Genomic DNA, 115,343 nt, shown 5'->3' on the forward strand with positions numbered 1-115,343 from the left:
TTTTTTTTAATGAGCCGGCGACCACCGAGATCTACTCTGTTTCCCTACACGACGCTCTTCCGGTCTTCGCATGGTTGAACAGCTGTCGCGTATACCCATCTAGATGTGGAGAAGGGACAGCGCCGAGATGGGGCACATCGACGTGATCGTTGCCTCACCGCAGGCGCGTGCCCAGCAAACCGCGCAGGCCTGCGCGGACGCGCTCGGGATTGCGCACGAGGACATCGTCACCGAGGAGGGCTTCCGCGAGGTGGACTTCGGCGACTTTGAGGCGCTCAGCAGGCAGGACGCGCAGCAGCGCTACCCCGAGGAGTTCGAGGCGTGGCAGGCCTCCGCCGCCACCGCGCCGCCGAACGGGGAGTCGCTGGCATCGCTGCACCGCCGCGTCACGCGTGCCCGGCTGCGCGTCCAGGAACGCTACGAAGGCAAAACCATCCTCTTGGTGGCGCACACCACGCCGATCAAGTCGGTGATCCGCCAGGGTCTGAACGTGAGCGCTGAAGTGTTCAAGCACCTGTTTCTGGACTTGGCGTCGATTTCTGTGGTGGAGTTCTACGGGGAGATGGGCGTGGTGCGCTGCGTCAACGACGTCGCCCACCACCGAAAATAAAGCGCACCGGCCGCTGTGTTGTAGAGTGGCACAGTGCGAATGAGCCGGCCGGGCAACCGCGTCGCCCCGAACCGCCACACGCGTTGTGGCTGGCGGGGACCGAGGAAAGTCCGGACTCCACAGGGCACGGTGGTTGCTAACAGCAACCCGGAGCGATCCGCGGGCAAGTGCAACAGAAAGTACACCGCCAACCCAGGCAACTGGGTAGGTAAGGGTGAAAGGGTGCGGTAAGAGCGCACCGGCATGCACAGTGATGTGCGTGGCCAGGTAAACCCCACCGGGAGCAAGGCAAGAACCGCAGCCGCAAGGCTGGGGTCGTCGGACGTGATGAGGCTGCCCGCCCAGTCCGAAGGTAGCTGCTTGATGCGCCCAGCGATGGGACGCACAGATGGATGGTTGCCGCCCGCGCCTACGGACGTGGGTACAGAATCCGGCTTATAGGCTGGCTCATTCGCCTTACACTTCGATCCTGCCAACCTCACCCGTCGTGACCGGGATGACCAGCAGGTTCTCCTCCATCCGGGAGGCAAAGTTTTCGGCTTTCGACGCCGGCACCAGCGCCAGCACCGACTGGGAGACCCCAGGTGCGGCTGGTCTTGCGACGCTCGCTCCGCACTCGCACGCGAGCTGGCTCAGCAGCGCCGGGGTTGCCAGGGCCTCATCGGCGGCGTCACCCGCGTGGGGGCTTAGCGCGTTGACCAGCGCATCGATCTGCTGCGAGCGCAACGCCTGCGCCGCACCCAGTGCGCGTGCCGTTTCGTCCTCACAGCGCTGCAGCACTGCGCGTGCGCGCCTCGGATCCGGTGCGGAACTATCGCCAACGGTGTGGCGGGCCTCCACCCACTGGACCACGCGCGCGGTCGCGTCCGGTAGTTGGCGCAGCGAGGCCACGCCGAAGTTTGCAGCTGCCGTCTCGATGAACTCCTGGCGTCGCCGCATCGACTCCGCGAACGCGTCCGGCTGCGCCGCCTGCTCCTTGGCCACCACGAACATTCGCAGGCCAAGGCGCTCCGGGTGGGTGATCTGCGTGACCGAGCCGTCTGCCTGTTCCACAAGGTTCAGCGTGGTGCCGTGGCCGCGAAGCGCCGCGGTGTAGCGCGCCTTCAGCGGGCTGGACGTGGCGTACGCGGTGGCGGACTGTGCGCAGACCTCCGCAAGCTTCGTGCGCAGGGGAGGGGCGTCGATATCGTCGTGGGCGCCGGCGCACGCCAGCGTGATGGCGGCTTCTGCCGCGGCAATCTCGCCGAGGCCAACTCCGTGCGGGACGTGGGAGACCACCGAGATGTCCATTCCCGTGGTCTCGCGGGAAAGCACCTGGCGGTGGATCAGCGTATGGATCAGCCCGGTAATCCGGTGCGCGAGCTGCGCTTCCTCGGTGCCCGCGGTAGGGGCGTTGAGTGCCGCCAGCGTGCTGGTCGCGGCGAGAATCCGGCCGTCGGCACGCGTGAATTGGAGCGAAATGACATCGTCCGACCTGCGGCTCACCGCGGCACACACCCGCTGTGGGCCAAGCCCGATGATGCTCGCCCCGCCATAATTATCGACGCCATCACCAGCCACCACCACCGTTGCCGGCGCGGAAGCGACGTGGTCGGGGGCGCAGCCAGCATGGTGGGCATGTGCAGCACGCATCTCCTGTTGGACATTCATAGGGCACAACCATACCCGTGGCGCTAAGGTGGGCGCCATGAGCGGAAACTTCTATTACAACCCGACCACCGGCGAGATCACCGAGGGCAAAGTGCAGTCCTGGGAAAACCGCATGGGCCCTTACAAGACGCGCGAGGAAGCCGAGGATGCGCTGCGCATCGCGGCCGCGCGTAACCAGCAGGCGGACGCGGAAGAGGCCGCCGAGGACAACTGGGGCACCCCACCTTCCTGGGAGAAGTAGCCCCTACTGCGCGAACAGGACTTACAGGGCTTACAGGGCTTTCTGTGCTGCCTTCTTTACTTCGCGGATTGCGCCGAAGTAGCCGCGCAGTGCCTTTTCACCGTCGCGGAGTTCGCGTTGGAAGCACATGCCGTAGGCGAACACGTCCTCGTCGCGCTGGCGCGCCAGCTTCGCAAGCACCAGCAGCTCCTCGCGCGAGGTCGCGCAGTCCTGGAAATCACCCAGCATCGATTGCAGGCGCTTGCAGGCCTTGATAAGGCGCTTGAACTTCGGGTCGCTGGTGGCTGCCGCTGCGTAGCGCAGCCGCTTGGCTGCCTTGCGCACGTCGTGTACGTAGGCCTCGCGCTTCGCGCGCGGCAATGACGTGTCGTGGTAGCGGTCGTCGACCTTGGCGTGGCGCTTCATCAGCTTCTTATATGCCTTGCGCACGTGGCGCGCCAGGGCTTCGTCGTTGTCCTTGATGCCCTCGCGCACCTGGGGAGGGTTCGCGATGAGTTCATCGATGGCGTCGAGAAGGTTGAGGTAGGCGTCGCTGTTGCACATGTTGACGATGTTGCGGTGCGCGAGCTTGTACACGCTGTGCATATCCTCGCGCAGGTGGGCTGCGGCAGCATCATCCATGCAGCCGGAGTCGTCAGTGTCGAGCAGCTGCAACCACCGGGCGTGCACCACCTCAGCGTCTCGCGCCACCCCGAGCACGCCCGCGACGTGCTTGAGTTCCTTCTCGATCTTCGAAAACGCATCGCCCTGCACGAGCCCGTCGAAGGTGCGCAGGATGGAGCGCAGCTCCCGGATTGCCACTCGCTGCTGGTGCACCGAGTCCCACTGGTCGGCGCGTACGGCGCGGTCGCCGTGGACGATGGTGTCACGAAGCGTGCGTACGGAAGTTAACAGCGAATGCAGCGGGGAATCCGCAGGCAGGTGTGCCTCGGTGAGGTGCGGAGGCAGCGGAGCTTTCGCCAACGAGTCCCCGAGCGCGGACGTCAGCTTCGACGGCGAGGAGGACGGGCGAGCGCCGGAGGAGAGCAGGTAACGCTCCGCCTGGCGCAGCAGGGACGCACCTGCGTTGGTGCCCGCGACCTGCTCCGTGAGTTCGAGTTCCCACTCGCGCCAAGTGGTGTGCGAGCCCCCTGGTAGCAGCGAGCGGGCGGAGACGTGGTCGTCGCAAAACTCGGCGACGGGCTGGCCTTCCTCGTCGGCGAGGATGGTTTCCACGCGGTGGTTGTCCACCTGGGCGATAGGCTGCAGCGGGTGGCGGCGCACGATGGCGCGGACGGCGTCGACAAGCTCCTGCGGGACCGTGTGCGGGTCCTGCAGTGGGCAGCGTAGCTCGGTGCGGCCTTGACCTGCTGGAATCTTCATGTGCCAGCCGTCGTCCGGGCCTCCCGTGCGGCGGCGCAGCGTGATCTTCTCGCGCGTCAGGCGCAGGTCAGCCGTGTCGTAGTAGATTGCGGAGAGCTGCTGGTGGCTCGTGCTCGCGAGCGCGGACACCCCCGGCAGCTGCCGCATGTCGGGGACGGCGGTGGAGTCGTCGACAGCTAACTTGATCTCAATTTCTATGTACTCATGTGGTGCAGCCACGGCGAAGCCCTACTTTCAACACGAAGCATGTGCGGTCACCGCAAAGTCTAACGCGTTCGCCCACTTTCGCGGCGGCATGAGCGCAGGCGCAGTAGGGTACAACACTATGGACACGCAACAGGAAAACGTACTTCGCATGGTTGAACAGCGCGACATCGCGTTCATCCGCCTGTGGTTCACTGACATTTTCGGATCCCTGAAAACCGTCATGATGAGCCCCGCCGAACTTGAGGCCGCCTTCGACGAGGGCGTGGGCTTCGACGGCTCCTCCATCGAGGGCTTCTCCCGCATCTCCGAGTCCGACACCTTGTTGCGCCCGGACCCCTCCACCTTCCAGCCGCTACCGTTCGACGAAGGCACCGGCCTGCAGACCGCCCGCATGTTCTGCGACATCACCATGCCGGACGGCGACCCGCTCTACGCCGACCCGCGCCAGGTACTGCGCCGCCAGATGACGCACGCGCGCGAGCTAGGCTTCGAGTTCAACGCCAGCCCCGAGATCGAGTACTACGTGCTCAAGCAGAACATGCCTGGGGAGGACCCGGTGCCGGCGGACAAGGGCGGCTACTTCGACCAGGCGAAGCGCAACGAGGCGCCGAAGTTGCGCCGCCAGGCGATCGCCGCGTTGGAGTACATGGGCATTGTCACCGAGTTTTCCCACCACGAGGCCAGCGCCGGCCAGCAGGAGATCGACCTGCGGCACACCGACGCGCTGACCATGGCCGATAACGTGGTCACCTTCCGCTACATTGTGAAGACTGTCGCAGAGGCCAACGGCGTGCACGCCACGTTCATGCCAAAGCCGTTCGCGGACATGGATGGTTCCGCGATGCACACCCACTTCTCGCTGTGGGAGGGGGAGACCAACGCCTTCCACGACCCGGACGATGAGATTTCGCTGTCCAAGACGGGCCGCCAGTTCATCGCGGGCATCATCGAGCACGCCAACGAGATCTCCGCGGTGACCAATCAGTGGGTCAACTCGTACAAGCGCCTCCAGTTCGGCTCGGAGGCGCCGACCGCGGCGACGTGGGGCGTTTCCAACCGCTCCGCGATGGTGCGCGTGCCCACCTACCGCCTGCACAAGGCGGACTCGCGCCGCATCGAGGTCCGCTCGTTGGACTCCGCCTGCAACCCTTACCTTGCGTACGCGGCGGTGCTGGCAGCAGGCCTGCGCGGCATCGAGGGCGAGTATGAGCTCGACGAGCCAAGCCGCGATGACGTATTCGCGCTGACTCGCCGGGAGCGCCGCGCGATGGGGTACCGCGACCTGCCGAACTCGCTCGACCAGGCGCTGCGCCACCTGGAGCGCTCCGAGTTCATGGCAGAGGTGCTCGGAGAGCAGGTCTTCGAGTTCTTCCTGCGTTCGAAGTGGGACGAGTACCACGCCTATACCTCCCAGATCACCCCGTGGGAACTCGAGCACGGCATCGACCTTTAGGCCTCAAAGGAGCACCATGTCTGCAGCAGCACCCCTGCCGAACCCTGCGAAGCTCGGGCTGACCAGCCCCCGCGCCGCCGAGGACTTAGCCACGCTCGGCATCACGGATGCGAAGGTGCTCGCAGCGCTTGCCGACGCCGGCGATCCAGACCTGGCGCTCAACACGCTCTACCGTCTCTTCAGCGCGCTTGACGACGCCCCATCCTGGCAGGACGTGCAGTCCCACCTGGCGGCCGACGGCCAGTTCCGCACCCGGCTGTTCGCGCTGCTCGGCGGCTCCACGGCGCTGTCCGACCACCTGGTGGCGCACCCGCAGCGCTGGTGCAGCCTGCTCGAGCCGCTCCCAGGCAGTGAGGAGCTCTTCCGCACGATGCTCGCGGCCGTCGACGCCGCGCCGGCGGGCCTCGAGGGCGACACAGCAAGCGAGGACCTGACCACCCCCGGCACCTACCGCGCGGGGCAGGAGTGGTCGCGCCACGCCAGCGCCACCGCACCGCTTCGCGAGCACTACCTCACCCTCATGATGCGCATCGCCGCCTCGGACCTCGCAGGTGAGGTGGGCTACCGCGAGGTGACCGAGTACGTCACCACGCTTGCCGACGCCGCCCTGACCGCAGCGCTGGCCGTCGCCATCCGCGAAACCTACGGCGACGACGACCCCGACTCCCGCCTCGCGATCATGGCGATGGGCAAGTGCGGCGCCCGCGAGCTGAACTACATCTCCGACGTCGACGTCATCTTCGTCGCCGAACCAGCCACTGCCCCGGCCACCAAGACCGCCAGCACCGTGATGCAGCTTGGCACCGCGTGCTTCTTCGAAGTCGACGCCAACCTCCGCCCCGAGGGCAAGTCCGGCGCGCTCGTGCGCACCGTCGACAGCCACCTGGCCTACTACAAACGGTGGGCGCAGACCTGGGAGTTCCAGGCGCTGCTCAAGGCACGCCCGATGACAGGCAGCGCCGAGCTGGGGCAGCGCTACATCGCGGCGTTGCGCCCGCTGGTCTGGGAGGCGTCGCAACGCACAAGCTTCGTCGAGGACGTCCAGGCGATGCGCAGGCGCGTGCTCGAGCACGTGCCGAAAGACCTGCGCGAGCGCGAACTCAAGCTGGGCAGCGGCGGGCTTCGCGACGTCGAATTCGCCGTCCAGCTGCTCCAACTCGTGCACGGGCGCATCGACCCAAGCATTCGGGTGAAGAACACCGTCGACGCGCTCCAGGTGCTTACCGACGGCGGCTACATCGGCCGCGAGGACGGCGCCAAGCTGATCGACGCCTACGAGTTCCTCCGCCTGCTCGAGCACCGACTGCAGCTCACCCGCTTCAAGCGCACCCACCAGCTGCCCAAACCCGACGACGCGAAAGCGCTGCGGTGGCTCGCGCGCACCTCAGGCTTCCGCACCGGCCCACGCGCGACCGCGACCGAGGCGCTGCGCACCCGCCTCAAGCAGGTCCGGTTCACCGTGGCCAACCTGCACGAACGCATTTTCTACCGTCCGCTGCTTAGCGCGGTGGTGAACCTGAGCTACGGCGAGGCTACCTTGAGCGCCGACGCCGTCAAGGCCCAGCTCGCCGCACTCGGCTACCGCCACCCGGCGCGCGCCCACGACCACCTCACCGCGCTGGTGAAGGGCACCTCGCGCCGGGCGAAGCTGCAGGCGATCCTGCTGCCGTCGCTCATGCACTGGCTGGGTGGCACCGCGGACCCGGACGCGGGGCTGTTGAACTACCGCAAGCTTTCGGAGGCGGCGGAGGATAAGAGCTGGTTTTTGCGCATGCTGCGCGACGAGGGCGTGGTCAGCCAGCGCCTCATGCAGATCCTGGGCACCAGCCCGTACGCCTCCGAACTGATCATCGCGGCCCCTGAGGTGGTCAAACTCTTTGGCGACGGCTCCTCGGGTCCGCGCCTCATCGAGGCGGCGCCCGACCAAGTGGAGAAGGCGATCGTCGCAGCCGCCGGGCGCTACGAGGACCCGGACCGCGCGGTGTCGGTGGCGCGTTCGCTGCGTCGGGCGGTATCTTTTTCACCTCACGATGTGTTCATGCGACAGGGTGCGGGGGCAGGGGAGCTTTCTCTCAAGAGCATCCGAGGGCGCGGGTCGAGCTTGCAGCCGCGGGGGACAGGTCGGGGCGGGGTGGGGATAGGGAGTCGGGAGGGAGGTGTGTAGGGCGATAGGGTTGGGTTTCGCTGCGTCGGGCGGAGCTCGCGCGCATCGCCGCTGCCGACCTGCTCGGCTTCATGGAGGTGCGCCAGGTCTGCGAGGAGCTCACCTACGTGTGGGACGCCGTTCTGCGCGCCGCGCTCGCCGCAGAGATGCGCGCCCAGCACCAGGACCCCGAGCGCCCAACGCCGGCGCGCATCGCTGTGATCGGGATGGGCAGACTCGGCGGGGCGGAGCTCGGCTATGGCTCGGACGCGGACGTGATGGTGGTTGCCGCAGCCAACGAGGGCTACAACGACCACGAAGCAACCGTGTGGGCCGCCAAGGTCATTGAGGCGATGCGCGCGCGCCTGGCCAAGCCGAGCGCCGACCCACCCCTCGAGGTCGACCTCGGACTGCGCCCCGAGGGGCGCTCTGGCGCGGTGGTGCGCACGGTGGAGTCCTACGAGCGTTACTACACCGAGTGGGGCGAGGTGTGGGAGCGCCAGGCGCTGCTGCGCGCCGTCACCATCGCCGGTGACCGGGACCTCGGTGCGGACTTTCTGCGCGTCATCGACCCGGTGCGCTACCCGCCGGGGGGCGCCAGCCAGCGCGACATCAGGGAAGTCCGCCGCATCAAGGCGCGCGTGGACAACGAGCGCCTGCCGCGAGGGGCGGACCGCGCCACCCACACCAAGCTGGGCCGCGGGGCGCTCGCCGACGTCGAGTGGACCGTGCAGCTGCTCACCATGATGCACGCGCACACCCACCCAGCGCTGCACACCACCTCCACGCTGGAGGCGCTCGACTACCTCGTCGACCCGGACGACGACCTACCGCAGGTCATCGCGCCACAGCAGGCACGCCAACTGCGCGAGGCATGGCTGATGGCCACCAGGGCCCGCAACGCCATCGTGCTCGTCACCGGCAAGCGCACCGACCAGCTGCCCGCGCCGGGCACGCAGCTCGGCCCCGTCGCAGGCTCCGCGGGCTACAGCCCGGAGCACCAACAGCAGTTCCTGGAGGACTACCGGCGCACCACCCGCCGCGCATACCGCGTGGTGGAGGAGGTGTTTTGGGGCGAGACCCCGTCGCTTGAGTTCGAATAACTTATGCTGGTGCCCATGGCTGTACAGATTGCAATCGACCTTGAACACGCAACGTTCGCGGACCTCGTCGCGCTTGTCGACGCCGCCCGCGTCGCCGGCGTCACCCCCGACACCGAACTCGAACTGGCAGATTCCACGCTGAGCATCGCCGTGGAGCCAGAGAGCGCGGATGCACACCAGCAGCGCGTGCCCGAGCGCACCCGCGAAGGCGAGGGGCCGACCACGGTCTCCACGCCCGGATCCTCGGCGCTGCCGCAGCTTGGCGACGCCGCCATCCGCTCCGTCGTTGACATCCTGACCGGGCGCCAGGAACCCCCGCGGCGCTAGTTTGCCTTCGTTGGTGGCGCTTGCTCGACGATCTTGAGTCGGCGCATCTGCGGCTGCGCCTTCGCCCGTGCCACGAGCAGGCCCACCATCAGCAGGATTGCTAGCACGTAGACCGCGATCCAGGCGTACTGGAAGTCCTCCCACGTGTACTGCACCGAATCTGCCGAGTGGTCCAGCAAAATCCCCACCGCCTGGGCTGCGACCATGGAGGATGTGAACCCGCCCATATTGGCCAGGCCGGTGCCGGTCGCCACCATGGCGGGCGGCACGTGCTCGCGCACGTTATCGAAACCGAAGTTGGACGCGGGCACCACCGTGCCCATCACGATCACCACCGCCAGGATCGCGCCGAAGCCGCGCGGAGTGGACGTCGAAAAGAACCACAAAAACATCAGCGGCGTCAGTGAGCACAGCACGATGACCGCCATGTCGCGGCGCACGCCCAAGCGCGCAGAGACCGCACCGAGCACCGGCGATGCGACGATCATGCACACCGTCAGCACGATGAGCACCGTGCCGGCCTCCTGCTCGTTCAGGCCCATGCCGAGCGTCATCATCGGCACACCCCACAGCAGGGTGAAGGTGATCATCGGGAAGATGGAAAATCCGTGGATGAAGAAAGCCTCCCAGCACACCGGCGAGCGCACCACCGTCGAGAGCGTGGTGCGAAGCGGCACCTTTGCACTTTTGGCCACAGCCTCCTCGCCAGGCTTCGCGGGAGCGTCCGCTACCGCGACCACCGCGGCGAGCGCCACGAACACCCCGACCGCACCGAGCGAGACGAACGCGACCTGCCAGCCCTTCGCGTGCAGCAGCGCCAAGAACGGCACCGCGGACAGGAACTGACCCATCTGCCCAATCGCAGTGGACAGCTGCGTAAACAGCGGCGTCTTACGGGGCGGGAACCAGCTCGGCAGGATACGCATCACTGCCAGGAACGCCGTGGCGTCGCCCGCGCCGATGAGTACGCGCGCCGCAAGCGCGACAGGGTACGAGGACGTAAACCCGAGCAGGATCTGGCCCACCGCCATCACGAGCGCGCCGACGATCAGCATGAAGCGCGGACCCTGCCTATCGATGAGCACCCCGGTCGGGATCTGCGCCAACGAGTACACGCCAACCTGTACTGCGGTGAACACGGCGATGCGAGAGGCGTCGATACCAAAGCGGTCGATCGCCTCAACTCCCGCGACGCCGAAGGACGTGCGGCCCAAGATGGCGACTACGTACACCGCGACTGCGCCGAACCACACAAAAAGGGCGCGCCGGGTGACGCGCTGCTGTGGATCGTTGGTCTGGGAGACAGGGGAGTTGGAATGGGGCATGCGGTACAAGGTACTCCCTCGGCTGCGCAATCCGGCATGCGGGTCCGGTGCGTCACGTAGACTGTGCAACCGTGGATTACATTTCAACGCGCGATACCGCAGGCACAACCTACAAGTTCACCGACATCCTGCTCACGGGCTTAAGCCCGGATGGCGGCTTGTTCCTTCCCGTGGAGTACCCGCAGCTGAGCCCCGAGCAGCTCGACAGCTGGCGCACGCTGCTCGCCGAGCGCGGGTACGCGGCACTCGCCGCCGAGGTGCTCAAGCTCTTTATCGACGACATCCCGCACGCCGACATCGAAGCGATCACCGCCCGCGCCTACCGCACCCCCGTATTTAACGACGCCGCCATCGTCCCCGTAACCAAACTCGAGGACGACCTGTGGCTGGCACACCTCTCCGAGGGGCCAACCGCGGCGTTTAAGGATATGGCGATGCAGCTGCTCGGCGAGCTCTTCGAGTATGAGCTTGGCCGCCGCGGCCGCCACCTGAACATCCTGGGCGCTACCAGCGGCGATACCGGCTCCTCTGCCGAGTACGCGATGCGCGGCCGCGACAACATCCGCGTGTTTATGCTCACCCCAGCTGGTAGGATGACGCCATTCCAGCAGGCCCAGATGTTTGGCCTGGACGATCCGAACATCTTCAACATCGCCCTCGACGGCGTCTTCGACGACTGCCAGGATGTGGTCAAGGCCGTCAACGGCGACGCCGACTTTAAGGCGAAGTACGCCATCGGCGCCGTCAACTCCATTAACTGGGCACGCCTGTTGGCCCAGACGGTTTACTACATCTCTACCTACCTGCGCGTGACCGAGAACAACTCGCAGAAGGTGAGCTTCTCGGTGCCGACCGGCAACTTCGGCGACGTGTGCGCGGGCTACATCACCAAGCGGATGGGCCTGCCAGTTGACCGCCTGATCGTGGCTACGAACGAGAACGACGTCCTCGACGAGTTCTTCCGCACCGGCCAGTACCGCCCGCGCAGCGCGGCAGAGACCCAGGCAACGTCCTCGCCGTCCATGGATATCTCGAAGGCGTCGAACTTCGAGCGCATGATGTTCGACGCCGTCGGGCGAGACGCCGCGCTGACCAGCGAGCTCTTCGGCACCAAAGTGAACAGCGGAGGCTTTGACGCCGAGGACTTCGGCGGCGCAGACGTCCTCGACCGCATCCGCGACGCGTTCGGCTTCTGCTCCTCCTCGTCCACCCACGCTGACCGCGTGGCGACCATCCGCGAGGTCCACGAGCGCTCCGGCGTGCTGATTGACCCGCACACCGCCGACGGTGTCCACGCCGCCCGCGCCGTGAGTGGCGACGTCGATACCCCGGTCGTCGTGCTTGAGACCGCGCTGCCGGTGAAGTTCGCCGAGACCATCGTCGAGGCCACCGGCACCCAGCCGGAGGTGCCCGAGCGCTTCCGTGGCATCATGGACCAACCACGGCACGTCACCGAATTGCCGAATGACGCAGACGCCGTGAAGGCCTTTATCCAAGACTCCATCGAAGGGAAGTAGCACATGGCACAGGAACAGTTCGCAGGCCCGGAGTACTTCACCGAGTTCGACCCCGAGAAGTTCATCCGAGACATGAAGATTCAGAAGGAAGAAGCTGCCAAGGGCGACCCCGCCTTCGCTGACGATGAAGCGGGCGATGAGCAGTAGCGGCGACCTCGCCAAGAAATACCAGCCCGAAGACGGGCAACAGTGGACGTTCCCGGAGCCGGTCGCCCCGCTAGGGCAGCCGGCGCCTCGACGCGGGCTGGGTGGTGGCGCGTGGTTTACCGTCATCGTCACCGCGCTGTGCTTGGTCGGGATGGTGGTGTGGCTGGGCCTGCACACCTCTGAAATAGATACGCGCACCGCCGAGGAACGCCAAGCCCAGGAGGCCGTCCAGCGCCCCGGGGAGCAACCGCCTGCCGCGGCAACGGGCAACCGGATCCTGGTGCCCGAGTTCGCACCGTGGGCGCCGGGCTCGCTGATCCAGTCCACGGACCACTACCCGGAGCCGGGGGAGCGCTTCACCGCGCAGTCCTGCACGGTCGCCTTCACCTTCTCGGGTTCCGACGGCCGCTCCTACGCCGTCACCGCCGGGCACTGCGGGCGTGAAGGCCACCTCGTGTGGCCGAAAGGGGCCTCGGACACGAACGACTACTCGCAGGAAGTCGGTAGGTTTATCTACTCCGGGCTTTACACCCCTGATGTAGAGGACCCAGAGGCGGAGCGCATCGACGTCGGCATTATCGAGATCTACGACACGGATCGCGCTGTGCCGCTCGTCGGCGACCCGATCCCAACCGGCATCGGCGCCGACATCGGCCCCGTTGACCGCGTCTGCAAGACCGGCGGAACCACCGGCTACACCTGCGGCCACTTCGAGGCCGCGAGCCGCGTCCAGATCGTGACCGCCCACGACGACGAAGAACAACGTGAGTCCCGCGGCGACATCGCAGGTGTGTGCGCCTCCTCCGGCGACTCAGGCGGCCCCGTCTTCGCCGATGTGAACGGGCGGGCCACCATCATCGGCGTAGTCTCCGGGACGGAGGCCGACCGTTCAGGGGAGGAGTGCTGGGAAGGCATGGAGGACCCGATCATGATGTCCTACTCCAACGTTGATCAAATTCTGAGCGTCATCGAGCGCGTCGTGCCGGACGCCCAGTGGGTCGAACAGCAGTGGTGAGCTACTGCGTATCGGGCGTCGGGTTCGTCTGCAGGTCGTGCTTGCCCTTGTCATCAATCTCGAGCGTGGTCACTTCGCCCGCCCCATAGGCCTGGTAGATCACCTCGACGAAGCCGTCGGGGAGGCCAACTTCCTCCCACATTGCGATGAGGCTGTCGCGATCAGTCTCGTCGGCCACGTTCATCCACGTCACCTTGGTCTTCTGCCCGAACGGGTAGTGCAGGAACCCGACGAAGTCGGCGTCGTACCCCACAGCGAGGCGCATGAGCTGCGCAATCGACTCCGGGGCAGGAGCGTCGTTGCAGTAGTCCCACAAACTCACGTTGAGGTTGCTGCCCGTGCGCAGCTCAACGCCGGGGATGCAGTTTTGCTGCAGCAGGCGTGAGAGGTGCCCCGAGAACGAGTCCACATCCTGCACCGCGGTATCCGTGATGTTGCCGCGCAGCGCTGCGCCGCGATGCGCCTCGCGCACCTCTGCGTCCGCGATCAGGTACGGCCGGATGCTCGCTTCTATCGACGCGATGTCGGCCTGCGGTGCCTCGGGCTGAAACACTAGTTCGCGCTGCAGCCGAGTCTCCTGCGGAGCGTTGTGCTGGTAGGCGTACAACGCGACTGCCAGCGATGCCAGCACCACCACGAGCGCTCCGTACACCGCCACAAACAGTGCAGTTGGCACCCGGCGAAGCAAAGCAACAGACTGTGCGGAGTCATCAGTGGTGGTGTGCAACATGCCGTAAATAGTAACCGAAGTACACTTGAACCCATGCCTATACCCGAGTTCATCGTGCAGACCCGAAAGAAGATCGGAACCGACCCAATGTGGGTTCCCTCCGTATGCGCTGTGGTGCTGCGGGACTCCACCGCGGACACCCCGTGGGCAGTCCCCGAAGTGCTCCTCGTCCGCCGCGCGGACAACGAGAAGTGGACGCCTGTGACCGGCATCGCCGACCCGGGCGAGGACGCCCACGATGCCGCGGTGCGCGAGGTGCTCGAAGAGACCGGCATCAAGGCCACTCCGGCTGCGATCCTCGGCGTCGGCGCCATCGGCCCCGTCACCCATGACAATGGGGACGTCGCAAGCTACATGTCGACGCAGCTCCGCCTCGAAGCCGTCGACCCCTCCCAGGAGCCCGTCGTCGGTGACGACGAATCCATCGACGTCGGCTGGTTCCCGCTATCCCACATGCCAGTCACCGATGCGAAGTGGCGCCTCGTCATTGGCGACGCCGCCGCTCAGCGCAAGCGCCCCGAGGGCTTCCAGCCACGCATGGGCTTTAGCAAGCGCAACTAATGCGGTTCGGCGTCGACGTATCCGAGTACCAGGCAGGCTTTGACTTCACCGCCTGCCCACTCGACTTCGTCATCATCCGCACCACCGACGGCACCTACCAGGACCACGCGTTCGCCGACTTGTTTGTCGACGCCCACTCCGCCGACCTCAACGTATCCACCTACCACTTCCTGCGCAGCCCTTCCGAGGGAACCACCATCAATGAGCAGGTGGAGGCCAGCGTCGAGGTACTCCAGCGCACCCCCGGCGCTATGCAGTGCCCGATGTGGCTCGACGTGGAAAGCCCCGCTGGGCTCACACTTGCCGACGTCCGTTCCGCCTACGACACCTTCCAGGGGTTTGGGGTGCGCGTTGCTGGCGTCTATACGAATGCCTGGTACTGGCGCCGATACATGCGACTAGCCAGGCCATCCCAGTTCGGAGCCCTCTGGCTCGCCGACTGGGGCTCCAACAATCCAGCATTCCCAGGTGCCGACGCCTGGCCAGCCCCGCTCGGCATGGGCACCCCCGAGGTGTGGCAGTACACTTCCCGCGGCACCATCGGGGGATTCACGGTGGACCTCAACGCATGGAGGGACGTCGCATGAACGCTGTGCGCGCTGCGTTGGCAGCCGTGGTGTGCGCTGCGTGCGTTGTGGTCCCGTCTGTGGCACCGCCAGCTCAGGCGCAGTTACTGGGGAAAAGCGATAGCGAGCCCTTGCCTGCGGCTCCGCTCGAGGCGTACGAGCGCCACATTGCCGCCGCGCCGTCGCGCTGCACCGATTTCGAGCTTGTCATCGCCGCTGGCACCGGAGACTCTAACCAGGGCGACGATCCGCTCCGCGTGCGCGGCCTGCGGCCCGGATCGACCCTCATCGCAGACGTCGAAGCGGCCGGCGGGAGCGTGTCTGCCTGGCAGGTGCCGTACACGGCGTCAGTCGGAGTGCTCGGGACGCTGGGGGAGACCAGGACGAACATGGCCCTGCCGTACGGGGTGTCGCTGAATACGGGCAAGCGCGCGGTTCGCACACACCTGGCCGCACTCCACGACGCATGCCCGGATACGAAGGTGCTGTTCCTCGGGTTTTCGCAAGGGGCGGGCCTGCTCGGGGACCTCGTGGCTGAGGCACCTGACCCGAGCCTTGTCGCCGCCTACTTGATCGCCGATCCCGGGCGCAGCCGCACCACCTACCGCGCCGCGGAAACAGCCACCGGCGCGCGTGGCGTCCGCGGCGAGAACGGGGAAATCCTCATCCCGCTTGACGGCGTACAGCTTGCCAGTGACGTCTCCGGCCTCACAGGGCCGCGCCGCACCGGCTTCCACGACGCCGAGGCTGAGGTACTCACGTTTTGCCACAGCAACGACCTCGCCTGCGCCACGCAGCACGACGGGTTGGCGCAGCGCGTCGGCGTGCGTCTCGCCCAGCCCGCCGCAGCCCCGCTGCACAAGCTGGCGGGGCGGGGCTTCAAGGACTTTGGGCACAACCCCATCGCTACGCTGCTTGCACTGGCGTGGGAACTTGCTGCCGTGTCGAATGTGGTGCGGGGCTACGAGGGGCAGACCGCGCCGTTTTCTGGCGAGGACATCACGGGGTTGGGCGTGCTGCTCCACGTGGCCGCGCAGGAACTGCTGCCGATGGCCGCCGGGCTAGGCGTTCCTCAGATCCCGATGCCACTGATTGACCTCATCCCGCACGTGATGAACATGATGCCCCACCACCTGTCCTACTTCGAGGGCGGCGACCACCCCGCGTGGACCATCGACGGCGAGTCAGTGGAGTCGTGGATTGCCCACGACATGGTCGCCCGGATGCAGGCGAGCTAACTATTCCTTGTGGTGTACGTCTTACCTGGCACCGGCTGCGGCACCATCTGATCCAAGCTCGCCGGCCGCAGCCCCTTCGCCCGCAGGCCGTCGATCACGCACTCCACGGCTTGGGCCGTCGTCGGGTGGATGTCGTGCATCAACACGATCGACCCGGCCCGTGCCTGGTCAACCGCAGTCTTGCACGTCCGCGCCGGGTCGCGGTGCTTCCAATCCAGCGTATCGACGTCCCACAAGACCACCGCCTGACCCTGCACCCGCGCTGCCTCGGACACCGTCGCGTTGAGCGCCCCATACGGCGGGCGGACAAACCGCGGGGAAGCACCAGTGGCATCAGCAATCGCGCGGGAGCCCTCCTCCACTTCACGACGCACCTCCGGCTGCGAAAGCTTCGTCAAGTCGCGGTGCGTGGCAGTGTGGCTGGCTACCGTGTGACCGGCAGCCCGCATCCGCTGCACGGCGCCCGGGTTTGCGCGCACCTTCGGCGCCAACACGAAAAACGACGCCGTGGCGTGCTTGCGCGCCAGGATATCCAACACCTGATTCGTGGAGGCAGCCGGACCGTCGTCGAACGTGACGGCCACGCAGTTGGAACAGTCCGCAGGTTGATCCTGGGTCGGAGCCGGCGCGCTAGGCGCAGGTGCAGGAGCAAGCTGCTGTGCCAACGGATGGTTGCGCGCCTGCGGCGGCAGCGCCCGGTAGATAGCCGTGCGGAGCTCCTCACCAGCCTGGGAACTGGATTGAGAGAACGCCTGCGAGCTGCCCGCGAGCGGGTTCGCGACCGCGTGCGGCGCAGTACACAGCACCGCGGCAGCAACGAGTGTGGACATTACTTTGCGCATTGCTACACCACCATCCAGAGTCAGTACCCGTGTCAGAGTACCCGGTCTTCGGATTGTGCGAAATTGTGCCGCAAATACTCTGCTGCGGGCACCACCTTAAACTCTTCCAATTGTTGGCCGTGCTCGCCACGGTAGACCACCCAGCGCTGCGTCGGGTCAATGTCCAACTGGCTGCCAACCGTGGCGAGGTTTCTCCCGTGGCGCGAGCGAAACGTTGCGGAGGATTTTATTTCAACAGCGCGTGGCTCGTGCGTCATGTCGAGGAGATCCACTTCAATCTTGCTGTCATCGCGATAGAAATACAGGTCAGGGGCTATCCCTTGGTGGTGGTAGCACTTGGCTGTTTCTGCCACGATGAGGTTTTCCATCACCGCGCCGAAAGCCGGGGAGTTCACGAGGTCTACTTTTGTGCGGATACCCAGGAGGTGGCAGAGCAGTCCAGTGTCGTAAAAGTACAACTTAGGGGTCTTCGTCAGCGTCTTGCGGGAATTGGTGTGAAAAGGACGCAGTGTGAACACGATGAAGCTGGATTCCAGGATGCTTACCCAGTTCTTCACGGTCGCAAACGCGACGCCGAGTTCGCGAGCCAGTCCAGTGTAGTTGATGAGGTTGCCGGCATTAAGGGCCATCAGTTTCATCATCATTTGAAAAGCGTCCGTGTTCTGAACATTGAGTAACTGTGTGACGTCTCGTTCGACGTATGTGCGGAGGTAGTTCTGGTAGTAGATCTCCGGCGGCATATCTACTTGATAAAGGCGCGGATACCCACCGTGAACCATGAAATCTTCAGCGCTCGTGTCGGGTCGTGCGGTGAGTGCCTCCCGAAAAGAGAGTGGAAGCAGGTGGGTGATGCCGACTCTTCCGGCTAGACTTTGCGAGATCTTCTCCATTAAAAGGAAGTTCTGCGAACCAGAGAGCACGTATTGTCCAGGTGTGCCTCGTTCGTCCGAAATGACCTGCAGGGACGAGAATAGCTCGGGCGCATATTGAGCCTCGTCGATGATGAGGGCAGAGCCACGATCACGGATAAAACCCATGGGGTCCTCGATGGCGAACGCGCGTAGCGTTGGGTCTTCGAGATTGAGATAGGTGAAATCAGGGAACTGTTCACGAATCAACGTCGATTTTCCGCTTTGCCGTGGTCCGGTCACGCTCACGATCGGAAACCACGAAGCCAGTTGCTCAAGATGCTGGCCCAATTCCCTCGGAATGAACACTATTTCACCAAATCCCTAAAGTGCGACTTACCAAATCCCTAAAGTGCAATCTACCAAATCACTAAAGTGCGACTTACCAAATCCCTAACATGTTGACTGTTATCGCTGGTCGTGGTGGTAGTGGTGTCGTCGGTGGAATCGGCCTACATCTGTTGCAACGCGCGCTGAGCCCAGTCAAAACCAATCCTTTCTTGTTCGATTCGCAACCACGTGTTGTCCGCATGGGTATGAAGGAATTCAAGCGTGGCTTGCTCATCGTCGCTGAGCGTGATGGGTTCGAAGCGTTTGGAAGTAGTCTCTTCTACGCCGTACGCGGCATGCGCACGGGCGGTTGCGAGGTCCATGAGTACTGACCGTGTGCGGGGGAGGTTCATTCGTACATGGTCGAGAATGTAGAAACCGTTGGAGTCTAAATCTCCCCAGTACAAGACCTCCCTGTCGTGAAGCCAGGTGGCGTCGCGGGAAAGCGAAATCGCGTTCATTCCCTGCCCATAGATCGCAATGGTGTCCGGCATTTCCGGCAGAGCTATATAGGTCTGGTAGTTCTCTACGATGATGGCTCGTGACCCTGGTAACTGGTGGTGACGGACCTCATCGAGCTCACAGCAGACTCGGTGGAGCCCGAAGAGATCGCAAGATGGGTCGAGGCTGCGCATGTCCATCATGGCAGGGGCCTGTTTGAATTTCAGCGGTCCTGTGAGCGACTCGATGAGGGAGCGGTGCTGGGCTATCCATTTACTATCGATACCGCGAATCGGAAGCTCCCGCTCGTAGAAGCATGAGGTGTCGTTTGCATTGATCCAGGTGACCGTGTCGATGAACTGCGTCGCTGTTGTGTCGTCGAACTCCTTCCACGCTTTTAGTCGTAGCGCCAGCGGGGCCCGTACGTGCGTGCCAAGTGTCGTCTCAAAGCGGTCCACCAAGGCATTTATTCGTTGCCATTCCTTCAGCTTGCCTGCAGCGCGAGCGGCCACCACAGGGGAAGACAGGACTACTGCCGACGGGACCGTGTGGGTGCCGTAGACGTCCAGGCGTTTGACTGTGGTCTCAGGGTCTAACCAATGCCGTTCCCAGGTAGAAAGCCACTCGCGTACTTGGGAGCCGTCGTCTTTGGAGACTTCTGCAGCAGTGGGTGGGCTCAAGCTGATGCGTAGTGGGCTGAATTCACCGGCTAACCAGCTGCGGTGGTTGCGCCTATAAAATGTCAAAGCTCGATTGTGTACGTCAGACGGATACTTCACTGTTCGTCCTCTTCTGCAGCAGGGGAGAGTGATGCCGCGACTTCCTCGAACTTCAACTGCGCGGTGCGGGAATGCTTACGATCCGGGCAGTCGACCTTAAGGATGCCGCCGATGTAGTCTTCCACGGTTTGGAGGAGCTTGAGCGGGGTGGCCAAAATCATGTGGAAGCCGAATCGATGGAATGCCTCCATCGCGGCACGAGTGAACTCCGCGTCGGCGCGGTCGAAAGCCTCGTCCAAAATAACTGAGCCGAACTTGGGATAGGTCGCCCCGTCATGCACCACCGTGGCACGCTTTGCCTGCGCGGTGGTTGTTCCAATTCCAGTCAGACGGTATCGCAGCGCAGCAGCCAGGCAGAACGAGGATAGCTTTTGTGCTTGCCCGCCTGAAAGCCCTTCCGCAGAGTCGTAGACGGCGCCTCGCTCACCATCCGGAGTTACTTCCACTCCAAGAAATTTCACGTGTTCGCGGGTATCTAGACGCTGGATGCGCTGTCGGACAGTAGTTGTGTCGTTCACGGTGATGTCATCGATGACTGCCTTGAGTTTGGAAAAACGAGCTTCGCTGGCTGCCTGGTCGTCGTCGTGCAGGGACCCTTCCAGCGCGTCGTTGAGTTTTGCGATGAACTGGCGAGCCTCAGCGGGCTGGGACTCTTTGACCTCGATCTGGAGGAAGTTCGGGCCGTAGAAGCTGACTTCGGACAAGGATTCGTTGACAGGCCCGATGGAACTGCGGGTTTTCGCAGTGGCTTCCGAGAGTAAACGCCGCAGTCGACCCAAGTGACGGTCGGTTTGTTCACGCAGCAGCTCCCGGAAGTCAGCTTCAAAGCGGGGGAGGTCATCGTCTTCCAGGCGGTCCAGCTCGGCGAGAAAGTCCCCACGCCATTGCAGGTCAGGGTGGAGATCTCCGCGACGCTCCGGCCACCTATCCACGTACTTCTCCATCGCAGTGCGAATGGTGTTCTCCAGACGAACGATTTTTGATTGCAGACCAGAGATTTGTTTATTCAGTTCTTCCTGCAAGGTTCGTTGAAGCTCATCGATGTTTGAACGTTGGGCGCGTCGAGTGTGGCGATCAAGGCGTGCTGCGAGCCGTTGGATAACGCTCGAGTCCAGCGGCTCGGTTTCGTCCAAGACGTGCTGTGCCTGGGCATACTCTTGTTTGGCTCGCTGAAGCTGGCTGCTAAGGCCGCCAATTCGCTGGTTGAGGTCCGTCACGCGCGAAGAACAGTCGTTGATCCGTTGCGCAATAACCTCGAGTTCTTTGCGCAGTTGGGCCAGTTCCTGGTTCCCATCAACGAGGCGGTCGAGCGCTGCTTGCGCGGCGTTGAGGCTGTTTTCAGCAGAGGGGACGTCGATAGCAGAGAAATCCTCGGTCTCTAGCAGGCGTTCGCAGATGCCCACGCGGCGCTCCAGCCGCTTAACGTGTGCCTCAAACCGGGTGCGCTGTTCCTTGAGCTGCTGGAGCTCGGACTTCTTTCGCACGATGATAGCGGTGAGCTCGTCGATCTTATCGTCGACGTTGCCAGACAACACCCAGCGAGAACGATCGTCAATGCGCCGACGGTCGTCTTTTGTATGCCGAGTTTTGTTCTTGACCTGACCATTGAGGGTTACGGCTTTGGAAGCTGACCGGAACTCGTCAATCGTTTGTACACAGGCATGGTCGAACCGATCCGAGAGCTGGGATTGTAGCCAGTCATGAAAGCGGCCGCTGCGTACGAAAAGTTTTGTGCCAAGAGAACCTTGTACAAACGGGCGTGGCGTCGAGTGCTCCATCGATGAGGTCACCCGCACGTAATCAAGCCGGGCATCGAGGTGCGTGGAATCCACAGCCTTACTCACAGCCTGATAATGCTCTTCTGGGACGATCAACGTCCTGGCGAACCCGCCCACTATGCGTTCAGCAGCCGGTTGCCACTCAAGGTGATCTGGGTGCATATAGATTTCATCGGCCACGAACGGGAGCTCTTTGAGCGCGATGCCAGTGATATCTGCAATTCGCTGGCGGGCGCGGAGCAGGCGCGCATCCATGGAAGAGCGATACTTGCGGATGATTTGAAGCTCATCACTTGCCCGCGCGATGGCTTTGTCAGTTTCATCAATCTGCGGGTAGATCACCCCACGGCGTTGTTCTTGGGTAGCTACCTCGTCGCGAATGTCTCCGGCCTCACGGCGTAGCGAATCCCGGACGAGTGAAAATTGTTCGCTCGTCGTCGGGATTCCGGTGCCGTCGCCTAAGCGATCAAGCAGGCCTTCGTAGACTCCGGCCTGCTGTTGCACAGCCTGCAGGCGAAGTTTGGCATTGTCTCGTTGATTTTGTGCTGCTTGAATGCCTGTGTCACCAGTGCCATGGATCTGGGCGTGAAGCGAATCCTTCTCGGTATTGAGGCTATCGAGGATTGCTTCCACTTGGGTCCGCTCGTCCTCCACCGCATCTTTTTGTGCGTTCAGCTGCTCGACGTCTTCTTGGGCGAAGCTCGCTCGTTTCTCAGCGATGAACCGCTCGAGCCCAGCTTTATCTGCGTCGGCCTCATCGAGCTGGCCGAGAAGCTGAGTCGCTTCATTGATGGATTCGCGCATGGGAACCAAGTGCGCAATCTGATCACGGGCAGTAAGTACTGTCGAGTGCGCGGACTTGAGCTCGGTGAACATAGTCGCTGCGGTTTCCGCGACGGCAAAGGTTTCCGGTTCGGGCAGCATGAAGGTGCGCATCAGGTGGTTCAAGTCCCCGAGAGTCTTTGCGGACTGGGTGCGGTGCAGCAATGCCAAAGCACCATCGTCAGGAATCCCCAGCTGTTTTCTCAGTGCGGCGATAAACGGACGATGGCTTCGGTTGATTGCGAAGGCATCTTTGTAGGTGCGCTTGGCCAGGCCGATATCGGCCTCCTGTACAGCAATGGGTTCGAAGTCCGCTAGGTTCACTTGCCCTGGCAGCGCCAAGAATAAGTTCTTCACGTCGGCAGCAACATGGGCGTTGGCACTCAGATACATCAGGTAGACCGCACTGACTTCTCGACCAGCGCCGTCTGAATAGGTGAGATTCACGCCTGACCATGTAGCGCCTGTTCGTAGGAATGAACGGGTGAGCTCGTCGACCTCTACGGAGTGCTCCCGACGCCACGCACCACGGCAATAAGTAATGAGGTCGCGGCCTGAAGCTTTCGCAGTGTCGGAAGCAGCCGCGTTGAATTTCCGCTTTATTGGAGGGACCAAGATCGTCGATACAGCATCGATGAGTGTCGATTTACCCGAACCGGACGCACCTGTGATGAGGAATCCCTTGCGTGCAACGTCTACTGTGTGCAGGTTGTTAAACGTTCCCCAGTTGTACACCTGGATGCGTGATAACCGGAATTGGCCTGCGATCAGATCAGTCATGCGTTGTCCTCCAGAACCTGTTGGTAGCTTGCGGTAACTGCAGCAATTTCTTCGGCAGAAAAGAGGATTCGCAGCACCGGTGAAACTTCGTAGCGGCCAGTCGTCGGGGTCTTCACCACGATGGAGTTCTTCTTGAACTTATTCCATGCAGCATCGAACCGTTTGCGCTGTTTCGTGTGGTCAGTGCCCTCTGCAGCTTGATATGGAAGCGTGGCTTCGAAGACTTCGTTTTCATCTACGATGGTGCGTTCATTGGGGTTGGTGTGGATCAGTGCTTTGCGCAGATGCAGCAGTACGACAGTGTCGACAAACTTCAGCGGCAGTGTGCGCAGCATCGCACGTTTATCAGGGTGATCAGCTTCCCACGTCTTCGTATAGGCAACGCCGGCATTGTCGTCGATAATCAAGGTCAAGAACAAGTTGTCGAGCTGTTGCGCTAGCACTTCCCGCGAGGAGGAGACGATGCTAAAAATTTCCGGTGAGGTCAGCATCGACACATACGGGCCGCGGATGAGCTCCGCGAGGGCTCTGCGCTGGCCGGAAGTGAGCGTTCCGGTGTCGCCCTCGTACAGAGTGGTGGATTCATTGTCATGCATGGTGGTTTCCTCTTAGTTGGTTCCTTCGAGAGACTGGTCAAAGACATGAGTAGGGAAGCGGGCTTGCCAAGGGTGTCCACTAATCGACGTCCACCTCAGGAGTTCACTGCCTTCAGTCCGCCGACCATGTTTTTCTGCCAACACAATGACGCCTACTACGCTGGCGACTCCTTGCGTGGCAGGGTGATCCTGCAGTACCTCGCTCAACGTGGCTACACCACGGCGGTGAACGGACGCGTTAATGGCATCGGTGAGCTCCTGCCAGTCAATCTCCGATTCTCTGATCTGTCGGCGCAGCTCCTCGAGGTCTATCTCCCCGATCTCAGCCTCTTCTACCGTGGTCTCGATCCGGTAATCCAGCGGGTCCCACAACCTCCAACTAGAGACGGACTTTGCCTGGTGCGTGCTCAGCTCCAGCTCAAGGTAGACGCGTTGCCCGGGGGCTGCGTCGGCGCGCGCAACTTGTAGAGCACATGCGTTGGCGTCATTAATCGCTTTCGTGAGTGCTTGTTGGGACTCGGCTTCCCTCGACTGTACGAAGCGCCGCAGTGACCTCGATAGGCTGGTCATGGAATCATGCACTTGCCCGGAGGAGGCGTCGAGCGTGCTCATGAGCAGGTGCAGCTGGAGGCGCTCCTCGGGAGTCAGCTTGGTCACGAAATCGCGCGACATGACCGCTTCCAGTGTGGCGTCGAAACGATGGGATTGCTCCGGATCCAAGAACAAGTCATAGAATCCGCCGAATGCCTTGCCTGCATCTGACTCGTTGATGAGGTCTACGCCCCGGAACACGTTGTCCAACACGTCTGCGGCGCTGCGCTCATCCTCCACGATGGATTGACGCAGCTCTACGTTTACTTTCTCCACCTCAGCCTGTACACGTGCAAAATCGGCAGGCAAGTCACTGACTAGATTGAGAATCTCGCGTGCTCGTTCCACAGCTTCGGCATCGGCGAGAACGTTGACTCCGTGCTGACTAATCGCGTCGATCTGACGCTGCAAGCTATCACGCTGGGCTTCCAATCGTGCGATCGCAGTGGCCTCGTCCGGGTCAGTCTCTGCAGCTAGCGAATACAGTGACGCCATCAACGTGCCCAGGCGGGACTTCGTGACCGTGTGCTGGGGGTTAATCAGATGCATCGCATAGTCCAGCGCCGAGTGCGCATCCGGGGAAAGCTCATATGTTTCATCGTGCAGCTCTTTCGGACTGCGACGAACCAGGTACCCGGCCTTCACCCAATCATTCACGTACGCGGTTGCAGCCTTGGGTAGTTCCTCGTCTGTTTGCTCTCGGATGTCAGCAAGCAGGGGCTCGACAGCGGAGATGAAGTCCTGGCCGGCAATGGGTTTATCCTCACCCTTAAACACTGCGCTGAGCACCGTGAGGATAGTCGGAGCATTATGCGCGCGCAGCAGCGTCCAGGCAGGGGACTGCTTGGCGAGACGTGAGAGGGTAAAAACATCGGCCAGCGACTGAGCTCGGGTCATGTGCAATTCTCCATACTGCTGGATCATCTACTAGGCCCGATCTTAGAGACGGGGTCCGACATAAAAGAGGCGTTGGCGTACGTAACCAACCAACATTAGAAAGGAGATTCGATTGAAGTGCTTGCCGGAGCGAGAACGACCAGCGGAAAGTGCTACCTCCAGAAGCTGGTCATGCCACGCTTGGTGGCAATCTGGTAGTCAATGAGCTCGCCGAGCAGCTCGAAGTTGAAAGGGGAGCCCCAAGGCTGGCGGATGATATTCTTCGTGAAGTCTGCGCCCAGGGCTTCGAGCTCTGGCTGGAAATGCGTGATCGTTGCTTGCTCAGGTGCGATGGCCATGTGTTTCGACGCCACCGAAAACCCAACGATATACGTGCCGCCGAGCGTAAACATCGGCTGGCTCCATTTGATCTGTAGCTCAAGATCCGGGTAGTTGCTGTGCACCCAGTCGATGACGTCGGTCATCCGGGCGCGCTTGTCACCTTCGGGAACGGTTGCTAGAAATTCGTCAAGTGTTTTCAGCGCCACCAGACCCAACATAGGCGATAGCAGTGCCGTGCACGACACAAGTCCGCCCAGCAACCACCCAAGCAGGGTCAGGCAGGCAGCCTGCTACACAATCCCAATCCAAGAGACCGCTGCGTCACGGGAGTACCCGACGCGTGCTTACCTACAGGCTTTCAAATACCAGGGTTGCCTGCACGCGGTCGCCTCCGAGCAGTCCTTTACTGCCAGATGAGGTGGTGGTGATGGTGTGCAGGCGATAGCCTTTCGCGCACTGGGTGTTGATGACGTCTTCGAGTTCGGAAGGACTTCTGGAGGCAGTGCCCATGAGCTTTTCTTTGAGCACCACTTGCAGTACAACGTAGGTTGGATTCGTGCACGTAATCCTAATGTGATTAGCTCGTGAGTTTTAGGCATTTCGGGGGGTATCCGAGCGCCGGAGAACACAGCTTCACATAACAAGCCTTCGTTCTAAGAAATCAAAGCGATCCCGGTAATTAGGCATCGAACTCGGGCAGACGAAGAATATCTGCGACCACATGGGTGCGAAGGTACTCGCGCAGATAGGGGAGAGCGAAGTCTGCGGTGCCGCGGTCGTAAGTGATTAAGTCGGCTTCGCTAAGGCGGCGTCGATAGTTGTACGCTTGTTGTTCGCTCACTTCGAGACGGCTGGCGACATCGCTGATTTTCGAGGCACCATCATCGAGCGACATTGCAGCAAGGAACCTACGATCCTCCGCAGAAAGATCGTTGAGCGCTGGTTCATGAACAAGTTGCCCGAGTTTCTTCCGTGCACGAGTAATCGCCTTCTCCGTAGCCTCCAATTGAATTGTGTCAGAGGATTCAAAGCGCCAAGCGAAGTTGCCAATCAACTGGATCATGAACGGATAACCTCCAGTAGCTTGGACAGCTGACACAAGGGCTCCCTCGTCCCACGAGCGTCCGGCCTGTTGGACGGGAACTGTGAGCCCCTCACGGACCTCTGTACCTCTGAGTCGGCCGAGATCCACGCGGTTTGCACGCCTTAAGAAAGTGATTGGATTGCGCCCTTCGTCACTGGCAAGCAGAGGTCTCACCGAACTTGGAATACCGGCCATTACCACGGCGATTTCCCTGTTTTCTCGAACGAGGTGTTGAATAGCCGTCGCGAACTCAACAATTTCATCATGATGTACGAAATGAAGCTCATCGACCGTAATTAAGACACCACTGGCAGAACGGTTAAACCTGTTGTGGTTCGCGAGCGTGTCAAGGACCTCCGTGAGTAGAGTACGGAGTGAACGTGGCCTTTGAGCAGGCCGTTCGAACTCATGCTTGAGGCGCAAAGCGCTCGGACCAACTTGAAAAGAGGTTCGGGTCGGCGCATCGCTCTCGAGAAACTCTGTAAGCTGGTCTCTCAACTTATCGACGAACCCCTCAGTCGCCGTTTCGGAAAACGTTAGCCACCCAGCGTTTATTGCGGTGTCTTCTAACTCGTTGAGTAGGGCTGTTTTTCCAATACCTCGTGCGCCAACGAGGAGTGAGATGCGTTCGTGTGCACCTGGTCCTTCTTCAAGCCCGAGTCTGAAGTCATCGATTACTTCGTCGCGGCCGACTAGGAGCGGCGGGCTAGTCCCAAGCGAAGCACGGAAAGGGTTTTGCGTGGTCGTCATAGTTACACATTAGCGCTCTTGTGTGGAGATGTGTGGTTTGTGTGGAGATGTGTAATTTGTGTGGAGTTATGTATAGCGGGGATGTCGCTGGTTCTTGCGAGTGAGCTGTGCACCACAATCCGTCCGCGGACTTCGGCCACCTGGGGAAATACTCAAGTTTTTCTGGGAGAAATGGGAAATTTGGTGTCCTGGCCTGAGATGCAGTGACAAGGGACGCAAGTTTGAACTTCGACCTCCACGTTCCCGCAGGTCACAAAAGGGCTAGATGTTATGTGTTGTGTCTTTTGGCACTGGCACGAAGCGGCCCGCACCAGATTCCTGGGTTTGGGAAGGGGACGTCGGCAAATGCGCAGGTCGCCGATTTCGCGTGAGGGAATGTGGTGCAAAAGTCCGCTGCACAGGAAGAAGACAAAGAAAAACCCACGGCAACCGTGACGGAAACCGTGGGCAAGAGGCCAGGACGAACCTGGGCTCAGAATCTAGCAGTCAAAGTAGAGCTCAAACTCCAGCGGCGTCGGGCGCAGGCGCGCCGGGGTGATCTCGCTGTCGTACTTCAGCTTCACGTACGTGTCGATGAGATCCTCGGTGAACACGTCGCCTTCGGTAAGGAACTCGAAGTCGTCTTGCAGAGCCTGCAGTGATGCCTCGAGCGAGGTCGGTGCCTGCGGGATGTCCTTGGCTTCCTCCGGTGGCAGCTCGTAGAGGTCCTTGTCCACCGGAGCGTGCGGCTCGATGCGGTTCTTCACACCGTCGAGGCCTGCCATCATCATGGCAGCGAAGCCGAAGTACGGGTTGCCTGATGGGTCCGGTGCGCGGAACTCAATGCGCTTCGCCTTCGGGTTGGTGCCGGTGATCGGGATGCGGATCGCGGCGGAGCGGTTGCGCTGGGAGTACACCAGGTTGATTGGGGCCTCGAAGCCGGGGACGAGGCGGTGGTAGGAGTTCAGCGTCGGGTTGGTAAACGCAAGGACAGCGCCGGCGTGTTCGAGGATGCCGCCGATGTACCAGCGGGCGATGTCGGAGAGCCCGCCGTAGCCGTTCTCGTCGTAGAACAGTGGCTTGCCGTCCTTCCAGAGGGACTGGTGGGCGTGCATTCCGGAACCGTTGTCACCGGCCAGGGGCTTCGGCATAAAGGTGGCCGTCTTGCCGTACTGGGTGGCGGTGTTCTTGATGATGTACTTGAAGTCCTGCAGGTCGTCGGCTGCGTGCAGGAGGGTGTTGAAGCGGTAGTTGATCTCCTGCTGGCCGCCGTTGCCTACCTCGCGGTGGAAGCGTTCGATTTCGAAGCCGGATTCGCGCAGGTTCTTGACCATGGCGTCGCGTACGTCGACGGTCTTGTCGTGTGGTGGGACGGGGAAGTAGCCGCCCTTGACGCGGTTGTGGTAGCCAAGGTTCGGGCCGCCGACTGCGTCGGTTTCCTTGCCGCGGTTCCACCAGCCTTCTTCGGCGTCGATCTCGTAGAATGCGCGGTGGCCTTCGACCTCGTATCGGATGGAGTCGAAGAGGTAGAACTCGGCCTCGGCGCCAAAGCTACAGGTATCGGCGATGCCGGTGGAAGCCAGGTACTGCTCCGCCTTGCGCGCAACGTTGCGCGGGTCGCGGGAGAACGCTTCGAGGGTGAATGGGTCGTTGACGAAGAACTTCACGTTCAGGGTCTTCGCTGCGCGGAACTGGTCCAGCTTCGCGGTGGCGAGATCCGGCATGAGCGTCATGTCGGACTCTTCGATGGTGGTAAAGCCACGAATCGATGAGCCGTCGAAGGCGAGGCCTTCTTCCATGACGGTTTCGTCAAACATGGAGGCAGGGATAGAGAAGTGGTGCTCGATGCCGGGGACGTCGGTAAACCGGACGTCGACAAACTCCACGTTCTCGTCCTGAATGAACTTCTTTACGTCTTCGATAGTTTCGAAAGACACGACCTTTTCTCCTTCGGACGGCGTTGGGAACTTCGCACAATTCTAGCGTGTAGCTCCCGCTCTGTAACAGCTTTTCGGGAAAAGAGGATAGGCTATGTCGCATGTCTGCACCCCAAGGAAAACGATGGCTCGACGGCCCGGAGCTTCCCGGCCAGTTCAAAGGCGATGATGCGATCCCTGACTACCCGGGGCAGTTTCTTGGGCTGCCGAAGGAGGGCGCGGGCGCGCAGGCGTCGGTGGCGCGACGCATGGGAGGCGTCGCGATCGACTGGGCAATTGCCTGGGCGGCTGCAGCGATCATTCATGCCAACACCACCGTTTTCGGTGGCACGTCGACGTTGACGTATCTGTTGTGGATCGTGTTGGGCATCATTTGCGGTTGGCTATTTGCACGCACGCCGGGCATGGCGATCCTCGGGATGGGGGTGGCCCGCGTCGACGCAGAAGAGCCCGTCGGGCTGTGGCGCGCGGCAGTGCGCACGCTGCTCACTGCGTTCATTCTGCCCGCAGCGCTTGTCGACGCCGACGGCCGCGGCATGCACGATCGTGCGACCAACACGACCGTGATTCGGAGCTAGGGCTCCTCCAACGGGCGGAATTCCACGGTGCGCTGGAACGCCCAGTTCTTGTCAGTGAGCAGACGGGCCACCGTCAGGCCTCCAGAGAGGAACAACACCGTGAGCACGACGGCGGTAGTCGAGTCGATTGCCGCGGAGATATTGCCGTTCGTGATCTGGTGCAGTGCCGCGTAAATGGTGGGGCCGGGGATCATGACCACGGCTGCGGGGATGGTCACCGTGGTGCGCGGCACCCTAAAGTGTTGGCCCAGCCAGGACCCAAGAATGCCGATCACAAGGGTCCCCAGCAGGCAGGCGAGGAAGTATTCCACGTGGGCGTCGACAAGCATGAGGCGCAACACATTGGCGACAGTGCCGAGCGTGGCTGCCAAAAGTGTCATCCTGCGTGAGGCATTAAACAAAATGGCGAACCCTCCCACGGAGACGAAGCTGGCGAGCGCCGCAGCCCCGTAAAACGCAGGATCCGGGGTTGCGCTGACCGTACTGGGGGCGGGTGCATCGGTGACCATCGCGATGACCGCGACCGTCAGCATCATGGTGATGACCACTTCGAGCGCGAAGAAGAGCCTCGGCAGCCCCGAGGTGAAGTCGAAGCGGGAGAGATCCATCAAAGAAACGAACAGGGGAAAGCCCGGCACCAGGTACAAAATAGCGGGGACGAAGCCCGCGGAGAGCTCAAATTCGGAGTGGGGAAGCGCCCACGCGAGCGCCAGGAACAGCAGCGTTGACACCAGCGCCGCTGCCATCACGACGCCTAGCTGCAGGAGGTGTCGACGCCCCAATCGCAGACGGACGTACTGGCCCACACCAGCCGCAATAATCACGAGCAACGCGGTGAAGTAGGAAAAATGGTTCAGCACCGCGAAGCCACCGCACGCAAGGCCAGCCGCGCAGCTGGAGGTCAGCGGACCCCAACGTGGAGTAGGGATCGCCTCAATCTCGTCGATGGCGGCGTTGATTTCTTCCGCAGTGGTGTAGCGGTGCATCTCGTGCTTGGTCAGATTCTCGAGCGCCTCGATGCGCGACGCGTTCACCCCGGGCAGCGGAAGATCAGCCACGAGTGTGCGGAAGTTGTCCCCGCGGTGCACGGTGCACGTAATCGTGTCGAAGCCGACGACGACGTCCGCGTCATCGAAGTGCATCGCACGCGCGCAACGTTTCACAGCACGGGTGACCCGGTAGCCGGGCGCGCCCGCGGACAACAAAAGAGCGCCGAGGCGCAGCGCGGTGCTGGCCTCGACGCCCATGTCGAAGGAAGACATACCTATTTGCCTTGACGCTGCTGCATTCGGCGCATACGGCGGTTCATACCCGCCATGTTCTGGGCCTGCTTCGGCAGCGGGCCGCCAGGCAGACCAGGCATCTGGCCAGGCTGCGTACGAGCGTCCATGGCCTCGAGCTTCGCGCTCATGGAGTAGACGTCATCCTTGCGGTAGTGGCGTGGCAGCTTCATCAAGTGCTTCTGCAGGTCACGTACTGCAACCTGGCCTTCGCCTTCGCCCACGTACACCTCGTGGATCGGCACGCCTGCCAGCAGGCGGTCCACGCGGCGGGACTCCTTCTTCATCAGGGTGCGTAGGCGGTTCTCGTTGCCCTCACCGACCAGGATGACGCCTGGCAGGCCAATCACGCGGTGCACGGTATCCATATGGGTGTTGGCCTGCACGCCGGTCTTGGTGATCCACACCATGCCGATGGTGTTGCGCAGGTTCTCCAACGTCCAACCGGCAACGCCCGGGGTGTCACCGACCTCGTCGTACATCGAGCGCTCCAAGCGGCGGGTGAACATCCACATCGCCAGCACGGTACCGAACGCCAAACCGAGCGCCAGCATGTACCACTGGCCGCCCCAAATGAGGCCGATCAAGAAGAAAAGCAGACCCATGCCAAGCAGGCAGGCCAGCATAATCGGGATGAGCTTCTTATCCCGCTTGCGCTGAATCTGAAACGCCTGCCAAATCTGGCTACGTGTCTGCTTTCCCTTTGCGCGCTTCGCGGCGCGCTCCTGCTTCTTCGCAGCCTTCAGGGCTGCCTTATCCTTCGACTGAGCCATGCCGTCAACTCTATGTCACGAACATGGCCGGACCAAAGTGGCCAAAGCGGGTTAGGAACGTGTTGCTACCGGGTGATCCTTCGAAGCGCCGTACTTCTCCAGGAGCGTCGAGGCTTCCTGGGCAGTGTCGCCCTTCGAGGTTTCCGCCAGGTGGCGCAGGTTTTCCGGCAACTCCAGGCCGCGGTGCTCCATCGCCTCGACGTAGAGCTTGCCCGCGCGGTATGAGGAGCGCACCAGCGGGCCCGACATGACGGCGCCGAAGCCCATCTCGTAGGCCGCGTCGCGGTACTCGATGAACTCTTCGGGCTTTACCCAGCGGTCGATCGGGTGGTACATCGGGCCGGGGCGCAGGTACTGGGTGATCGTGATGATGTCGGTGCCGGCGTCAACAAGGTCTTGCAGCGCCTGCATGACCTCTTCCTGGGTCTCACCCATGCCCAGGATCAGGTTGGACTTGGTGATCAGACCGAAGTCGCGCGCCTGACGGATGACGTCCAGAGAGCGGTCGTAGCGGAACGCCGGGCGGATGCGCTTAAAGATGCGCGGGACCGTCTCCACGTTGTGCGCGAAGACCTCCGGACGAGCTTCAAAGACCTCCTGGAGCAGATCCGGCTTGCCGGAAAAGTCCGGGGTGAGATTTTCGACGCCAGTGTGTGGGTTGAGCTCGTGAATCTTACGCACAACCTCCGCATACAGCCACGCGCCCTCATCTTCGAGGTCGTCGCGGGTTACACCGGTGATGGTGGAGTAGTTCAGGTTCATCTCGCGAACGGACTCCGCCACACGCTGTGGCTCGTTGACGTCGAGCGGCTCGGGCTTCGCCGAGTTGATCTGGCAGAAGTCACAGCGACGCGAGCAGTTCGCGCCACCGATCAGGAATGTCGCCTCGCGAGACTCCCAGCACTCGTGAATGTTGGGGCAGCCGGCCTCCTGGCACACGGTGTGAAGGGACGCGCCCTTCACCTTCTTTTTCATGTCCTCGTACTCAGGGCCGGTCTTGACCGCGTTGCGGATCCAACGCGGTTTCGACTCGATAGGGGTCTGGGCGTTGCGTTTTTCTACGCGAAGTAGTTTGCGTCCTTCTGGTGCAATAGTCACGCCGTCCACCGTAACGGACAGCCCCTCCAAAGTCGAGGTTTAATGGGAGGCTCGCCTTACATCTCGACGTTTGAGCCCCTTCGTCGGATCCGGTGCCGAACCAAAGCTGTGGTTGGCCACCACGAGCTCGCCTGCAAGGGCGCGCTTGAGGGCGTCGAGAAGCGGAGCGGTCATCTCCTCGGGTGTGACGTCGCGGCCAAGCTCCAGGCTCATCGTGGTCACGTCGGCGTCGTCGATGCCGCACGCAACGATGTGGCCGTAGTGCTCCAAGGTGTTGTCGCAGTTCAGCGCGAGCCCATGCATGGTCACTCCGCGTGTGATACGGATGCCCAGTGCCGCGATCTTCCTATCGCGGTGCGACGCCGAGCTATCCGCCGCGTCGACGGTTTTTGGAACCCAGACGCCGGAGCGGCCGTCGATACGCCCGGCGGCATGTACCCCCGCCTTGCGCACCGTCTCGATGATGGCCTCCTCCAGGCGCCGCACGTAGTCCACGACGTCCACAGGCTGGGCGAGCTTGATGATCGGGTAGAGGACAAGCTGGCCCTCGCCGTGCCACGTGATGCGTCCTCCGCGATCAACGTCGACGACGGGGACCGGGTACGACGGATCCGGCAAGTCCTCCGGCTGGGTTCGCTTGCCCGCGGTAAACACCGAGGGGTGCTGCAGCACCAGTACCGTGTCCGGGATCTCGTCTGCCGCTCGCTGCCTGGCTAAGTCCGCCTGGAGGTGCCAGGCCTCCTCATAATCAACGAGCCCCAGCTCGCGCACATTAATAGGCGCGGCTGAGGCCCGAATGGACTTGTCGGCGGGGAAGAACGGATCGCGTGGAGCTGTCATGCCTGCCAACGATAGTCGCTAGTTTTCGACACCGTTAGCGGCAGCGTACTCGTCCGCCGTCATCAGCGGACCAACCTCTTCGACCTCAACCTCGAAGAGCCAGCCAGCGCCGAACGGGTCCTCGTTGATGGCCTCGTAGGCGCCATCAATGTCCTCGTTGACCGCGGTCACCGTGCCAGTCACCGGTGCGTACAGGTCAGACACAGACTTCGTCGACTCGACCTCGCCACAGGTTTCACCCGCCGTGACCTGGTCGCCGACCTGCGGCAGCTCAGCGAACACGACCTCGCCGAGGCGATCCGCCGCAACGTTCGTGATGCCTACGCGCACCTTGGTGCCAGCAGCGTCCTCAGGGCGAGCGTTGATCCACTCGTGGTCCTCCGAGTAGTAAAAATCAGGGTTCAAAGACATGATTACTTGTCCTTTCGGGAATAGAACGGTGTGTCCACAATAGTAAACGGATAGCGGCGGCCGCGGATATCAATCTCAACATCCGTGCCAACCTCGGCGTGCGCTGGGTCGATGTGCGCGAGCGCCACCGGACGCTGCAGCGTGGGCGAAGGCTGCCCGGAGGTGACCACGCCGATGCGCGTATCGCTCAGGTAGATCTCGGCACCCTCGCGAGCAGCGCGACGCTGCTCCGACGACAGCCCAGCAATAACCACCGAGGGCTCGCGGCTGACAAGCGCGTCCTTGCCCACGAAGTCCGCCTCTTTCTTCGCAAACGCGCGGCCCATCCCGGCCTCGACCGGGGTGATCTCGCGGGAAAGCTCGTGGCCGTACAGCGGCATCGACGCCTCGAGCCGCAGGGAGTCGCGCGCAGCCAGGCCGCACGGCGTCGCGTTCGGTGCGAGCGCGTCCCAGATCGCGCGGGCGTCCTCGCGGTCGCAGTAGAGCTCGAAGCCGTCCTCGCCGGTGTAGCCGGTGCGGGCGACCAAGACGTCGCAGTCACCGAAGCGCATCGGTGCCGCCGAGTAGTACGCCAAGGCACCGGCGTCGCCGTCGAGGTGCGAAGCGATCGTCGATAAGGAATCAGGGCCCTGCACCGCAACAAGCGCGACGTCCGCGCTACGGTTCGTCAGCTCTACATCGAAGTTTGCTGCACGCTTTTGGAATGCCTCCCACACCGCGGGCGTGTTGCCAGCGTTCGGCACGACCAGGAAGTGATCGTCTGCGAGGCGATAGGAGATCAAATCGTCGATGATGCCGCCATCTTCGGCCACGATCATCGAGTACTTCGCCTTGCCAACACGCAACGTAGACAGCGTGGAAATCAACGTGTAGTCCAAAAACTCCGCAGCCTGGGGGCCGCGTACATCAATCTCACCCATGTGGGAGAGATCAAAGATGCCGACGCGCTCGCGCACCGCACGGTGCTCCGCAAGCTCGTTGTCGTACTTCAGTGGCATGTTCCAGCCACCGAAGTCCGTAAAGGAAGCACCAAGCTCCTCATGCGCTGCAAACAAAGGGGTCTCAGCCATCACAATCACTCCTTACTTTTCCGCACTCGCTGAACTTTCAGAAATATCAAACGCCTCCGGCGGCGGGCAGGAGCACACCAGGTTGCGGTCGCCGTACGCCTCATCAATGCGGCGCACAGGCGGGAAGTACTTCTCGCGCACCAAGCGCTCTACCGGGTAGGCGGCCTGCTCGCGGGAGAACTCGTAGTCCCACGCGGTGCTAGCGACGCTGTGCGCGGTAAACGGCGCATGGTGCAGGACGGAGGCCTCGTAGGATACCTTGCCGTCGATGATCTCCTGGATCTCCGTGCGGATGGAACGCATCGCCTCGATGAAGCGATCCAGCTCGTCTAGATCCTCGGACTCGGTCGGCTCCACCATCAGCGTGCCCGCCACCGGGAACGCCAGGGTAGGGGCGTGGAAACCGTAGTCCACCAGGCGCTTCGCCACATCCGCCGCGGTCACGCCCGAGCGGTCCGTCAGCTCGCGCAGGTCAAGGATGCACTCGTGGCCCACCAGCCCATGCTCGCCGGTGTAGAGCACCGGGAAGGAATCGTGCAGCTCGTGAGCCACGTAGTTCGCCGCCAGCACCGCATGCGCAGTTGCGGACGCCAACCCCTCCGCACCGCTCATCGCGATGTAGGACCACGCGATCTGCAGCACGCCCGCCGAGCCGAACTTCGCCGCGGCAACCGGCACGCCCTCGCCAACTGGGGCAGGGTCGGCCGCATGCGTTGGGTCGACGTTCGGGTCCGTCGGCAGGAACGGAATCAGGTGCTCCGCCACACCAATCGGGCCAACGCCCGGGCCGCCACCGCCGTGCGGAATCGTAAACGTCTTATGCAGGTTCAGGTGCGACACGTCGCCACCGAAGTCGCCCGGCCGCGCAAGCCCAGTCAGCGCGTTCATGTTCGCGCCATCGATGTAGACCTGGCCGCCCACCGCGTGGACCTTCTCTGCGACCGCCTGCACCGTGTCCTCATACACACCGTGCGTGGACGGGTACGTGACCATAATCGCCGCGACGTGCTCGCCGTGCTGCTCCAGCTTCGCATCCAAGTCAGCCAGGTCGATCGAGCCATCCTCAGCCGTCTTGACGACGACCACCCGAAGGTTCGCAAGCGTCGCCGACGCAGCGTTCGTACCGTGCGCCGACGCCGGGATCAAGCAGATGTCACGCCCATGGTCACCGCGGGACACGTGGTAGCGGCGAATCGCCAACAGGCCAGCCAGCTCGCCCGTCGCTCCCGAGTTTGGCTGCATAGATACCTCGGCGTATCCGGTGATTTCGACAAGCCAGGCGCGGAGCTCGTCGATAAGCTCCCTCCAACCAGCCGTGAAGCGATCCGGTGTGTACGGGTGCACGTTCGCGAATGCTGGCCACGTGATGGTCTCTAGGCCCGCGGTCGGGTTCAGCTTCATCGTGCAGGAACCCAGTGGGATCATCGTGCGATCCAGCGCGAGGTCCTTGTCGCCGAGCTTGCGGATGTAGCGCATCATCTGCGTCTCGGAGTGCACCGAGTTGAAGTTCGGGTGCGTCATGAACTCCGTTGTGCGGCGCAGCATCTCGGGCAGCGCGGACGGCGCCTCGTGAGCAACCGTGTCGACACCGAAGCCAGCGAGCAGCGCCGCGAGGTCGTCCTCCGACGTGTCCTCACCGAAGGAGACACCCACCGTGGTCGCGTCAATCGGGCGCACCAGGTAACCGGCATCCGCCAAGCGCTCGCACACTGCCTCGGAGCTGTCCACGGCGACGGCCACCGTGTCGAAGAACGCGTCGTGCTTGACCTCGATACCCGCGTCACGCAGGGACTTGGCGAAGCGCGCCGCCCAGTCATGCACCTGAGCAGCGATAGCCTCAAGACCGCGTGGGCCGTGGTACACGGCGTACATCGACGCGGTCACCGCGAGCAACGCCTGCGCGGTACAGATGTTGGAGGTCGCGCGCTCGCGACGAATATGCTGCTCACGGGTCTGCAGCGCCAGGCGGTAGGCAGGAGTGCCCTCCGCGTCCTTCGACACACCCACCAGGCGGCCCGGCAGCTGGCGCTTCATCTTCTCCTTGACCGCCATGTACGCGGCGTGCGGGCCACCGTAGAACAGCGGAACGCCGAAGCGCTGCGTGGAACCAATCGCGATATCCGCGCCAAGCTCACCAGGGGACTCCAGCAGCGTCAGCGCAAGAATATCCGCATCCACCGCGACCAAGCCCCCGCGCTCGTGCACCGCCTCGACCACCGCGCGAGGATCAACCACGTCGCCCTCGGTGCCGGGGTAGGCCACGATGGCACCCACGAGGCCCTCTCCCACGACCCCCTCACGCAGGTCAACGACCTCCACCTCGAGGTCAAGCGTGCGAGCACGCTCCGACGCGACCCGCAACACCTGCGGGTGCAGGCGCGCATCCAGCAGCACCGTCCGACCCTTGCGCACTGCGCGAGCCATCAAGCCGACAGCCTCCGCAGCCGCCGAAGCCTCATCCAGCAGGGAAGCGTTCGCAATGTCCAGGCCGGTCAGGTCCTGCACCATAGTTTGGAAGTTCAGCAGTGCCTCAAGACGACCCTGCGAAATCTCAGGCTGATACGGCGTATACGCCGTGTACCACCCAGCATCCTCGACCACACCGCGCCGAATTACCGGCGGCGTCAACGTCGACGAGTACCCCTGACCGTAGAACGCCTTGAGTACCTCATTTTTCGACGCCAGCTCCCGCAACCGATCCTGCGCCTGGTATTCCGTGAGCGGGGCGGGAAGGTCGAGCGGCCGTTGAAGTAGCAGATCGGCGGGGATTGCGGCGGCGGTCAGCGCCTCGAGCGAGTCGTAGCCGACTTTTGCGAGCATCGCCTCCGTTTCCTGCGTGTCCGGACCGATATGGCGGGTGATGTAATCCAAGATCTACTCCTTTGGTAGTTCTGAACCTGATGTCGTGAATAGTCTACGGCGCAAAACTGGCCTGGGTCGGCCAGTCAGCTGAAAATATGCAGAGGTGAAAACAGCGGTGGCCCCAACACCGTATTGGCATTGGGGCCACCGCTAAGATTCGTCATCTTGACCTGTTTTAGAGGTCCAGGTCGTCTTCAAAGTCGCCGGTTTCGATGCGGTCCTTGATCGTGGTGACGAAGCGGCCTGCATCTGCGCCGTCGATCAGCTGGTGATCGTAGGTGAATGGCAGGTAGCACATCTGGCGGATCGCGATCGAGTCACTACCTTCCTCTGTAACGATGACCGGGCGCTTCTCAATCGCCGCGGTACCCAGGATGCCTGCCTGTGGCGGGGTGAGCACCGGCGTATCCAGCAGTGCACCTTCGGAACCGATGTTGGTCACCGTGAACGTTGCACCAGACAGGTCGTCCGGGCGCAGCTTCTTGTTGCGTGCGCGGGTCGCCAGGTCGTTGATAGCTTGCGCGATCTGCGCCAGGTTCAGGTCCTGTGCACGCTTGATCACCGGCACGAGCAGGCCTTGTGGTGTATCCACTGCGACACCGATATTGACGTCCTCGTGGTAGGTGATCTCCTTCTTCTCCGCATCGTAGGACGCGTTGACGTTCGGGTGGGAGACCAGGGCCTCCGCCGTCGCCTTGATGAAGAACGCGAGATAGGTGATGTTGGCGTCGTGCTTCTTGATGAACTCCGGCTTCACGCGCTTGCGCAGCTCTGCGATGCGGGTGACGTCGACTTCCTGAACGTGCGTCAGCTGAGCTGTGGTCTGCAGCGACTCGACCATCTTCGCAGCGGTGATCTCGCGGATGCGGTTGACCTTCTGGGTGGTGCCGATCAGTGACTGCTTCTCCGGATCCACGGACTTGGTGGACCAGTTGGAGCGTGCGCCCTTCTTTTCCTCGGACTTCGGAGCCGATGCCTCGGCCTTGTCGTCGGATCCACCCTTCGCTGCAGCGATCACGTCCTGCTTGCGGATTCGGCCACCAACGCCGGTGCCCTCAACTGTGGACAGGTCAACGCCGTGCTTTTCTGCCAGCTTGCGCACGAGCGGGGTGACGTACGGGAGGGAACCGTCGGACTTGTTCACCTTGGTCGAAGCCTGCTGTGCTGGCTTGTCTTCCTTCGGCTTCTCCTCCTTTGGCTCTTCAGCCTTCGGGGCTTCCTTCTTTTCTTCCTTGGGTTCTTCCTTTGGCTCTTCGGCCTTTGGAGCTTCCTTTTCAGCTGGCTTGGCGTCAGCGTCGCCGATGCGGGCGATGACTTCGCCGACCTCGACGGTGTCGTCTTCCTCAGCGAGGATCTCTACGAGGGTGCCTGCGACAGGGGAAGGAATCTCGGTATCGACCTTGTCGGTGGAGACCTCGAGCAGTGGCTCGTCGACCTCGACGGTGTCGCCGACTTCCTTCAGCCAGGTGGTGATGGTGCCTTCGGTGACGGATTCGCCGAGCTCAGGCATGGAGACGTCGGTAGCGTCGCCGGAGGAAGGCTTGTCAGCCTTCTCTTCCTCCGGAGCTTCCTTCTTTTCTTCCTTTGGCTCTTCGGCCTTTGGAGCTTCCTTTTCAGCTGGCTTGGCGTCAGCGTCGCCGATGCGGGCGATGACTTCGCCGACCTCGACGGTGTCGTCTTCCTCAGCGAGGATCTCTACGAGGGTGCCTGCGACAGGGGAAGGAATCTCGGTATCGACCTTATCGGTGGAGACCTCGAGCAGTGGCTCGTCGACCTCGACGGTGTCGCCGACTTCCTTCAGCCAGGTGGTGATGGTGCCTTCCGTGACGGATTCGCCGAGCTCAGGCATGGAGACATCGGTGGCGTCGCCGGAGGAAGGCTTGTCAGCCTTCTCTTCCTCCGGAGCTTTCTTTGGCTCCTCTTCTTCCTGAGGCTCCTCGTCCTTTGCCGAGTCCGATGCCGGGGCTTCGCCTTCTTCGCCGATAATCACAATCACGTCACCGACATCAACGGTGTCGTCTTCCTCGGCCTTAATCTCGAGGATTACACCGGCGACAGGGGAAGGAATCTCCGTGTCGACCTTATCGGTGGAAACCTCCAGCAGTGGCTCGTCGACCTCGACGGTGTCGCCGACTTCCTTCAGCCAGGTGGTGATAGTGCCTTCCGTGACGGATTCGCCCAGCTCAGGCATCTCGACAGAGTGCGCCATAATTTAGTCTCCTCGCAGATACATTTTCGTAGAAGCTATACAGGTCAATAGCGTACCTGTCACCGAAGACTTTCGTGCCTTTCGGGGGCAACTAATTTGTTGAAGGCCACCAAACGCAGAATTGGGGCGTCGAGAAATATCCGTATGATGAGAGAAGTGTTTAACCTGTTCGGCAAGCGGAAGAAGCAGACCACCTTCAAACCCCCACGCGCGCCCGGCGAAACCATCCGGCCGGAAGACGCTGCCTACCTCCAGGAATGGGTTGCGAAGCGTGCCTTCGTCGAGGGGTTTGTTGAGCCGGAAACGATGGTCAACGAGATGTCTGTCGTGCTTGTCGATGAAGAGGGCAACTACACCCGCCGACGCATCGGAGGTCCCAAAGGTATTGACGCCGTCGCTACGCTGCTGAATATATCTCTTTATGACGTCGAAGAGACCGGGTACCCGGACCGGATGCGTCGCAAGATGGAGCAAGAACGCATCCTGCGGAAGCGAGCGGAACAGAAAGAACGCCGCGCCAAGTTTGAGCGCGGCGAACATCCCTTTTCCTAAGTCCGGAGACTAGTTGGCCTCAGCGATGCTGCGAAGCGTTGCAACGATCGTACGCAACGGGGCGCCGGTCGCGCGCTTCGGCGTGTAGCCGCGTGGCGAGCCACCGTTCCACGCCGGGCCGGCGACATCGATGTGCACCCACTCGGTGTCCTCGCCGACGAAGCGGGACAGGTACAGGCCAGCGAACAGCATGCCGCCGGTACGGGCATTGTGGACGTTGCGGATATCGGCGACGGGGGACTTCAGCTCTTCTTCCTGTTCCTCCAGCAGCGGCATCGCCCAGGCCTGCTCGCCAACCTCGCGGCCCAGCGCAGCGACGCGGTCGCGGAACTCATCAGAGCCCATGACGCCGGCAGTGCGGTTGCCGAGGGCGACAAGCTGAGCGCCGGTCAGCGTGGACGTCTCAATCATGAAGTCAGGGTTATCTTCAGCCGCGCGTGCCATCGCGTCTGCCAGCACGAGGCGGCCTTCAGCATCGGTGTTGAGTACCTCGCTGGTGATGCCGCCGTAGTGGCGAATCACGTCGCCCGGGCGGGTAGCGGTACCGGACGGCATGTTCTCCGCGAGTGGCAGCCAGGCGTCGACCGCAACATCCAGGTTGAGGCGGGCAGCTGCAACAATTGCGCCGAACTGAGCAGCAGAGCCGCCCATGTCGGAAATCATGTCCTCCATCTTTGCACCCGGCTTGAGGGAGATGCCGCCGGTATCGAAGGTGATGCCCTTGCCAACCAACGCGACAGAGGACTTCGACGCGGAAGGCGTCCACTTCAGGTGCACCAGGCGCGGCGCGCGGGCGGAGCCTTTGCCGACCGCGAGGATGCCGCCGAAGCCCTGCTCCTCAAGCTGCTTCTCGTCGAACACCTCGACCTCGAGTCCAACCTGCTTGCCGACGTTCTCGATGAGCTCCGCGTACACAGCAGGGTAGAGGTGGTTCGACGGCGTGTTCACGAGATCGCGCGCCAGCATGATCGACTCGGCGAGGATCACTGCCTGGTCGAATGCTTCCTTTTCGTCTTCCTTGCCTACAACGGTGACGTCGGTAAGTCCGTGCTCGCCGTCGCAGCCACACTGGCACGGGGCTTTGAAGCCCTTGTATTTATAGGCGCCCAGCAACAGGCCTTCCACGACGGGGGCGACGCCGAACTCAGTCGAGATCACCGCAGACTCCGTGCCATACAGTGTGCGAGCCAGGGAACCGACAGCGCGACGGACAGTCTCGTCATCAATCTCATCGGCGTTGCCCAGGCCAAAGGCGATGACCAACTTCCCATCAACGACCACGCGGGTGATCTCGCCGGCGGTGCCCTTCGCGCCGACTGTCTCCAGCGCCTCGAGTGCACCCTTCGGTGCCAGTGCGGTCACTGGGACTTCAACCTTCGAGTCATCCGAGGTCACGGGTAGCAAGAGGGCAGCGGTGTCGCTCGGAGCGGACGTCGAAAAGTTGAGGGAGACGGAGTCGCCCCGGACCGGGAGCAGCGATTCAGGAACCGAAAAAGTCATAAGTACATGCGCCTTTCTTAAGATTATTGAACATCGCCAAGGGTACCTGGAATAAGGGACGCGTGGCGCGGGGCAAGCTATTTGTGCGTGGAAGAAAATATGGAATTCCGGTTCCAAAGAGTGGAATCGGGGAGTAGGGTGGTCTGCATGACTCAAGGCACACCATTTGAAATTATCCCGAATCCGAACAAGGCAACTGACGAAGAGCGCAATGCAGTGCTCGCAAACCCAGCCTTCGGGCAAGAGTTTACTGACCACATGGTCTCCATCGACTGGGACGAGGCCAACGGCTGGCATAACGCGCAGGTCCGCCCGTACGGGCCGATCTCGCTGGACCCGGCGACCAACGTCTTCCACTACGGGCAGGCGATCTTCGAAGGCCTGAAGGCATACCGTCACCACGACGGCTCGATCACGACGTTCCGCCCCGAGCAGAATGCGACGCGTTTTGCCCATTCCGCGCATCGCCTGGCAATGCCTGAGTTGCCGGAGGATCTGTTCATCGAGTCGCTGCAGCAGCTGGTGACGATTGATAAGGACTGGGTCCCCGAAGCTGGTGGAGAAGCGGCGCTGTACCTGCGTCCATTTATGATTGGCACCGAGAAGACGCTCGGGGTGAAGTCCTCGAGCACCTACACCTATTACCTCATTGCATCCCCAGCTGGCGCCTACTTCTCCGGCGGCGTCAAGCCCGTCAGCGTGTGGATCTCCGAGGAATACGTCCGCGCGGCGCCCGGCGGCACCGGTGACGCCAAGTTCGCTGGCAACTACGCGGGTTCCCTGCTCGCGCAGGCCGAGGCAGAAGAAAAGGGCTGCGACCAGGTTGTCTGGCTCGACGCCATTGAGCGCAAGTACATCGAAGAGATGGGCGGCATGAACCTCATGTTCGTCGAGGGCAGCGGGAAGGACGCGAAGTTGATCACCCCAGCACTGTCCGGTTCCCTCCTGGCGGGCATCACCCGCAAATCGCTGCTGCAGGTTGCGGAAGACCTCGGCTACAGCACCGAGGAGCGCAAGATCACGGTGGAGCAGTGGCACAAGGGCGCTGAAAACGGCACCATCAGTGAGACGCTTGCATGCGGTACCGCAGCGGTGATCACTCCGGTCGGGCGCGTGCTGAGCCGCCACGGTGAGTTCACCGTAAACAACAATGAGGCCGGCACCATCACCATGCAGCTGCGCGAGCGCCTGCGCGGTATCCAGGACGGCTCGGTCGAAGACGTCCACGGCTGGAACCACACGCTCGTCCCAGCCGAGAACTAGAGGGATCTCAGGCCGGGGCGCCCTCTGGGGCCTCCGGCCCGAGCACTGTAGTAACGAGCTCAGAAGCCAGGTTGATTTGCGGCAGCGCTGCGAGCGCGCCCACTCCCTGGTTGAGCGACAAGTCCAGTGCCAGCACCGGAATGATATCGAGGGCCTGGAGCGCCAGCATCTGGGCGGGTTCCGGACTGAGCTGGCCCGCCATGATCCACTGCTTCGTGCCGGGTGCGAGGCGCTCGGCGGCGTAGGCGGCGACGGTGGCGTAGAGGCCGTCGAAAAGTACGGGGGTTCGACGAACCGCGGCCTGCGCGAACACACCGACAAGGAACGCGAAATCTGGCCCCGAAAGCTCGGCAAGGACGCGGGGGACGTCGTCACTAAAGGTGCGCACCCGGAACATGGCGTCCCGAATTGCCGCAACTTTCACTTTCCAGACGTTGTCGTCGATGCCCGAGCCGCGCCCGATGACCTTGACCGGCTCGGTGCGCGACAGCGCGCCATAGACGGCGGCGGCGACCGTCGAATTGCCGACGCCAATGTCTCCAGGAATGAACAGGTCAACTCCACTGTCTACGCCCTGGTCAACGACGCGAGCACCGTGCGCGACTGCCTGCTCGAACGCCTCGGGCGTCATGGCGGCTTGCCGGTCTATCGCGCCTGTCGGCAGCGTTAAGTAGTCATTAATCTGAATAATCGACGCGCCCGCGGCTTCCGCAGCAACGCGAGCGACGCCGCCACCTGCCGCAATCTGCTTTACAGTGGTCCAGGCGGCGTCGTGTGGCTGCGCGGAAATACCGCGTGCTGCGACACCGTGGTTACCGGCGACAAGCACGCACTGCGGCTGACGGAACGCAACCGGGCGCCTACGGTTTTGCACCGAGGCAGTCCATTCCGCAATCGTTCCCACGCGACCGAGACCTCGCCCCTCCGGGCTGCGCTGTAGTTCGCGGGCAAGCTCGCGGTGCAGGGTTTCGCTTGGATGCTCAATCGGGTCGAATGTAACAGCCATGAAACGTCCTTTGTCCGTTTAGTTCACGGTCTCGCCGATGCGCACCTGTGGCTTCGGCGAGCGCCACTTCCGCGGCTGCGACGCGCGGGAGAACGCGTACATACCAAGGCCGAAGCCGGTATCAGCCGTACCAGGGAACTTCGCGCGCACAGCGTTGTTCGCACGCTTGCCGATCAGGAATGCCTCACCAAGAATCAGCACGATAAACACCATCGGCAAAATAGCGATGGCGCCGGCGATCTCCGGGTACCAGGAGCCGATGAAGAGGATGAGGAACAGCAGGATCGCTAACGGCATCGCGTAGTTGTTCATGAAGCGGCGCGAATCTACCCAGTCGCGGACGAAGCGGCGGGTTTCGCCACGGTCGCGGTCCATGAGGTAGCGCTCGTCGCCGGCGTCCATCTTGGCTTGGACCTCGCGATTGTGCTTCTTCGCCTCTTCGCGCTGCTGCTTCTTGTATGCCTTCCACTCCTCCTTCGACATCGACTTCTTCAGCTCTTTATTCTTCTGGTACTGCTGAGCGGGAGTCGTCGCGTTGGGGTCGCGGACCACGCCGCGCTTAATCTCCTGATCAAGGCGTTTCGGCGTCGGCCGACCCTTCGGAGGGGTGTAGCCCTTCGGGTACTTCTTCGCGGGTTCCGCGTCGGTTTCGGGAGTCTCCGCTCGATTCGCTGCGGCAGCAGCGGCGGCTGGAGCCTCATCAGATTTCTGCCAAGGAAGTTTCACGCTATACAGGCTACAAGGCCGTCCCCGAAAGTGGGGAATAAGCGCCCGCTCCCATACGCTGTAGACGATGACGGTGTGATGCGAGTACGCTAGTGCCACACTCCGAAGCACGCATCTTGCGTGAAGATATTCGCTAAGCAAGGAGAAAGAATGACTGCACCTACCTCTGCCACGGGCGTGACCCTTACTGAAGCAGCGGCTGCAAAGGCGAAGGCTCTGCTCGACCAGGAAGGCCGCGACGACCTTTCGCTTCGCATTGCTGTTCAGCCAGGTGGCTGCGCTGGCCTGCGCTACCAGCTGTACTTCGACGACCGCGAGCTCGACGGTGACAAGGCTGACGTTGTCGGGGGTGTGCGCCTCGTCGTGGACAAGATGAGCGTGCCGTACCTCACCGGTGCAACGATCGATTTCGCTGACACCATCGAGCAGCAGGGCTTCACCATCGATAACCCGAACGCTGGCTCGGCCTGCGCGTGCGGCGATAGCTTCAACTAAGCAGTAGCTTTTCGACGCCAACACCCCGCGCCCACCTCATGATTGAGGGGAGCGCGGGGTGTTTCGTCTGCGCGGACTATTTACAGCCGTACTCGGTGTCGAGCCACTGCTTGGCCTCCTCGAACGGCACATCGGTTTCGACGTCGGGCTGCACCGGATCTTCGGCGAACTCCTCGCCAGTGCGTGCCTTGTCCTTCGCGATAGTCAGCATCAGCAGGCTGCCGTCCGGGAAGTCGTACACCATGTTTGCCGACGCGTAGCCCGCAGTAGGGGACCCGAAACTGCGGGAGTGCTCGAGCCCCCGGAACGACAGCATCGTGGCCTCGCCCGACGAAGCAGTGTCGCCATCGACTAAGACCGCCACCGGCGCATCCCACTTCCCGCCAGAAGTCGTGATCGGGGTGCCGCCGCCGGTCACCGAGTTCCCCTCAACCGTGACCTGGGTAGTGTTCGTCCGAGAGACGAATTCGAGCACCGCGCCATCCGGCAACAGTGAGGAGAGGCCTGAGACCATTGGACCCATGTCGCCTCCGTCGTTGCCACGCAGGTCAACGACCGCCCCGCATGCCCCGGCATCACGTGCGGAAGCCAGACCTGTTGCGAGCGTGTCTGCGTAGCCCTGCACATCATCGTGCCGATCGACGCCAGGCACGGTTGCCACCGCAACGCGGCCCTCGACGCTGACTGCGGCTTCCGACTTCTCTTCCATAGTCCAGCCGAGGTTAGGGTTACCAGGTTCAATCAGACGGGAGTGCTTCCCGCCAGCAGCTTTGACTGCGTCCTCGAGGGCGGGGTAAACGTCGTGAAGCGTATCAGCCTGCTTTGCGGCCTCCTTTGCGCGGGCCTTCGCCTCCTCGAACTCTGTCGAGTCGGCGTAGATGCCCTGCTCGGCGAGCGCGAGCACCGTCGCGCTATACCGCTTCGGCGTCTGTGTCCCCGCGAAACGAGCGGTGCCCGTCAGCATCGCGGTGAGCGTCGGACCGTAGACGAACGCCACGGCGCCAACTGCAAGCAGTAACGCGCTGAGCATCGCAACGATGGTGGTCAGTACTCGTTTCTTGGTCCACATGAGCAGGTCCTCCTTAAAGCTGAACCGGGTATTCCTTGTGCTCGATGCCCGGATCAATGCGATGCTCGACAAAAATGCCGTGCCAGATCATAAACGCAAGCACCGTCCAAAGGCGACGCGAATGATCGGAAACACCGTCACGGTGCTCCTTGAGCATCTCCAGCACCTGGTCCTTGGCGAAGATATGGTCGGTCTGCGAATCGCGGATAGTGTCCTGCGCCCAGCCAAAGAGCTCATCGCCGGCCAGCCAGTGGCGCATCGGAACAGGGAATCCCAGCTTCTTGCGGTGGAGAACATGCGGCGGAACGATCTGCTCCATCGCCTTACGCAACGCGTACTTGGTGGTGCCGTGCGCGATCTTCTGGTCGTACGGGATCGTCTGCGCGACTTCAAAGACCTCTTTATCCAGGAACGGCACGCGCAACTCCAGCGAGTTCGCCATGTTCATCTTGTCCGCCTTGACCAAGATATCGCCGCGCATCCAGGTAAACAGGTCCAAGTTTTGCATCCGGGCAACTGGATCCATCTCTGTCGATGTGGCGTAAATCGGCGCGGTGACCTCGCGGTGGTCCCACTCATGCTTCGCCCACGGCAGCACACGCTGTAGTTGCTCGAAGTTAAAGGAACGAGCGTTACCGTAGTAACGGTCCTCCATTGGGGTCGTACCGCGTTCGAGTAAGCTCTTGCCCTTCATGCCTTCCGGCAGCACACGGCTTAGCCTGTTCAGTCCCCGTAGAAGAGGCGTCGGCAACTTCTCGAACGGCGCGAGCGACAGCGGTTCCTTATAGATGGTGTACCCACCGAACAGCTCGTCGGCACCCTCACCCGAGAGCACCACCTTGACGTGCTTGCGGGCCTCCTGTGCGACGAAGAACAGCGGGACAAGCGAAGGGTCCGCGACCGGATCATCGAGGTACCACATGATCTTCGGCACCGCGTCCGCGTACTCTTCAGGCGAGACAATCTTCACGATGTGCTCAACACCAATCGCCTCAGCGGACTCCGCAGCCACATCTACCTCGGAGTACCCCTCTCGCTCGAAGCCGGTGGTAAACGTCAACAAGTTTGGATTGTGCCTCTTCGCCAGGGCCGCAATCGCTGTCGAATCAATGCCGCCGGAGAGGAAAGAACCGACGGTGACGTCCGCTCGCATATGCTTCTCGACGGAGTCTTCGAGCGCCTGAGCGATCCTGTCGTAAAGCTTCTGCTCTTGACCTTGTGGGACTTGCTGTGGTTTGAAGTGTGGTTTGAAGTAGCGCTCCGATGTGACTTCACCGCTAGGCGTCAGTGACACCGTGCAGCCAGACTCCACGCGTCGAATGCTCTCGTGCAACGTTTCTGGTTCGGGAACATACTGCAGGTCAACGTAGTGCTCGATAGCTCGCCGATCTAGGTCGAGACCAATCTCCAGCTCTGGAGCCATTTCTAGGATGGACTTTTTCTCGGAAGCGAACACAGTGCCCACTGGGGTAGTAGCGTAAAACAAGGGCTTAATGCCGAATTGATCACGTGCCGCGAACATACGCTGTGTCTCGGTGTCCCAAATGACAAACGCGAACATGCCTCGCAGGTGTTCGACAACCCTCTCTCCCCAGTGGTGGAAGCCAACAACGATTGGCTCGCCGTCCCCCGAGGTATTGAAATCGTAGCCTGCCTCCTGCAGTTCCTCGCGAAGCTCGATGTAGTTATAAATCTCGCCGTTGAACGTCAGCGCGTAGCGCTCCGGATTCTCCTTCGGGCCCCAGCGTAGGGGTTGGTGAGAATGCTCGAGATCGATAATGGCAAGGCGGTTGAAACCAAAAACGGCGTGGTCGTCGTTCCAGGTGCCGGCGGCATCAGGGCCACGGTGATACATGCAGGGCAACGCACGTTCCGCGGCTTCCACGAAGCTTGCGGCATTGCTGTTTGTGGTGAGTAGAGCCAACAGGCCACACATAGACTTGAAAACCTCTCCTATATATAAGGTGTACGCAGCCGTGCGGAGTGCTGGGCCACGAAGCATTTCTTCCAATCAACAATAGGGTTTTCTGTAGGAGATGCGCGAACCAACGAAACCAGTGCCAAAATGCGGAAATTCTTCATCCTTTATTCGGTCCCCAAAAGGGGGCCAACTTATGGTTGAGCAATTTGAGTGAAAAATAAAGCTCTTACCAGGACGTTTGTACCGTTTTATGTAAAACCCGTTGAGTGCACGGCTTTTGCATACACGGTAAAAGATGTCAGCTGACCACGAATGCTTACCTCGACTCAAAATCAAAAGAATTCAGAGGCGATGCGCCTTATCCACTATTCTGACGGAGTAACAATGCTTGGGCGCACCTGTTTGTGCGTCCTGCCGTAAACAGCGAGTGTGGACAGGAAGGCAGACACACGTGGAAAAGGTAAAGGACCGCAACTTCGCGAAGAAAATCGCAGTTGCCGGATCGCTCCTGCTGGGCGGTCTCGCGCTGACGGGCTGTGAGGTTGCACCGCCAGAGGCGCTCTCGAAGGTGCTGGATATGGGTTGGCCAGATCCTGTTACCCCTGAGGGCGAGCAGATGTACAACTTCTGGGTATGGACCTGGGTTGCAGCATGGATTATCGGCATCATCATGTGGGGCTTGTTCCTCACCGCGATTTTCAAGTGGAACGCGAAGAGTCAGGAGAAGCGCGGCAAGTCTGAGTTTCCGAAGCAGCTCCAGTACAACGTGCCGCTGGAACTTGTACTGACGATCATTCCGATCGTCATTGTTATGGTGCTCTTCTTCTTCACCGTCCAGGCGCAGACGAAGACTACAGCCCTCGGCAAGGACCCGAAAGTGACGGTTGACGTAACCGCATACCAGTGGAACTGGAAGTTTGGCTACGCAAACGTTGACGGTGAGTTCACCTCGAACGGTCAGGCATATGACGGTGTTGACACCGAGCGTCAGGCCAAGGCTGAGGCAACGAAGTACGACGACGAGAATATTAAGAACCCGAACCCAATCCACGGCACTTCTACCGGTGACCTCTCGTACCTCAATTTCAATGAGATTGAGACTCTCGGAACCACCGAAGAGGTTCCGGTGCTCGTCCTGCCAACCGATCGTGCGATTGAGTTCCGTCTCGCATCCGGTGACGTGAACCACGCATTCTGGGTTCCTGAATTCCTCTTCAAGCGTGATACCTACGCTCACCCAGAGGTGAACCAGCAGCAGCGTGCATTCCAGATTGAGAAGATCGATAAGACTGGCGCATTCGTTGGTCGCTGTGCCGAGATGTGCGGTACTTACCACTCGATGATGAACTTCGAGGTTCGTGCCGTGACCCCAGAAAAGTTTGCTCAGTACATTCAGTTCCGTATTGACAACCCTGAGGCGCCAAACTCCGATGCGCTCGCATCCATCGGCGAAGCGCCGTACGCCACCTCCACACGTCCGTTCGTGTCTGACCGCCACGGCACCCGCGACGGCAACAACACCAACGACCCTAACGCGACGGTATAGAAAGAGAAGGCAGAGAAATGGCAACTGGTTCAAAAGTTTTCTACGCAATCGGTACCTTCTTGGCGCTGATGGCAGTCTTCTACATGATCAGCACAGCGTGGATTGGTGAAGATGCTTACCTCTACGGGCTCGAATGGGTCGGTGGCGTTGGCTTGGTTCTCGCTACTGCGCTCTGCTTCATGCTCGCTGTCTACCTCGACATCACCGAGCGTCGCATGGACGTTGTTCCGGAAGACTGGGAAGAGGCAGAGGTTGAAGATGGCGCAGGCGTGCTCGGCTTCTTCTCGCCAAGCTCCATCTGGCCGTTCGCAATGTCTGGTGCGGTTATGTTCCTCGGACTCGGAATTGCATTCTGGCAGCTGTGGCTCGTCGTGTTTGGCGCAGTATTCCTCGTGTGGACCACTACGCAGCTGAATCTGCAGTACGGTATCCCGCGCGAGAAGCACTAAAGATTCGCTGACCTCCCCGCCTTCGGGAGGTGTCGGCGAAAACTGATCCCCTTCAGCTAAGGCTGAGGGGGATTTTTGCTTGCTATTTTCATCCTTTCGGTTGAACTCATTCGTAACACTTGGGGGTCATACGAAAGTAGGTCTGCAGCCGGAAACGGTAGCGGTGTAATGTGAGTCCCATCACTATTGGGAACTTTTGAAACACCGCAAAGAATCGATGAAAAAGAATCCTGGATTGCCTAAAAATCAGCCGAAAGTGAGCTGAATGAAGTCGAGAAAGTTGTGACCTGCATTGATGTAGTCGGATGAGTGGCTAGAAAAGTTCCCGGTATTGCAGAAAGTTATTTCCTTCGAGCGCTATTAGGCCAGAAAAGGCAGGTTAGCGCGAAATCTGCCGAAAAGTTTGTGGGTGAAAGGAGATGACTTTGACCCGAAAACAGGGGATAATCACATGCGTGACGACCGCAATTTCTAACCAAGGTATGGCGACACCGCAGAATCGTGTCCCGGCGCTGAACCGACCAAACATGGTCAGCGTTGGCACGATCGCGTTCCTCGCCCAAGAGTTGATGTTCTTTGCCGGTTTGTTCGCGATGTATTTCACCTCGCGTGCAAACGGTATGACCGCAGGCGACTGGGATAACCAGACGGCACACCTGAACGTGATGTTCGGCTTGATCATCACGATCGTGCTTGTGTCTTCTTCCGTGACTTCTCAGTTCGGCGTATTTGCAGCAGAAAGGGGTGACGTTTTTGGGCTCCGCAAATGGTTCACGGTAACTATCGCGCTTGGCGTTGTCTTCCTCGGACTCGTGGCTTTCGAGTGGGGAGAAATGATCATGCACGGCGTGACCATTCAGGCGAGTGTCTTCGGGTCAGTGTTCTTCATCATCACTGGCTTCCACATGGCGCACGTGACCGCCGGCATTATTGCCTTCGTGGTTGTGCTGCTCCGCGTATCTAAGTCGAAGTTCACTCCGGCACAAGCTACTGCAGCAATGGTGACCTCTTACTACTGGCACTTTGTTGACGTAATTTGGGTCGGCGTCTTCATTACTCTGTATATCGTTCAATAGGTATCTGATACGTAGAGTCGCCGTCGAAATGACGGAAGGCCATTTATCTGTATTAGACACTGACGCTCAAAGGGAACAAGATGGAAAAATCACCTAAGAAAAAGCGCAGTCGGCGCAAGGCGCAGCGCACCTTTGCTGGTGCAGCAGCCTTGACGCTCGGCCTCACGGGTGCGGGTTTCCTCGCATCGGCGCTTGCCCCGAACGCGCAGGTCGCTACTGCGCAAAAAGATGACCAGGCAATGATTCAAGAAGGCAAGGACATTTACGACGTCGCTTGCATCACTTGCCATGGCGCAAACCTCCAGGGTGTTGAAGGCCGCGGCCCGTCCCTGATCGGCACCGGCGAAGGTGCTGTGTACTTCCAGGTCAACTCCGGACGTATGCCGATGATGTCGAATGACGCTCAGGCTGAACGCAAGCGTCCTCGTTACACCGAGTCCCAAGCACTGGCACTGGCTGCCTATGTTGCTGCCAACGGTGGGGGACCGGAGCTGGTGTACAACCCAGACGGATCACTCGCGAAGGAAGAGCTTCGCGGTAAGAACTACGATGGCCAGATTCAGGCTGGCGACGTCGCACGTGGCGGCGAGCTCTTCCGCTTGAACTGCGCGTCTTGCCACAACTTCACCGGCCGCGGTGGCGCACTATCTTCTGGTAAGTATGCGCCGGAGTTGGACCCTGCGAATGAGCAGGAGATCTACCAGGCGATGCTGACTGGCCCGCAGAACATGCCAAAGTTCTCGGATCGCCAGCTCAGCGCCGACGAGAAGCGCGACATCATTGCGTTTATTAAGTCCTCGAAGGAAACCCCAAGCCCTGGCGGTTACGCCCTTGGTGGCCTTGGCCCAGTTTCTGAAGGTATGGCTATGTGGATGATCGGCGTAACGGTCGTTGCTGCCGCAGCTATCTGGATTGGATCGCGCTCATGAGTGAAGTAAACAAGAACTACACATCCCAAGATTTGGACCGCATGAATAATGCGGAGCTCGCTGCTCTGGGCACGGAACTCGACGACGTCACCGTTGCGTACCGCAAGGAGCGGTTCCCAGTTGATGGCGACCCACGCGAGAAGTCTTCCGAACTCGGAATCAACATTTGGTTGATTATTTCGGTGCTCTGCGGAATCGCGTTCCTCGGTGTCTACCTCTTCTGGCCATGGGAGCCACGCTTCCACGGCGATGAAGGACTTTGGGTTTACACGCTTTACACGCCACTGCTCGGCCTTACTTCTGGTGTCGGTTTTGCCGCCCTGGGTATCGCGATTGTCCAGTACGTGAAGAAGTTCATCCCTGAGGAGATCTCCGTACAGCGTCGTCACGACGGCCGTTCTTCCGAATTGGACCGTCGCACGACGACCGCTCTGCTGAATGATGCCTGGGAGACTTCCACCCTGGGTCGTCGCAAGGCAATGAAGGGTCTGCTTGGCACCGCTGGTGTTCTCGCCGGCCTCATGGTCGTTGCACCCCTCGGTGGCATGATCAAAAACCCGTGGAAGAAGCGCCACGACCTTAACTACTTAGGTGATGGCACGCTTTGGACTCACGGATGGACCATGCAGGAGAAGGGCGTCAAGGTTTACCTCGGTCGCGACACTGGCGCGATCGCCGAGCTGCACGAAGGTGTAGCTGGCTCGCACTACTCCACGGCAGGTGTTTCCCGCCTGGTGCGTATGCGTCCAGAAGACCTCGCTGCTGCTTCCATGGAGACGGTATTCCCGCTCTACCCGGAGGATGTCAACGATGGTGACATTTACGACCCAGAGCGCGACGTATACGAACACCACATGCACTCGCTGCATGGCCCTCGTAACGCAGTTATGCTGATCCGCCTTCGCTCTGAGGACGCACGCCGCGTCGTTGAGCGTGAAGGTCAGGAAGATTTCCACTACGGGGATTACTACGCATACTCCAAGATTTGTACGCACATTGGTTGCCCGACCTCGCTTTACGAAGCGCAGACGAACCGCATCCTTTGTCCGTGCCACCAGTCGCAGTTCGACGCACTGCAGTACGGCAAACCGATCTTCGGACCGGCTGCCCGTGCTCTGCCTCAGCTTCCTGTGACTGTTGACGAAGACGGTTACCTCATCGCCAACGGAAACTTCATCGAGCCCGTCGGCCCGGCATTCTGGGAGCGTAAATCCTAATGAGTACTAAACTTGCACAAGCCGCGGACAACGTTGATTCGCGGTACACGGTAGCCGGTTTCCTCCGGCCACAGTTGAATAAGGTCTTCCCGAGCCACTGGTCTTTCATGCTCGGTGAGATGGCGCTGTACAGCTTCATTATCTTGCTGCTGACAGGTATTTACCTCGCGCTGTTCTTTGACCCTTCCATTACGAAGGTGATCTACGACGGCGGGTACCTACCGCTCAACGGCGTGGAAATGTCACGCGCGTACGCCACGGCTCTGAATATTTCATTCGAGGTCCGCGGTGGCCTGTTCGTTCGTCAGATGCACCACTGGGCTGCGCTGATGTTCATGATGGCGATGTTCGCCCACATGATGCGTATCTTCTTCACCGGTGCGTTCCGCCGCCCACGTGAGGCTAACTGGGTCATCGGCGTTACCCTGATTCTCATCGGCATGGCCGAAGGCTTCATGGGTTACTCTCTGCCAGATGACCTGCTCTCTGGTGTTGGCCTCCGTATTATGTCTGCCATCATTGTTGGTATCCCGATCATCGGCACCTGGATGCACTGGGCAATCTTCGGCGGCGACTTTCCGTCTGACCTGATGCTGGATCGCTTCTACATCCTGCACGTTCTGATCCTTCCGGGCGTGATCCTGGCTCTGATCGCAGCGCACCTGCTGCTCGTCTGGTTCCAGAAGCACACCCAGTTCCCAGGCCCTGGTCGTACGGAGAACAACGTTGTTGGCATCCGCATTATGCCGGTCTTCGCGGTCAAGGCAATCGGCTTCATGATGGTTGTCTTCGGTGTCCTCGCTGCTATGGCTGGTCTGACCACCATCAACGGCATTTGGAACATCGGTCCATACAACCCGTCGCAGGTTTCTGCCGGTTCGCAGCCTGACGTTTACATGCTGTGGACTGACGGCGCAGCTCGTGTCATGCCAGCGTGGGAGCTCTACCTCGGCCCGTACACCATTCCGGGTGCCTTCTGGGTTGCCCTCATGTGTGGCGTGATGGTCGTCCTGCTGATCAGCTACCCGTTCATCGAAGCGAAGGTGACCGGTGACACGGCGCACCACAACCTGCTGCAGCGCCCACGTGACGTTCCAGTGCGTACCGGCCTCGGTGTGATGGCACTCGTGTTCTTCCTGTTGCTGACCGTTTCCGGTGGCAACGACCACGTTGCTCACTTCTTCCAGATCTCGCTGAATGCGATGACCTGGTTCGGTCGCATCGGTCTCATTGTCTTGCCGCCGTTCGCATACTGGTTGACCTACCGTATTTGTGTTGGTCTGCAGCGTTCCGACCGTGAGGTTCTGGAGCACGGTATCGAAACGGGCATCATCAAGAAGCTGCCTAACGGTGCGTTTGTGGAGATCCACCAGCCGCTTGGCCCAGTCGACGAGCATGGACACCCAGTGCCACTCGATTACGCTGGTGCTCCGGTTCCGAAGCGCCTCAACCAGCTCGGCTTCGCTGACTCCGAGACCATCGGTAAATTCAAGCCTGCTGAGCTTGGCGTTTCCGAGCGCGTCCGGGACACGCAGCGCGAGAACCACCATGAGGAGATCGAGACGTTGCGCAAGCTCGAGGAAACCAAACACCTCGATGACCGCAATGCTTCTGAATAGGCTCTAACACACTAGCGGTCGCTCAAGGCGCCCTGGTTGGTTGTACGAGAGTACAGCTGGCCAGGGCGTTTTTGTATGTCCGGTCGGTCCACTTTTGGAACCCAGCACCTTTATCTCACCCGTGCTATGACACGAGCCCACTTCAGGCTTCGTTCTGCTACAGCCCGCGGTATTAACGCGCCGCAATGGCTCACCGCTTCACGTCTGAAGTCGGAGGAATTTGGAGCCATTTCGAAGCGTTATGGAAGCGTTATACAGTAGAAGTGAGTAATGTCACATAAGAGTGATTTAGTGCATTCTTACCAAATCTGCACTCTGGTCGCAGGTGGGGAAGGTTGACAAAAGAGCAGGTAGGGGGTCATTTGTCTGGTTTGGCACATTGTGGCGCTCGGCTTGCAGTTCTCAGGAATATTCGCGCGAAATGGGGGAGAGGAAAAATAACGGAACGATAACGGCCGTGTCGTTGGACAAAGATGTTTCCGTTTCGTAACCTAATCGAGACATTGCAGCAACAGCCGTTGAAAGCAAACAGTAAGTACCTATAGCGCCTAATTCCCTGAGCCTTAGTGGCTTCGGGAAGCCGGGGACCCAAGCAGGATTTTCCCTCTGGGGTGAATGCGAACGAGAGCGGAGTTTTCCGTGGAAGTCGTAAGGCTGGTTCTCTAGCCCAACCCGTCAGCTAACTCGGTCGGCAAAAGAGAAGATATGGAGTTTTACAATTATGGCTAAGCACCGTCGTCAGGCACACAGCACTGCACGTAACGTCGCGGTAGTGACCGCAGCAGCTGCAGGTGCCTCGCTGCTCTCGCCAATCTCTGCAGAGGCGGCTGAGGTTCGCGTCCCGAACTCGCCGGTAGCTGTTCAGGTTCCAGGTATTGAGAACGTGCCGGGCATCGCTGCGATTCCTGGCATCGAGGCTTGGATCCCATCCCTGGCAGGTCAGAAGTCCAATGCTGATGTCCCAACGGCAATTGCACAGGTTCGTGCGGTTCCTGGCGTTAACAACGTACCTTCGTTTGGTGCATGGCTGGCAAACGTCGAGGCTCAGTTCAAGGCGCCAGTCGCGAAGGCATACTCCGCAAACGTTGCTGCGCCGGCAGTTGCTCCAGCGCCGCAGGTCTCCGCAGGTCAGCGCCTGGTCGATATTGCACGTACAAAGATTGGTGCTGCATACGTATACGGCGCTGCAGGCCCGAACGTGTTCGACTGCTCCGGTTTCACCTCCTGGGTATATGCGCAGGCTGGTAAGTCCATCCCTCGTACCTCGCAGGCGCAGGCGGCTGCGGGTACTCCGGTTCCGCTTGATCAGCTTCAGCCTGGTGACATCGTGGCTTACTACGGTGGCGCTTCCCACGTTGGTATCTACACCGGCAACGGCACTATCATTGATGCACTGAACACCAACGCTCCGGTCGCTGAGCGTCCACTGCACATGATGCCAGTGCACTCCGCTGTGCGCTTCTAAGCTCGGTATTTATCGGCCGATCCAAACGATTGTGGTGGGGGTCGGCAGAAGAATTACAGGATTGTAACTTTAAGCCCCTCTCGCTATATTGGTGATAGTTTTTCTTGCCAGCGAAGGGGCTTTAAGTGGCTAAACACTCTTTACATGCGCGTCATGTTTCAAATGGGCGTTCCTGGGGGAAGCGCGTGGCGCTGGGTGCATCGCTCTCTGTCGTTGTGGGCAGTAGCGTTGCTGCTCCGTCCGCAGTAGCGGATGATGTCGAGGAACTGATTCATCAGGTTGATGAGCTTTCGCATGAGGTCACCGCAAAGGTAGAAGAGCTCAAGGGCGTCGAGGATGATATTGCCGCGAAGTCGGAGGAACTTGAGCGCTTGCAGTCTGACGCGGCGGATGCGCGTACCCAAGTCCAAGCTGCGAAAATCGCTCGTGATGACCTCCAAAGGGAAGTAGACCGCCTCGCTGCTTCCCGGTACCGCAACGTCCAGGCCGATGTGATCCTTACAACGCTGGACTCTGGTAGTCCCCAGACTGCTATTGACCGTGCTGCGTACCTGGATTCGCTGTCCCGCAAGCAGCAAAGCGTGCTCCGCGAGTACGAAGGCGCTGCCCAGGTCGCGGCAACGAAGGCGAATGCTGCAAACGTAGCCCTTGCGGAAGCGCAGTATCTCCGAAATGACCTTGATTCAAAGCGTTCGAAGCTCGAGCGTGAGCGCGAGGCGCTGCAGGGACAGATTGAGGAGATTGAGGCGCGCGTCGATAATTTGTCGCCGGAAGCGCGTTCGTTGTGGGAGGGACGTCTGCACCCCGTTGATGCTGGCTCGCTGCCTCCGGTGGGGGACGGGGTTGTCGGTGCCGCGCTCGCGCAGGTTGGCAAGCCTTATGGCTGGGGCGCGACGGGGCCGTCAGCATTCGACTGCTCTGGGCTCATGGTGTGGGCTTACGGGCAAAACGGTAAGGCGATCCCGCGTACCTCGCAGGCTCAGCTTGCCGGTGGCATGCCGGTGAGCATGGGGGACCTGCAGCCAGGTGACATTGTCGGTTATTACCCGGGAGTGACGCACGTTGGCATGTATATCGGCGACGGCATGGTTGTGCATGCCTCTGACTACGGTATTCCGGTTCAGGTTGTCCCGTTGAATTCGATGCCGGTCCAGGGCGCTGTCCGTTATTAGGCACCATGACTGTTTTATTGGTGACGAATGATTTCCCACCGACTGTCGGTGGGATTCAGTCGTACTTGCGGGATTATGTGCAGGAGGTCGTTCACCGTCGCGGGGCGCAGAGCATCATTGTGTTTGCCTCGATGCAGGATAAGGCGGCTGCTCTCGCATGGGATGTGGAACAGCCGTACACGATTATTCGTTGGCCCTTTCCGGTGATGTTGCCTACTCCTGCTGTCCGGAGGATGATGCAGCGAATTATCAGGGAACAGCACGTCGATACGGTGTGGTTTGGTGCTGCAGCTCCTCTTGGAGTGATGGGGGGTGCTGCGAAGCGTGCGGGTGCTTCGCGGGTGGTGGCAACGACGCATGGCCATGAGGTCGGGTGGTCAATGTTTCGCATTGGTCGTCGACTGCTGCGAACGATTGGCGGTAGTGCCGATGTAATCACGTACATTTCGGAGTACACACTGGGGCGATTCAAGGAAGCATTTGGTCCGAATCCTCAGTTCGTTGCGCTTCCCTCAGGCGTATCGACGTCCCGCTACGCGCCCGCAACGCAGCAGGAGAAGTTGGAGACCAGAGCTTCGTTCCGAATCGGCGCGGAGTCTCCGCTGATTGTGTGTGCGTCGCGTCTGGTGAAACGCAAAGGGCAAGACCGGTTGATCCGCGTCCTGCCTAGGGTGCGCGAGCAGGTGCCGGGTGCACAATTGGTGATTGTTGGGGAGGGGCCGTATGCCCGTCGGCTTCACGCGATGGCGGAGGGCGTCGACGGTGTCAGGTTCACCGGGCGGGTCAGCGACGATGACCTGTGTCGAATCGTTGCGGCTGCAGACGTGTTCGCGATGCCGGTTCGTACCCGCGGCGGAGGCCTCGACGTTGAGGGCCTCGGGATTGTGTTTCTCGAGGCCCAGGCGTGTGAGGTACCGGTGGTCGCTGGTGATTCGGGCGGTGCGCCGGAAACGGTGACAGACCACAGCGGAGTGGTCGTCGATAAGAATGATGATGCACTTGTCGCGGTGTTGGTGCGTCTGCTGCGTGATCCCCTGCTGCGGGAATCGATGGGGGAGGCGGGGCGACGCCATGTGCAGCGGGAGTTTTCGTGGCAGGTGTTGGGGGAGCGGTGTGAGAAATTATTATTTTCTCAGGCTCTCGGCGACTAGCATGGTCATGTATGTCTACTGAATCCAAGCTGACTGTCGGTTTTGATATCGGCGGGACGAATACTCGCGCAGCAGTGGTTGATGACTCTGGGCGCATCGTTGCATCGATATCTACTGGTACTCCGCAGACTGGTGATGAGCTTATCGGCGTCATCGTCGATATGGTGCGGCAGCTGCAGCGGGAGTACGTGGTTGATGCTGTCGGCTTGGCTATCGCCGGTTTTCTTGACCCGGACTGCGAGATCGTGCGGTTCGCCCCGCATTTGCCGTGGCGCAACGACCAGCCGGTTCGGGCGCAGCTTGAGGAGGCTCTGGGGCTACCAGTCCGCCTTGAGCACGACGCGAACGCGGCAGCCTGGGGTGAATACCGATTTGGCGCAGCAAAGGATGCGGATATCTGGGTGTTCTTTGCCGTCGGTACCGGTATCGGCGCAACGCTGATGATTGATGGCAAGATTTACCGCGGATCGTTCGGCACTGCCCCCGAGTTCGGGCACTTGACTGTTGTGCCAGATGGTCGCGTGTGTTCCTGCGGTAAGCAGGGCTGCTTGGAGCGGTACGCCTCGGGCACGTCGTTGGTGGACTGTGCTTTGGAGGTCGCAGCGCACGGCGGTTTTAAGAAGTGCGGTTTGTACCGGAAAGTCGTCGATAAGCGGGCGACGGGCCATGACGTGATGGAGGCTGCACGCGAGGGCGATGAGCTTGGCGTGAAGGCGCTTGCGAGTTTTGCGGAGTGGCTGGGCCGTGGTTTGTCGATAGTGGCTGACGTTTTGGATCCGGGCCTGGTGGTTCTTGGCGGTGGCGTGAGCGCCGACGCAGACCTCTTTATTGAAGATGCCAAGGATTCGTTGCGTCGTAACATGGTTGGCTCCGGGTACCGTCCTGTTCCGGAGATTCTATGCGCAGAGCTGGGCCCGCAGGCAGGTATGATCGGTGTCGCAGACTTGGCTCGTGAGGATCTAGAAGGGAGACAGCGTGCATAACAAGTGGTATTCGGCGTTTAAGGCGTTGCTAGGTCCAGCGCTGCTCGTGTGGAACCGGCCCACGATTGAAGGCGCGGAGCATGTACCGGACGAAGGCGGCGTCATTCTTGTCTCGAACCACCAAGCGGTGATGGATTCGTTCTACCTGCCGCTGATGCTGCGTCGGCAAATCAAGTTTCCGGCGAAGAGCGAGTACTTTACGCAACCTGGCTTGAGGGGCAGGTTCAAGCGGTTTTTCTTTACCGCTGTTGGTCAGATCCCTGTGCATCGCGGTGATTCGAATGCGGGCGCGAACCTGCAGCAGGCTGCGCGCGAGGTGATTGTTGATCGCAACGACGTGTTCGGTATCTACCCGGAAGGCACGCGTTCGCCGGATGGTCGGATCTACAAGGGGCGCACCGGTATGGCTCGTGTCGCGATGGACACGGGAGCGCCGGTGATCTTGGTGGCCATGATTGGCACCCGCGAGGCGAACCCGATCGGGTCGGTGCTTCCGCGCCCGGCGAAGGTCCGCATCAAGCTCAGCGAACCTATTGATCCGCACGCTTGGGCGACGGAGCACGGATTTGATCCGCACTCGCGGGAGGTGATGCGTCCGTTTACGGACTTCGTGATGCATAAGATGTCTGCGTTGTCCGGGTACCCGTACGTGGATGTGTATGCTTCGGACGTCAAAAAGCATCTGGAAGAGACGGGGCGCTATCCTGAGGGCGCCGAGCCCGAAGAGGATTAAGTAAGGACGTTAGATGGACCGGGACCTCGTTACTCGCATTGTGCTCGTGTGCTGCGCGGTGGGAGCGTATCTCGTCACGAGTGAACTTGAGATAGCCAGGAATGTGATTTCGCCGCTACTCGTACTGTTCGTTGCAGCAGTGATGTTTTGGCCACGCAAACCTGAGGGCCCGGAGGGTGAGGTGAACTAGTGCGTTACTTTTACGACACAGAGTTCATCGAAGACGGCTCGACCATTGAGCTAGTCTCCATCGGCATCGTCGCGGAGGACGGTCGTGAATACTACGCGGTGTCCAATGAGTTTGACGCCGCGCGTGCGAATCAGTGGGTGCGCGACAATGTATTGGATAAACTGCCCGGTGCTGGTCACCCCGCATGGAAGTCGCGGGAGCAGATCCGCAGCGAGGTCTACGATTTCTTGACGACGCCCCGCTCCGCCCCGGAGCTTTGGGCATGGGTGGGGGCGTACGATCACGTTGTGCTGGCGCAGCTGTGGGGTGACATGACCGGGTTGCCGAAGAACCTTCCGCGCTTTACTCGTGAGCTGAAGCAGTACTGGGAAATGGCGGGGCGGCCGAGGCTGCCACAGGTGCCGCGCGGGAACCACGATGCATTGGTAGATGCGCGCCATAACCTGAAGAAGTACCGCGTATGCGCGGAATATTTGCCGCTTGACCGGCTTGGCCGCGCGTCTAGATCGTGAGACGCGCGTTTCACACTTTGAGTCTGTGCAGGTATTCGCACCGCAAAGTTGTGGTATTCGTCGCAGCTTCGTGCTAAACATTAAGTGTGAGTTGGACAGTAGATATCCCCAAAGAAGTTCTCCCCGATTTACCACCGCTCCCGGGAGACCTCAATGCACAGTTCCAGGACGCGTTGTCGCGTGACGCAAAGCAGCAGCCGAGCTGGGACCATCATGAGGCTGAGTATGTGCGGAAGATTCTCGAATCTGTACCGCCGGTAGTTCTTGCCCCAGAGGTTGAAGAGCTCAAGCAGAAAATGGCGAAGGTCGCTAACGGTGAGGCATTTTTGCTTCAGGGTGGTGACTGCGCGGAGACATTTGAGTCCAACACGGAGCCTCATATCCGCGCGAACGTGCGTACACTCCTGCAGATGGCGGCGGTGTTGACGTACGGAGCGTCGATGCCCGTAGTGAAGTTGGGGCGTATCGCCGGGCAGTACGCAAAGCCACGTTCATCAGATCTCGACGGTAACGGCTTGCCGAATTACCGCGGTGACATCGTCAATGGCGTCGAACCGACTCCGGAGGCGCGTCGCCATGATCCCGCCCGCATGGTCCGCGCGTACGCAAATGCGTCTGCTGCTATGAACCTGGTTCGTGCGCTTACTGCGTCCGGTACCGCGGACCTGCACAACATCAACACTTGGAACCGCGAGTTTGTGACCAACTCGCCGGCGGGTGCACGCTACGAGGCGCTCGGCCGTGAGATTTCGCGCTCGCTTGCGTTCATGGATGCTTGTGGCGTGAGCGACGAACACCTCCGGACCTCGGAGATTTACGCCTCCCACGAAGCTCTGCTTGTGGACTACGAGCGCGCTATGCTGCGCCTCGCCGAAGACGATCAGGGGGAGACGCGGCTGTATGACCTGTCCGCGCATCAGCTGTGGATCGGCGAACGCACCCGCGATCTCGATGACTTCCACGTGAACTTCGCCGCGATGATCGATAACCCGATCGGCATCAAGTTGGGGCCGACGACCACACCAGAAGAGGCCGTGGCATACGCGGATAAGCTCGACCCGAACTTCGAGCCTGGCCGTTTGACCATGGTGATCCGGATGGGCCACGACAAGATTCGCGAAGTCTTGCCAGGCATCGTCAACGCTGTCGAGGCATCTCGCCATAAGGTGATTTGGCAAAGCGACCCGATGCACGGCAACACGTTTACGGCGTCGAATGGTTACAAGACCAGGCACTTTGACAAGATTCTGGATGAGGTCCAGGGCTTCTTCGAGGTGCACCGTCAGTTGGGCACGCACCCGGGTGGCATCCACATCGAGCTGACCGGTGAAGAGGTCACCGAGTGCCTCGGCGGTGCGCAGGACATCACCGACGTTGACCTGCCAGGCCGCTACGAATCCGCCTGCGACCCGCGCTTGAACACTGAGCAGGCGCTCGAGTTGGCCTTCCTCGTAGCGGAGATGTTGCGCTACTAAGATTGCGCGCGGCGGTGGCGCCTTAGGGCATCGGTAGGAGGATCTGCGGAATCTCGCCGTACATGCCGGACCCGAGCCACCAGCCGCCCACCGCAACCAAACCTGTGCAGATTGCGCTGAACACTAGGAAAACTGCCAGGCCGATTCCCGAGCGGTTGCTCACCGGCTTGCGAGGTCGCGCCGGGGAAGGCGGAGCTTGCGGTGGAGCTGGGGCTGGCACCTGTGGTTGCGGCGGCGCAGGTAGCGGGGGCTGGACTGCCGGCGCATCCACACGTGTTCTAGGGGAATCATCTGTTGAATTTGGCCGGAGGCGAAACTGCGTGGGGTGAGCAGCGGCACGATTCGCTGCGGAATGCCTTGGTACGGGTACCGCGTAGGGCGGTAGCTCAAGCGCGTCCGCTACGTCGTTGAGCGCAGCGAGGAACTCCGATGCGTCATGGAAGCGGTCGTGGGGGTCGGTCGCGGTGGCGGTGGCCACGAGTTCGTCGAAAAGCTTTGGTACGCCTCCGATCCGAGAGCTGGGCGCGGGCACCACATCATGTAGCCGTGCGAAGGCGTGCGCGATGGGGGTATCGCCGTTGAAGGGCTGTTGGCCGGTGAGCAGCTCAAAGAGCACGATGCCTGCGGAATAGACGTCGGAGGCCTGTGTGATCGGTGAACCGTCCACTTGCTCGGGGGAGAGGTAGGCGACCGTACCTACGATCTGGTCGGTGGAATGCGTGATGTCTGAGACTGCGCGCACAAGGCCGAAGTCCGCAAGCTTGACGCTGTGATCGCTGTTAATCAGGATATTGTCCGGTTTGATATCGCGGTGCACCATTCCTTTTTGGTGCGCGACCGCGAGGCCAGTGAGCACAGCCCGCATTACCTCGGCGGCGGCGTGCGGTGGCATGGGACCGCGCTCGGCGAGCAGCTCACGCAGTGTTCCACCGGTGATGAGCTCCATAATTAAAAATACTTGGTTCGTGGGTTCGCCTTGGGCAGCGAAGTCGTACACGTTGACCAGGTTGGGGTGGGAAAGCTGGGCCATCGCCCGAGCTTCCCGACGAAACCTCTCACGAAACACGCTGTCATGCACGTAGGACTCGTGCATCACCTTGGCGGCAACCTCACGGCCTAAACGCGTATCGACGCAGCGGTACACCGTCGCCATGCCACCGCGTGCGATGGGGCGATCGATGATGTACCGGTTGTCCAGCGTGTCTCCAACTGCGAGCTGTGCCATGCGCTCCAGTATGGCCCAAACGTGCTCTCGACGCGTAAACTGTCGGTCGTGAGTGCTCAACAGACTATTGATTCTTTGCTCGAACACGATGAACTGCTGACCTTTCCCGAAGTTGCGGAAACACTCGGCGTTCCAGTCACAAAAATCCACGACTATGTTCACGCCGACAAGCTCCTCGTTTACCGCAAGGACGGCGTGAATTACATTCCTGCGCTCCTGCTGGCGGATGGCGAGATGTCGAAGTTCATCAGCGGTGCAATCACCGTGCTTGCGGACGGCGGCTTTTCCCCCGAAGAGTCGCTCCAGTACCTATTTACCCCCGATGAATCACTGAGCGGCCGTCCAATCGACGCGCTGCACGGCCATGGTGCCCGCGAAGTTATTCGCCGAGCACAGGCGATGGCGTTTTAGCCTGCTTGAACGGCCACACCGCAAGCACTGCTGCAAAGGCCACGAACGGTGCCGCGACGAGGAACCAGGCATCGTAAAAGCGGTGGTTACCGCCGCCTGTAAACGCCAGCACGATGATCACGCTCGCACCCACGGCGACCTGTTGCACCCACCGCGGTGCCCGGAAAGTTCCCACGAGTGCCAAAATCGACGCGTAGTACCAGGGGAGCGTGACCGCATTCGTGATGAACGCGGCGACGTACGCGGCGGTCGTGCCCTGGACAGCGCGCACGTCGTTCGCTGCACCCGGTTTCGGGCGGAACCACCACCACACAACGGCTAACGCCACCAACATCAGGATGGAAGCGGCCGCGCGCACGACAACGAGCAGGCTGTTGTAGTAGAAGTGGTCGTCGAAAAGCTGGAACCCGGGAGTGAGTATCTCGGTGACCAGCGTGGGCCCTGCCAACGGGTTGATCACCTTCGAGTTGCCGGAGATCTCAGCCAGCCAGCCCCACGACGCGCCAGACGCCGCGGTGACAACATAAAGCACCCCGCCTGTCAGCGCGATTGACCAAGCCGTGGCAAGGATGAACACGCCGCACTTCTTAAGCACAGATGCTGATGCACCCGCGAAATGGGCGACCATCAGCCACACGATGAAAGGCATCGCCACGGCAGCCGTGGCCTTGAGCGAGACCGCGACAGCCACCACAGCGATTGCGCCACTAAAAGTGGCGAAGGTTGCTGGGCGGCGTAGTGCCCACACGATGCCGACGCTGACGAGCCCCACCATCACGGCCTCGTTGTGCATGCCGCCAACCATATGCAGCAGCATCAAGGGGTTCGTCGCGCCAATCCAGAGCGCAAATGCACTGTCGCCGCCGAGCTGCTGCGCAATTTTTGGGACCGTGATGATAATCAGCGCGAAACCCGCCAGCGCCAGGAGCCGATATGCAACAATGCCGGCACCTACACTATCGCCAGTTACCAGTGTGATCAGCTTGCCTAACCCCAGGTGCAGCGGACCGTACGGGGTGGTGGTGTTGCGCCAGTCGTGCGAGACTTCCCACAGCAGCGGGCCGGGGTTGACGGCCGCACCTTCTGAGTATGGGTCGAAGCCGTCGCGAAGCATGGCGCCTTGCATCAGATAGGAGTAAACGTCGCGCGAGAGCATCGGTGCGCTCAGCGCGAGTGGTGCGGTCCACAGCCAGGTGGTGCGCCGTACCGTATCGAAGGTGGGGCGCGTACGCCACAGCCACAGCCAGGCGAGCAACAACAAAACGATGCCGACGCTCATCGTGATGTCCATGAGCGCACGCCCGTGCCCGTACGTCAGATTGTCGACACCCAACATACGCATCACGCCGCCACGGTTGCGGGTGGCGCCGGCCCCAAAAGAGCCAAGGGCCACCAAGATACTTGCCAGCAGCCCTAGTCGTGTCGGCGAAAGAGACTTCATTGCTACATACGCCTAGCCGTGGCTTTGATAGCTAAGTCACGCATGAACTGCGCAACTGCATCATCAATCCCTGCGTCCGAAAGGTGCTGCAGGCCTGATTCAGTGAGGCGGTCGATGCGCGCCTCTACTGCCTCGACGGCGCCACTTTCTTGAATAAGCCCTGCGAGTTTGGAAAGCTCCTCTGGCGATGCTGCGACACCAATCCCGTCGCGAAGGCGTTGCGCTGCGGCAGGATCGGACGCATCCAAGTTTGCCAGCGCAGTGGCGAACAAGACGGTGCGCTTGCCCTCACGGATATCATCGCCAGCCGGCTTGCCGGTCACCTCAGGTTCACCGAAGACCCCAAGGATGTCGTCGCGGAGCTGGTACGCAATGCCAATATCACGTCCGTAACCACGGAACGCGGCGATCGTTGCATCCGGTGCGCCGGCAATCGCGGCGCCAAGGTGGAGCGGCCGTTCAATCGTGTACGCAGCGGTCTTGTACCGATTCACCTTGTCTGCGAGCTCAACGGATTCGCTGCCTTTGGCCTCTAACATGATGTCCAGCAGCTGGCCGCCGATCACCTCAGTGCGCATCCCCACCCACGGCTTCGCCGCGCGGTCGAGGGCATCATTCGTGAGCCCCGAGTATCGCCACATGTCTTCTGCCCACACCAGCGCAAGATCACCAATCAAAATGGCCGAGTGCTCGCCGAAGGACGCGGCGTCACCACGATAGCCTTCGTTGCGGTGCGTTGCCTCAACTGCGCGGTGCACTGTTGGGTTGCCGCGCCGGGTGTCGGAGGCGTCGATAATGTCGTCGTGGATGAGCGCACACGCCTGAATGAACTCGAGCGAGCTCACTGCGCGCAGCACTGCGTCGGGGTTCTCCTGGCTGTGGTCAAGCCCTCCTGCGCCGATGAAGCCAGCCCAACCGTAGAGTGGCCGTATCCGCTTGCCTCCACCGAGGACAAACTTGCGCAGGTAAGACACTGCGTCCTCCACTGGGGCACCAATTTCCGCGACTACCGATTCCTGGCCGTCGAAGAACACGCGAAGCTGCTCCTCAACAAGTGCGGGGATGGCCTCGAGCGTTGGCCCTTGTGCGGATACTTCAGACACGTTGTGCTCCATTCCAGAATCTGTCGTAGACGTATGCACCTAGAGACTACCGAGTTACCACGACAAACCTACAACATTGGTGAGGCGCTGAGTGGCAGCGATCGCCCAAGAATCGCAAATGGCCGCGGATCAGCGGGGTAGAGGTAGTTACGTGCGACGTCGGAGAACCCAAATTTGCGGTAGAGCTTGAACGCACCGTTGTCCTCGTGCTCGACCTCAGGGGTAGACAGTAGAGCAAATTTTGCCGGCGCAAGGCGCAGGAGCTCCCGGAGCAACCTCGCGCCGATACCTCTCCCTTGATAGCTAGGGAGCACATGGATTTCAGCGACCTCAAAGTAGCTTTGGAGTAACTCCTTTTCGCTTTTCGACGGCCCCCCTTGCATGGCAAGCGCCCGCCTGAGCTGCTGATCCCACCATCGTTCACGCTGTCCCAACATTCCGTATGCAATGCCGATGATCGTGTCGTCAGCAATTGCCGCGATTGCAGTGAAGCCTGGGGAGAGTGCCTCTTGGCGCCAGGAGGAGATGCGTTGTGCCCGAACATTGACCGGGTAGTCCATGGCCTCTATATAGAGGTCGACGAGTGTGGGCGTTGCAAGAAGGTACTCGGCCGATGTGAGTCGGCGGATTTCGGTCTTCATGCCTTTATCGAACCATGAGTCCGGGAAGTTTCGCTATCTTCGAACAAATGAGCGAAGTTCTGGGGGATTTGTCGGACCCATTTTCTATATTCATTTCAAGTGCGAAAGGGAAATGAAGGAGAAATCAACATGAACAGCGTTATCTCTGCGACAACGAACGAAGTTTACGGTGCTCGCGTCCGTCAATCGAAGCGTGACCAGTTTCTTGAAACCGCCGATGGCTGCCTCACGTATGCCTATGGGCGATTTGAGGAGGGGGCGTACGACGAGGCTATGGAATATGCCTACCGTGCAGCGCTGCGGACTGCGGGTGCGGTGTGTTCCGATAGTCCGGTAATTCAGAAGCGAAAGCGGCTGCCAAGTAGCGCGTGGAAGAAGCTTGCGCTCACGGGGAAGGGTGGTGAGCGGTGGGCGCATGTGTTTGAGTCGTTCTCGCGGGAACGTGGCCGCGTTGCCTCGGGGATTGAGCATATGCCGCCAGCTGACAGGGTTGCGCAGTTGCTTGAGCAGGCGGAACGGTTCTACCTCGAGGCACTTCCTGCCGGAAATGGTGTTGCGGCTTAGCCCGGGCAATCTTGCCCTCGTCTCCCGGGGAACAAAGGCGCTAGGATGGCCGTTGTATGGATAGCAACGTCCGCTTTGGAGCTTGGGAGTAGAGCAGTGTCACTTTCTGAACAGGAGCAGCAAGCACTCCGCGCAATTGAGCAGTCACTCATGGCAGATGACCCTTCATTTGTGCAAAGCGTCGGTCGAAACGCCGACTATGCGGCTCCATCGTCCACAGGCCGGATTACGATGCGCAGCGTTGCGTTAATGGTGCTTGGAGTGGTGTTGTTGCTCGGCGGTGTTGCGCTTGCCTCGCTTTCCATTTGGACAGTAATCATTAGCGTTATCGGGTTCGGCGTCATGATGGCTGGTGGAATCATGGCGTTGCGCACCCCAGCGCATGGCCCATCTGTATCGCAGTTGCGAAATGTTTCCCGGAACCAGCAGAAGTCTCCTCGAGTGAGCTCGATGGAGCAGAACTTTAAGCGCCGGTTCGAGGATCGGCCTTAATGCAAAGAAGGACCATGCCCCCTTTACTGGGGGCGTTTTTTATTGCGTAGGCGAAACGCCCCACTTTCACCCACACTCTCCACTTTTGCCCACACGTATATGCGGATACGGACTTTTGTTGGGCATTCCTCTGTGTATTTAGCCGACTAGTGAGGTGGTTGTGGCTAATGTGAAGCATGAAAGGGGGAGGGCGCCCCACCGTTTTCTTACTCGTTGACCTGCGATTATGTTGAAGTTGGTAATCTTTTTTGTGTGTGGTGTGGCATTTGTGGGGCACAGTGGGTTAAAGTGGGGCGTAGCGGAAGGCGCGATGGTGTGCTGACTACACACCTTTGTCGCACGAAGCAGAGAAAACTACATACATCACGTGTCTGACGGCGTAGAGGAAGGTGGGTCGCCCGATGTTTCTGGGAACCTACACTCCCAAGCTTGATGACAAAGGACGCTTGACGCTGCCTGCGAAGTTCCGAGAGGACCTCGCGGACGGGCTGATGGTGACCAAGGGGCAAGATCACTCTTTGGCGGTCTACCCCCGTGCGGAGTTCGCAGCGCGAGCCAAAAAGGCTGCTGCAGCATCCCGTACGAATCCGAAGGCTCGTGCGTTCATTCGTAATCTGGCTGCCAGTGCGGATGAGCAAACGCTTGATGGTTCTGGTCGTATCACGTTGTCGGCGTCGCACCGGGAATACGCAAACCTTTCAAAGGAGTGCGTGGTTATCGGTTCTGTAGATTTTCTCGAGATCTGGGATGCACAATCCTGGGCTCAATATCAAGAAGAGACTGAAGCCGCCTTCTCGGCGGCGGATGACGACGACATACTCTCCGGTCTGCTGTAAGGCTGACTACCTGACAGTGGACATCGACTACTGACGGAGAGCGTGTACGGACTCTATCCCGGGCGTGAAGCGTTCTGGTGTACTTCCCCGACATCAGAGCAGCCGCCCGGGGTAGGGCTCTATACGCTCCCCAAACATGGGTGTAGGTAATTTTCAGAACAACGCAGTGAAGGGAGTGTGCCCGACAATGGTAGAAGCCGCGATGGACTTTGATCCGGTGGCAAACCGTGGCCACGTTCCCGTGATGCGTAACCGGATGGCGGAATTGCTCGCACCAGCAGTTGAGCAATTCGGCGATTGCGCAGTGATTGTCGACGGCACCCTCGGTGCAGGCGGCCACACTGAGTACTTTCTTTCTACATTTCCAAACGCGTACGTTATTGGAATCGACCGCGACCCAAACGCGTTAGCTGCGGCAACGGAGCGTCTGGCTCCATTCGGCGACCGTTTTGTTCCGGTGCAAGCCCGTTTTGACGCAATTGGCGAAGTTGCTGCTTCTGACGAGCGAGTGCCTTTCGGCATCGTCCGCGAAAATGGAGTTGCCGGGGCGTTGTTTGACCTTGGCGTTTCTTCGATGCAGCTCGATCAGGAAGAACGCGGTTTCGCGTACAAGATTGATGCCCCGCTAGATATGCGGATGGATACGACGCAATCGCTCACTGCAGCTGACGTGCTGAATACCTACTCGCACGGTGACTTGGCACGCATTCTGAAGACGTACGGAGACGAGCGTTTTGCGGGAAAGATTGCTCGGGCGATTGTTCAGCAGCGTGAACAGGAGCCATTCACAACGAGTGCGCGTCTGGTGGAGCTGCTGTACGACACGATTCCGGCAGCCACACGTAGGTCGGGCGGGCACCCGGCAAAGCGAACGTTCCAGGCGCTGCGAGTCGAAGTGAACCGCGAGCTCGAAGCGGTCGAGCAAGTTCTCCCCGTCATTACTGACCTCCTAGGAGTTGGTGGCCGGGCGGTCTTCATGAGCTATCAATCGCTGGAAGACAAAATCGTCAAGGCGGCGTTTCGGGAACTCACGGAGTCGAAAACCCCACCGGGGCTCCCGATGGACTTACCCGGTACGCAGCCGCTGTTTCGATCCATCACAAATGGGTCGGAGAAGGCGTCGAAAACTGAAATTGACCATAACCCTAGAGCGGCGTCCGTACGGGTACGTGGTGTCGAGAAACTAGCACAAGGCAACTAAGGAACTGATCAATCATGGCAGCACGAGAGTACAGCGGATCGAACATGACGCTGACGCGCGGTGATCAGGCGCGCCCGCAGACGCGGCGCTCCGGTCAGCAGCGTAGCGCGAACACTCGGCTGCTCAATCCTGGAATTCGGCCACACGTCCCACACCCGCGTACTCACGGGCGGTTGGGGTCGAAGCAGATTGTGTCCTACCGCGGCAGGAGGATTGCGCAGCCGGCTGTCGCTAAGAAACAGTTGTCGCTGACGTTCACAGTGACGGTGGTACTGCTGGTATTCGGGGTTGTTGCTGCGATGGGGCTCAGCGCTTTGTCGACGACGCAAACGTTTACCATTCAGCGCCTTCAGGCGCAGGAACGAGAGCTGACCAACCGTGTCGAATCGCTGACCCGCGACCTTGAGGACCGCAAATCATCCGCAGAGATTGCACAACGTGCAGGTGACGCAGGCCTGTTGGTTCCGTCGGCTCCAGGAATCGTTGCGGTGCATGAAGATGGCAGTGTGCATGAGCAGCGTCCGTTCGACCCGAACGCAACTGTCGGTGTGGTGGACGTGAATGAGTCTCACGCACGATCTGGGCGCGCGTCGAGTGACCAGCAAGCAACTCGCGAAATCGGTGATTCTTTGACGCAGCTTCCTGGCAATAACGTGCTTGGCAGCACTTCTCGTTTGGACAACGTGGCGCCGTATGCGCCGAATGTCCCACCTACGCTCTAAGCTCTAAGGGCACGAATCGTTTCTTACCCGTTGAATGCAATTGAGTGAGGTGAAAATAGGGCAGTGGTCGAATCGCACCCGGACCGGAGAAAACGAACTGCTCGGCCTCGTGCCCTGCAAGCACCTCAAGCGCCTAAGACACGGCGAAGTGTGTTGCACCAGCGGTCCCAATGGGCAGTAATTCTGTTTCTTGTAGTCAGCGTATTTTTGGTTGGCAGGCTGTTTCTTGTGCAGGTGGTGTGGGGCCCACAGCTGCGCGAGCAGGCGCAATCGCAGCGCGCCAGGATTTACACTGACCCCGCGCGGCGCGGTGAGATCGTGGACCGCGAAGGTAACCACCTGGCGTACACGATGCAGGCGCGGTCGTTGACCGTGTCGCCGGTGACGCTTCGTAAGGAACTGCGTGAGCAGGTCATGCTCAATGAAGACGTTCCGAACCTCGACGATGACGCGACGCGAGCCATGGTCGACGCGAGAGTCGAGGATATTCTGCGCACGATGGCCAACGAGATTCCCGTCATGATTGGCGAGGCAATGGGCGAAGAGGACGTCGATAGGCGACGAGACAATGACGATATGCGCAGTGTGGGCAAGGTTGACGCGCGCGATATCCTCGAGAAGCTGCACGCGGATTCGAACTACGAAGTGCTTGTCCGGAACGTGGACCCTGATGTGGCGTCGAGCATTGCTGCTGAGTTCCACGGCGTTGCCTCGGACCACCAGGACATCCGTCAGTACCCGAACGGGGCGATTGCTGAAAACATCCTCGGCAAGGTGTCGATGGACGGGCAGGGACAGTTTGGGCTTGAAGCATCGAGTGATGCGGTGCTCACCGGGATCAACGGGCGCAAGACAGAGGACGTGTCGAACGATGGGCAGTCCATCCCCGGTACGCTGCGCGACGTTGTACCCGCGGTGGATGGCGCGAAGATCACCTTGACGATCGACCTGGACCTGCAGTCGTTTGTGCAGCAGACTCTGGAGAACGCGAAACGGAACTCGCTGGCGAAGGACGCCGAGGCAGTAGTGCTCGATGCCCGCAGTGGTGAAGTGCTAGCAATGGCGAATACCTCCACTATTGACCCGAACGGGGACATCGAGCGGCAGTTGCGCGAAGGGAAGGACTTCAGCAATAACGCGATCTCGCACCCGTTTGAGCCGGGTTCCGTGGCGAAGATTATCGCAGCGACTGCGGCAATTGAGGAGAAGGTGACTACTCCGGAGGAAGTACACCAAGTGCCGGGCTCTATCGACATGGCTGGTATTACTGTGCGCGATGCGTGGGAGCATGGTGTGATGCCGTACACCACAGCGGGCATCTTCGGGAAGTCCTCGAATGTGGGCACCTTGCAGATTGCGCAGAAGCTGGGCGAGGAGCGCTATTGGGATTACCTGCAGCGCTTCGGAATCGGAAACACAACCGGCATTGAGCTGCCCAACGAGTCCGCCGGTCTGTTGCCAGTGCTAGAGCAGTGGTCCGGAGGAACGTTTGCGAACCTACCAATTGGGCAGGGAATGAGCTGGACAGCGCTTCAGATGGCCAGCGTCTACCAAACGCTTGCCAACGGTGGCGAGCGGATTACGCCTCGCATTATCCGCAGCATTGAAAGTGCAGAGGGCACACCGCTGGAACAGCCCGAGCCTGAGCGGCATCGTGTGGTGTCGGAGGCGACGGCACGCACGGTCGTGGATATGTTCCGTTCCACGTTCCAAAACGACCCGGCAGGGATCAACAACGGTACCGCCCAGAACAGCCAACTTCCTGGCTATCAGCTTTCGGGCAAGACTGGTACCGCGCAAAAGGTGAACCCTGAGACCGGCGCCTACTCGCAAAACCAGTTCTGGATTACGTTTGCTGGCATCGCGCCTGCGAACGATCCGCGATTTGTCGTGGCCGTCATGCTTGATGAGCCGCAGCGAGGTACACGAGAAGGCGGAGCCGGTGGCCAGTCGGCAGGTCCGGTGTTTACTGAAATCGCCAGCTGGCTGATCAATAGGGAGAACTTGCCGCCTAGCCCAGAAGCGGACCAGTACGTTTTGCAAGCCCAGTAGGGAAGTTTCACAATGAATGACATGACGCAGACAACACCGAACGCGCCTACCCTGGAGGCGCTCGCAGCGCTGTCTGGTGGGACGCTCCACAACGCCCCAGATCAGCCGCTGCACATTGAAGAGATTGCACTCGATTCGTCGAAGATTGCCCCAGGCGGACTGTTCGCAGCTTTGCCCGGCACCCGTGTGCATGGAGCAACGTTTGCAAAGCAGTGCCCAGCGGGCGCCATCTTTACTGACAATGCAGGCGCGAAGATCCTCGAGGGCCAAGGGGAAACGCGGCCGGTGCTGGTCGTCGAAGACGTTCGCGAGGTTCTCGGCGATGTGTCAGCCGAGGTGTATGGTCACCCATCCGAGCACATGACGCTGCTCGGGGTTACCGGCACCTCTGGCAAGACTACCGTGACGTACATGCTGGAGAAGGGGCTTGAGGCAGCAGGAGCGAAGGTTGGTCTGATTGGCACCACCGGCACGAAGATTCTCGGCGAGTACGTTCCAACGTCCCTGACTACTCCGGAAGCCCCGACGCTGCAGGCTCTGTTCCGTCGCATGCTGCAGGCTGGAGTGACGCACGTAGTGATGGAGGTTTCTTCCCATGCGCTGATGCTTGGCAGGGTGAGTGGCACGTCTTTCGATGTCGCTGGGTTTACAAACCTGAGCCAGGATCACCTGGACTTCCATAAGACAATGGAGGAGTACTTTGAGGCGAAGGCGCTCTTCTTTGACCCGACGTCGCGCAGTGCCGCGAAACGCGCGGTAGTTTGCGTCGATGACGAGTGGGGCGAGCGCATGGCTGACCGGGCACAGGACCCGGTTCGCGTTGGCGCCCACGGCCAGGTTGGGGTCGACGTGAGCGCGAAGCAGCTGTCCGCAGACAAGACTGGCGCGCAAGAGATTTCCTTATCGACGCCCACTTCGACTCACACGTTGACGCTGCAAATGCCGGGTGCGTTCAACGTGGCTAACGCTGCCTTGGCAACCGCCATGGCGTACACCGCCGACGTTGATGTAGATGCATTCATGAAGGGCCTATCAAAAGCGCAGGTCCCTGGACGTATGGAACGCATCGACTGCGGGCAACCGTTTGTTGCAGTCGTGGACTACGCGCATAAGCCTGCGGCCATCGCAGCCGTGCTGGATACGCTCCGAAAGCAAGTGGCTGGACGCGTCGGCATTGCTGTTGGCGCCGGCGGGGACAGGGATGCGTCGAAACGCGTCATCATGGGCCGCGAATCTGCGCAGCGTGCTGACTTTGTGGTGGTGACTGATGATAACCCGCGTACAGAGGACCCAGCATCGATCCGCGCGGAGGTGCTGCGTGGTGCATTGGAACTCGCGGATGCTCCCCACCACCCGGAGGTGCGTGAAATCGGCGACCGCGCTGCGGCGATTGACGCTCTGGTGCAGTGGGCACAGCCGGGAGATGCGGTCATTGTCGTTGGCAAGGGGCATGAAGTCGGCCAGATTGTTGGCACTACGACGCACCACTTCGATGATCGGGAAGAGATGCGTCGCGCCCTAGAAACTTTCGCGAGGTAACAGTAGATAATGATTGCATGTTCGTTGGGTGAGATCGCCGAGATCGTCGGGGGAACGCTGTCGAAGGAGGCGGACCCCGAGGCGAAAGTATCGGGTGGCGTCGAGTTTGATTCGCGGAAGGTGTCTGAGGGCGACCTTTTCCTTGCGCTGAAAGGCGCGAGGGTTGATGGACACGACTTCGTCGGCACGGCATTGGAGCAGGGCGCGGTAGCCGCCATAACCACGCGCGACGTGGGTGCTCCTGCGGTGATCGTTCCGTGCGCCGAGGTTCGGCCAGATGACAACTCTGACTTGGCTGCGAGCGACCCAACGGGCAGTGCACTCGGTGTTGTCGCGGGGCTTTCGAAGCTCGCAGCGCACGTGGCTCGCAGCCTAGTTCGCGAACACGGACTCACAATTGTCGGCGTGACCGGTTCGGCGGGGAAGACCTCGACGAAAGACCTGATCGCTGCGGTGCTTCGCCACAAAGGCGAGACCGTGGCTCCTCCGGGTTCCTTTAATAACGAGATTGGTCACCCGTACACGGTGCTGCGCTGCACACAGGAGACGGCGTTTTTGGTGGCGGAGATGTCCGCGAGGGGCATTGGGCACATCGCGCATCTTGCAAAGATTGCCCCGCCATCAATCGGCGTGGTGCTCAACGTTGGCTCCGCACACCTTGGGGAGTTTGGCTCGCGCGAGGCGATTGCTCAGGCGAAGGGCGAGTTAGTCGAATCACTCCCTGATGCGGATCACGGTGGAATCGCCATCTTGAACGCCGATGACCCATTTGTTGCAGGTATGCGCCCCCGCACAACTGCGAAGGTGTGGATGTTTTCGGCTGAAGGATCGCCCGAAGCAGACTTTTTTGCTACGGACATCTCATTGGACGAGGTTGCCCGAGCATCGTTTGTGATGCACACGCCAGACGGGCAACAGCACCGAGTTCGCCTGGGTGTGCACGGCGCCCACCAGGTTGGCAACGCGCTTGCTGCGGCGGCAGTCGGTTTCGGCGCGGGCATGCAGCCTGAAGCGATCGCGGCAGCGCTGAGCCAGGCACGGACCGTATCCGTGAACCGCATGGATGTGCGCACCCGCGAGGATGGCGTGACTGTCATTAACGACGCGTACAACGCAAACCCTGAATCGATGCGTGCCGGTATCGCAGCGCTTGCGTCGACGGCTGCCGCACACCCGGGGGCGCGATCGATTGCGGTGCTCGGTGAGATGGGCGAGCTCGGCGAGGAGTCCGCGTCAGCCCACGCCGAGCTGGCCGCAGAACTGGTAAAGCACAACATCACGGACCTTGTAGCAGTGGGGCAAAGTGACGCGATGGAATCGCTGGCGCAAGCGGCACAGCAGCAGGGCATCGCCACACAGTCTGTTGCCGATAGTGCCGAGGCAAGCAACGCTGTCGAAGCTACGATTACCACTGCCACACCCCCGCCAGCAGTGGTGCTGGTCAAAGCGTCGAACGCCCAAAAGTTGTGGGTGGTGGCTGAACAACTCATGCGCACCCGTACGCTTGACAGTCAAAGTAAGTCAACCAATGAGAATGAAGCAAGGTAGCAGTCTCACATGATTCAAGTAATTGTCGCAGGAGTTATCAGCTTCCTCGTTTCCATCTTTGTCACACCTTTGTTGATTCGGTATTTCCACCGCCGCGAGATCGGCCAGGAAATTCGGGAGGACGGGCCGCAGTCGCACGCGCGGAAGCGCGGCACCCCAACGATGGGTGGCATCGCTATTTTGCTCGCGATCACGCTGGGCTACTTGGCTAGCTCGATTGTCGCGCTGGCCACTAACCACGCGGCGTTTACCGCAAGCGGCGTCATCGTGCTGGGCTTGACATTGGCGCTTGGCCTGGTCGGGCTTGCCGACGATGGCATTAAACTCTTCATGAAGCGTAATCTCGGTTTGAACAAGACCGCGAAGCTTGTGTCCCAGTTTGCAATTGCGATTGTTTTCGGCCTGCTGATCACGCGATTTCCTGACGAGAACGGCTTGACGCCAGGCTCGACCCTGCTGAGTTTTGTGCGCGATATCGAAACGATTGACATCGCGGTCGGCGGTGGAATCCTTGGCGCAATCCTGTTCCTGATCTTTATCTACATTCTGCTGGCTGCTTGGTCGAACGCGGTGAACCTCACCGACGGGCTCGACGGGCTGGCCGCTGGTACGACTGCTCTGGTGATGGCCGCCTACACCATGATCACGTTCTGGCAGTTCCGGAACTCTTGCGAGGCAGCGCTGGCAGCGGGCTGCTACAACGTCCGCGACCCGCTTGACTTGGCGGTGCTTGCGGCTGCAGGCTTCGGTGCCTGCGTTGGATTCCTGTGGTGGAACGCTTCCCCGGCCAAGATTTTCATGGGTGATACGGGTTCGCTGGCGCTCGGTGGTCTCGTAGCGGGTCTGTCAGTGGCTTCCAAGACCGAGCTTCTGATGATCATCATTGGCGCACTCTTCGTGCTCGAGGCAGCCTCGGTGGTCATCCAGGTGGCATCGTTTAAGTCCACCGGCAAGCGCGTGTTCCGGATGGCGCCGTTCCATCACCACTTTGAGCAAGGAGGCTGGGCGGAGACAACCGTGGTTGTGCGCTTCTGGCTCATCGCTGCGATGGCGGTCGCGCTCGGCACCGCAATTTTCTACGGTGAATGGCTCACACAGAACGGAGTGACGCTGTCATGATCGATACGAGTGTGATCCCCGCAGAGATTTCCCGCGGCGTGCTGCTGGCTGGTGCGGGCGTTTCGGGCCGAGGGGTGCTCGGTATGCTCCAGCAGGTCGGTGTTCCATGCATCGTCGCGGACGACAGCGAGGAAAACCGTGAGTTCGCTGAGCGCACGTGGGGAGTGCGGGCCGTCGATACGCAGCTGGCACACGAGTACTTCGGTGAGGTCGGGGTAGTAGTGACGTCTCCAGGGTGGAGGCCCGACACGCCGCTGCTTGTCGACGCCGCCTCGGCCCAACTCGATGTTATCGGTGATGTCGAGCTGTGCTACCGGTTGGATCGCGCGGGCGTGTTCGGGCCATCGCGCGAGTGGCTCGTTGTGACAGGCACGAACGGTAAAACCACCACCACTGGCATGCTCGCAGCCATGATGCAGGAGGCATCGTTCCGCACTGGTAAGCGTGCGTTGGCGTGCGGCAACATCGGTACCGCCGTGGCTGACGCGGTGGCAGATCCCCAGCGTGTCGACGTGCTCGTGGTCGAGCTGTCCAGTTTTCAGCTGCATTGGTCGAGCCAGCTCGTTCCCAACGCGGCAGTTCTACTCAACCTTGCGGACGACCACATTGACTGGCACGGCTCCTTCGAGGCGTACGCGGCTGCGAAGGCGAAGGTGCTCAAAGCCCCGAACGCCGTGGTAGGCATCGATGACGAGCACGTGCAAGCGATCGTGGCACAGAATGACCGCAAGCAATTCTTCGGTTTTACGCTCGGCCAGCCCGAAGAGGGCCAGGTCGGTGTTATCGACGGCAAGCTCGTTGCGCGCCGCGACGGGGCGGTCCTTGAACTGGCAGATACGAATGGCATTGAACCCGCGGGTGCTGCAGGCGTGCTGGACGCAGGCGCGGCCGCTGCCGTGGCGTTGCTGTGTGGTGCGACACCCCATGAGATTCGTGAAGCACTTGCGGGCTTCCACGTTGCGGGGCACCGCGGAGCCGTGGTCCACGAGGCGAACGGCGTGCGGTGGATCGACAACTCGAAGGCGACGAACCCGCACGCGGCTGATTCGGCGTTGACCGGTGCGGGCACGGTCGTGTGGGTTGCAGGTGGTCAGCTGAAGGGCGCTGCGATTGATGAGGTCGTCGAAAAACATGTTGGGCACATGCGTGCCGTAGCGCTGCTTGGGGTCGACCGCATGGAAATTTACGACGCCGTCAAGCGGCTGGCACCTGACCTGCCTATCTTTGCGACAGACTCGACTGACTCTGAGGCGGCAATGGATGCCGTGGTTCGCTTTGCTGGAGAGCACGCGCAGCCTGGCGATAGCGTTGTGCTGGCACCGGCTGCCGCGAGCCTGGACATGTATCCGGGTATGTCTGCGCGTGGCGACGCGTTTCGTGCGGCCGCCAAGCGACACTTTTCACTACAGTAACTTGAGACACAGCAGTGTTCGAAGCGAAGGGTAATGAGGTGCCATGAAGCGAAATCGTCGACAGCAACCGTCGGCGCGTGCGCCAAAGACTGGCACCCGCGACGTGCCTCAAAGCGCACTGGGCCGGGCACATACGTCGTTCATTGCGGCGCTTGAGCAGCGTCCCCTCATTGACTACACCGTGATTCGGACCGTGGTGCTGGTGCTGGCTGCGTTGGGCGTCGTGATGGTGATGAGCTCGTCGATGGCGTCATCGTTCGCTGCTTCGAGCAGTGTGTGGTCGACTGCGCTTCGGCAATCCCTGATGGTGCTGGCGGGCCTTGTCTTGTTTTGGGTTTCGCTGTTGGTCCCGCCCGAGCGCATCCGGAAGCTGGCCACGCCACTATTCCTCTTCGCAGTGTTCCTGCTGGTATTGGTGCTGCTTATCGGTACCGGGCGTGAGGAAGTCGGTTCACAATCGTGGCTGATGTTCGGCTCGTTGACGATGCAGCCTTCTGAGTTCGCCCGTGTGGCTATTGCAATTTGGGGTGCTGCGGTGCTGTCGAAGAAGCAGCCGCCAGCATCGGCGCCTGCGTGGCAGTCGCCGACCGCACAGTTCTTGCTTGGCGCGGGCGTGTGCATCCTCCTGATTGCGAAGCAAGGTGACGCCGGCATGACGATGTCGTTTGCCGCCATCGTGATCTTTGTGCTGTGGTTCGCAGGCTTCCCGCTCAAGGCTATTGGCATCCTCTGCGGGCTCATCGGTGCTGCAGCGGTTGTGTTGTTCCTGCTCGGCGGCTTCCGCTCGCAACGCTTCCACGTCTACTTCGAGGCGCTGTTCGGAAACTTCAGCGATACCCGCGGTGCTGCCTTCCAGACGCACCAAGGATTCCTTTCTCTTGCCGACGGCTCCCTCTTCGGCGTCGGCCTCGGACAGTCCCGCGCGAAGTGGTTCTACCTCCCAGAGGCACGAAACGACTTCATCTTCGCCGTCATCGGCGAAGAGCTTGGTATGTGGGGCGGCATTATGGTGATCGCCCTGTTTGCTGCCCTTGGCTACTTCGGTTTGCGCACTGCGCAACGCGCACAGACATCGTTCCAGGGACTCGCCGCTGCCTCGTTAACAGCAGGCGTAGTTTCGCAGGCGTTCATTAACATCGGGTACGTCGTCGGCCTTGTGCCGGTGACGGGTATTCAGCTGCCGATGTTGTCCGCCGGTGGTACCTCGGCAGTGATTACCTTGTGGTCGATGGGCATGCTGGCCTCCATTGCCCGCCACGAGCCCGACGCAGTCTCGGCCATGCAGAACTACGGGCGCCCACGCTTCGACAGAATGCTGTTCGTCCCGGAGCCGAAGGCGACGGCACAGCTGCGCGCGACTCGCGCGGAGCGAACTCGCACACATGAGCAGTCACGCCGAGAGCAACGGTACGGAGTGCCTGTTGCTCACCGAGTTGCCCCAGACGACCGTGCTCAGCGGCACTCGCCCCGGCCCACCAGGAATGTCGAGGTAACGCAACGGAGACCACGACCGAACCAAACAGAGCGACGCCGGTACCGTTAGGTGGCCGTCGAAAAGGAAAGGACGGGATCCATCATGGACAAGACCCAACACACAGTGGTGCTCGCAGGGGGAGGCACCGCGGGCCATATTGAACCGGCACTCGCGGTAGGCGAGGTGCTTCGTGAACAGTACGGCGCAAATGTGATTGCGCTCGGAACTGAGCGTGGACTGGAAACCACTATCGTCCCCGCGCGCGGCTTTGACCTTCAACTCATTGACCCTGTGCCGATCCCGCGCAAGAAGCCATGGAAGCTTCTTGGCGTGCCGTTCAAACTTGCGCGTTCCGTGCACCAAACACGGAAGGTGATGAAGGATTCGAAGGCTGAGGCAGTCTTCGGTACGGGTGGCTATGTGTCGGCGTCTGCGTACCTTGCAGCGGCATCGTTGCGCCTACCATTTTTCGTCTTGGAAACGAACGCGTTGGCGGGCATGGCCAATAAGCTTGGCGTCAAGCTAGGTGGTGTCGGGATTAACGCCGTGGCGAACTCGGGGATGCCGGGTGATGTCGTGGGGATCCCGGTGCGTCCGGGAGTGGGCGTCGATACGGATGGAGCGAAAGCGCAGCGTGGGTACAAGATGTGGGACCTTGATCCGGACAAGCCGGTGGTTCTGATTACCGGTGGGTCCCAGGGCGCGGTGAGCATCAACCGGGCTGTTGCCGGGGCCATCGAGGACATCACGGCGCGCGGGTACCAGGTGTTGCACGCCTACGGCAGAAAGAACGACGCCCCGAAGCCACACGAAGGCTACACGGCGGTGCCGTACATCGACGACATGGAAGCTGCGTATGCCGTGGCGGACATGGTTGTGTGTCGCTCCGGCGCCATGACCGTGGCGGAAAACTCAGCCGCTGGCCTGCCAGCCGTTTACATCCCACTGCCGCACGGCAACGGCGAACAGGGGCTCAATTCGGCGCACCTGGTAGCTACCGGGGCGGCAGTGCGTATCGACGACGCCGAGCTCACCCCAGACGCGCTTGCCCACAGCGTCAACGAGATTTTGGGTCGGCCAGAGCACATGCAGCGCATGCGAGAAGCACTCGAGCACTCTGGCGCGGGTAGTGTGGCAGAAGATCTCGCTGCACGGATCATTGCGACTATCACAAAGGAGTAACACCGTCATGTCTTCCGAACACACCACCGCGCCTGGTTCTGTGGATCTTTCCCGCGTACATCTGGTCGGTATCGGTGGCGCTGGCATGAGCGGTGTCGCCCACATCCTGCTTGACCGCGGGGCAGTAGTGACCGGGTCCGATGTGAAAGACTCCCGTCCAGTGCGTGCGTTGCGCTCGCAAGGTGCACAGGTCGCAGTTGGACACGACGCCGCGAACCTCGAGCTGACGGGGCAACTTCCGACCGTCGTGGTCACCAGCTTTGCTGCGATTCCGAAAGATAACCCGGAGTTGGTGCGTGCGAAGGAGGAGGGGATTCCTGTGATTCGCCGCTCAGATCTGCTTGGCGAGTTGATGGACGGTTACACGCAGCTCCTGCTAGCAGGCACGCACGGCAAGACGTCCACGACGTCCATGACCGTGGTGGCGTTGCAGGCTGCGGGGGAGGACCCTTCCTTTGCGATTGGCGGCCAGCTCAACAAGGCCGGCACCAATGCGCACCACGGTGCGGGCAATATTTTCGTGGCGGAGGCGGACGAGTCCGATGCTTCGTTGCTTCGCTACAAGCCAAATATCGCCGTTATCACCAACATTGAGCCTGACCACCTGGATTACTTCGGCACGCACGAAGCGTACTTCAAGGTGTTCGACGACTTCGCCGATCGCGTGCAGCCCGGCGGTTTCCTCGTCGTTTGTATGGATGACGAGCACGCTGCAAGCTGCGGTGAGCGCGCATTGCAGCGCGGCATCAACGTCGTCGGCTACGGCACTGAAGCAGCGGCTGCAGCGCACCCAGATATTCCCGCAGGTGCAGTAGTTGTAGAAGAGCGTATCGACGGCTCCTACGTCGACGTGCGTGCTCGACTCAACACCGGCGGCGCATCTGCTGAGTACTCCTACCGCCTGTCGATCCCTGGCCGGCACATGGTGCTCAACTCCCTGGCCGCACTGTTGTCCTCGACGCTGGCGGGTGCGGAACCTGAACGGATCGCAGCGGGGCTGAGCGGGTTCTCCGGTGTCCGGCGCCGCTTCGAGTTTAAGGGCCTCGTAGAGGACGGGCCGTTCGCAGGTACCCGTGTCTACGACGACTACGCGCACCACCCAACCGAGGTCACCGCTGTGTTGACGGCGGCGCGGGAGAAAGTCGAGTCTGAGGGCAAGGGTGCGCGCGTCGTTGTGTGCTTCCAACCGCACCTGTACTCGCGCACACAGAACTTTGCCCAAGAGTTTGCTGACGCCCTCTCACTCGCGGATGTCGTCATGGTGCTGGACATCTTCGGCGCACGCGAAGCGCCCGTTGAAGATGTGACCAGCAGGCTCATTACTGACAAGATGGATAGCTCGGTGCCGGTAGTGCTTGAGCCCAATTTCCTCGCAGTACCGGTGACACTGGCATCAATGGTTCGTCCTGGGGACGTCATCCTAACGATGGGCGCTGGGTCGGTGACAATGCTCGCCGATGAGATCCTCGCGCAACTTCGGCAGGCGGAGGTTTAGTGTGACAGAGCAGACAGAGCAGGAAGCCTTCGAGTCGGACCACCTCGACGAGTTTGGTGATGAGGACGCTCAAACGCGTAGCAAGAGCAAGCGCAAGCGTCGCTTCGCCATCGCGGGAGCTGTCATCGCTGGTCTCGCTGTGTGCGGAATTGCGTTGCCGTTTACACCGTTGATGCCGGTGAAGGGCGTGGTTGTTGATGGCAACGACGTGCTCACGCCCGAGGCGGTGCAAGCCCAGTCCGACATTGAGCTGGGCACGCCTATGGGGCTGGTCAAGGTGCGCCGTGCTGCTGAGAACATCGTGCAGGACCCGTGGGTGGACGTCGTCACGGTGCACCGCGACTGGCCAAGCACTGTGAGAGTTGACCTCAAAGAGCGTGTCGCAGTGGCGTATTTGCAGCAGCCGGACGGGGCGCATCTGATCGATACTGAGGGCAAGGATTTTCTGATCGCTGAACCGCCGGTTGGGGCGATGGAGCTCGTGGGGGTCGACGTTGAGAACAAGGAGCAGATGCGGGAAGCTGTGGCGATCGCGGCGTCGATAAGCAGTGGTGCGCGTGCGCAAGTTGCCGCTTTGGAGGCGAATGGCCGCTACTCATTCGTGCTGCGGTTACACGACAACCGCCGCGTGGTGTGGGGCGCCTCAGAAGACAATACGAATAAGTCGCTGGCCTTTGAAACCGTTTTGCAACGTGAGGGCGCCGAGTTCAATATTTCTAATCCGGAGCTGATTACCGCGCGGTAGCGGTGTAAAACCCCAGGTCAAAACCCTAAAGTAAAGGTTTAGGGTCGAGACACGCCGAGGGAAACAATAAATTTTTTCGTGTTTTCGCCCATGATGGGATGCGTTACCGCAATTGTTGAAGTTCTAAGAAGTTTTGAAAGGCGAGACACTACCCATGACCTCTCCCGCAAACTACCTCGCCATGATCCGCGTCGTCGGTGTCGGTGGCGGTGGCGTTAACGCTGTCAACCGCATGATCGAAGAGGGCCTGAAAGGTGTGGAGTTCGTTGCGATCAACACGGACTCGCAGGCACTGCTCTTTACGGATGCAGACACCAAGCTCGACATCGGGCGTGAGGCGACTCGCGGACTTGGCGCCGGTGCAAACCCTGAGGTTGGCCGGACCTCTGCTGAGGACCACAAGCAGGAAATCGAAGAGTCGCTGAAGGGCTCGGACATGGTCTTCGTGACCGCTGGCGAGGGCGGCGGTACGGGTACTGGCGCTGCACCAGTTGTCGCGGGTATCGCGAAGAAGATGGGTGCGCTGACCATTGGCGTTGTCACCCGTCCGTTCACGTTCGAGGGCAAGCGGCGCACCCGTCAGGCGCTCGAGGGTATCGCTAACCTGAAGGAAGTGTGCGATACCGTCATTGTCATTCCGAACGACCGACTGCTGCAGCTGGGTGACTCGGACCTGTCCATGATGGATGCATTCCGCGCTGCGGATGAGGTGCTCTACAACGGTGTTCAGGGTATTACGAACCTCATCACCATTCCGGGCATGATCAACGTCGACTTCGCAGACGTGCGCTCGGTGATGGCCGACGCCGGCTCCGCCCTGATGGGCGTCGGCTCCTCCCGCGGTGAAAACCGCGTGATGAACGCGATGGAGCAGGCGATCAACTCGCCACTGCTGGAAACCACTATGGAGGGCGCGAAGGGCGTGCTCATTTCCGTTGCTGGTGGTTCCGATCTCGGCCTGAACGAGACGAGTGCCGCAGCGTCCATCGTCGAAGAGAAGGCAGACGACGACGCGAACATCATCTTCGGCACGATCATCGACGACAACCTCGGTGACGAGGTGCGCGTCACGATTATCGCAACTGGCTTCGACGAGAAGGCCAACGCTCGCCCGGATGCGCAGCAGCCAGTCGATGCTGCAGCCGCATCGGCGGAAGAAGGCGCGGCGCCGTCTCCATCGCGTGGTTCACTGTTTGAGGATCGAGCTCCGGAGACGGAACGCGACGACTCCTACCAGGCGCGTCACCGCTACGAGCCGCACCGCTCGGGCCTCTTCACCGGCGGGGAGTCCGAATCCTCCTATGAGCGTCGTGGACGCGAGGAGCGCGGCGGCGATGATTTTGACGTCGATGTCCCTGATTTCTTGCGTTAGTCTGGGAGCATGACTGACTCTCTTCTCGACGTAGAACAACGCCCCGTCCGCATGGTGTTTACAAGCCGTGTGGGCGGGGTGTCGTCGTCCCCATATGACTCTTTCAATCTTGCGCTGCACGTCGGGGATGACCCGGAGGCTGTACGCGCGAACCGCGCGCGGTTGGCGTCGCTGCTCGGGGTTGATGCGGGGCGCTTCGTGTGGATGGAGCAGCTCCACACGCCGAACGTGACAGTAGTAGACGGGCCGCAGTCTGAGCCTGTCGAAGCTACTGACGCCATCGTAACCACGACCCCGAACCTCGCCTTGTGCGTGCTGGTCGCTGACTGCACACCGGTGCTGTTGGCGGACCCCGTCGCTGGAGTGATTGCCGCGGTGCACGCTGGGCGTCTTGGGGCGCGAAACGGCATCGTGAAGAAGACCGTTGAAACAATGCGTGACCTGGGTGCTCAGCCTTCACAGATGCAGGCGCTGCTCGGCCCTGCTGCTGCGGGAGCGTCATATGAAGTGCCTGCTGATATGGCAGCGGATGTTGAGCGCAAGCTGCCAGGCTCCCGGACCACTACGCATGCGGGGACCACTGGGCTTGACATCCGTGCCGGTATTCGGCGCCAGCTTACTGAGCTCGGTGTGCAGCGAATTGACGTAGATCCGCGCGATACCATCGCGGACGAGGACTTCTTCTCGTACCGGAGAGAATCCACAACTGGGCGCCAGGCAGGCGTTATTTGGCTAACTGGAGTGAAATAAATGAGCACAACTGATATTGCAAGCAACCTTGCCAAGGTGCAGGAACGTATCCGCTCCGCGGAGCATGCCGCGGGGCGCGAGCCGGGAAGCGTGGAATTGCTGCCAGTGACGAAGTTTCACCCGTGCTCGTCGATTGAGGTGCTTGCCGCGGAAGGTATTCGCTTGGTGGGGGAGAACCGAGAGCAGGAGGCGAGCGCCAAGGTCGCGACTCTGCGCGAGCACGGGGTCGACTGTGGTATCGCGATGATCGGGCAGATCCAGTCGAAGAAGGCGAACGCAGTGGCACGATGGGCGAGTGAGGTCCACTCGGTGGATTCCTTGAAGCTGGCGAAGGGACTTGAGCGTGGCATGGCGCTCGCCCTTGAGCGGGGTGATCGGACGTCCGAAATCCTGCCGTGTCTTGTTCAGGTTTCTGCAGACGGAGACGAAAGCCGTGGCGGTGTCGCGGTGGAGAAGATCGCCGAGTTGGTTGAAGCGCTCGAGGGGGCTGAGCACCTCCAGTTCGACGGGTTTATGGTTGTGCCACCGCTAGATGCAAACGCCAGCGAGGTATTCGACCAGGTCCGCGAGCTGCGAGACACCTACGTGGCCAAGCTTGGGCGGCCCCTGCGTTTCTCAGCGGGGATGTCCGCGGACTTTGAAGAAGCCATCGCGCATGGCTCGGATGTCGTGCGTGTCGGAACGGCGGTGATGGGGCCGAGGCCCGTAGTCTAAAAACCTAATCCGGAATTACATAGAGGTAATTTCTGCCCCGTCAGCACAGGCAACAAACGAGGAGCACCCAGATGTCTATTATCGGCAGCGCGAAAGAATTTTTCGGTCTTGGCCCGTTCAACGAAGATGATCCCTACTTCGATGAAGTGCAGTACGACGAGCGCGAGAACACTCGCGAGGAATCGACGAGGCCTTCGCGCACATCTGAGTACGGCAGCGAAGACCGCTACCGCTCCTCAGCTACCCGTGACTACGCGGATCGCGCACCGAAGTCCTACACTCCGCAGGTCGTGTCCACTGCTCCGCGCAATTACAACGATGCGAAGGATATCGGCGAGCCGTTCCGTGACGGCGATGCCGTGATTATGGAGCTGACGGATCTCGACCCCCACGATGCAAAGCGCATCGTCGACTTTGCCGCTGGTCTGTGCTTCGCACTTCGTGGCAACATGTACAACCTGAGCAGGGGCGTTGAGACCCGCCGACGAGTCTTTGCGATCGTTCCGGAAAACGCTCGTTTGACCGAGGTTGAGCTGCAGCACACAGCGCGTCTTCGCTAATCGACGTCCAGCTCTGCGAAACATCAAGAAGAACAGGTAGTGTGTGACCCGTGTCTTTATTAGGAGCAATTCTTTACGCCGCGCTTGGACTGTACTCCCTGATTGTGGTCATCCGCATCATTGTCGAGATGGTGCAATCCTTCTCGAAGCAGTTTGATCCACCAAGTTGGTTTATGGTCGTTGCGGAAGGCATGTTCGTGGTCACGGACCCGCCTGTGAAGTTCTTCCGCAAACTCATTCCGCCCATGCGTATGAGTGGCGGCGTTGGGATAGACGTCAGTGTGATCGTATTGTTCGTGGCGATCATGCTGCTCCAGATGCTGGTACGGGTCACCATGTTGTAATAGCGATCTTGGATTAAGGCACCTACATTGGTAGGTGTCTTTTTTGCTTAATTTTCCCGTAATTTATGCCCGGATCGACATCAATTATTGGGCATCAGGGGCAGAAAAGGGGTATAACTGGCGGTGATGCCTGGTGCGTGTGAACCTATGCGTTACTATGGATCGATAAAAGAATGACGAACTATTAGATTTTAGGGTTCGCTTCCCGTAGCGTGGGAAGCAATCTGTGTTCGCGACATTGCGGACACAATATCGACATCGAAGGGAACGCCAATGCCGCTGACACCAGCAGACGTGCACAATGTCGCTTTCAGCAAACCACCAATTGGTAAGCGGGGCTACAACGAGGACGAGGTTGACCAGTTCCTGGACCTCGTGGAAGACACGCTTGCGCAACTGCAAGATGAGAACGATGACCTTCGGGCCCGTGTCGAAGAGCTCGGTGCTGGCGGGTCTGCTGCCCCGGTTGCTCCTGTGGCCGCGTCCAGCGATGTCGACGAAGCTGAGATTGAAAAGCGAGTTGAGAAGAAGGTTCGCGCTGAGTACGAGCAGAAGCTCCGTGCTGCGCAGGAGGCAAAGGTAGCGGCTGAGAAGGACGCTCAGGCTGCGAAGCAGGAAGCTGCAAAGGCTCGCCAGGACGCGGAGCAGGCTGCAAAGCAGGCTAAGCAGGCGCCAAAGGCTGCCGCCGCACCGCAGCAGGCTGCGGCTGTCGACCAGAATGCAGCATCCGCCGATACACACATGCAGGCGGCGAAGGTGCTTGGGCTCGCGCAGGAGATGGCAGACCGCCTCACCAACGACGCGCAGGCAGAGGCCCGCTCGATGCTCGACGAGGCCCGTGGTTCCGCAGAGCGTCAGCTGGCAGATGCCGAGGCACGCTCGAAGAAGCAGCTGTCTGAGGCAGAGACGCATTCCCGCGAGCAGATCCAGGCGGCTGAGCGTAAGGCTGCTGAGACGAAGCAGTCGGCTGAGGCTCGTGCACAGCAGCTCGTTGCAGACGCCGAGAAGAAGGCTGAGGAAACCACCAACGAAGCTAACTCGCGCGCTGAGGCGCAGATTCGCCAGGCTGAGGAGCAGGCAACGAAGCTGCGCACCGAGGCTGAGCGTAAGCACACCGAGATCATGAACACGGTGAAGCAGCAGCAGACCGCCCTCGAGAACCGCATCGCTGAGCTGCGTACCTTCGAGCGTGAGTACCGCACTCGCCTGCGCACACTGCTCGAGTCCCAGCTGGAGGAGCTTGAGACCCGTGGCACGTCCGCTCCGAGCGGCGACGCTGGCAATAAGTAGTTTCTTTCAAACATCAGCCACCATTCACTGCGGTGAGTGGTGGTTGTTGCCATTTCTGGGGGACGAAGGGCTAGAATGAGACAAGCTACGTGCTTCACTACCTGGTGGTGCGGTAGCGCGTGATGATCCGACCATCATCGGGGAGCGTTTCCGGAAGAACAGCTGTTGCGCTACAGTGCGCTATCGCTTAGTAGAACCGGACGTAATTAGGAAGCGTTATTTCTTTCACCGCAAATGAAGCGGAAGTTCGTCTCACGGCGGACTTCAAACAGGGTGGTACCGCGTGGCGTTGTTCGCTGCGTCCCTGTGACAAGGTAAGCATTGTGCGTGAAGGAGAGACGGAGATGAGCAAGGTCGGAAGTGTCTACCCGAAGGTAGATCTGACCGGGGGAAGTACCGCGTTTCCAAAAATGGAGGAGCAGGTACTGAAGTATTGGAACGAGGATGATACGTTCCAGGCATCGCTGAAGCAGCGCGAAGACTGCGAAGAATATGTGTTTAACGACGGCCCTCCGTTCGCCAACGGTTTGCCGCACTACGGCCACTTGCTGACGGGCTACGTCAAGGACATCGTGCCACGCTACCGCACGATGGCTGGTTACTACGTTCCGCGCGTGTTTGGTTGGGACTGCCACGGCCTTCCCGCGGAGCTCGAGGCTGAGAAGCAGCTCGGCATCAAGGATAAGGCCGAGATCGAAAACATGGGTCTGGCACAGTTCAACGAGTACTGCGCCAAGTCCGTGATGCACTACGCCGATGAGTGGAAAGAGTATGTGACTCGCCAGGCTCGTTGGGTGGACTTCGATAACGGCTACAAGACGATGGAACTGCCGTACATGGAGTCCGTCATGTGGGCGTTTAAGACCCTGTATGACAAGGGGCTGATTTACCAGGGCTTCCGCGTGTTGCCGTACTCGTGGGCGGAGCATACGCCGCTGTCGAACCAGGAGACGCGTCTGGATGATTCTTACCGCAATCGGCAGGATCCGACCGTAACCGTAACGATGCCGTTTACGGGTGGGCGTGAAGGATTTGCTGCTGCGGAGACCTGGAAGCAGCACCCTGAGCTGCACGACGCAGCTGCGATCGCCTGGACCACTACGCCGTGGACGCTGCCGTCGAATTTGGCGCTTGCGGTCCATCCGGACGTTGAGTATTCGCTGGTCCGTGTTGGTGCGGACGGTGAAGAGGTGGTCGTCGGCAAGAAGCTGCTGCTGGCGACGGAGCTCATCGGCGCGTACGCGAAGGAGCTCGGCGAGGAGCGCGAGGTCGTTGCTACGTTCAAGGGCTCCGAGCTCGAGGGCTTGGAGTACGAGCCGGTCTTCGACTACTTCCGTGACCAAGAAAAGGCGTTCATGGTGTTGAACGCGGACTACGTCACCACCGAGGACGGCACGGGCGTTGTTCACCAGGCGCCTGCGTTCGGTGAAGACGATATGTACACCTGCCAGGAGTACGGCATCGATTTGGTGATTCCGGTTGATGCTGATGGTAAGTTCACCTCGCTGGTGCCGGAGTACGCAGGCAAGCTGGTTTTTGATGCGAACCGTGACATCATCCGTGACCTTCGTGCGAAGCAGCGCGTGGTCCGTGACCAGACGATTGAACACTCCTACCCGCACTCCTGGCGTTCGGGCGAGCCGCTGATCTACATGGCGCTTCCGGCGTGGTTTGTGAAGGTCACTGAGTTCCGCGACCGCATGGTGGAGCTGAACCAGGAGATCGACTGGATCCCATCGCACATTCGCGACGGCCAGTTCGGTAAGTGGTTGGAAGGCGCGCGTGACTGGAACATTTCGCGTACCCGCTACTGGGGCTCACCGGTGCCGGCGTGGGTGTCGGATAACCCGGAGTACCCGCGTGTGGACGTCTATGGGTCGCTCGAAGAGCTGGAGAAGGACTTCGGCGTTCGCCCGAAGTCGCTGCACCGCCCAGACATTGATGAGCTGGTCCGCCCGAACCCGGACGATCCGACCGGGAAGTCGATGATGCGTCGCGTGCCGGACGTGTTGGACTGCTGGTTTGATTCTGGTTCGATGCCGTTTGCGCAGTACCACTACCCGTTTGAGAATGTTGAGGAGCACGATGCTCGTCAGCCTGCGGACTTCATCGTGGAGTACTCGGGCCAGTCGCGTGGTTGGTTCTACGTGCAGCATGTCTTGGCGACGGCACTCTTCGACCGCCCGGCGTACAAGAAGGTCGTTGCGCACGGCATCGTGCTGGGCAATGACGGTCTGAAGATGTCGAAGTCGAAGGGCAACTACCCGAACGTCAACGAGGTCTTCGACCGTGATGGTTCCGACGCGATGCGTTGGTTCCTCATGTCTTCGCCAATTCTTCGTGGCGGCAACCTCATCGTGACGGAGCAGGGCATCCGCGAGGGCGTGCGCCACGCGTTGCTGCCGATCTGGAACGCGTACACCTTCCTGCAGTTGTACTCCTCCGAGGAGGCGAAGTTTAGCGTCGATTCGCAGGATGTGCTGGACCGCTACATCTTGGCGAAGACGCATGACCTCGTGGCTGCGGTGAAGGAAGCGCTCGACGACACTCGCATCGCGGACGCCTGTGACGAGGTCCGTCGCTTCGCTGACTCGCTGACGAACTGGTACGTGCGCCGGTCACGCGACCGTTTCTGGGCGGGTCAGGAGGAGCATCCTGAGGCGTTTGACACGCTGTACACGGTCCTGGAGATCCTGACCCGTGTGACGGCGCCACTGCTGCCGTACATCAGTGAGGTCATCTGGCGTGGCCTGACCGGCGGTCGCTCGGTGCACTTGGCGGACTTCCCGTCCGCGGATGCAATCCCGGCGGACCCTGCACTGGTCAGCGCGATGGATGCAACGCGCGCGGTGTGCTCCGCTGCTTCGTCGGTGCGTAAGTCGAAGAAGCTGCGCAACCGCTTGCCGCTGCCGAAGCTCACGGTGGCGCTGGCGGGCTCGGACCAGCTGCAGGACTTCGCGTCCGTGATCAAGGATGAGGTCAACGTGAAGGAAGTCGTGTTGACTGATGACGTCGACTCCGTTGGTTCCTTCGAGGTTGTGGTGAACGCGAAGGTCGCTGGTCCAACGCTGGGCCGTGACGTACAGCGCGCTATCAAGAACGTCAAGGCTGGCAACTACGTCCGTGAAGGCGAAAACGTTGTTGTCGACGGCGACATCGTGCTCACCCCGGAGCTCTACACCGAGCGCCTGGTGGCTGAGGACCCGACGAGCACCGCTCGAGTTGACGCTACCGATGACGTCGTTGGCCTGGTCGTGCTTGATACGGAGCTGACCGAGGAACTCGAGGCCGAGGGCTGGGCAGCAGACGTGATTCGTGGTCTGCAGGATGCTCGTAAGCAGGAAGGCTACGAGGTCTCTGACCGCATCTCGGTACAGCTGTGCGTACCTTCCGACAAGGTCGAGTGGGCGCAGCGCCACGCTGAGCACATCGCGCATGAGACGCTCGCGACGTCCTTCGAGATCGTCGAGACGCTCAACGGCGAGGCGCACACGATTCACGAAGGTGTGAGCGCAGCGATTGCTAAGCAGTAATTTGCGATGAAACGTTGGGTCCTGCACATCGACATGGATGCGTTCTACGCATCCTGTGAGCAGCTCACACGCCCAACGTTACGTGGACGCCCCGTCCTCGTTGCTGGTGTCAACGGGCGGGGCGTTGTCGCGGGCGCAAGCTATGAAGCCCGCAAGTATGGGGCGCGTTCCGCAATGCCGACCCACCAAGCTGCGAAGCTGGTGGGTCCGCGAGCGGTGCTCGTTGCCCCGCGGCGCCCGGTGTACAAGGTGGCGTCGCAACGCGTGTTTGAAATCATTGAGCGCAGGGTCAGCGTCGTGGAGCAGCTCTCTATCGACGAGGCGTTCATGGAGCCCGAGGAGCTCGCGGGAGCGAATCCGGAGACCGTGCTTGAGTGGGCCAACGAGCTACGTGGAGACATTAAGGATGAGACAGGCTTGCCAAGCTCGATTGGTGCGGGCAGTGGTAAGCAATACGCGAAGATCGGCTCGGGCCTGGCAAAACCCGACGGGGTGTACATTTTGCCTCACGAACAGCAGGAAGCGCTGCTGCACCCTCTGAACGTCAACGAGTTGTGGGGCGTTGGGCCTGTCACGGAGGCGAAGCTTGCGCAGGCCGGGATTGAAACGATCGGGGACTTCGCGGCGCTGAGCGAGAAGGAAGTCGATATCGCGCTCGGAGGGGTCGTCGCGAAGCAGTTGTGGCAGCTGGCGCGGGGGCACGATGATCGTCCGGTGGCGCCGAGGGCCGTGGCGAAGCAGATTTCTTCCGAGCACACTTTTCCCCAGGACCTGACCACTGCGGCCGAGGTTGACGCCGCGGTCGAGCGCGCCGCCGAGGAGTCGCACAGGCGCTTGCTGAAAGATGGGCGCGGTGCGAGGACTGTGACGGTGAAGCTAAGGATGGCGGACTTCCGCATTGAGTCGCGTTCTGCGACGCTGCCTTACGCCACTGACGATGCGGAGACACTGCGCGCGACGGCGTTTCGCATCGTGCGCTACCCGGACGAGGTCGGCCCGATCCGGCTCGTAGGCGTGTCCTACTCAGGACTCGAAGATGCGCTGCAGGACGTGCTGTTTCCGGAGCTAGACCAGGAAATCATCCGGCCTGTACCCGCTGACAGTGATTACGAATCCGGGGTCAGCGACCACGTGGCCAGCAGCGATGTTGCAGTCGAGCTATACGACGGGCCTACCAACGGCGTGTGGCGCGCCACCCAGGACATTTACCACGAGGACTTCGGCCACGGCTGGGTCCAAGGCGCGGGCAAAGGCTGGGTGAGCGTGCGTTTTGAAACGAGGGCCACGGGACCTGGGAAGATGCACACATTGCGTATCGACGACCCCAAGCTCCAGCCAGCGGACCCGGTGGATTCCCTTGCGTGGCAGGACTGGCTCGACTCAGAACACTGACGCCGGATCCACGCCGTTGGCCAGCGCGGTCGCGAGCGCGATGCGCGCCTGACCAGCGCGTAGGAACCCCGCGGCGATCGCCCCTTGGGAGCCGAGGGTAGCGCCACCACCGGTGCCGCCGTAGGCGAAGGTGACCTCGCCGTAGGGTACGGAACTGGTGATTACGACGGGGATACCCGAATCGAGTGCGCGGGTGATTGCCTCACCCATGCCGGGGCCAACATTGCCGGATCCGAGCGCCTCGATCACGATGCCATCCGGGTTCATACTGGTGACGGCATCCACGATCTCGCCGTCCGCGCCGGGCCATGCGCGCAGGATGGGAATGTGAATGGCTGCCAACGGCTTGCAGGCAAGTGCTGCGGGGCGGGGAAGTGGGCGTTCGCTGCTCAAGGTGAACGCTTCGAGGGCGTGTGTGTCGCGCTTCAACAGCCCGCGGGCGGGCAGGGTGGCGCCGCCGAAGTGGAGGAGTACGCCGTTGTTGCGTCGAAGCGGATCTGCGGCGGCGGCAATTGCGCCCGCGAGGTTCCCGGGGCCGTCGGGGTGTTCGTGGTCGGCGGCGTGCTGGGCACCGGTAAGCACAATAGGGCGGGGGTCGTCGTGCACGATGTCGAGTGCGAATGCGGTCTCCGCCATGGAGTCGGTGCCGTGGCTAATTACGATGCCACTGATCTGCGGGTCTTGCAGTGCTTGTGCAGTGAGGGAGCGAAGCTTGTCGATGTCAGCGAAGGTGATCGCGGACGAGTCGAGACGCAGCGCGTCATACACGCGGACGGGCTCGGTGGTGCCACTGGAGTGGACGAGGTCTTCAGCGCTAAGGCTTGGAACGAGTGCGCCTTCAGAGTTTGCGGTGCATGCGATGGTGCCACCGGTGGCGATGAGCAGTACGAAAGATTCCATAACTCACAGCGTGCCAGAGTGGCGTATTGGTGCCAAGGTAAAAACGCCGGTAACGTTGGCAAGGTTAGAGCGGTGTCGGATCGCTAACTGTGACCGTGAGCCGCTGAAGACAATGCTTCAAGGAGAAATCGTGAAAGCAGCACCGATCGTAGCTGTCGCCGCCGCGCTGGGCCTCGGGCTCAGCGTGAGCGCATGCTCTGGCGACAACAGCCAGGATGATCCCGCGACCACGGCAACGCAGGCCACCAGCGAGTCTGTCGCGCCCGCCGCGCAGCAGCCAACCGCTGAAGAACTCAACGCAGTGCTCATGCGCGCAACCGATGCAAGCCTGCCGATTGAGGAGCGCGTGAACACGGTCCAGGGCGGAGAGAACGTCCCTGAACTGTTCGACGTGATGGCGCAGTCCCAGGAGGAGTCCGGCGCGAACTTCCAGGTCGTACCGCCTGTGCTTCCTGGCTACACCCCGGATACCGTTCTGGCAACGGTCAGCTTCACCCGTCCCGACTCCCAGCCGCAGCTCGCGGAGGACGTGGAATTCGTCTTCGAAGACGGCGTGTGGAAGCTTTCTCAGGTCTGGGCATGCACCCTGATCAACAACACCCTGCCGCCTGAGCAGGTGCCAGAGATGTGCAAGAGCTCCGCTCCGCAGCCGGCAGCCCCGGCTGAAGAGCAGCCAGGTGAGCAGCCTGCGGAAGGCTACCAGCAGGCACCGAACCTCTAAGCAGACACTACTGCTTATCCGCGCGCCAGAGCTCCTCAGTCCACAACGTGGCGAGAGTCAGAGTTCTGGCGCGTGCGTCTTTCTTGGCCTGGCGCTCGTGCCACTGGCGGCGTACCCAACGGTCATGGCTGGTGATGATGACGGTGCCCTCGAATGCGAGCAAGGCGTGCTCCAGCTCTTCGGCCAGTGCGAGCGAGAGGTGGTTTGTCGGCTCGTCGAGCAGCAGCAGGTCAGGCGGGCACGCCAGGATGATGCCGAGTGAGACGCGGCGACGCTGGCCGAGCGAGAGGTCGTCGAGCTTCTTCGCCGCCTGCTCCTCGGTCATCAGGCCCATTTCTACGAGGTCTGGCACACCCTCTGGGGTGAGCTCCGCGAACACTTCGGCCGCGGTTTTGTCGAGGTCCGTCCACGAGTCGTCCTGCTCGAGGCGTGCGACGGTCATCTCTTCCGGCATGATGATCTCGCCCTCGTAGTCGCGCAGCTGGCCGTCGATAATTTTCAGCAGCGTGGACTTGCCGGAGCCATTTGGGCCTTCAACGAGGAGCTGCTGGCCGGGCTGCACTTTGATACTCAGTGGGGCGAGGCGGTCAGGAACGGAGAGGTTCTGGGTGACCAGCGCCGGGAGTCCAAGCGAGGTCGCGGTATGCGGCGGAAGGCCGCGGAAGCGCAGGCGAGCCGGCGGCTCCGGAATCTCCGTTCGCTCCAGCGCTTCGAGGCGTTGCGACGCCGAGCGCCTGCGGTTGCCCACCGTCTTCGCCGCGCGGTCCGCCTGGTACTTTGCCGCCATTCGGATGTCAGAAGAAGCTTCTTGGGAGTGGAAGATGTCCTCGCCGGTTTGCTCAGCGGCCTTCTCAAGCCTGGCGCGCTCGTGCTCTTGCGCTGCGTAGTCGCTTTCCCAGCGGCGGCGTCGGTCCTCGCGGGCCTTGAGGTAGTCGCTGAACGCGCCACGGTAGCGGGTGCCCTGGCGGGTCTCCTCGCCGAAGCCGCCCTCGGCGCCCAAGCCAGGGTCGAGGTCGACGATGCCGTCGCAGGCGGTGTCGAGGAAGTAGCGGTCGTGCGATGCGGCGAGTACAGGCCCCTTGAATGCCTCGAGCTCGCCGATGAGGAAGTCGACGGCTTCGTCGTCGAGGTGGTTGGTCGGCTCGTCGAGCACCATAGCGTCCACCGGGTGTAGCAGCAGCGTGGCCAGTGCAAACCGTCGGCGTTGCCCGCCAGACATCTCGCCCAGTGGGGTGGCCAGGTCGACGTTCGCAAGGCCGAGGCCAGCCAACACGGTAGCGATGCGGGCATCTAACTCCCACACGCCGGAGTTTTCCGCGCGGGACAACGCCCGGTCGTACGCGTCGGCCGCCTCCTGGTCGTCTGGGTTGTCGACCATGCGCTGCGCAAAGGTTGAGATGTCTTCCTCGACAGCGCGAAGCTCTTTGACGGCTTCGTCGATAAGTGATTGGGCGGGCTCGCTGAACGGCAGCGAGGTTTCCTGCGGGATGAAGCCCGTGATCGGGGGCGTGATAAGCACCCCTGCGTCGGGTTTCAGCTCTCCGGAGATGATGCCGAGCAGCGTCGATTTGCCGGCGCCGTTCTCTCCGATGAGCCCGGTGACAGACCCGGATGGCACCGCGAAAGAAATGTCGGTGAGGACGCGGTGTCCGCCTGGGTACGAAAACGAAATGCCGTCAAGGCCAATATGCAGTGGGGCAGTCATGGGATGTTCCTCGTCATCAAATGTGGGCCGTCTCTTATACGTTATAGTCCACAACGCTCGTGGTGTCTTGGGCCACACGGGTATCGGCTTCGTCACTGCCGTAGACAAGCCGCGTAGCGGTAAGCACAGAACCGCCCACCGGAAGTGGCGAATGCAGGTCCACCGTCAGCGAGCCCTCCGAGTGCGAAGTGTTGCTCACCACGTGCAGCGTCGTGCCGTCCAAGGCGCCAGCGACCTCGTTATCAATAGTGATGGATCGCTTGAGCGGGCGTTCCTGGACATCTACTTTCAGCTCGAGTGTTGCGTCCTGTGTGGATTCCAGCGTGTACGTGGTGGTCCGTAGCATGTCCGAGGCACCAAGTCCTCGCTGCTCAACTTTCCACGAGCCGCCTACGCCGACTGGCTCATCCGGGAAGACAACTTGCCACGACATCAATTCGAGCAAGTTCTGCTCGGCGATGGCCCGGCCTTCCTCATCGGAATCCGCCGTAGGCATCAGTTGCACCGCCGATACTGTGCCGCTAGGGTCGCTGTGCCAGCGCATCTGGAAGCCCTCGTTTGACGTCAAGCTGTTCTGCATCGCTAAATCCGAGTGCTCTAACCCTTCTGCGACAAGGTCTACCTGGCGCACAGCACCCTCGCTGTTGCTTTCTGAAGTGTGCGTCGAAACAGTCAGCGTGACTGTGTAGCGCTCGTGCTCGCGCGCGATGACCGGCTCCGAGCCCTCCTCGCCGGGGTACTGCGCAATCGCGTGCGACAGCGCGACCCGCTGCGGCGCCGTAGTTTCGCTGTCTGCTGATGCGCCGTCCTCGTACTTCCACACCTGCGGGTTTTGTCCTTGTGAAAGTACCTGCACGACTGGTGACTCAACGGCGAACTCGGGAATGTCAGCGAATGGATCCGGCTCCTCGGCGCTGCATGCAGTGAGCGCAAAAACCGCGGCGGTGATGGTCAGAGGGCCGAACAATGAACTTTTGGGATGAGCGGAGTACAACACAACTTCACAAGCTACAGCATTTGCATACTACAGTTATCTGCGATGGGTAATTCAAAGGAATCACGTGTGCGCGACGGAGCGTCAGCGAAGCGTCGCTCGCTCGGTGTCGTCGTCGGCGTTATGCTCGCTGTTGCTGCTGTGGATCAAGTAGTCAAGCAAATCATGGTGACATCCTTGACACCCGGTGAGCCCGTGCCAGTGATCGGTGATTGGGCTCGACTGTATTTATTGTTTAACCCTGGCGCGGCCTTTTCGATGGGACAGAACTCGACGTGGCTGTTCACGACGATCCAGCTTGCGTTCGTTATCGGTGCGTTGATCTATGCCCCACGCCTTGCTGGCAGGTGGGAGACACTTGGGGTGGCGTTGATCGCGGGAGGGGCGCTTGGTAACCTCATCGATAGGCTCGTGCGCGAGCCGGGCTTTTGGTTCGGCCATGTCGTTGACTACATCTCCATCGGTTCGTTTGCAGTGTTCAACCTTGCCGACGCCGCCATCACCATCGGGGTGGCCGTCGTCGTCATCTCGATGTTTGCAAAGGAGGCGCGGTCGTGACTACGGGGTTTCGCGCGCTTCCGGTGCCTGAGGGGCTGTCGGGGATGCGCGTTGACGCAGCAATTGCAAAGCTCTTTGGGGTCTCGCGCAGTGTTGCGGCAGAGATGATCGCCGACGGCAGCGTACTTATCGACGCCTCCCCAGTACAGAAATCCGATCGTGTTACTGCGGGCGCCCTGCTGGAGGCCACGCTGCCACCGCCGAAGCGCGCGCCGGAGCCTGTGGCCGAGCACGTCGACGGACTCGACGTGATTTACCACGACGCGGACGTCATCGCTGTGGACAAGCCGGTAGGCGTTGCCGCCCACCCAACACTGGGTTGGGAGGGGCCAACCGTGGTCGGTGGGTTGCAGGCGATGGGTTTTACACTGCCAGATGCTGGCCCCCCGGAGCGCAAGGGGATTGTGCAGCGATTGGACGTCGGCACGTCCGGAGTGATGGTTGTCGCAAATAGTGTGCGTGGCTATTCGGTGCTGAAGCGTGCGTTCAAGGACCGAACGGTGCACAAGACGTACCACGCGGTGGTACAGGGGCTGCCTGACCCGATTGTCGGCACGATTGACGCGCCGATCGGGCGCCATCCGTCGGCGGGGTGGAAGTTTGCTGTCACGGCGGATGGGCGCCAGAGTATTACGCACTACGAGGTGCTCGAGGCGTTTCGCCAGGCAAGCCTGCTTGAGGTCCATCTGGAAACAGGGCGCACACACCAGATTCGTGTCCACATGTCTTCGGTAGGGCACCCGTGCGTCGGCGACCCAATGTACGGGTGTGACCCGAACCTTGCTGCCAAGCTTGCGCTCAACCGCCAGTGGCTGCACGCCACCAGCTTGACGTTCGACCACCCAAGTACCGGAAAGCCAATGACGGTGAAATCTTCCTACCCGGACGACTTGCAGCACGCCTTGGACATGTTGCGATCGGCGAACCGTGGCTAACCAGGCAAAGGGGTGGCGGGCTGTAATCACGGCATTGCTCGCCGGTGCTGTGCTTTACGGATGCTGCTACCTTGTTGGCGTCAATAATCCGCCGGAGCAACCTGTGCTGCAAGGGGACGCTCTGGGGGCAGAACAAGACGAGACTGCGCCGGAGTACGCGGCGCGCGCGGAGCAAAGCCTCGAAGAGGCAGCGCAGGAAGGTGAACAGGCTCACTTCGCGCTTGTATCGTTCGGCCATCCTTTGAATCCAGAAGAAGCAGACGCAGTACTGCGCCCAGTTGGGCGCGTGAACGCCGTGATCACCGAGTTAGGCGCGAATCCAGTCGGAGAGCCTGCGCCCGGAGCGTCGCGCGCCGAGATACTCCGAGGAGTCTCTGCACACATTGAAGGCGCAGTCGTCTACGACGCTGTTGCGCATTTGGCTGATGTGAACGATGTGAACGATGTGTTTGCTGTGGAAGTTTTACCAGCTGACGCGGTATGGGGCGCGTTCGCAATCCGGCCCGTAAGTTTCGTAGACGCACAGTGAAGGCGTGTATAGTTTTCCGGGATTGCACCTATACGCGCATCCAAAAGGTGCGCGGAAAACAACACGAGGAGAGACATTGGTTTCCGACCCTGGAATCAACGCCCGAAGCCCGCAGCGTCAGCGATTTTCGAAGACACGAATTGTGGGTGTCACGCTGGCTACAACCGCAGCGTTATTTGCGGCCTCGTGTGGCGCTATTGGCGGTGGTGATGACGGTGGGCACGATGGTTTGCTCGCCGGAGATTACACGATCGCTGCAGAGGAAAACCTCACCAATAGCATCGTGGTCAATGGCAACATTGCGCCGATTCGCTCAGTGAGCATCACGACCGCGCTGCAGTCCGAGGTCGAACGGCTCGCAGTGCAGCCAGGCGACCGCGTCGCGAAAGATCAGTTCTTGGTGCAGATGAACACCGACGCGCTGCAGCGCCAACTTGCCAAGCAGGAAAAACAGCAGGCGAGTGCCCAGGCAGAAGCGATGCAGGGCGTCGAGCAGGCCAAGAGTCAGCTCAACGCGTACGACCAGGCGATGGCAAACGGCTCCAACCCGGCTGTGGCTCAGGCGCAGGCCCAGGTGGATCAGGCGCAGGCAGCGCTTGATGCTGCGCTTGCCGCGCAGGGTGGCGCACGGATGATCGCTTCGCCGAAGATCGCAGCCCACGTTCAGAAGATGGCCGGCGATTTGTCCTCCCGTCTGCCAGGCGGTTCCGGCCACGGCATCCGCACGGCACCTCCTGCAGCCCCGGCCGCGCCGGGTGCAGTCCCGGGTGGTGGTCAGGGTGCTGTCCCAATGCTGAGCGTGGAGCAGGCTCGAGCTGCCCTCCAGGAATCGCAAGCCGCACTGGAGGCCGCCAAGGCTCAGGCCGGGCAGGAGCGCCAGCAGTTGCAAGCACAAGTTGACTCCGCATGGCGTGCCGCAGAGAACGCCTCTGCCGCTGACGACGACGGCACGCTGCAGCTCCAAGTGCAGGAAGCAACGATTAACGCTCCAATGGCTGGCGTAGTCACAAACGTTGACGTGCAGGTAGGCGATATCCCGCAGGGTCGCGTCCTTGGCATCGCAGATGACTCCCGACTGTTGATCCGCGCTAACGTGCGCGAGGCGGACGTCCCGGCGATCAAGCAGGACAACCGCGTTGAGTTCACCTCGACTGCGACGGGTAAGAAGAAGTTCACTGGGCGCGTCACGCGAGTTTCCCCGGTCGGTTCCACAGGCGCGAGTGCTGGTAGTGGGGCAGAGGCTGCAGCCGCAATGTCCGCAGGTGGCAGCGGCGGAGGCTCCTCGGTGATGTTCCCCGTTGAGATCGAAGTCACCGGTGACAAGGAAGGCCTGCTGCTCGGTGGCAGTGTGCGTGCTGAAATTATCACTGAAGAGGCGAAGAACTCCATCAACATTCCTCGCGACGCCGTCTACGACGAGAACAAGATTTTGGTGCTCGCAACGGAGAATCCCGGCGACACCAGCGGCGTCGTAGAAGAGCGCACTGTCAAGACCGGTGCGAAGAATGACGTTGACGTCGCTGTCACGGGGGGCGAGCTCAAGCCAGGCGACATCGTGATCAACTGGCCTGAGAACTTCAAGGACAAGGTTGGCTCCACGGTGAAGGTCAACGACGAAAACTTTGATCCTGAGCAGGTAAAGAACGCAAAGGACAAGAAGCCGACAGGCAGTGCCGCTGCAACCACTCCGGCGACGTCTTCTGCAGCGCCGAAGTCTTCCGCGCCAGCGGAAAAGGAGGGGTAGGCGATGGCACGGAATCCCTTCCGAAAGCACTCCCGACAACGCGTACAGGACGATGCCACCGACGCAGAGTTCGACGAGTTGTTTGAGGCCGCCGAGCCTTCGACGGAGGAGCTCGAAGTACCAACGCTGACAGAGCCAGTTGCGCAACCTCAACCAGCACTGCACACACCTGCAGGGCAAGAGGCGATGTCGAAGAGCGGTCTGCTCATTGACATGCGCAGGATCGTCAAGACGTACAACGTCGGAGAGCCCAGCGAGCTGACCGTGCTGCATGGCATCGACTTCCATGCAGAGCAGGGCGAATTTGTCTCTATCGTCGGCCCGTCGGGTTGCGGCAAGTCGACGCTGATGAACCTGGTTGGCATGCTCGACCGGCCGACAGACGGCGCGTACGCGTTCAACGGCGAGCCGGTGTACGCCAAGTCGGACAACGAGCTGGCCGCGTATCGTAGCCAGAACATCGGCTTTATCTTCCAGAACTTTAACCTGATCGGTCGAATCGACGCGTTGCAAAATGTGGCGATGCCAATGATGTATGCGGGCGTCGATAAGAAAGAGCGCGAGGAGCGCGCCGCTGAACTTTTGAACATGATGGGCATGGGCGACCGCTTGCACCATAACCCGAACGAACTGTCGGGTGGGCAGAAGCAGCGCGTGGCAATTGCTCGCAGCCTTGCGAACGACCCTGACCTGCTGCTCGCGGATGAGCCTACCGGTGCCCTGGACTCCAAGACGGGCCGCATGGTGATGGACCTCTTCCACGAGCTGCACGACGACCTTGGTAAAGCCATCGTCTTCATCACGCACAACCCTGAGTTGGCAGAAGAAACTGGCCGCATTGTAGAGATGATGGACGGGCGCATCGCGCAGGTTCGCGCCCCACTGGGGGCGAGGCCATGAACGTAGGAGAGTCAATCAAGCTTGCCTCCTCGTCGCTTCGCAAGAATAAGCTTCGCTCGTTGCTGACGCTGCTGGGCATCATTATCGGCATTATGGCAGTGGTCATTATTATGACGCTCGGCCGTGGTCTGGAGCGCCAGGTGATGTCGGGGCTTGAAGGCGTCGGCACTACGACGCACCCGGTGATGGTGCATGAGCGTCCCGATGACGCGGATGCATCCGAGGATCCCTTCGCGGCGTTTTCTTACGCGCCACCATCCGATGAGCGCAACGCAGTCACTCCCGAGCAGCTCGATGAGCTGCGTCAGGCATTTGGGGACCGTATCCAGGGCGTGGACATCGATGTTTCCACGAGTGGGGAAGTGGTCTCCGATGACACAACTGTGTCCACGAACGTCAAGCCGGTCCTTGCAGACTCGATGAAGGTGCGAAACATCGAAGTGCAGTTCGGCCGCGAGATTTCCCAGGATGACATCGATGGGCACCGGCCGCTCGCAGTCGTGAGCCCCTCGCTTATCGACGCCCTCTTCGACGGCAACGCCCAAGCCAGTTTGGGCAAGCGCATCGATGTGGTTGTAGACGACCAGCCGGCAGTGTTCACTATCGTGGGCGTGCTCGATGGCGAGGAAGATTCCCGAGGCGGCGGAATGTTTGGTGCCGCAGAACAGTTTGCGGACATCTATATCCCGCTCACCGCTGCAGATCGCGTTGGGCTTGACAGCGACTGGTTCACGTCATTTTCGGTGCAATCGGCGCCGGATGAAGACGCGAAGACCTTCCAGGCCGACCTGCAACACTACATGGACCGTTGGTACGCCAATAACGAGGATTACACCATTGAGGTGGTGGATCTTTCCTCGAGCTTGGAAGAGCTGACGAGCGTATTCCGCATCATGTCGACGGTGCTCTCCGCTATTGGCGGAATCTCTTTGCTGGTCGGTGGCATTGGCGTGATGAACATCATGCTGATCACCGTCACTGAGCGCACACGGGAAATCGGTGTGCGCAAGGCGCTGGGTGCCAAGCAAAGCGATATTCGTACGCAGTTCATCGTCGAAGCGATGCTGGTGTGCCTGATTGGCGGCATCATCGGTGTAATTCTGGGCGGGGCGATTGGCATGATCGCGACGGCCGCGTTCGATGCCTTTACTTGGCCGCCGCTCGGCGCAATTGTGTTGGCGCTCGGGTTTTCGCTGGCAACCGGTATCTTCTTCGGTGCCTATCCGGCTGCGAAGGCTGCAAAGATGCAGCCTATTGATGCTTTGCGTTACGAATAAGTTCGCTGGTTGCTGGCTCTTTTGGCCGTGTCCGAAGTCTGGATAAGATGAAGCGCATGGCCAAAAAATCTTCCTTCGTCCACCTGCATAACCACACCGAGTTTTCGATGCTCGACGGCATGGCGAAAGTTGACATGCTTGCGGAGGAGGTTGTGCGCCAGGGAATGCCCGCGGTGGGCATGACTGACCACGGTAATATGTTCGGCTCGAACGCGTTTTACCGCCAGATGGTGGACGCGGGGGTGAAGCCGATCATTGGCATCGAGGCCTACTTGGCGCCGGAGTCGCGCCTGAATAAGAAGCGCGTGCTGTGGGGCACCCCTGACCAGAAGCGCGACGATGTGTCCGCCTCCGGTGCGTATCTGCACCAGACGATGCTGGCAGAAAACGCGACCGGCCTGCGCAATCTGTTCAAGCTCTCGTCGCTGGCTTCGTACGAGGGGCAGCTTGGTAAGTGGCCGCGCATGGATGCGGAGCTCGTCGCCGAACATGCCGACGGCATCATCGGCACCACGGGGTGTCCGTCGGGTGATGTGCAAACCCGTTTGCGGCTTGGCCAGTACCGTGAGGCCCTTGAGGCCGCGGCGATGTGGCAGGACATCTACGGCCGTGATAACTACTTCCTCGAGCTCATGGACCACGGTCTGGATATTGAGCAGCGCGTACGTAATGACTTGCTGCGCATCGGCAAGGAGCTCGATCTTCCGCCACTGGTGACGAACGACTGTCACTACGTCCTGGAGTCCCAGGCGCCGGCGCACGAGGCCATGTTGTGTGTGCAGACCGGCAAGACGCTGATGGACCCGGACCGCTTTAAGTTCGACGGCACCGGCTACTACATCAAGTCAGCTGAGCAGATGCGCGACCTGTGGGACTCTACGGTGCCTGACGCCTGCGATAACACCCTGTGGATTGCGGAGCGTGTCGGTGACTACAGCGAGCTGTGGGAGGAACATCCGCACGACCGGATGCCGGTGGCTGACGTGCCGGAAGGGGAGACCCCAACAACGTGGCTGCGCAAGGAAGTGATGCGTGGTTTGCAGGCGCTCTTCGAGGGCCGGGAGGTGCCGGAGGAGTACATCGAGCGCGCGAACTACGAGATCGACGTCATCGATATGAAGGGCTACCCGTCCTACTTCCTCATCGTTGCCGAGCTGATCAAGCATGCGCGTGAGGTTGGCATTCGCGTCGGGCCGGGCCGTGGCTCCGCGGCGGGTGCGCTTGTGGCGTACGCGCTGACCATCACGAACATTGACCCGATGGAGCATGGCCTGCTCTTCGAGAGGTTCTTGAACCCGGAGAGGCCGTCGGCACCTGATATTGATATCGACTTCGACGACCGCCGCCGCGGGGAAATGATCACGTACGCTGCAGAGCGCTGGGGCGAGGACAAGATCGCACAGGTGATTACCTTCGGCACGATTAAGACGAAGCAGGCTATTAAGGACTCGGCCAAGGTGAACTTCGGCCAGCCCGGCTTCCAGATGGCGGACCGTATTAACGCGGCGCTGCCTCCTGCGATCATGGCGAAGGACATTCCGCTGGCAGGTATTACGGATCCGGAACACCCGCGTTATAACGAGGCAACCGAGGTGCGCTCCATGATTGAGACTGACCCGGATGTAGCCCGCATCTACGAGACTGCGCGTGGCCTTGAAGGTACTGTGCGCCAGGCAGGCGTGCACGCTTGTGCCGTGATTATGGCGTCGGTACCTTTGATGGACCACATCCCGATGTGGAAGCGGCCTGCCGACGGTGCGATCATTACTGGTTGGGACTACCCAGCGTGTGAGGCCATCGGCTTGCTGAAGATGGACTTCCTTGGCCTGCGAAACCTCACCGTGCTTGGCGACGCACTGGAAAACGTGAAGAAGAACCGCGGCGAGACCATCGACCTTGAGTCGTTGAGTACTGATGACCCGAAGGTATACGAGTTGCTCTCTCGCGGCGATACGCTTGGCGTGTTCCAGCTGGACTCGGGTGGCATGCAAGAGCTGCTCAAGCGCATGGGACCGACTGGTTTTAAGGACATCGTCGCTTCGCTCGCGCTGTATCGCCCAGGCCCGATGGGCATGAACGCCCACTGGGACTACGCGGACCGCAAGAATGGCCGCAAGCCGATTACGGCCATCCACCCGGAACTTGAGGAGCCACTGAAGGACATCCTGGACGAAACCTACGGTTTGATCGTGTACCAGGAGCAGATCATGGAGATCTCCCGAAAGGTTGCGAACTACACCGCTGGTGAGGCAGACGGCTTCCGTAAGGCCATGGGTAAGAAGAAGCCAGAGGTGCTGGCGCAGCAGTACGAGAAGTTCTGGTCGGGGATGCAGGACAACGGCTATTCCAAGAGCGCGATGGACGCACTGTGGCAGATTATTGAGCCGTTCGCCTCGTACGCGTTTAACAAGTCTCACGCTGCAGGTTACGCGCTAGTGTCCTACTGGACGGCGTACATGAAGGCGAACTACACCGCTGAGTACATGGCAGCGTTGTTGACCTCGGTGGGCGATAAGAAGGACAAGTCGGCGATCTACCTTTCCGACTGCCGCCACCTTGGCATTTCCGTGCTCCAGCCAGATATTAATGCTTCCGAAGAGAACTTTATGGCTGTTGGCGAGGACGTTCGATACGGCCTCGCGGCGGTGCGTAATGTCGGCGTCGAAGTTGTTGAGTCGATTAAGGAGACACGCCGGACGAAGGGCGAGTTCACGAGCTTCTCTGACTACCTCGACAAGATTGACCTACTGCCATGTAATAAGCGAATTACTGAATCTCTAATTAAGGCCGGTGCGTTCGACTCGCTTGGTCACCCGCGTAAGGGGTTGATGCTCATCCAGGAGGATGCCGTCGATTCTGTGCTTACCACGAAGAAGGCTGCTGACAAGGGGCAGTTCGACCTGTTCGCCTCCTTCGGAGGTGACGACGCTGTTGCTGCTGACAACGCGTTTGCGCTGCAGATCCCGGATGAGGAGTGGGACAAGAAACACAAACTTGCTCTCGAGCGTGAGATGCTGGGCTTGTATGTCTCGGGCCACCCGCTTGACGGCTTCGAGGAAGCAATTGACGCACAGACCGATACTCAGTTAACGACGATCCTCTCCGGCGAATTGCGAAACGGCGCCGAGGTAACGATTGGCGGTCTGATCTCTTCGGTCGATCGGCGTTTCTCGAAGAAGGACGGTTCCCCTTGGGCGATCGTCACGATTGAGGATCACCACGGCGCCTCCGTTGACGTGTTGCTGTTTAACAAGGTGTATTCGCTGGTTGCGCCACAAATTGTGGAAGACAATATCATCCTTGTGAAGGCGCACGTCTCGATCCGTGACGAACGCATGAGCCTGTTCGGCGACGACGTCAAAACGCCGGAGCTCGGGCCTGGCAACGGTGCTGGGCTGCCACTGCGTCTCACGCTTCGCACCGAGCAGTGCACTGTGGATAATATCCAGCGTTTGAAGGGCGTGCTGCAGAACAACCCGGGCGACTCGGATGTGTACCTGAACCTTGTACATGGCGACGAGACGCAAATGATGGTGTTAGGCGACCATCTGCGGGTGGAGCGTTCGGCGAGCTTAATGGGCGATCTGAAGGCGACGATGGGGGTTGGGATCCTCGGCTAGTGGAGGGGAGTGAATATATTCCCCGGTGTGAAAATCAGCTTGGCTACACTCTGTCGTTGGAATCAATACCAGCTAAGAGGCGAATGAGTGGAGCATAATATATGTCCGAGCACAAGATTTTGACAACACATGTTGGGTCCCTGCCGCGCACCCCTGAGCTGCTCGAAGCGAACCAACTTCGTTCGGAGCAGCAAATCAACGACGAGGACTTTAAGGAGATCCTTGAGCGCGCGATCGACGACGTGGTGCAGCGCCAGGTTGATCTGGGCATCGACATCATCAACGAGGGTGAGTACGGTCACATCACCTCTGGCGCGGTCGACTACGGTGCTTGGTGGAACTACTCTTTCTCTCGTCTTGGTGGACTGACCATGACCGACGAGGACCGCTGGGCCTCGCAGGAGATCAAGCGTTCCACGCCTGGAAACATTGAGTTGACCAGCTTCGCTGATCGCCGAGACCGCGCACTCTTTTCCGAGGCGTACTCCGACCCGCACTCCGGCATTTTCACTGGCCGTGCGAAGGTTGGTAACCCGAAGTTCACGGGTCCGATTACCTACATTGGCCAGCAGGAAGTTGAGACGGACGTCGCACTGCTGAAGCGCTCCATGGATCGCGCCGGTGCCACGCAGGGGTTTGTCGCAGCACTTTCGCCAGGCTCCGCCGCCCGTCTGAAGAATGAGTATTACAACACCGACGAAGAAGTCGTACAGGCGTGTGCTGCTGCGATGGCACACGAGTACAAGGCAATTACCGACGCCGGTTTGACCGTGCAGCTCGACGCACCTGACCTTGCGGAATCCTGGGATCAGATTAATCCCGAGCCGACCCTGGAAGACTACCGTGCGTGGCTGCGTATTCGTATCGACGCCATCAATGAGTCCATCCGCGACTTGCCGAAGGAACTGACTCGCCTGCACATTTGCTGGGGTTCGTGGCACGGCCCGCACGTTACCGACGTACCGTTCGGTGACATTATCGAGGAGATCCTGCGGGCAGAGGTTGGCGGCTTTTCCTTCGAGGGGGCATCGCCGCGTCACGCGCATGAGTGGCGCGTTTGGCAGGACCACGCGTTGCCAGAGGGCAGCGTTATTTACCCGGGTGTCATTTCGCACAGCACGAACGCTGTCGAGCACCCACAGTTGGTTGCGGATAGGATCGTTCAGTTCGCCGAGGTCGTCGGCCCAGAAAACGTTATCGCTTCGGCAGACTGTGGCTTGGGTGGGCGCCTGAACCACCAGATCGCCTGGGCGAAGCTGGAATCACTGGTGAAGGGCGCGGAGATTGCATCACGTCAGCTCTTCGGCTAATCGGAAGTAGCAGAAGCGCTAAGGCCGGTGCCCACCTCGGAAAGAGATGGGCACCGGCCTTAGCGCTACTTGCTACGCAGCTACTTAAGCATGGACTTCAGTTTGTCCTGCGCTCCAGGGATAGCCTTGATCGCCGCGGTGATCATCTGAATCAGCCCGACGAAGAGTGCGATGCCAGCCGAGATATAGCTGAAAATCTCGCGAGTTTCATCGGTCATGATGCCTTTGTTGATCGCTTCGGAGCTTGGGCCTTCAGCTTTTCGTGGCTCCGTGGTCTTTGGTACTGGCGAAGCGGTAACCGTCACGGTCACAGCAGGTGCTGTTTCTGTGGCAGTAACACGTGATTGCGTGGTCGGCGTGTCTTGCTTCTCTTGTGCCATCAGTGGGCTTGCCGTGAGGCAAGCACCACCGAGGGCGGTAGTAATGGCAAGAGCGACCAGTGAGCGTGTATTCACGTTCAACTCCCTGTTTGTCTGAAGTAGTGGTGAAGCTTAGAACACCTTCGGCACGTGGACGTGTCCGAGGCCCAGGTGGAACTGAGCATTTGCCATGTCGATGAGCTTGTTGAGGCCGGTCGGGTCGGACAGGACGATCAAGCCGGTGGTCAGGACCGCAGCGAGGATGCCTGCGAAAGCGCCGAGGGCGTGTCCCTTAGAGCTGCCCGACGTCTTCGTGTTGTTGTTGGTGTCAGGATTCGTGTTGTTGTCGCCTGGTTTCTCGGTCTCGCCTGACTTTTCGGTCTCGCCTGGCTTCTCCTCGTCCTTCTTGTCGGACTCCTTGCCGGTGTCAGGGGTTTCCTGGGTGTTCTGATCCTTGGTGTCACCAGGGGTCTGCTCGGCGGTTGGAGCCGTGGTGTCCTTCGCTGGGGCGTTCTCCTCTGCGAACGCAGGGGCGACGGTCAACGAGATTGCGGTTGCGGCGGCAACGGCAACGGTGGAAATGCGCTTCATGAAATCTCCTGAAGTTGTTTGAAAGGATAGGAATTCGAGGCGAAACCACAGCAATGTCAATGAAATGCTACGGTTTCCACGAATTGTTGCTAGAAAATCTAGCAGACAAGCGACGATTTTAATAGTTAGACCGCTTGGACTGACTACTGCAAAGTATCACCTAGACGTGGTGCAGCGGTATACACTTTGCTGTTATGAGTGAACAGGAACAGCCAGCTTTCCACGCGGTACACGCCGCAGATGTTCAAGCAGCGCAGTCGAAGATTTCTGCGGTGATTGAGCCGACACCGTTGCAGTACTGCCCCCGTTTGTCGCAGCAGTACGGTGCCGAGATTTTCCTCAAGCGGGAAGATTTGCAAGACGTTCGTTCCTACAAGATTCGCGGTGCGTATTACAGCATCTCACGGCTCAGTGACGAGGCGCGTGCAGCCGGCGTCGTTGCGGCGTCAGCGGGCAACCACGCTCAGGGTGTGGCCTACGCATGTCGGGCGTTGGGGATCCAGGGCAAGATTTTTGTGCCGAAGCCAACGCCGAAGCAGAAGCGAGACCGAATCCTGGTGCACGGTGGCGAAAACATCGAGTTGGTCGTTGTAGGCGACACGTTCGACGCCGCTGCAGAGGCCGCCCGCAAGGACGCTGCTGAGCGCGGCGCGACCATGGTCGAGCCTTTCGACGCCCGCGATACCGTCATCGGTCAGGGCACGGTCGCAGCGGAGATCGTGTCACAGTTGTCAGTTATGGGCCGCGAGCTGGACACCATCTTCGTGCCAGTCGGCGGGGGAGGACTGCTGGCTGGCGTGCTTTCCTATGTGTCCGACATGGTGCCTGGCACTGCGGTCGTAGGCGTTGAGCCCGAGGGCGCACCGTCGCTTGAGGCCGCCCTGGAGGCAGGACATCCGGTAACGCTGAAGGAAATTGAGTCCTTTGTGGACGGCGCTGCTGTGAAGCGCACCGGCGATTTCCCGTTCGCTGTTATTGAGGAAAACCTTGCTCGCACGCACCTGCTGCGTTGCAAAGAAGGCGCGGTGTGCACGTCGATGCTGGAGCTGTACCAAAACGAGGGCATCATCGCGGAGCCTGCGGGCGCGCTGTCTGTGGCGGCACTATCGCAGATGAAGCTGCAGCCGGGCAGCACGGTGGTGTGCATCATCTCTGGTGGCAACAACGACGTGTTGCGCTACGCAGAGGTCATGGAGCGTTCGCTTGTGCACCGCGGACTGAAGCACTACTTTTTGGTGAACTTCCCTCAGGAGCCAGGGCAGCTGCGCACGTTCCTTACCGACATCCTTGGGCCTAACGACGATATCGCCTTGTTCGAGTACCTGAAGAAGAACAACAAAGAAACCGGTGCTGCACTGGTTGGCCTGGAGCTTTCTTGCGCTAGCGACCTCGAGCCGTTGCTTGAGCGGATGGAGGCGTCGGTCATTGATTGTCGACGCCTCCTGCCAGGCACACCAGAGTATGACTTTATTGTGTCGGCATAACCAGGGCGAATGCCCACGGTTCTAAGCGGGTTTCGTCGGCAGAGACCTCGGCGCCACCGAAGGTGTACAGCAGGGTTCCGCCCACTGGGGCGACGGTGCCCTCCGACCCAAAGTTTGCCACCAGCACTGCCTGGTCACCCATGGTTAGCCACGCGTCGTCTGCGCCCTGAGCTGGGCCGTGATCTACGGTCAGCTGGCGGAGGTCGTCGCGCGCCATCGGGTACTGCTTGCGCAGCTCGATGAGTTTCTTGTACGCGCTGAGGATCTCGAGCTGCTCCTCGTCGAAGTTCCAGTCGAGCTTCGCGGAGGTAAACGTTTCCTCCGCGGCAGGATCCGGGACGGCTGAGGAGTCCCACCCCATGCGGGCGAACTCGTTCATGCGCCCCTGGCGGGTCATTTCCAGGAGCTGTGGATCGCTGTGCGAGACAAAGAATGGGAACGGCGTGCGTGCACCGAACTCTTCGCCCATGAAAAGCATCGGGCTGAATGGAGATAGGAGTACGACGGCCGCCTTGAGTACCTGCTTGCGCGCACTGAGATACTGCGACGGGCGGTCACCCTTCGCGCGGTTTCCGGTCTGGTCGTGGTCGGTGGTGTAGGTGACCATCTGCCACGGTGCGACGCGGTCAAGGTCGAGCGCCTTGCCGTGGGTACGCTGGCGGTACACGGAGTAGTCCTCGCGGAAGCGGTAACCGTTGCGCAGTGTATCCGCCAGGATTTCGAGCGTGCCATAGTCGGCGTAGTACCCGGCACGCTCGCCGGTGACCAGCGTGTGGATCCCGTGGTGGACGTCGTCAAGCCAGTGTGCGTCGAGCCCGTAGCCGCCGCGCTCCGGGGACTCGAGGAGCCGTGGGTTGTTTTGCTCCGATTCGGCGATGATGGTGCGGGGGATGCCGGTGGAAGCTTCAACTTCGTTGGCGACGTTCTTGATTTCCTCCATGATGGAGAAGGCCAGGCGATCGTCGTAGGTCTGCACCGCGTCGAGTCGCAGGCCGTCGACGTGGAACTCGTCGAGCCATTGGAGCACGGCGTCGAGTACATATGCGCGGACCTCATCCGAGTGGGCACCGGACAGGTTGATCACGTCACCCCAGCCGGTGTGCCCTGCGGTTGTGTACGGACCGAAGTTGCCGTTGTAGTTACCTTCGGGGCCGAAGTGGTTGTACACCACGTCGAGGATGACGGCGATACCGCGGGCGTGAGCAGCGTCGATAAGGGTCTTGAGGCCCTCGGGGCCGCCGTACGATTCCTGCACGGCGAACCAGTCCACGCCGTCGTAGCCCCAGTTGCGGGCTCCCGCGAAGGGCTGCACCGGCAGCAACTCAATGGAGTTGACGCCAAGTTCGGCAAGATAATCAAGCTTTTCGACGGCCCCCTCGAACGTCCCCTGTGGCGTGAAGGTGCCCACGTGGAGCTCGTAGAGGACTTGGTCGCGAAGTGCGATGCCTTCCCACGAATCATCCGTCCAATCGAACGTGCTGCTGGTCACCTCTGATGGGCCGTGGACGCCCTCGGGCTGGAAGCGCGAACGAGGGTCGGGTAGTGGCTGTGACCACTCGCCGTCACGAAGCAAGGAGAAGCTGTAGCGCGCACCAATTTCGGGTTGGGCGACTTCGCGCGGAACCACCCACCAGTCCCGGCGGGTCTCGTCACGCTGCATCTCGAGCGTGCGGGGCCCTTCGCTGTCGTGGAGGTGCAGGCGCGCGCCGTGCGCGTTCGGAGCCCACACCCCAAATTGTTGGGGCATCGGAGTGTGCTTGCTAGACATACCACCAACTGTATGGAAGTACCATAACCGTCGCAATGGATTTAGAGTGGAAGCACTATGCGCACATCGTACGAACTGCCCGCCGCCGGTGACATCACCACTCACGAGATCGAGATCAAACGATCCCGATTCATCACTTGGATTGGCCGCACCCAGTCTGAAGCCGAGGCGCGGGCCCTGATCCAGCAGGCCCGTGAGACCTACCCCGATGCACGTCACCATTGCTCCGCATATATTCTGCACGTCGACGACGCCCTGCCCGTCGAACGCTCATCCGACGATGGGGAGCCCTCCGGCACCGCAGGCAAACCGATGCTCGATATGCTGCACGGCTCCGAAATGCTTGACCTCACCGCTGTCGTGATCCGATATTTCGGTGGTATCAAGCTGGGTGCAGGAGGGCTGGTTCACGCCTACTCTGACTCGGTTGGGCAGACGCTTCCACTGGTACCGCGGGTGCTGCGTAGTACAAAGGAACTCGTGCGCGTCGATCTGCCGCACGCGGAGGCAGGTCGCATCGAGGCCGAGCTGCGCAACGCAGGCTTTGACATCGTCAACGTCGAGTACGGCGCCGCCGCCACGTACACGCTGGCGCACGACCCCGGACAACGCGAAGCACTCGACGCGCAACTCGCAGCGAGCACCCAGGGCCGAGCGGAGGCAGAAGAAGCAGGCCGCCAATGGATTGAATCTGCACGCTAAACTGTGTGCCATGACTATGCAGCCTCGTCCATCGAATCCGATTGAATCCCGCAAGCAGGCGGTACGCCGTTACTCCAAGAACGCAGTCGTGTGGGCCGGCGGTGGCCTCGGCGCTGGTGTAGCGCTCGGCCTGATTGCCGGTTCGTGGCAACTGTTTATCGTGTGCCTTGTCATTGGCGTGGTTGGCGGCTATATCAACTGGAGCAAGGTGCAAAAGATCGTAAACCATCACGACAACTACTAAACAAGCACGATGACTAGCCCAAATACCACCGCGACGAGGATCGACGTCTGGCTCTGGGCTGTCCGCATCTTTAAGACGCGCTCGTTGTCCGCAGAGGCGGTTCGCGCCGGACATGCCAAGCTCAATGGCAAAGCAGTCAAGCCCTCAGCACAAGTCGTGCCAGGGGATCGGCTCAAGGTGTGGAAGGACCACCGCTACCTTGACCTGGAAGTCACCCAGACGCTGCAGAAGCGCGCCGGGGCGAAAATCGCCACGACCTGCTATATAGACCACTCGCCACCTCCTGTGACATCGGAGGTGTTAGGTGCGCTGCCCGTACGGGATCGTGGGGCAGGTCGGCCGACGAAGAAAGAGCGCAGGCAGCTCGACCGCCTGCGGGGGCGCAACAGTTTCTAGGCGTTCTCGCCCGAGTTTGTTTGCGGGGCGCCGCCCTCACGGAGTTGGGTGAGCCTGCGTGTAAGTTTGCGTTTGCGTAGTAATGGCCGGTTTCCGCTTTCCCACGTGCGGTTGATGTGCTCCTGCCCGTACTTGTTCAGCAGGAGGTCGTCGACAAGCCTGACTTGGCCTGGGGTGAACCGCGTCTGCAGCGTGTTCTGCACGGCTTCGATGTCTGCCGGGTTCGCTAACTCCGCGAGAGCAGAGACT

The 115,343-nt window shown here is 60.7% G+C and carries 101 protein-coding genes, 1 other RNA gene, 3 pseudogenes and 1 riboswitch (1 of these 106 running past the window's edge); of the genes and pseudogenes, 67 read left to right on the forward strand and 38 right to left on the reverse strand.

What is annotated here, in order from left to right; all coding sequences use genetic code 11:
• The first annotated feature begins 103 nt into the window (after positions 1 to 103).
• Together BQ4436_RS08960 and rnpB are read left to right on the forward strand one after the other, a co-directional pair.
• A complete protein-coding gene (locus tag BQ4436_RS08960) occupies positions 104 to 610 on the forward strand; it encodes a histidine phosphatase family protein (RefSeq protein ID WP_083329526.1) in 507 nt (168 codons plus the stop codon).
• 40 nt (positions 611 to 650) lie between these two features.
• An RNA gene (gene rnpB / locus BQ4436_RS08965) (RNase P RNA component class A) lies at positions 651 to 1,064 on the forward strand.
• Between the two features lie 2 nt (positions 1,065 to 1,066).
• Here rnpB and BQ4436_RS08970 read toward each other — a convergent pair.
• Positions 1,067 to 2,260 carry a hypothetical protein gene (locus BQ4436_RS08970; RefSeq protein ID WP_070976470.1) on the reverse strand — a complete coding sequence of 398 codons (1,194 nt, stop codon included), beginning with the start codon at positions 2,258 to 2,260 and terminating at the stop codon, positions 1,067 to 1,069.
• A 37-nt stretch (positions 2,261 to 2,297) separates the two neighbouring features.
• Between BQ4436_RS08970 and BQ4436_RS08975 the strand changes: the two genes are divergently transcribed.
• The gene (locus tag BQ4436_RS08975) at positions 2,298 to 2,501 is read left to right on the forward strand and encodes a hypothetical protein (protein ID WP_070976472.1); all 204 of its coding nucleotides are present in this window, start codon (positions 2,298 to 2,300) and stop codon (positions 2,499 to 2,501) included.
• A 30-nt stretch (positions 2,502 to 2,531) separates the two neighbouring features.
• Here the strand turns inward: BQ4436_RS08975 and BQ4436_RS08980 are convergent, their stop codons facing one another.
• On the reverse strand, positions 2,532 to 4,082 hold the full coding sequence (locus BQ4436_RS08980) for a CYTH and CHAD domain-containing protein (RefSeq protein WP_070976473.1): 1,551 nt from the start codon (positions 4,080 to 4,082) through the stop codon (positions 2,532 to 2,534).
• A gap of 106 nt (positions 4,083 to 4,188) precedes the next feature.
• On the opposite strand from BQ4436_RS08980, the gene glnA (BQ4436_RS08985) reads away from it, so the two are divergent.
• From glnA (BQ4436_RS08985) to BQ4436_RS09000, 4 genes and pseudogenes are all read left to right on the forward strand, one after another.
• Entirely contained in the window at positions 4,189 to 5,523 is a 1,335-nt protein-coding gene (glnA, locus tag BQ4436_RS08985; RefSeq protein ID WP_070977110.1) for a type I glutamate--ammonia ligase, read from the forward strand.
• Positions 5,524 to 5,539: 16 nt separating this feature from the next.
• Positions 5,540 to 7,519 (forward strand): annotated as a pseudogene (locus tag BQ4436_RS08990) (bifunctional [glutamine synthetase] adenylyltransferase/[glutamine synthetase]-adenylyl-L-tyrosine phosphorylase); the annotation flags it as partial.
• A gap of 185 nt (positions 7,520 to 7,704) precedes the next feature.
• Positions 7,705 to 8,769: pseudogene (locus BQ4436_RS08995) on the forward strand (bifunctional glutamine-synthetase adenylyltransferase/deadenyltransferase); the annotation flags it as partial.
• A 15-nt stretch (positions 8,770 to 8,784) separates the two neighbouring features.
• Positions 8,785 to 9,096, forward strand: a complete 312-nt coding sequence (locus tag BQ4436_RS09000) for a hypothetical protein (protein WP_070977112.1) — start codon at positions 8,785 to 8,787, stop codon at positions 9,094 to 9,096.
• Here BQ4436_RS09000 and BQ4436_RS09005 read toward each other — a convergent pair.
• Positions 9,093 to 10,421, reverse strand: coding sequence for an MFS transporter (locus BQ4436_RS09005; RefSeq protein ID WP_070976475.1), 1,329 nt, complete (start codon positions 10,419 to 10,421; stop codon positions 9,093 to 9,095). The two genes, BQ4436_RS09000 and BQ4436_RS09005, sit on opposite strands and share 4 nt — an antisense overlap.
• Before the next feature lie 71 nt (positions 10,422 to 10,492).
• On the opposite strand from BQ4436_RS09005, the gene thrC reads away from it, so the two are divergent.
• Genes thrC through BQ4436_RS09015 form a run of 3 tightly spaced genes read left to right on the forward strand, consistent with a single transcriptional unit; the run spans position 10,493 to position 13,100 of the window.
• A complete protein-coding gene (thrC, locus tag BQ4436_RS09010) occupies positions 10,493 to 11,938 on the forward strand; it encodes a threonine synthase (RefSeq protein ID WP_070976476.1) in 1,446 nt (481 codons plus the stop codon).
• A 3-nt stretch (positions 11,939 to 11,941) separates the two neighbouring features.
• A complete protein-coding gene (locus BQ4436_RS12280) occupies positions 11,942 to 12,085 on the forward strand; it encodes a hypothetical protein (protein WP_168156175.1) in 144 nt (47 codons plus the stop codon).
• Positions 12,075 to 13,100 carry a trypsin-like serine protease gene (locus BQ4436_RS09015; protein ID WP_083329527.1) on the forward strand — a complete coding sequence of 342 codons (1,026 nt, stop codon included), beginning with the start codon at positions 12,075 to 12,077 and terminating at the stop codon, positions 13,098 to 13,100. Before BQ4436_RS12280 ends, BQ4436_RS09015 begins: the two co-directional genes overlap by 11 nt.
• Before the next feature lies 1 nt (position 13,101).
• Here the strand turns inward: BQ4436_RS09015 and BQ4436_RS09020 are convergent, their stop codons facing one another.
• A complete protein-coding gene (locus BQ4436_RS09020; protein ID WP_070976481.1) occupies positions 13,102 to 13,830 on the reverse strand; it encodes a hypothetical protein in 729 nt (242 codons plus the stop codon).
• Between the two features lie 33 nt (positions 13,831 to 13,863).
• Between BQ4436_RS09020 and BQ4436_RS09025 the strand changes: the two genes are divergently transcribed.
• Genes BQ4436_RS09025 through BQ4436_RS09035 form a run of 3 tightly spaced genes read left to right on the forward strand, consistent with a single transcriptional unit; the run spans position 13,864 to position 16,195 of the window.
• Positions 13,864 to 14,391, forward strand: a complete 528-nt coding sequence (locus BQ4436_RS09025) for an NUDIX hydrolase (RefSeq protein WP_070976483.1) — start codon at positions 13,864 to 13,866, stop codon at positions 14,389 to 14,391.
• On the forward strand, positions 14,391 to 14,978 hold the full coding sequence (locus BQ4436_RS09030; RefSeq protein WP_070976485.1) for a glycoside hydrolase family 25 protein: 588 nt from the start codon (positions 14,391 to 14,393) through the stop codon (positions 14,976 to 14,978). The genes BQ4436_RS09025 and BQ4436_RS09030 overlap by 1 nt, the downstream gene beginning before the upstream one ends.
• Complete coding sequence (locus tag BQ4436_RS09035) at positions 14,975 to 16,195, forward strand: cutinase family protein (RefSeq protein ID WP_070976486.1); 1,221 nt, start codon at positions 14,975 to 14,977, stop codon at positions 16,193 to 16,195. Before BQ4436_RS09030 ends, BQ4436_RS09035 begins: the two co-directional genes overlap by 4 nt.
• Here the strand turns inward: BQ4436_RS09035 and BQ4436_RS09040 are convergent.
• The 10 genes from BQ4436_RS09040 to glnA (BQ4436_RS09085) all read right to left on the reverse strand — a co-directional run bounded on the left by BQ4436_RS09040 (position 16,192) and on the right by glnA (BQ4436_RS09085) (position 29,030).
• On the reverse strand, positions 16,192 to 17,025 hold the full coding sequence (locus BQ4436_RS09040) for a polysaccharide deacetylase family protein (protein ID WP_255366179.1): 834 nt from the start codon (positions 17,023 to 17,025) through the stop codon (positions 16,192 to 16,194). The genes BQ4436_RS09035 and BQ4436_RS09040 overlap by 4 nt on opposite strands.
• Before the next feature lie 44 nt (positions 17,026 to 17,069).
• On the reverse strand, positions 17,070 to 18,254 hold the full coding sequence (locus tag BQ4436_RS09045) for an ATP-binding protein (protein ID WP_070362172.1): 1,185 nt from the start codon (positions 18,252 to 18,254) through the stop codon (positions 17,070 to 17,072).
• Positions 18,255 to 18,397: 143 nt separating this feature from the next.
• Entirely contained in the window at positions 18,398 to 19,495 is a 1,098-nt protein-coding gene (locus tag BQ4436_RS09050) for a Wadjet anti-phage system protein JetD domain-containing protein (RefSeq protein ID WP_070976488.1), read from the reverse strand.
• Positions 19,492 to 22,875 carry an ATP-binding protein gene (locus BQ4436_RS09055; protein WP_070976490.1) on the reverse strand — a complete coding sequence of 1,128 codons (3,384 nt, stop codon included), beginning with the start codon at positions 22,873 to 22,875 and terminating at the stop codon, positions 19,492 to 19,494. Before BQ4436_RS09055 ends, BQ4436_RS09050 begins: the two co-directional genes overlap by 4 nt.
• Positions 22,872 to 23,471, reverse strand: coding sequence for a DUF4194 domain-containing protein (locus BQ4436_RS09060; protein WP_070976492.1), 600 nt, complete (start codon positions 23,469 to 23,471; stop codon positions 22,872 to 22,874). Before BQ4436_RS09060 ends, BQ4436_RS09055 begins: the two co-directional genes overlap by 4 nt.
• Before the next feature lie 12 nt (positions 23,472 to 23,483).
• On the reverse strand, positions 23,484 to 24,959 hold the full coding sequence (locus BQ4436_RS09065; RefSeq protein WP_083329557.1) for a DUF3375 domain-containing protein: 1,476 nt from the start codon (positions 24,957 to 24,959) through the stop codon (positions 23,484 to 23,486).
• A gap of 152 nt (positions 24,960 to 25,111) precedes the next feature.
• Positions 25,112 to 25,486: an iron chaperone gene (locus tag BQ4436_RS09070; protein ID WP_083329558.1), complete on the reverse strand. Its 375-nt coding sequence runs from the start codon at positions 25,484 to 25,486 to the stop codon at positions 25,112 to 25,114.
• Between the two features lie 142 nt (positions 25,487 to 25,628).
• Positions 25,629 to 25,808, reverse strand: a complete 180-nt coding sequence (locus tag BQ4436_RS09075) for a DUF4177 domain-containing protein (RefSeq protein ID WP_252932146.1) — start codon at positions 25,806 to 25,808, stop codon at positions 25,629 to 25,631.
• A gap of 151 nt (positions 25,809 to 25,959) precedes the next feature.
• Positions 25,960 to 27,114, reverse strand: coding sequence for an AAA family ATPase (locus tag BQ4436_RS09080; protein WP_070976495.1), 1,155 nt, complete (start codon positions 27,112 to 27,114; stop codon positions 25,960 to 25,962).
• Between the two features lie 479 nt (positions 27,115 to 27,593).
• Positions 27,594 to 29,030 carry a type I glutamate--ammonia ligase gene (gene glnA / locus BQ4436_RS09085; RefSeq protein ID WP_070976497.1) on the reverse strand — a complete coding sequence of 479 codons (1,437 nt, stop codon included), beginning with the start codon at positions 29,028 to 29,030 and terminating at the stop codon, positions 27,594 to 27,596.
• Positions 29,031 to 29,131: 101 nt separating this feature from the next.
• Here glnA (BQ4436_RS09085) and BQ4436_RS09090 point away from each other — a divergent pair, with 101 nt between their 5' ends.
• Positions 29,132 to 29,608: an RDD family protein gene (locus BQ4436_RS09090; RefSeq protein ID WP_070362177.1), complete on the forward strand. Its 477-nt coding sequence runs from the start codon at positions 29,132 to 29,134 to the stop codon at positions 29,606 to 29,608.
• On the opposite strand, the gene BQ4436_RS09095 is transcribed toward BQ4436_RS09090, so the two are convergent.
• The 8 genes from BQ4436_RS09095 to sucB all read right to left on the reverse strand — a co-directional run bounded on the left by BQ4436_RS09095 (position 29,605) and on the right by sucB (position 40,151).
• On the reverse strand, positions 29,605 to 30,870 hold the full coding sequence (locus BQ4436_RS09095; protein WP_083329529.1) for a threonine/serine exporter family protein: 1,266 nt from the start codon (positions 30,868 to 30,870) through the stop codon (positions 29,605 to 29,607). The genes BQ4436_RS09090 and BQ4436_RS09095 overlap by 4 nt on opposite strands.
• Before the next feature lie 2 nt (positions 30,871 to 30,872).
• A complete protein-coding gene (locus tag BQ4436_RS09100; protein ID WP_070362178.1) occupies positions 30,873 to 31,661 on the reverse strand; it encodes a DUF4191 domain-containing protein in 789 nt (262 codons plus the stop codon).
• A 51-nt stretch (positions 31,662 to 31,712) separates the two neighbouring features.
• Positions 31,713 to 32,759, reverse strand: coding sequence for a lipoyl synthase (gene lipA, locus BQ4436_RS09105; protein ID WP_070363464.1), 1,047 nt, complete (start codon positions 32,757 to 32,759; stop codon positions 31,713 to 31,715).
• Positions 32,760 to 32,798: 39 nt separating this feature from the next.
• Complete coding sequence (gene lipB, locus BQ4436_RS09110; protein ID WP_070976499.1) at positions 32,799 to 33,599, reverse strand: lipoyl(octanoyl) transferase LipB; 801 nt, start codon at positions 33,597 to 33,599, stop codon at positions 32,799 to 32,801.
• Positions 33,600 to 33,617: 18 nt separating this feature from the next.
• The gene (gene gcvH / locus BQ4436_RS09115; protein WP_083290837.1) at positions 33,618 to 34,010 is read right to left on the reverse strand and encodes a glycine cleavage system protein GcvH; all 393 of its coding nucleotides are present in this window, start codon (positions 34,008 to 34,010) and stop codon (positions 33,618 to 33,620) included.
• 2 nt (positions 34,011 to 34,012) lie between these two features.
• Positions 34,013 to 35,080 (reverse strand): glycine cleavage system aminomethyltransferase GcvT, encoded by a 1,068-nt coding sequence (gene gcvT / locus BQ4436_RS09120; RefSeq protein WP_070977126.1) that lies wholly within the window; start codon positions 35,078 to 35,080, stop codon positions 34,013 to 34,015.
• 12 nt (positions 35,081 to 35,092) lie between these two features.
• The gene (gcvP, locus tag BQ4436_RS09125; protein WP_070976501.1) at positions 35,093 to 37,951 is read right to left on the reverse strand and encodes an aminomethyl-transferring glycine dehydrogenase; all 2,859 of its coding nucleotides are present in this window, start codon (positions 37,949 to 37,951) and stop codon (positions 35,093 to 35,095) included.
• Positions 37,952 to 38,117: 166 nt separating this feature from the next.
• The gene (gene sucB, locus BQ4436_RS09130) at positions 38,118 to 40,151 is read right to left on the reverse strand and encodes a 2-oxoglutarate dehydrogenase, E2 component, dihydrolipoamide succinyltransferase (protein WP_070976502.1); all 2,034 of its coding nucleotides are present in this window, start codon (positions 40,149 to 40,151) and stop codon (positions 38,118 to 38,120) included.
• 156 nt (positions 40,152 to 40,307) lie between these two features.
• Here sucB and BQ4436_RS09135 point away from each other — a divergent pair, with 156 nt between their 5' ends.
• Positions 40,308 to 40,703 (forward strand): oxidoreductase, encoded by a 396-nt coding sequence (locus BQ4436_RS09135; RefSeq protein ID WP_070478965.1) that lies wholly within the window; start codon positions 40,308 to 40,310, stop codon positions 40,701 to 40,703.
• A gap of 9 nt (positions 40,704 to 40,712) precedes the next feature.
• Here BQ4436_RS09135 and BQ4436_RS09140 read toward each other — a convergent pair whose 3' ends face one another.
• Positions 40,713 to 42,203, reverse strand: a complete 1,491-nt coding sequence (locus BQ4436_RS09140; RefSeq protein WP_070976504.1) for a leucyl aminopeptidase — start codon at positions 42,201 to 42,203, stop codon at positions 40,713 to 40,715.
• 147 nt (positions 42,204 to 42,350) lie between these two features.
• On the opposite strand from BQ4436_RS09140, the gene BQ4436_RS09145 reads away from it, so the two are divergent.
• On the forward strand, positions 42,351 to 43,466 hold the full coding sequence (locus tag BQ4436_RS09145) for a branched-chain amino acid aminotransferase (RefSeq protein WP_070976506.1): 1,116 nt from the start codon (positions 42,351 to 42,353) through the stop codon (positions 43,464 to 43,466).
• 7 nt (positions 43,467 to 43,473) lie between these two features.
• Here the strand turns inward: BQ4436_RS09145 and BQ4436_RS09150 are convergent, their stop codons facing one another.
• Complete coding sequence (locus tag BQ4436_RS09150; RefSeq protein WP_070976507.1) at positions 43,474 to 44,472, reverse strand: nicotinate-nucleotide--dimethylbenzimidazole phosphoribosyltransferase; 999 nt, start codon at positions 44,470 to 44,472, stop codon at positions 43,474 to 43,476.
• Positions 44,473 to 44,490: 18 nt separating this feature from the next.
• Complete coding sequence (locus BQ4436_RS09155; RefSeq protein ID WP_070362186.1) at positions 44,491 to 45,198, reverse strand: DUF3043 domain-containing protein; 708 nt, start codon at positions 45,196 to 45,198, stop codon at positions 44,491 to 44,493.
• A 150-nt stretch (positions 45,199 to 45,348) separates the two neighbouring features.
• On the opposite strand from BQ4436_RS09155, the gene BQ4436_RS09160 reads away from it, so the two are divergent.
• The gene (locus BQ4436_RS09160; RefSeq protein ID WP_070362187.1) at positions 45,349 to 45,693 is read left to right on the forward strand and encodes a HesB/IscA family protein; all 345 of its coding nucleotides are present in this window, start codon (positions 45,349 to 45,351) and stop codon (positions 45,691 to 45,693) included.
• Between the two features lie 76 nt (positions 45,694 to 45,769).
• On the opposite strand, the gene BQ4436_RS09165 is transcribed toward BQ4436_RS09160, so the two are convergent.
• Together BQ4436_RS09165 and asnB are read right to left on the reverse strand one after the other, a co-directional pair.
• The gene (locus tag BQ4436_RS09165) at positions 45,770 to 46,762 is read right to left on the reverse strand and encodes a S41 family peptidase (protein ID WP_070976509.1); all 993 of its coding nucleotides are present in this window, start codon (positions 46,760 to 46,762) and stop codon (positions 45,770 to 45,772) included.
• 13 nt (positions 46,763 to 46,775) lie between these two features.
• Entirely contained in the window at positions 46,776 to 48,698 is a 1,923-nt protein-coding gene (gene asnB / locus BQ4436_RS09170) for an asparagine synthase (glutamine-hydrolyzing) (protein WP_070976511.1), read from the reverse strand.
• Between the two features lie 436 nt (positions 48,699 to 49,134).
• Between asnB and BQ4436_RS09175 the strand changes: the two genes are divergently transcribed.
• The 14 genes from BQ4436_RS09175 (at position 49,135) to BQ4436_RS09235 (ending at position 63,200) form a co-directional block, all read left to right on the forward strand.
• A complete protein-coding gene (locus BQ4436_RS09175) occupies positions 49,135 to 50,229 on the forward strand; it encodes an aa3-type cytochrome oxidase subunit II (protein ID WP_070362189.1) in 1,095 nt (364 codons plus the stop codon).
• Positions 50,230 to 50,246: 17 nt separating this feature from the next.
• Complete coding sequence (locus BQ4436_RS09180; protein ID WP_070362190.1) at positions 50,247 to 50,678, forward strand: aa3-type cytochrome oxidase subunit IV; 432 nt, start codon at positions 50,247 to 50,249, stop codon at positions 50,676 to 50,678.
• A 455-nt stretch (positions 50,679 to 51,133) separates the two neighbouring features.
• Positions 51,134 to 51,754 (forward strand): aa3-type cytochrome oxidase subunit III, encoded by a 621-nt coding sequence (locus tag BQ4436_RS09185; RefSeq protein ID WP_176754846.1) that lies wholly within the window; start codon positions 51,134 to 51,136, stop codon positions 51,752 to 51,754.
• A gap of 80 nt (positions 51,755 to 51,834) precedes the next feature.
• The gene (locus BQ4436_RS09190) at positions 51,835 to 52,683 is read left to right on the forward strand and encodes a cytochrome bc1 complex diheme cytochrome c subunit (protein ID WP_070976513.1); all 849 of its coding nucleotides are present in this window, start codon (positions 51,835 to 51,837) and stop codon (positions 52,681 to 52,683) included.
• The gene (locus BQ4436_RS09195; RefSeq protein ID WP_070362192.1) at positions 52,680 to 53,900 is read left to right on the forward strand and encodes a cytochrome bc1 complex Rieske iron-sulfur subunit; all 1,221 of its coding nucleotides are present in this window, start codon (positions 52,680 to 52,682) and stop codon (positions 53,898 to 53,900) included. Before BQ4436_RS09190 ends, BQ4436_RS09195 begins: the two co-directional genes overlap by 4 nt.
• Complete coding sequence (locus BQ4436_RS09200) at positions 53,900 to 55,519, forward strand: cytochrome bc1 complex cytochrome b subunit (protein ID WP_070976515.1); 1,620 nt, start codon at positions 53,900 to 53,902, stop codon at positions 55,517 to 55,519. Before BQ4436_RS09195 ends, BQ4436_RS09200 begins: the two co-directional genes overlap by 1 nt.
• A 535-nt stretch (positions 55,520 to 56,054) precedes the next feature.
• A riboswitch (cyclic di-AMP (ydaO/yuaA leader) is annotated at positions 56,055 to 56,226 on the forward strand.
• Between the two features lie 14 nt (positions 56,227 to 56,240).
• Positions 56,241 to 56,984 carry a C40 family peptidase gene (locus BQ4436_RS09205; protein WP_070362194.1) on the forward strand — a complete coding sequence of 248 codons (744 nt, stop codon included), beginning with the start codon at positions 56,241 to 56,243 and terminating at the stop codon, positions 56,982 to 56,984.
• A 125-nt stretch (positions 56,985 to 57,109) separates the two neighbouring features.
• Positions 57,110 to 58,156 (forward strand): C40 family peptidase, encoded by a 1,047-nt coding sequence (locus BQ4436_RS09210; RefSeq protein ID WP_083329530.1) that lies wholly within the window; start codon positions 57,110 to 57,112, stop codon positions 58,154 to 58,156.
• A 5-nt stretch (positions 58,157 to 58,161) separates the two neighbouring features.
• The gene (locus BQ4436_RS09215) at positions 58,162 to 59,307 is read left to right on the forward strand and encodes a glycosyltransferase family 4 protein (RefSeq protein ID WP_070976523.1); all 1,146 of its coding nucleotides are present in this window, start codon (positions 58,162 to 58,164) and stop codon (positions 59,305 to 59,307) included.
• 11 nt (positions 59,308 to 59,318) lie between these two features.
• Positions 59,319 to 60,290, forward strand: coding sequence for an ROK family protein (locus BQ4436_RS09220; protein WP_070976525.1), 972 nt, complete (start codon positions 59,319 to 59,321; stop codon positions 60,288 to 60,290).
• Positions 60,283 to 61,023 carry a lysophospholipid acyltransferase family protein gene (locus BQ4436_RS09225; RefSeq protein WP_070976526.1) on the forward strand — a complete coding sequence of 247 codons (741 nt, stop codon included), beginning with the start codon at positions 60,283 to 60,285 and terminating at the stop codon, positions 61,021 to 61,023. Before BQ4436_RS09220 ends, BQ4436_RS09225 begins: the two co-directional genes overlap by 8 nt.
• Before the next feature lie 13 nt (positions 61,024 to 61,036).
• Positions 61,037 to 61,213 carry a hypothetical protein gene (locus BQ4436_RS12285; protein ID WP_176754847.1) on the forward strand — a complete coding sequence of 59 codons (177 nt, stop codon included), beginning with the start codon at positions 61,037 to 61,039 and terminating at the stop codon, positions 61,211 to 61,213.
• Positions 61,213 to 61,725: a polyadenylate-specific 3'-exoribonuclease AS gene (locus BQ4436_RS09230; RefSeq protein WP_070976528.1), complete on the forward strand. Its 513-nt coding sequence runs from the start codon at positions 61,213 to 61,215 to the stop codon at positions 61,723 to 61,725. The genes BQ4436_RS12285 and BQ4436_RS09230 overlap by 1 nt, the downstream gene beginning before the upstream one ends.
• Before the next feature lie 86 nt (positions 61,726 to 61,811).
• The gene (locus BQ4436_RS09235) at positions 61,812 to 63,200 is read left to right on the forward strand and encodes a class II 3-deoxy-7-phosphoheptulonate synthase (protein WP_070976529.1); all 1,389 of its coding nucleotides are present in this window, start codon (positions 61,812 to 61,814) and stop codon (positions 63,198 to 63,200) included.
• 37 nt (positions 63,201 to 63,237) lie between these two features.
• Here the strand turns inward: BQ4436_RS09235 and BQ4436_RS09240 are convergent.
• A pseudogene (locus BQ4436_RS09240) lies at positions 63,238 to 64,425 on the reverse strand (protein kinase); the annotation flags it as partial.
• Between the two features lie 48 nt (positions 64,426 to 64,473).
• Here BQ4436_RS09240 and BQ4436_RS09245 point away from each other — a divergent pair.
• Positions 64,474 to 64,836, forward strand: a complete 363-nt coding sequence (locus tag BQ4436_RS09245; protein ID WP_240492798.1) for an Rv2175c family DNA-binding protein — start codon at positions 64,474 to 64,476, stop codon at positions 64,834 to 64,836.
• Here the strand turns inward: BQ4436_RS09245 and BQ4436_RS09250 are convergent.
• Genes BQ4436_RS09250 through BQ4436_RS09260 form a run of 3 tightly spaced genes read right to left on the reverse strand, consistent with a single transcriptional unit; the run spans position 64,805 to position 68,021 of the window.
• A complete protein-coding gene (locus BQ4436_RS09250; protein ID WP_070976531.1) occupies positions 64,805 to 66,277 on the reverse strand; it encodes an alpha-(1->6)-mannopyranosyltransferase A in 1,473 nt (490 codons plus the stop codon). The genes BQ4436_RS09245 and BQ4436_RS09250 overlap by 32 nt on opposite strands.
• Positions 66,278 to 66,279: 2 nt before the next feature.
• A complete protein-coding gene (locus BQ4436_RS09255) occupies positions 66,280 to 67,392 on the reverse strand; it encodes a polyprenyl synthetase family protein (protein ID WP_070976533.1) in 1,113 nt (370 codons plus the stop codon).
• 56 nt (positions 67,393 to 67,448) lie between these two features.
• Positions 67,449 to 68,021 carry a GNAT family N-acetyltransferase gene (locus tag BQ4436_RS09260; protein ID WP_070976535.1) on the reverse strand — a complete coding sequence of 191 codons (573 nt, stop codon included), beginning with the start codon at positions 68,019 to 68,021 and terminating at the stop codon, positions 67,449 to 67,451.
• Positions 68,022 to 68,150: 129 nt separating this feature from the next.
• Between BQ4436_RS09260 and BQ4436_RS09265 the strand changes: the two genes are divergently transcribed.
• The 22 genes from BQ4436_RS09265 to BQ4436_RS09370 all read left to right on the forward strand — a co-directional run bounded on the left by BQ4436_RS09265 (position 68,151) and on the right by BQ4436_RS09370 (position 94,357).
• Positions 68,151 to 68,585 carry an SAV_6107 family HEPN domain-containing protein gene (locus BQ4436_RS09265; protein ID WP_070976538.1) on the forward strand — a complete coding sequence of 145 codons (435 nt, stop codon included), beginning with the start codon at positions 68,151 to 68,153 and terminating at the stop codon, positions 68,583 to 68,585.
• Positions 68,586 to 68,681: 96 nt separating this feature from the next.
• Positions 68,682 to 69,077 carry a DUF3040 domain-containing protein gene (locus BQ4436_RS09270; RefSeq protein WP_070478970.1) on the forward strand — a complete coding sequence of 132 codons (396 nt, stop codon included), beginning with the start codon at positions 68,682 to 68,684 and terminating at the stop codon, positions 69,075 to 69,077.
• A gap of 401 nt (positions 69,078 to 69,478) precedes the next feature.
• Positions 69,479 to 69,913 (forward strand): division/cell wall cluster transcriptional repressor MraZ, encoded by a 435-nt coding sequence (gene mraZ / locus BQ4436_RS09275; RefSeq protein ID WP_070362207.1) that lies wholly within the window; start codon positions 69,479 to 69,481, stop codon positions 69,911 to 69,913.
• 202 nt (positions 69,914 to 70,115) lie between these two features.
• Complete coding sequence (rsmH, locus tag BQ4436_RS09280; RefSeq protein ID WP_143000879.1) at positions 70,116 to 71,114, forward strand: 16S rRNA (cytosine(1402)-N(4))-methyltransferase RsmH; 999 nt, start codon at positions 70,116 to 70,118, stop codon at positions 71,112 to 71,114.
• Positions 71,115 to 71,128: 14 nt separating this feature from the next.
• Positions 71,129 to 71,836, forward strand: a complete 708-nt coding sequence (locus tag BQ4436_RS09285) for a cell division protein FtsL (RefSeq protein WP_070976545.1) — start codon at positions 71,129 to 71,131, stop codon at positions 71,834 to 71,836.
• A 114-nt stretch (positions 71,837 to 71,950) separates the two neighbouring features.
• The gene (locus tag BQ4436_RS09290; protein ID WP_369822099.1) at positions 71,951 to 73,888 is read left to right on the forward strand and encodes a peptidoglycan D,D-transpeptidase FtsI family protein; all 1,938 of its coding nucleotides are present in this window, start codon (positions 71,951 to 71,953) and stop codon (positions 73,886 to 73,888) included.
• A gap of 21 nt (positions 73,889 to 73,909) precedes the next feature.
• Positions 73,910 to 75,427 carry a UDP-N-acetylmuramoyl-L-alanyl-D-glutamate--2,6-diaminopimelate ligase gene (locus tag BQ4436_RS09295; protein WP_070977128.1) on the forward strand — a complete coding sequence of 506 codons (1,518 nt, stop codon included), beginning with the start codon at positions 73,910 to 73,912 and terminating at the stop codon, positions 75,425 to 75,427.
• Between the two features lie 9 nt (positions 75,428 to 75,436).
• Positions 75,437 to 76,975, forward strand: a complete 1,539-nt coding sequence (gene murF / locus BQ4436_RS09300; RefSeq protein WP_070976548.1) for a UDP-N-acetylmuramoyl-tripeptide--D-alanyl-D-alanine ligase — start codon at positions 75,437 to 75,439, stop codon at positions 76,973 to 76,975.
• A 9-nt stretch (positions 76,976 to 76,984) separates the two neighbouring features.
• Positions 76,985 to 78,094, forward strand: coding sequence for a phospho-N-acetylmuramoyl-pentapeptide-transferase (mraY, locus tag BQ4436_RS09305; protein WP_070478780.1), 1,110 nt, complete (start codon positions 76,985 to 76,987; stop codon positions 78,092 to 78,094).
• A complete protein-coding gene (murD, locus tag BQ4436_RS09310) occupies positions 78,091 to 79,506 on the forward strand; it encodes a UDP-N-acetylmuramoyl-L-alanine--D-glutamate ligase (RefSeq protein WP_070976549.1) in 1,416 nt (471 codons plus the stop codon). The genes mraY and murD overlap by 4 nt, the downstream gene beginning before the upstream one ends.
• 43 nt (positions 79,507 to 79,549) lie before the next feature.
• The gene (locus BQ4436_RS09315) at positions 79,550 to 81,049 is read left to right on the forward strand and encodes an FtsW/RodA/SpoVE family cell cycle protein (RefSeq protein WP_070976550.1); all 1,500 of its coding nucleotides are present in this window, start codon (positions 79,550 to 79,552) and stop codon (positions 81,047 to 81,049) included.
• Between the two features lie 33 nt (positions 81,050 to 81,082).
• Positions 81,083 to 82,162: an undecaprenyldiphospho-muramoylpentapeptide beta-N-acetylglucosaminyltransferase gene (murG, locus tag BQ4436_RS09320; RefSeq protein WP_070976556.1), complete on the forward strand. Its 1,080-nt coding sequence runs from the start codon at positions 81,083 to 81,085 to the stop codon at positions 82,160 to 82,162.
• A gap of 7 nt (positions 82,163 to 82,169) precedes the next feature.
• Entirely contained in the window at positions 82,170 to 83,657 is a 1,488-nt protein-coding gene (gene murC, locus BQ4436_RS09325) for a UDP-N-acetylmuramate--L-alanine ligase (RefSeq protein ID WP_070976557.1), read from the forward strand.
• A gap of 1 nt (position 83,658) precedes the next feature.
• Positions 83,659 to 84,402 carry a cell division protein FtsQ/DivIB gene (locus BQ4436_RS09330; RefSeq protein ID WP_176754848.1) on the forward strand — a complete coding sequence of 248 codons (744 nt, stop codon included), beginning with the start codon at positions 83,659 to 83,661 and terminating at the stop codon, positions 84,400 to 84,402.
• 154 nt (positions 84,403 to 84,556) lie between these two features.
• On the forward strand, positions 84,557 to 85,774 hold the full coding sequence (gene ftsZ, locus BQ4436_RS09335) for a cell division protein FtsZ (RefSeq protein WP_070362217.1): 1,218 nt from the start codon (positions 84,557 to 84,559) through the stop codon (positions 85,772 to 85,774).
• 9 nt (positions 85,775 to 85,783) lie between these two features.
• Positions 85,784 to 86,524 carry a peptidoglycan editing factor PgeF gene (gene pgeF / locus BQ4436_RS09340; RefSeq protein ID WP_070976564.1) on the forward strand — a complete coding sequence of 247 codons (741 nt, stop codon included), beginning with the start codon at positions 85,784 to 85,786 and terminating at the stop codon, positions 86,522 to 86,524.
• Entirely contained in the window at positions 86,525 to 87,238 is a 714-nt protein-coding gene (locus BQ4436_RS09345; protein ID WP_070976567.1) for a YggS family pyridoxal phosphate-dependent enzyme, read from the forward strand.
• A 71-nt stretch (positions 87,239 to 87,309) separates the two neighbouring features.
• Positions 87,310 to 87,798: a cell division protein SepF gene (locus BQ4436_RS09350; protein WP_070362220.1), complete on the forward strand. Its 489-nt coding sequence runs from the start codon at positions 87,310 to 87,312 to the stop codon at positions 87,796 to 87,798.
• A gap of 50 nt (positions 87,799 to 87,848) precedes the next feature.
• Entirely contained in the window at positions 87,849 to 88,142 is a 294-nt protein-coding gene (locus BQ4436_RS09355; RefSeq protein WP_070362221.1) for a YggT family protein, read from the forward strand.
• Between the two features lie 273 nt (positions 88,143 to 88,415).
• Positions 88,416 to 89,432: a DivIVA domain-containing protein gene (locus BQ4436_RS09360; RefSeq protein WP_070976569.1), complete on the forward strand. Its 1,017-nt coding sequence runs from the start codon at positions 88,416 to 88,418 to the stop codon at positions 89,430 to 89,432.
• A 344-nt stretch (positions 89,433 to 89,776) separates the two neighbouring features.
• On the forward strand, positions 89,777 to 92,965 hold the full coding sequence (gene ileS / locus BQ4436_RS09365; RefSeq protein ID WP_070976571.1) for an isoleucine--tRNA ligase: 3,189 nt from the start codon (positions 89,777 to 89,779) through the stop codon (positions 92,963 to 92,965).
• Positions 92,966 to 92,971: 6 nt separating this feature from the next.
• The gene (locus BQ4436_RS09370) at positions 92,972 to 94,357 is read left to right on the forward strand and encodes a DNA polymerase IV (protein WP_070976574.1); all 1,386 of its coding nucleotides are present in this window, start codon (positions 92,972 to 92,974) and stop codon (positions 94,355 to 94,357) included.
• On the opposite strand, the gene BQ4436_RS09375 is transcribed toward BQ4436_RS09370, so the two are convergent.
• On the reverse strand, positions 94,346 to 95,257 hold the full coding sequence (locus BQ4436_RS09375) for an asparaginase (RefSeq protein WP_070976576.1): 912 nt from the start codon (positions 95,255 to 95,257) through the stop codon (positions 94,346 to 94,348). The two genes, BQ4436_RS09370 and BQ4436_RS09375, sit on opposite strands and share 12 nt — an antisense overlap.
• Before the next feature lie 130 nt (positions 95,258 to 95,387).
• On the opposite strand from BQ4436_RS09375, the gene BQ4436_RS09380 reads away from it, so the two are divergent.
• Positions 95,388 to 95,978, forward strand: a complete 591-nt coding sequence (locus BQ4436_RS09380) for a WKL family lipoprotein (RefSeq protein ID WP_070478799.1) — start codon at positions 95,388 to 95,390, stop codon at positions 95,976 to 95,978.
• 7 nt (positions 95,979 to 95,985) lie between these two features.
• On the opposite strand, the gene BQ4436_RS09385 is transcribed toward BQ4436_RS09380, so the two are convergent.
• Complete coding sequence (locus tag BQ4436_RS09385) at positions 95,986 to 97,683, reverse strand: ABC-F family ATP-binding cassette domain-containing protein (RefSeq protein WP_070976578.1); 1,698 nt, start codon at positions 97,681 to 97,683, stop codon at positions 95,986 to 95,988.
• A 34-nt stretch (positions 97,684 to 97,717) separates the two neighbouring features.
• A complete protein-coding gene (locus tag BQ4436_RS09390) occupies positions 97,718 to 98,650 on the reverse strand; it encodes a DUF6263 family protein (RefSeq protein WP_070976580.1) in 933 nt (310 codons plus the stop codon).
• Between the two features lie 72 nt (positions 98,651 to 98,722).
• On the opposite strand from BQ4436_RS09390, the gene lspA reads away from it, so the two are divergent.
• From lspA to BQ4436_RS09430, 8 genes are all read left to right on the forward strand, one after another.
• Positions 98,723 to 99,235, forward strand: coding sequence for a signal peptidase II (lspA, locus tag BQ4436_RS09395; protein ID WP_070362228.1), 513 nt, complete (start codon positions 98,723 to 98,725; stop codon positions 99,233 to 99,235).
• A 44-nt stretch (positions 99,236 to 99,279) separates the two neighbouring features.
• Positions 99,280 to 100,170, forward strand: a complete 891-nt coding sequence (locus BQ4436_RS09400; protein WP_070976582.1) for an RluA family pseudouridine synthase — start codon at positions 99,280 to 99,282, stop codon at positions 100,168 to 100,170.
• A complete protein-coding gene (locus BQ4436_RS09405; protein ID WP_070976583.1) occupies positions 100,163 to 100,699 on the forward strand; it encodes a hypothetical protein in 537 nt (178 codons plus the stop codon). Before BQ4436_RS09400 ends, BQ4436_RS09405 begins: the two co-directional genes overlap by 8 nt.
• Before the next feature lie 76 nt (positions 100,700 to 100,775).
• Positions 100,776 to 102,443: an efflux RND transporter periplasmic adaptor subunit gene (locus BQ4436_RS09410; RefSeq protein WP_070478806.1), complete on the forward strand. Its 1,668-nt coding sequence runs from the start codon at positions 100,776 to 100,778 to the stop codon at positions 102,441 to 102,443.
• A gap of 186 nt (positions 102,444 to 102,629) precedes the next feature.
• Complete coding sequence (locus BQ4436_RS09415) at positions 102,630 to 103,343, forward strand: ABC transporter ATP-binding protein (protein WP_070478973.1); 714 nt, start codon at positions 102,630 to 102,632, stop codon at positions 103,341 to 103,343.
• Positions 103,340 to 104,620, forward strand: a complete 1,281-nt coding sequence (locus BQ4436_RS09420) for an ABC transporter permease (protein WP_070362232.1) — start codon at positions 103,340 to 103,342, stop codon at positions 104,618 to 104,620. Before BQ4436_RS09415 ends, BQ4436_RS09420 begins: the two co-directional genes overlap by 4 nt.
• 56 nt (positions 104,621 to 104,676) lie before the next feature.
• Positions 104,677 to 108,240: a DNA polymerase III subunit alpha gene (gene dnaE / locus BQ4436_RS09425; protein WP_070976593.1), complete on the forward strand. Its 3,564-nt coding sequence runs from the start codon at positions 104,677 to 104,679 to the stop codon at positions 108,238 to 108,240.
• 101 nt (positions 108,241 to 108,341) lie between these two features.
• The gene (locus tag BQ4436_RS09430) at positions 108,342 to 109,550 is read left to right on the forward strand and encodes a cobalamin-independent methionine synthase II family protein (RefSeq protein ID WP_070478808.1); all 1,209 of its coding nucleotides are present in this window, start codon (positions 108,342 to 108,344) and stop codon (positions 109,548 to 109,550) included.
• Positions 109,551 to 109,630: 80 nt separating this feature from the next.
• Here BQ4436_RS09430 and BQ4436_RS12060 read toward each other — a convergent pair whose 3' ends face one another.
• Positions 109,631 to 110,005 carry a hypothetical protein gene (locus BQ4436_RS12060; protein ID WP_070362235.1) on the reverse strand — a complete coding sequence of 125 codons (375 nt, stop codon included), beginning with the start codon at positions 110,003 to 110,005 and terminating at the stop codon, positions 109,631 to 109,633.
• A gap of 36 nt (positions 110,006 to 110,041) precedes the next feature.
• Complete coding sequence (locus tag BQ4436_RS09440; protein ID WP_070478810.1) at positions 110,042 to 110,500, reverse strand: hypothetical protein; 459 nt, start codon at positions 110,498 to 110,500, stop codon at positions 110,042 to 110,044.
• Positions 110,501 to 110,694: 194 nt separating this feature from the next.
• On the opposite strand from BQ4436_RS09440, the gene ilvA reads away from it, so the two are divergent.
• The gene (gene ilvA / locus BQ4436_RS09445) at positions 110,695 to 111,984 is read left to right on the forward strand and encodes a threonine ammonia-lyase IlvA (protein ID WP_070478812.1); all 1,290 of its coding nucleotides are present in this window, start codon (positions 110,695 to 110,697) and stop codon (positions 111,982 to 111,984) included.
• On the opposite strand, the gene treZ is transcribed toward ilvA, so the two are convergent.
• Positions 111,968 to 113,752 carry a malto-oligosyltrehalose trehalohydrolase gene (treZ, locus tag BQ4436_RS09450; protein WP_070976595.1) on the reverse strand — a complete coding sequence of 595 codons (1,785 nt, stop codon included), beginning with the start codon at positions 113,750 to 113,752 and terminating at the stop codon, positions 111,968 to 111,970. The two genes, ilvA and treZ, sit on opposite strands and share 17 nt — an antisense overlap.
• 57 nt (positions 113,753 to 113,809) lie before the next feature.
• On the opposite strand from treZ, the gene BQ4436_RS09455 reads away from it, so the two are divergent.
• Genes BQ4436_RS09455 through BQ4436_RS09465 form a run of 3 tightly spaced genes read left to right on the forward strand, consistent with a single transcriptional unit; the run spans position 113,810 to position 115,094 of the window.
• A complete protein-coding gene (locus tag BQ4436_RS09455; RefSeq protein WP_070362239.1) occupies positions 113,810 to 114,454 on the forward strand; it encodes an IMPACT family protein in 645 nt (214 codons plus the stop codon).
• A gap of 10 nt (positions 114,455 to 114,464) precedes the next feature.
• Positions 114,465 to 114,698: a hypothetical protein gene (locus tag BQ4436_RS09460; RefSeq protein ID WP_070362240.1), complete on the forward strand. Its 234-nt coding sequence runs from the start codon at positions 114,465 to 114,467 to the stop codon at positions 114,696 to 114,698.
• A 9-nt stretch (positions 114,699 to 114,707) separates the two neighbouring features.
• Entirely contained in the window at positions 114,708 to 115,094 is a 387-nt protein-coding gene (locus tag BQ4436_RS09465; RefSeq protein WP_070976598.1) for an RNA-binding S4 domain-containing protein, read from the forward strand.
• Here BQ4436_RS09465 and BQ4436_RS09470 read toward each other — a convergent pair.
• Positions 115,091 to 115,343: the 3' end of a GTP pyrophosphokinase gene (locus tag BQ4436_RS09470; RefSeq protein WP_070362242.1), read on the reverse strand. The gene runs 785 nt beyond the window's last position; 253 of the gene's 1,038 nt are visible here — the last part of the coding sequence; its start codon lies off the right edge, out of view; it ends in the stop codon at positions 115,091 to 115,093. The two genes, BQ4436_RS09465 and BQ4436_RS09470, sit on opposite strands and share 4 nt — an antisense overlap.

The sequence above is a fragment of the Corynebacterium sp. MC3 genome (assembly GCF_900099485.1).
Taxonomy (GTDB): Bacteria; Actinomycetota; Actinomycetes; order Mycobacteriales; family Mycobacteriaceae; genus Corynebacterium; species Corynebacterium pseudogenitalium.

Excerpts from the sequence above, each read along its gene's own strand:
- BQ4436_RS08960 (WP_083329526.1), top strand. The coding sequence starts at position 104 with ATGTGGAGAAGGGACAGCGCCGAGATGGGGCACATCGACGTGATCGTT.
- BQ4436_RS08970 (WP_070976470.1), bottom strand. The coding sequence starts at position 2,260 with ATGAATGTCCAACAGGAGATGCGTGCTGCACATGCCCACCATGCTGGC.
- BQ4436_RS08975 (WP_070976472.1), top strand. The coding sequence starts at position 2,298 with ATGAGCGGAAACTTCTATTACAACCCGACCACCGGCGAGATCACCGAG.
- glnA (WP_070977110.1), top strand. The coding sequence starts at position 4,189 with ATGGACACGCAACAGGAAAACGTACTTCGCATGGTTGAACAGCGCGAC.
- BQ4436_RS09000 (WP_070977112.1), top strand. The coding sequence starts at position 8,785 with ATGGCTGTACAGATTGCAATCGACCTTGAACACGCAACGTTCGCGGAC.
- BQ4436_RS09005 (WP_070976475.1), bottom strand. The coding sequence starts at position 10,421 with ATGCCCCATTCCAACTCCCCTGTCTCCCAGACCAACGATCCACAGCAG.
- BQ4436_RS12280 (WP_168156175.1), top strand. The coding sequence starts at position 11,942 with ATGGCACAGGAACAGTTCGCAGGCCCGGAGTACTTCACCGAGTTCGAC.
- BQ4436_RS09015 (WP_083329527.1), top strand. The coding sequence starts at position 12,075 with ATGAGCAGTAGCGGCGACCTCGCCAAGAAATACCAGCCCGAAGACGGG.
- BQ4436_RS09020 (WP_070976481.1), bottom strand. The coding sequence starts at position 13,830 with ATGTTGCACACCACCACTGATGACTCCGCACAGTCTGTTGCTTTGCTT.
- BQ4436_RS09025 (WP_070976483.1), top strand. The coding sequence starts at position 13,864 with ATGCCTATACCCGAGTTCATCGTGCAGACCCGAAAGAAGATCGGAACC.
- BQ4436_RS09030 (WP_070976485.1), top strand. The coding sequence starts at position 14,391 with ATGCGGTTCGGCGTCGACGTATCCGAGTACCAGGCAGGCTTTGACTTC.
- BQ4436_RS09035 (WP_070976486.1), top strand. The coding sequence starts at position 14,975 with ATGAACGCTGTGCGCGCTGCGTTGGCAGCCGTGGTGTGCGCTGCGTGC.
- BQ4436_RS09040 (WP_255366179.1), bottom strand. The coding sequence starts at position 17,025 with ATGTCCACACTCGTTGCTGCCGCGGTGCTGTGTACTGCGCCGCACGCG.
- BQ4436_RS09055 (WP_070976490.1), bottom strand. The coding sequence starts at position 22,875 with ATGACTGATCTGATCGCAGGCCAATTCCGGTTATCACGCATCCAGGTG.
- BQ4436_RS09060 (WP_070976492.1), bottom strand. The coding sequence starts at position 23,471 with ATGCATGACAATGAATCCACCACTCTGTACGAGGGCGACACCGGAACG.
- BQ4436_RS09065 (WP_083329557.1), bottom strand. The coding sequence starts at position 24,959 with ATGACCCGAGCTCAGTCGCTGGCCGATGTTTTTACCCTCTCACGTCTC.
- BQ4436_RS09080 (WP_070976495.1), bottom strand. The coding sequence starts at position 27,114 with ATGACGACCACGCAAAACCCTTTCCGTGCTTCGCTTGGGACTAGCCCG.
- BQ4436_RS09090 (WP_070362177.1), top strand. The coding sequence starts at position 29,132 with ATGTCTGCACCCCAAGGAAAACGATGGCTCGACGGCCCGGAGCTTCCC.
- BQ4436_RS09095 (WP_083329529.1), bottom strand. The coding sequence starts at position 30,870 with ATGTCTTCCTTCGACATGGGCGTCGAGGCCAGCACCGCGCTGCGCCTC.
- BQ4436_RS09100 (WP_070362178.1), bottom strand. The coding sequence starts at position 31,661 with ATGGCTCAGTCGAAGGATAAGGCAGCCCTGAAGGCTGCGAAGAAGCAG.
- lipB (WP_070976499.1), bottom strand. The coding sequence starts at position 33,599 with ATGACAGCTCCACGCGATCCGTTCTTCCCCGCCGACAAGTCCATTCGG.
- gcvH (WP_083290837.1), bottom strand. The coding sequence starts at position 34,010 with ATGTCTTTGAACCCTGATTTTTACTACTCGGAGGACCACGAGTGGATC.
- gcvT (WP_070977126.1), bottom strand. The coding sequence starts at position 35,080 with ATGGCTGAGACCCCTTTGTTTGCAGCGCATGAGGAGCTTGGTGCTTCC.
- sucB (WP_070976502.1), bottom strand. The coding sequence starts at position 40,151 with ATGGCGCACTCTGTCGAGATGCCTGAGCTGGGCGAATCCGTCACGGAA.
- BQ4436_RS09140 (WP_070976504.1), bottom strand. The coding sequence starts at position 42,203 with ATGACTTTTTCGGTTCCTGAATCGCTGCTCCCGGTCCGGGGCGACTCC.
- BQ4436_RS09145 (WP_070976506.1), top strand. The coding sequence starts at position 42,351 with ATGACTCAAGGCACACCATTTGAAATTATCCCGAATCCGAACAAGGCA.
- BQ4436_RS09150 (WP_070976507.1), bottom strand. The coding sequence starts at position 44,472 with ATGGCTGTTACATTCGACCCGATTGAGCATCCAAGCGAAACCCTGCAC.
- BQ4436_RS09160 (WP_070362187.1), top strand. The coding sequence starts at position 45,349 with ATGACTGCACCTACCTCTGCCACGGGCGTGACCCTTACTGAAGCAGCG.
- BQ4436_RS09165 (WP_070976509.1), bottom strand. The coding sequence starts at position 46,762 with ATGTGGACCAAGAAACGAGTACTGACCACCATCGTTGCGATGCTCAGC.
- asnB (WP_070976511.1), bottom strand. The coding sequence starts at position 48,698 with ATGTGTGGCCTGTTGGCTCTACTCACCACAAACAGCAATGCCGCAAGC.
- BQ4436_RS09180 (WP_070362190.1), top strand. The coding sequence starts at position 50,247 with ATGGCAACTGGTTCAAAAGTTTTCTACGCAATCGGTACCTTCTTGGCG.
- BQ4436_RS09190 (WP_070976513.1), top strand. The coding sequence starts at position 51,835 with ATGGAAAAATCACCTAAGAAAAAGCGCAGTCGGCGCAAGGCGCAGCGC.
- BQ4436_RS09195 (WP_070362192.1), top strand. The coding sequence starts at position 52,680 with ATGAGTGAAGTAAACAAGAACTACACATCCCAAGATTTGGACCGCATG.
- BQ4436_RS09200 (WP_070976515.1), top strand. The coding sequence starts at position 53,900 with ATGAGTACTAAACTTGCACAAGCCGCGGACAACGTTGATTCGCGGTAC.
- BQ4436_RS09205 (WP_070362194.1), top strand. The coding sequence starts at position 56,241 with ATGGCTAAGCACCGTCGTCAGGCACACAGCACTGCACGTAACGTCGCG.
- BQ4436_RS09215 (WP_070976523.1), top strand. The coding sequence starts at position 58,162 with ATGACTGTTTTATTGGTGACGAATGATTTCCCACCGACTGTCGGTGGG.
- BQ4436_RS09220 (WP_070976525.1), top strand. The coding sequence starts at position 59,319 with ATGTCTACTGAATCCAAGCTGACTGTCGGTTTTGATATCGGCGGGACG.
- BQ4436_RS12285 (WP_176754847.1), top strand. The coding sequence starts at position 61,037 with ATGGACCGGGACCTCGTTACTCGCATTGTGCTCGTGTGCTGCGCGGTG.
- BQ4436_RS09250 (WP_070976531.1), bottom strand. The coding sequence starts at position 66,277 with ATGAAGTCTCTTTCGCCGACACGACTAGGGCTGCTGGCAAGTATCTTG.
- BQ4436_RS09255 (WP_070976533.1), bottom strand. The coding sequence starts at position 67,392 with ATGGAGCACAACGTGTCTGAAGTATCCGCACAAGGGCCAACGCTCGAG.
- BQ4436_RS09260 (WP_070976535.1), bottom strand. The coding sequence starts at position 68,021 with ATGAAGACCGAAATCCGCCGACTCACATCGGCCGAGTACCTTCTTGCA.
- BQ4436_RS09265 (WP_070976538.1), top strand. The coding sequence starts at position 68,151 with ATGAACAGCGTTATCTCTGCGACAACGAACGAAGTTTACGGTGCTCGC.
- mraZ (WP_070362207.1), top strand. The coding sequence starts at position 69,479 with ATGTTTCTGGGAACCTACACTCCCAAGCTTGATGACAAAGGACGCTTG.
- rsmH (WP_143000879.1), top strand. The coding sequence starts at position 70,116 with ATGGACTTTGATCCGGTGGCAAACCGTGGCCACGTTCCCGTGATGCGT.
- BQ4436_RS09285 (WP_070976545.1), top strand. The coding sequence starts at position 71,129 with ATGGCAGCACGAGAGTACAGCGGATCGAACATGACGCTGACGCGCGGT.
- BQ4436_RS09295 (WP_070977128.1), top strand. The coding sequence starts at position 73,910 with ATGACGCAGACAACACCGAACGCGCCTACCCTGGAGGCGCTCGCAGCG.
- murF (WP_070976548.1), top strand. The coding sequence starts at position 75,437 with ATGATTGCATGTTCGTTGGGTGAGATCGCCGAGATCGTCGGGGGAACG.
- mraY (WP_070478780.1), top strand. The coding sequence starts at position 76,985 with ATGATTCAAGTAATTGTCGCAGGAGTTATCAGCTTCCTCGTTTCCATC.
- murD (WP_070976549.1), top strand. The coding sequence starts at position 78,091 with ATGATCGATACGAGTGTGATCCCCGCAGAGATTTCCCGCGGCGTGCTG.
- BQ4436_RS09315 (WP_070976550.1), top strand. The coding sequence starts at position 79,550 with ATGAAGCGAAATCGTCGACAGCAACCGTCGGCGCGTGCGCCAAAGACT.
- murG (WP_070976556.1), top strand. The coding sequence starts at position 81,083 with ATGGACAAGACCCAACACACAGTGGTGCTCGCAGGGGGAGGCACCGCG.
- murC (WP_070976557.1), top strand. The coding sequence starts at position 82,170 with ATGTCTTCCGAACACACCACCGCGCCTGGTTCTGTGGATCTTTCCCGC.
- ftsZ (WP_070362217.1), top strand. The coding sequence starts at position 84,557 with ATGACCTCTCCCGCAAACTACCTCGCCATGATCCGCGTCGTCGGTGTC.
- pgeF (WP_070976564.1), top strand. The coding sequence starts at position 85,784 with ATGACTGACTCTCTTCTCGACGTAGAACAACGCCCCGTCCGCATGGTG.
- BQ4436_RS09345 (WP_070976567.1), top strand. The coding sequence starts at position 86,525 with ATGAGCACAACTGATATTGCAAGCAACCTTGCCAAGGTGCAGGAACGT.
- BQ4436_RS09350 (WP_070362220.1), top strand. The coding sequence starts at position 87,310 with ATGTCTATTATCGGCAGCGCGAAAGAATTTTTCGGTCTTGGCCCGTTC.
- BQ4436_RS09360 (WP_070976569.1), top strand. The coding sequence starts at position 88,416 with ATGCCGCTGACACCAGCAGACGTGCACAATGTCGCTTTCAGCAAACCA.
- ileS (WP_070976571.1), top strand. The coding sequence starts at position 89,777 with ATGAGCAAGGTCGGAAGTGTCTACCCGAAGGTAGATCTGACCGGGGGA.
- BQ4436_RS09370 (WP_070976574.1), top strand. The coding sequence starts at position 92,972 with ATGAAACGTTGGGTCCTGCACATCGACATGGATGCGTTCTACGCATCC.
- BQ4436_RS09375 (WP_070976576.1), bottom strand. The coding sequence starts at position 95,257 with ATGGAATCTTTCGTACTGCTCATCGCCACCGGTGGCACCATCGCATGC.
- BQ4436_RS09385 (WP_070976578.1), bottom strand. The coding sequence starts at position 97,683 with ATGACTGCCCCACTGCATATTGGCCTTGACGGCATTTCGTTTTCGTAC.
- lspA (WP_070362228.1), top strand. The coding sequence starts at position 98,723 with ATGGGTAATTCAAAGGAATCACGTGTGCGCGACGGAGCGTCAGCGAAG.
- BQ4436_RS09400 (WP_070976582.1), top strand. The coding sequence starts at position 99,280 with ATGCGCGTTGACGCAGCAATTGCAAAGCTCTTTGGGGTCTCGCGCAGT.
- BQ4436_RS09415 (WP_070478973.1), top strand. The coding sequence starts at position 102,630 with ATGTCGAAGAGCGGTCTGCTCATTGACATGCGCAGGATCGTCAAGACG.
- BQ4436_RS09420 (WP_070362232.1), top strand. The coding sequence starts at position 103,340 with ATGAACGTAGGAGAGTCAATCAAGCTTGCCTCCTCGTCGCTTCGCAAG.
- dnaE (WP_070976593.1), top strand. The coding sequence starts at position 104,677 with ATGGCCAAAAAATCTTCCTTCGTCCACCTGCATAACCACACCGAGTTT.
- BQ4436_RS09430 (WP_070478808.1), top strand. The coding sequence starts at position 108,342 with ATGTCCGAGCACAAGATTTTGACAACACATGTTGGGTCCCTGCCGCGC.
- BQ4436_RS09440 (WP_070478810.1), bottom strand. The coding sequence starts at position 110,500 with ATGAAGCGCATTTCCACCGTTGCCGTTGCCGCCGCAACCGCAATCTCG.
- ilvA (WP_070478812.1), top strand. The coding sequence starts at position 110,695 with ATGAGTGAACAGGAACAGCCAGCTTTCCACGCGGTACACGCCGCAGAT.
- treZ (WP_070976595.1), bottom strand. The coding sequence starts at position 113,752 with ATGTCTAGCAAGCACACTCCGATGCCCCAACAATTTGGGGTGTGGGCT.
- BQ4436_RS09455 (WP_070362239.1), top strand. The coding sequence starts at position 113,810 with ATGCGCACATCGTACGAACTGCCCGCCGCCGGTGACATCACCACTCAC.
- BQ4436_RS09460 (WP_070362240.1), top strand. The coding sequence starts at position 114,465 with ATGACTATGCAGCCTCGTCCATCGAATCCGATTGAATCCCGCAAGCAG.
- BQ4436_RS09465 (WP_070976598.1), top strand. The coding sequence starts at position 114,708 with ATGACTAGCCCAAATACCACCGCGACGAGGATCGACGTCTGGCTCTGG.